This is a genomic window from Paraburkholderia sp. DD10, assembly GCF_049177125.1.
Classification (GTDB): Bacteria; Pseudomonadota; Gammaproteobacteria; order Burkholderiales; family Burkholderiaceae; genus Paraburkholderia; species Paraburkholderia terricola.
Map to the genome: position 1 here is coordinate 1,187,466 of NZ_CP185392.1, position 115,343 is coordinate 1,302,808.

Consider the following 115,343-nt stretch of genomic DNA (forward strand, 5'->3'; position numbering starts at 1 on the left):
CAGCAGCGCTACCGAGATAGTGCGCGGAGCTCTGTAATGCGACGACAACGCTTGCTTTATCCGGATGCAAAGTCAGCAATCTGTGTTGTTGTGGCGCCTGCGAGGACCACGCCGCGGCGCCCCACACACCAAACAGGGCGAGAGCCGCTACGGGATAGGGCAGCGCTGGTCCCAAGGTCCCGAAAACTGCGACCATCAGAATCTGTACGACGGACATCACCCATTCGGGGCGGCCGGTAGCGTCGATCAGCGCGCCGCAGAAGTAGATGCCGAGAACCCCGCCTACACTCCAGGCCCACAGATAGGGCAACGGGTCAGTGATGCCGCCGCTCGCGCGCAGCAGCGGTGCCACGAAGGTGTAAAGCCCGATTGATGCCGCAGATGTGACGAATGAAACAGCAATAGTTGCCGCGACACGTGGATCGACCAGTACTGCAACGCGTTGGCGAAGCGAAGGTGGTGTCGAGGCGGCGATTTCGGGCATGCGCGATACGACGCCCGTGAATGCGATTCCACCTAGCGCCACTATCAGCCACATCGCGCTTCTCCAGCCGAAACCCCCAGCGACAATGAGACCGCACGGTACGCCCACGGCGGTGCCCAGCGCGAGGCCGCCCACAACGAGGCCGAGTGCGCGGCCTCGTCGTTCCTGAGAAACCATGCTTGCAGCAGCACTGAAGGCGCTGGGACCATATAGGCCGGCGCCGACTCCTGCCGCCGCGCGCGACAGGAGCAGAACGGGGAAGCTTGTTGCGAGTGCGCTAAGGGTGTTCGCGAGCGTGAAAAGGACCAGCGCTGCGCCCAGCACGCGCCGCACGGGTTTGCCTGCCGTCAGTGCGCCAAACACCGGCGCTGCAACGGCATAACACGCAGTGAAGATTGTGACTGTTTGACCTGCCACGGAGGCAGAGACCGCGAAGGTGTTGGCGATGCCGGGCAGCAAGCCCGCCATGATGTACGCGTCGATGCCAAGCGCAAACGTGCCGAGGCATAAGGGAAGAATCCTGATCAACCTGGCTCCTCGGAAATCGTTAACTTCCATCGCTATCAATGGATGCCGCGAGATGCGGCGTATGCACGCGGCGCCGGCATCGCGATAAGATGTCAAGCGTCATGAAAAATAGCACTCGTACCGGAAGTCGGGAACCCGGAAAGCATTCACATCGCTTGTGAGAATTTGCACCAATGTTCGACTGGAATGACATGAGACATTTCATTGCCCTGGCGGAGGCGGGCACTCTGTCGGGTGCGGCGCGCAAGCTGCAGGTCGATCACGCGACGGTTGCGCGGCGTATCGCAGCGCTGGAGCACGCGCTGGGAGAAACGCTGGTGGACCGTCTTGCGAGACGTTGGCGTCTGACCGATGCGGGCCTCGACGTTGCGCGCGTCGCCGAGGGCATGCAGGCGCAGGCTCATGCATTGGAAAGGGCAGTACGAAGCCGTAAGACGGGAGCGCGGGCGAGAGTCACTGTCAGTGCACCGCCTGCTTTCGCGAGCGTCTTCCTCGCGCCACGTTTTGCCGAACTTGCTTCACGGCATCCAGAAATTGAACTGACGCTCCTGGGCACGCAGCCGATGATCTCGCTCAGTCGTCAGGAGGCGGATATTGCCGTCCGCCTGACTCAACCTACCGAGGCAAGTTATGTTTCCCGGAGAATCGGAAGCGTGACGTATGGGCTGTATGCAGCGCAGGGCTACATCAGCCGGCCATCCGACGAATGGCAGTTCATTGCTTATCACGCGGCACTCGATCACGTACCGGAGCAAGTATGGCTACTTGACTTCGCGGATGGCCGCCGCATCGGATTCAGGAGCAACGATCTGGTGAGCCAGCTTGCCGCGGCGCGCGGAGGTCTGGGGATTGCCGCGTTGCCTCATTTTTTTGCGGCAGACGATAAACGCGTAATCGCGCTGCCTGTGGGCGCAGAAAAACTGTCGCGTGATATCTATCTGATCGCCCACGTGGACATGCGACGGCAGGCGGCTGTGCGCCTTGTGATGGATTTCATTGCGGAGAAGTTCGTCAATGACTTTCACAATGGCGAGCAGTACAACGGATAGTTCGCTGCCGCCCGAGATGAAGACTGATTGCGAAAAGCAGCGGGTCATTCGGCCGCAAGTCAGACGGCGAGGTAGCGGCTCTTTGGGAATCGCTGATGGATAGCCGACACGGTATCTATCCGCCTCATACCGAAGCACAATGAGCAAGCGCAATGAATTGACCAGCGGCCAGGCCGGCCTATCGCGGTCAATGAGGGTAGCGAGCACTAGCGTCCGGCTGATCGAAGGCCGATGTCAAACGATGAAATCGACCACGCCACCGTCGACTCTGGGCGCAGCACCGGTCGTCGCTGATGCCTGCCTGGAGGCGACATAGACCACCATATTCGCAACCTCTTCTACCGTTGCGGGTCGCTGGATGATAGAGGTCGGTCGATAGGTCTTCACGAAGTCAATACCGACTTGCTCAAAGGACCCGTCGCCCGTGATTTGGTCCTTAAGCATTTCGCCCGCTCCCTCGGTAAAAGTCGGCCCGGGCAGGACCGAATTCACTGTCACGCCGATGCCTGCCATACGCTTCGCGAGGCCGCGAGCGAGAGCCACGTCCGCCGTTTTGCTAATGCCATAGTGAATCATCTCTACGGGGACGTTGAATGCGGATTCCGAACCCAGGAAGACGAGACGACCCCACGCCTTTTCTGCCATCCTTGGCAAATAAGCACGGGCGAGTCGCATACCCGCCATGACGTTTATCTGCCAGTGACGATCCCAGATCTCGTCATCGGTATCAAAAAAATCTTTCGGTTGAAAAATCCCGAGGTTGCTTACGACGATGTCTGGTTCGACCTCGGCTTCGATCAGGCCATGACAACCGTCGGCGGTGGCGAGATCGAAGGCATGACCCCGCGCGCGCGCCCCAAGGCGCGCAATGGCCGCATCGACCTTTTGTCTGGTGCGACCGTTTACAACAACGTCGGCCCCGGCGTTATGAAGCGCGTGGGCAATCGCAAAACCAATGCCTTCTGTTGAACCTGTGACGAGGGCGATCTTGCCCGAGAGATCTACATTCACTTCGTTTCTCCTGTGAGTAATATTTGATGCTGCGATTCTGGCGTTTTATGCGGGCCGTTGCGCCGACCGACCGTTCAGATTCCGGTACCGGCTTCGAATTGGTTGCGGTGCTTGGAAACGAACGCCTGAACGGTCATCGGTGCCTTCCCTGTGAGTCTCGCAATAACCTCATCTTCGCCGGAAAAAATGCCGTCCTTGTAATCAACGGCGATGGCGCAGAAGTGTTGGATCAGAAATTCCGGCAGGCCCGCATTCTCCAGGCGCTCGCGGTATTGTGGGATGGTCGATGGCTGATAGATAATCTCGCGACCCAAGACCCCGCTTACCGCTGCAGCGATTCCGGACTGATCAAGCTCGACTGGTCCATGGAGGTTATAGGTCTTTCCGGCATGTCCATCTGGGGCGGCGAGTATTGTCGCGATCAGGCGTGCCTGGTCCTCCGCTGCAATCGGCGCATGGCGACCCGCTCCATACGGCAGGTCGATGATCCCTTGTTCGATAATCGCTGTGCGTGAGTGCGGATACAACAGCCATTGCGAGAAGAAGGTGGGACGAAGATGTGTGGTCGGAACACCCGACCGGTCAAAGATGCGCTCGGCAATCCAGTGGTCGCGTGCTGCGTGGCTTTTTGAATCCTCTCGTGCAGAGATCTGCGACATATTGACGATGAGCTTCACGTTTGCCCGCCTGGCCGCGTCGTCAAAATAGGCCATTGCTGGAATAATCCCTGGGCGAACCGGATAGCAGAAGTACGCTGCACTGACGTCGGCGAGCGCCCGGATTGCATCGTCATGGACCAGGAGATCGCCGACAACCACCTGGGCGCCCATGATCCGCAACGCCTCTGCGCGACTATCGTCCCTATTACTACTGTGTTAACAACTACTCGGTTTTCCGGCCGCAGCACGGGCACCGTTCAAGGCAAGCAAGTAGCGCGGCAGCAAGCTCCAATCGCAACGTTGTGATTGAATCCGCCACGTGTCGCTGCTTACGCAGGGGCGCCCCGGGGCCGGAAGCCTTTGGGTAAGGAAGACACCTCGCCGAGTAACCGATGAGCTGGAGTTTTTTTGCACCACCAAACGTTCAGTGACGAGAAAACCGTAAGCCGCTATGCACAGCGTCGCGTGGTGGTGAAAGCCGCGCCAGCTGCGTCCCTCGAAATGCCCCAAGCCGAGTTCCTGTTTGAGCTCCTGGTAATCGCGCTCAATACGCCAGCGCAGTTTTGCGAGTCGCACGAGTTCCTTGATTGGCGTATCAGCCGGCAGCGTACTGAGGAAATACCTGGTCGGCTCGACTTCTGCCGTGGGCCACTCGATGAACAACCATTGCTCCGCGCTGGCCTCGCCTGGCCGGGCTGCGCGGGAGGCGCAATGCACCCGTACCGCCGCAAAACGCGACGACAAGGCGCAGTGGGTGCCTTCGCGCCACGTGACAGTGCGAAAGCGTCGCGACGGCAATTGCATGGCCAGCTCCTTTGCTTGCAGCGGCGCCAGCGCTTGCGACTGCAAGCTGACCGTCCCGGTCACCCCGACCATATAAGTGAAGCCCATCGCCGTGAGTTGCTCGCGGAACTCCGTGCTCGCCCCGTAACCGGCGTCAGCCAGAACCAGTTCGGGCAGCGATTCCACTTCGCCGAGGTTCTCAAGCAGTTGCAGCGCGAGCATCGGCTTGGTGACGAACTCAAGCGCCTCGGGCACTTTGGCATGCTTACGCCGTTGCGGGTCATCTGCCCAGCTTTGCGGCAAATACAGTTGGTAGCGCACCGGCAGACTGAAGTGTTCATTGGCAAGCGAGATGCTGACTGCGACCTGGCAGTTGTCCTGCTTACCCAATTGGCCGCAGTACTGCCGAGCGACCCCGACCGAGTGCTTACCCTTCTTCGGAAAGCCGGTATCGTCAATAATCAGCGCCTCAGGCGAACCCGCGCGCCGGCTAATTCGCTCAAGTACGTAACTGCGCACCGCATCAAGCACCAAGTCGTCCGACCACGGCGCATCGGCCACAAAGTGATGCAGACGTTGATGTTCCGAACGCACCCGGTCTGGCGACAAATGCGCCGCCATGGGTTCAACGCTCTTACGCTTAACCGGCAGCATCAACCCCGTGCAGTAGCCGCGAAACGGCTCGACACGGTCAGCGTGTCCAAGCGACTGGGCCATCTCAGAGACACGTACTCCTCGAACCGCTTCGCAGAGATTTCCATCGCTCTCCTCATAACGCAGTTGAAGACAAGCGAATAATGCCTTATTTTTTAACACAGTAGTACTAGGTGCCCAGACACGGCTTCCGTGGATCGGATTGTTCGAGCGTTCCCGCAGAGGATGCGACATCGTCATTGACGATAGCGTTTTGCCATTCTGATAGGCGCTTCGTGCTGACATCGCGATAACTGCCAACAGGATCGTATGTAGGCTGGCCGTGCCCTTTGTTCGACCCCGACAGCCGCAGTCTCTATGTCGAGAGCGCTTTCGTACCCTCGGTCGAGCGCCCGAAACACTCGATCAGCATCTCGGTGAGGACCCGAACCTTACGCGACGGGTGCTGTCCCGGGGGCCGTACGACGTAGATGCCGTGCTCTGGAATAGGATGATGCGGCATCACTTGCACCAGCGCGCCCGAGTCCAGATGCTCCTGGATCAAGTCGTTAGGGAGAGCTGCGATCCCGATCCCTGCGACCGCAGCGGCAATGAGGGCAACGCCGTTGTCGGCCTTGAACCGACCCTGCGGCCGCATCGTGATGACCTTGTCACCGACCGTAGCGAGCCATGTCTCGGTTCCCTGCATCAGCGCCTGATGGGTCACGAGCTCTTCAGGCGTTTCGGGGGATCCGCATTTCTCGATGTAAGCCGGCGACGCGACATACTTACCGATAAGCGGGCCAATTCTTCTTGCGATCAGGTTGGAATCGGGCAGCATGCCGACGCGGATCGCGCAATCATATCCCTCTGCGATCAGGTCGACGAACCGATCCGTATAGGCCGCGTGGATGTGCAACTCCGGATAGCGCCGCGCCATGTCGGCGAGGACGGGCGCGAAGTGCGTCGGTCCGAATGACAGCGGCGCTGCGACGCGCAGGCGTCCTCTCAACTCGCCCGCCGGCAGAACAGTCTCTTTGGCGAGGTCGATCTCGGCAACCACCCGCGCTGCGTATTCCCGGAACGTCGCCCCCGCTTCGGTGAGCGCGGCACCCCGCGTGGTGCGGGCGAGGAGCTGGACACTCAACTCCGCCTCGAGCCGGACGAGCCGCCGGCTGACCATCGATTTAGATATGCCGAGCCGGCGCGATGCAGGCGTCACGCCACCCGCATCCGCGACTTCAACGAACGTCCGCAAATCCTCAATTTCCATTCAGCGTTCCCCTTCGTGCGACACAGCATATCATCCGGCGATGCTACCGCACCGGAAAGGGGAATGGCAACATTCGAACCGGGGGCGTCGTCTCGTTCGATGCCTCAGCGATCCACGAAACCAATTTAGGAAGGAAGACCCGCCATGACATTTCGCAACGGCCTAGACTCGCTTCTTCGCCCCGAAGATTCAGTGCTCGTTCTGATCGACCACCAGCCCTATCAGCTCGCAAACCTGAACAGCCACGATCCGCAGGCGGTGGTCAACCTCACGACGGCGCTGGCGAAGCTGGCAAAAGCCTTCAATGTTCCGACCGTTCTCACCAGCGTGATCGCGGGTCGCGGTGGCGTCCTCTTCAAACAGATCACCGACGTCTTCCCGGGCCAAGAGGTGATCGACCGGACTTTGGTCAACACCTGGCAAGACGAGAAGGTCGTGGACGCGGTCAAGGCGACCGGTCGCAAGCAACTCATTGTCGCGGGCCTGTGGACCGAAGTCTGCGTCGCGATGCCTGTGATCCAGGCCGCCGGCGAAGGTTGGGACGTGACGGTGATCACCGACGCGTCGGGCGGCATTTCGAAGGAGTCTCACGAGGTTGCCGTCCAGCGGATGATCGCGGCTGGCGCGAACCCGATGACCGTGATGGCGCTTGCTGGCGAATGGCAGCGCGACTGGGCGCGTACCGAGCATGTCGAAGAACTGACCGAGATTCTCATCCAGCACTTCGGCGGCAGCGGCATTGCGTATCTGTGGGAGCAGCAGCTCCTCAAGACCCCTGTCGAGACCGACGCGGGCTGATCGCAATGGTTGGCGAGTATCGGCCAGGCGCGCTGTTGAGAGCCGGTGTCATGTCGATGCTCGCCATCACCATGCTACGGGTCAAACGCGCAAGACGTCTTCCCTCCCGCGATGGCGGTCAACGCAACTCTTCGCTGGCGAATGCCGGATGGCGCTTGATGTTCGTCGCGGCCGCTGCGGCGATACCGTTCGCGGCAAGTGCGCAGGTTTCGACCAACGTGGAACGCGCCCCGACACTGACAATCGAGCGCTATTCGGAAGATTGGTCATGGCTCGCCGATCCCGCGAAACGGACGGGCGACTGGGCGGAGCCGTTCAAATACATTCCGCTGAACGACGACGGCTCTATTTACCTTACAACTGGCCTCGAGGCACGTTCACGCTTCGAAGGCTACGATAATGTGAACTGGGGGGCATCGCCGAACGACAGTTACGTCTGGAATCGCCTGATGCCTTACGCCGATCTCCACGTCGGCAACGTCCGGTTTTTTGCGATGCCCATCCTTTCGGGGATTTCAGGGACGGATCGGCCGAAAGGGCCGGCGGACGCGACGGGCGTCGACATGCTGCAGGCTTTTGTCGACGTGGATTTCGCCCTGGCGGGCGATGACTCGCTCCGTCTATCGGCCGGGCGGAAGCTGGTGTCATTTGGTTCGGGACGGTTCATCGACAGGCGCTACGGAACCGGCGTTCCGCTGCCGTTCGACGGATTTGAAGCGATCTACACCGGCAAGACACGCCAAGTGACCGGCTTCTACCTTCAGCCGGTCGACACAAGGCTGGGGGACTTCAATGACCGACGCTCGCGCAACAAAGAGGTATGGGGCGTCTACGCCACACAGTGGCTCGACGCGACGCATTTGAACGGCTTCGATGTGTATTACATCGGCCTGGATGATCAAAACGCTGTCTTCGATCAGGGATCCGGCAGGCAACTGGCGCACACCTTCGGTTCAAGGATCTTCGGAGACAATGGCACCTGGTATTGGAACGTCGAGGCCGCGTACCAGCGCGGCACGTTTGCCGGCCACCGATCGGAGGCGTGGGGTGCGGGGTTCGAGACGCGGTATCGCTTCCGGGACACGTACCTGCGGCCCGAGGTCGGTCTCACGGCCGACGTCGTATCCGGCGACGGTGACCCAAACGATGCGAAGCTGGGAACACTGAATCCGCTTTTCCCCAACGGCAAGTATTTCGGAGCATTGTCGCCGATCGGTCCAAGAAACCTCATCCACGTCCGACCATCGATTACGGTTTATCCGCACGAGAATGTCGCGGTGTCGCTGACTGGGGTGGCTTATTGGCGTCAGAGCACTCACGACGGAATCTACTCGATCCCCGGATTTCTGGTGCGCAGCGGCAAGGATAGCGACGCGCGGTTCATCGGAAAGCAGATCGAACTTGGCGTAAGCTGGCAGGCGACGCCGAACTTGAACGTCACGGGATCGCTCAGTGCTTTCCAACCCGGTGACTTCATCCGTGACACAGGCTCGGCGCAGACCATCAAGATGATCGGCCTACAGACGACTTTCAGGTTTTGATGTGCCGCCGCTCGCATTCAATGCGGTGCTCGCGGGATGCGGTCTTGCATGATCCGTCCGTGCCACTCTGCTGACAGGTGACTTCAAGGCGATGCCAGTCGTCGCCGACTAACACCCGCCAATGTAAAAGGGATCATCAATGGCTGACTTCATACCGCCAGCACCCAACGGCAATTCTCCATTCGCTGACATGCGCGGTCACCACGTGGCAGTCCGCACCCCTGATCTGGAAGCCTTCAAGCGCTGGTATGTCGAGGTGCTCGATTTCCGCGTGGTGGCCGAGTGGCAGGTTGACCAGTTGACGCTCGCCTTTATCGCTCCCCCGACAGACGATGATTTCTACATCGAGATACCCGGTGGATCAGCACCCGCACCGCAGGACGCGCATCCATTCACGGACCTTGAGAGCAGCTTGGCCTATGCCGGTTATCACGACTTCTGTCTGAATGTGGCCAGCATCGAGACGACCGTGGAGGAGCTTCGTAGGCGCGACGTAAAAATCGTCGTCGAACCGATCTTGGTCGAGGCTATCAGCCGCCGAATCGCTTTCTTCGCTGACCCCTTCGGAAACCTGGCTGAGTTGGCGGAGGTGCTCGCGTGATCCCTGCGGGACCGACCATTTGCCTAGGGCGCAGTCGGTCAGCTTTGTTGGGTAGGGAAGACCGGCCATCCGGCGCGGTCGATCAATGCCCGATCGGCATAGCCAGGAAGCTGCTCGACATGAAACGGAAGGAGTATCTCCCATGGAAATAGACATCGACAGCTTTGCGGCGATCCTGCCCGATCCCACGACCGGCGCGCTTCCGTCGGCGACAGATCGTATGGCGGACCTGCTTGACGAGGTTGAGGTCGCCGACCGTGTCGGGCTCGACGTGTTCGGCATCGGGGAACGCCATCGCGTGGAATTCCTGGATTCCGCGCCGTCGATCATTCTCGCCGCGGCCGCTGCCCGCACCAGCCGTATCCGGCTGACCAGCGCTGTGACGGTGCTGAGCGCTGCGGACCCCGTGCGCGTCTTCCAGGAATTCGCGACGATCGAGCTGATCTCCAAGGGTCGCGCCGAGCTCGTCGTCGGGCGGGGGTCGTTCGGCGAGGCCTTCCCGCTGTTCGGTCTCGATACGCGTGCCTATGACGACTTGTTTGCGGAGAATCTCGAGCTCTTCCTGAAGCTCGGCGAAACGAGCCACCCGACCTGGCAAGGTCGATTCCGGCCAGCACTCAATGGTCAGGGAGTCTTCCCGCGGCCTCATCAGCCACGCCTGCCGCTTTGGGTCGGCGTTGGTGGTTCGCCGCAATCGTTCGCGCGCGCCGGCACCCTCGGCCTTCCGCTGATGGTGGCCATTATCGGTGGGACGTTCGAGCGGTTCAGGCCGGCGGTCGATTACTACCGCGAGGCAGGCGCCGAGGCGGGACATGATCCTGCCAAACTCAAGGTCGGCATTCACGCGATGGGTTTCGTCGGTGAGACCGATGCCGCAGCGCGCGACGCCTTCTTTCCCGGCTGGGCGCACCTGACCGGCAAGGTCGGCCGCGAGCGCGGTTGGTCGCCGCCGACGCGCGCGCAGTTCGACGACATGGCCGGTCCGGAAGGCGCGTTCCTGGTCGGCAGCCCGGAAACAGTCGCGGCGAAGATGCTGCGCGCCAGCGAAACGCTCGGCGGCGTCTCCCGCATCACTTTCCAGATGAGTACCGCGTCGCCCGAGACGGCTGCGATGAAAAGGTCGATCGAGCTCCTCGGCACTGAAGTCGCTCCCATCGTGCAGGAACGCCTTCGAACAGGATGAGGCTTCCCACCTTCGAGCAAAGGGCGCACGACATGCCGACGCAGATTAGGCAGACTAGAAGGCCCGGTCGATCCGTCGTGGTAACGGGTGCAGGGCGAGGGCTCGGACGCGAGATCGCGCTTGGACTCGCCGCTAAGCGCTACATCGTCTTCGGCACCGCCAATTCGTCACAGGAGGCGGAGGATCTGCGGCGTGCATCCAACGGGCGTGTCAGTCTGGCGGTGTGCGATCTGAAGAATGCGGAGCCGGTAAGTGCCTGGGCTGCAGGCGTATCCGAGGCGATCGGCGCTTCCGGGCTCGATATTCTGATCAACAACACGACGCACCTGTCCCCAGGCCCGCTTGAACTTCTCCCACTGGAGGAGATCCGGCAGGGTTTTGAAGTGAATGTGTTCGGCGGGCTGGCGGTGATCAACGCCTTCCTCCCGGCATTGCGGATGGCGCACGGACGCATCGTCCAGATCAGCTCATGGACGGCGGACACGCCTCGTCACTTTGATGGCGTATCGGGCGCGTCGCAGGCGGCCATGGAGGCCTTCTCGGCTGCCTACCGGGCAGAGCTGAAGCCCTTCGGCATCGACGTCATCGTCGCGTCGATGAGCGATCTCGAAGCGGCCGGTTCGCGCGCGACCGCGGCATTGGCGCAGATCGACCACAGCATGACGGCGGCTCAGCGGAAGCTCTATGGCAAGCGCCTGCGCGTCTGCATGGAGAAGCTCGCCGGCTCCGCAGCGCAGGGCGAACCGACCACGGTTGCGGCGCGGGTGGTCGAGCTATCGATCCAACGGCATGTGCCGCCCAGATCGTCGATCGATCGTGATGCGGAACACATGATGCGCGCTATCCGCGAACAAACCGACGCGGAACTGGATGCGCTTCAAATCCAACTGGCCGGACCCAACTGAGGGTTGACCGGGATTCGTTAATATCTGAAGCTTAAGATATTCGCGATTACCCTCAACGGGAAATTAGGCGAAGCGCCATGCAGACGACGGCGCCACCGCGATTTTGCAGGCGGGATCGCGCGAGACGAACTGGGTTGCAACGGTTCGCATAATGTCCTGCACTTTTCCTACCGGCCGTGGTGGCCGGTAAGGAGAAGATCATGGCACAGTCTGAACTGACGTGCGGCAAGCAACGTACCGAGACGCGCACACGTTCGATTACGTGCGCGGCCGAATTCCTCAACGAGTTTGACGCGTATCTGGGCGCCGTCAAGGGCCTCGCAGAGGGCACCCGCCGGAAGTACGGCCGGTTTGTCCGAGGCTTCCTGGACGTCTGGTGCAGCGACGACCCACCGAATTGGCAAGACCTGTCAATCGAAGATTTCCGCGGATATCTGCACCGCGAACTTTCGAGCAAGAGGCGCCGACCATCGAATTCGCCAATCGTCGCGCTGCGCGCGATGCTGCGGTTTCTCACCGTGATGGGTCTTGTGCCGTCCGGTCTCGAGGAAGCACTACCTCGAATCAGGAGATGGCGTCACGCGACGCTTCCAGCCAGCCTGACGAACGATGATGTGGAACGGCTCATCAAGTGCGGGGTCGACGCTGCTACGTTTCAGCCGCTGCGGAACACAGCAATCATATTGTTGCTCGCCAGAACCGGGATGCGGGCTGCTGAAGTCATGCACCTCAGTCTGGATGACGTGGACTGGGCCGACGGCATCATTCATATCCGAGGTGCGAAGTCCCGCCGTGACCGGGACCTGCCGCTCCTCCGCGACGTCGGGCGTGCATTGCTCGCTTACATCAAACGAGAACGGCCTCCGTCGTCATACAGGACGATCTTCCTGCAAGCGCTACCGCCGGCCCGACCATTCACAGACTCGAGCGCAATTTCCAGGATCGTCCGCCGGGCGTTGAATCGTGCAGGTATTGCCTCCGCACGCGGTGCTGCACATCTCTTACGCCATGCCGCGGCAACAACCATGCTGACGCGTGGCATGAGCTTCAAGAACATCGCCGATGTGTTGGGTCATCAGTCCCTCCAGTCCACCGCCACCTATGCAAAGCTCGACATGCCTTCGCTGGCGCGCATCGCCATGCCTTGGCCGAGAGACAGATCATGAACGGTGAGGAACTTCGGGATCTGCTGATCCGTTACGTCGAACACCGCAAGCTGCTGGGTTACCGGTATACCCATGGCGGGGTCCTCACACGCTTTGTGCAAGACCATGCCATCGAGCATCCAGGTGAATCAATCAAAGCCAAGGAGGTGCTCGAATGGGTCACGCGGGTTCACCGTGCTCCGCCAACCCAGGTGGCTATTCTCAGTGCCCTGCGGGGATTTCTACGCTTCGTAAAGGCTATCGATCCGGCAACCTCAGTCCCCGACAATCATCTGCTGCCATCCCCGCGTCGCAATCCCCCGTACATTCTGAACGAGGAACAATTGCAATCGATCCTGCACGCAGCAGCGACGGCGCGACCGAAAGGAGGGTTGCGCGCCGACGCTTATGTCGCGGTACTGGGGCTGCTTGCCAGTTCCGGGCTACGCGTCGGCGAAGCATTGCACCTCAAGGAACGCGACGTGCACTTGCGGAATGAGCCGCCCCATGTTGTTCTACGCGAAACCAAATTCAAGAAGTCCCGCATCGTAGCTTTGCACCCGACAACCGCTGTTCACCTCCAGCAGTATGCCGATCGGCGGGAGCACAAATGTCACGCAAGGCGAGCACCGTTGTTCTTCGTCACAGATTTCGGACAAGCCCTCGATTACGACACCCTGTCGCGGTGGTTCTCATGTGCGACGGCGAAGCTCGGATTGCATCTACCCGATGGGCGGCGCCCGACCTTGCATTCCTTGCGGCACTCGTTCGCCGTTCGTCGCCCAACGCAACGGTACGAAGATGGGGCATCGGCCGCCGAACTCGCTCCGACGCTCTCTGTCTATCTTGGTCACGTCAGTCCCAGAGAGAGCTACTGGTACGTCTCGTCAACTCCTGAGCTACTGGGCATCGTCTCGAACCGATTCGCCGCATTCTGCGGCGTGGGAGGCCAATCATGAAGAATACCGATACCCTTGTCGGGCCACTGCTTCAGCTCCTGGAAACAGTCCCCGCTTCTGTATTTCGCCGGTCAGGTCACTTCGCTGCTGCGCTGGACGCGATCAGCCGTCATCGCGAGATGCGTATGTTCGATAACAGTGTTTGGCTGCGTTAGCGGAGTTAATGGACACGATTAGCGCTCCAACGGACACCATTAGCGGAATTTGCGAACTTCAACAGCTACACACGGCGGTGGTCGCCATTTGGATGATCAGCGCCTGCGGATGGCGGAGCAAAAAGCGCTGGACAAGCGACTGGCGGTCGCCGTCCGAGCGAATCTTCGATGTCGACTTGCATAACGTTTCGGAAAACTGAACAAGGATTTCAGGTAAATAAAGACGTCGGTGCCAGCCAAAAGGTATACAGTGGGGAGACCGGTCGCCCATGAGCGACCTCCAGCTTAGGGGCCCCACATGCGATCGCAACTCAAACCCGCTTTGGCTGCAATTGGCAGGGAGAGCGAGTACGCCGTCGAATGCAGGACGCGTGCTCATATACTCGACGCAGCGGATGCTCTGAGAGCAGAGAAAAGACGCGCCAGTTACGCCATGATCGACTCCAACGCCACTAAGTGGCGCTACTCGGCCGTGTACGAGAAAAACTGATCGCGTTGCTTCAATTTCCCAACCCCAGCCGTAGCTACGATGCCTCCCGACATTGCGTGTGTTTCTGGGGGTACGACAATTCGCGGGAAATCACCTTCATGGTCGACGACGCGATGCTCAGAAATCTGCAGCCTGGCGTTGGATCCGACGAGCGCTCGGTGCTTGGCGCCTTTGACGAGCTTCGTGAAAAGGTTCTCGAAATCGCAAACAAGCAGTATGTCGCCGGGCCACAGAACCGGTATTTGATTTCATGAGCTACAGCCCTGTCGCGAGAATGTTTCCTGATCTGTCAATTCCCGGCTTCGTGGAGCGCCCTATACACCTTTAAAGGGGGCGACGCCGCTTGGCTTGTGACGGCGATCAGGGGTGCCACCATCGCCTGTGCTGCATTTAAGAGCAAGGTAGCCTGAAACGGCCTTTCGTCCAGGCGCCAGCTCAACGGCAGCGTCCGAGGCGCAGCGGTCGTTCGTGCCACCGTTCCGGCGGGATTGCGAAGCGAGCATGGATTCGACGCCGTAGTTGGCCAACGTCCCGCCTGCAATAAGACTCGTACGGAAGATCCGCGCTGGCCCGGATGGTGCAGCGCCCGGGCATGTGCCGGCTCGCCACCGTCTCCAGATTGTTTCTGACGTGAATCTCGCGCCAGCGGCCGCCACAAGAGATGCGGGCGAGTTCGCCTGACGGCGACGGTCGAGAAAGCCTGTCTCGCACTATGCAGCTGCGAGGTTCGCGCGAAACAAGGAGCGTTGAATGAAGATGGCTCCTGCTATTTCTCTGGTCACCTAAAATATAAGCATGCGTTTGACCTCAAAGGGGGTTGCCATGAGCCAGTCAATGATCAGTTTTGTAGTGGGGATCGTGGTGCTGCTATGCGTCGCGATATTCGCAGCGGCACGATACAGGCGAGAACACAAGGACGAGCCGGTTACCCGTTGGCTAGACGCGCATCCGATCAAGGACTGGCTGCGCCATAAGCACTGAGTGATTCAACATGATTTTTGGAAACGCTGGGGCGCGCGCGTGCTATTTCTCTATCGTGCGGTCTGTCGCCTGATGTAAAGCGAGAACAGATTGAAAAGGATGATATGACGTACGCAATGTGGGGAATCGCGGTCGGGCTGGCGCTGATGTTCGGCGTGTCGCTGCAGCGGTACAGGCGCAGCCTTCTGCGCAAGCGGGAGATCCGTTGGATGGGTGAACACCATGTATTGGACAGGCTACGCAAGCAATTGGGATTGTCGCTCCAGAAATGACACGCGCTGGGCAGATTGGCAGGTTGCAAAGACTACTTTTTGGAGGAGTTGGCGAAATGACCATGAATTACGCAGGCAGGTCGCACGATGAAGCCATGGCAGCGCGGCACAGGCAGAAGCAAAAGGCACAGGAACAGGCCGGCGGCGAAATGGCGATAGAAGGAACGGAGGCCGACGCGGAGCATAGTTGCGGCGAGCTCTCCGAGCGGGGAAAGCAGGTATGGCGAATTGGAAGCGGGATCAACGGTGGGGGAAAGGAGTGATAGGGCCTCGTCGATGCGATGCAGGCGGAAATTCTCTTCGCCCGCCATCGTGAGCAGGCCCCATTCCCGCCACTCCGGCACCATTGGACCCACCCGTCTACGCGGTCTTGAGAGGCGTCACCGCAGCCTCCCGCTACCTCAGGCATGTCTGTGTGCTGCACCGTAATGAAGCGGGAAGTCGAGCGCCTGTTGCCGGATTTGAAGACCCTGTGACTGAGACGTAAACTCGTCACGGTTCATCCCGGTGACCGTCGGGCGGTGGCCTTGCCTGATATCAATGCGCGCTCGACTTCATCGAATACGTTAAGCAGTCGGGTTACGCGCCTGGTTCCGTCGGGAAGCAGACTCTGCTGCGGCGATAGCGACGAAATGCGACGCCGCCAGTACGCTAGCGCGAGGGGATTTCCGTGCACAAGTAACGGAATGATCCGTTCGAGATGCGTCAGGTCTCCTTCGAATTGGTAGCGCGCCATCGGGATCCTTGCAAAGGTGATTCGGTGTCACGGATCAACTCTGTATCGGCCTAGCAGACATGTCTGCGCGCTACCGTACGGGTGTGGGGCGACCCGAACTTGTCACACGAGCCATTGATGGCTTCACGCGCGCGGCTTCACGTCGAAATCCATGCTGCCTCGCCTGCATCGCGGTATGGCACCGTAGCCGTTCTTGTCATCCCTGCGCCAGCAGATCTGACGTCAGAGCCCCCGTTATGGTCCCCCTACCGGGACGATGCCGCGCCACCGCAAAAAAACCGACGCTTCGCCGGTTCTTCCACTTCCGCCGCTCACGGCGGAACAATATCTTCCTAATGAGTCGCCGACGTTCAAGGTCGCATAAAGCCGCTTCCAGCACCCAGCAATTTCCTTGCGTGCCTGACCCATTGCTTCGGCCCTCTATATTGAGTCCCGTCAACGACCCGCTTTTCATCTTCGGGGGCCACCGGCATGCCATCATCCGTCGCATTCGCCGCGGCCTCTCTCTGTTTCCTGCTTTCTGCCAGTTCTTCGGCATTTACCTGGTCATCAATCATGATGCACTCCTGCTATGGAAAAAACTGATTCGCCAACGGGCGGTTGGCGTCGCCCCGATAACCGGGACGACGCGACACATCGTAAGGTCGGGTTTTGAATGCTGACGCGGTCGTGGCGCGCGATGTAAGCCGTCCGCGAACACCCACCGGAAAACCGGCGTCTAGGACAATTGCCCTTCGCCCCGGTTTCCAAGTTCGTGTACAGCAGCCAGCGTAAAGAACGTAGAGCGCGTCGAGTGTCGCTCTTTTGTTGCAGCATCTACTCTCTGCAGCAGACTCTCGGGCAGACTGAATTGAACGCTCACGGCTTTCGAGGTAACCCGCGTCAGATTGATCTCGATGAACATCCAGATCCCTTGCCCATCGTCCATGTCGAGCGATTGCAATTCCGATGTACTGCAGGTGGGAGCGGGTATGAGTTGCTCGCTGCGGTCATACATCAGTTCGACAACCTCTTGCGCGTTGCGTTTCAGTTCATCGAACGAATGGCCGCGCGCAACTGCTCGGGGAAGATCGGGAAAACTGGCGCGAAAGCCGGCAACTCCATCACGGTGCACATAAAGCGGATATTGCATGACCTGCTCCCCTCAGTTGCGGGCTGACTCGCATTCGGTATGTCATAGTTCGGTCGCCTCAACCTTGCCATCGACGATGTCTTTGCCGTATTGCATCGCGAGGTCGATGGCGGCGCCCACGGTGGCGGGACTTACCGCGTCGAACAACGTTGCATAGCGCCGAGCCTTGACTTCGCTGGACGGAATGGTGTCGATCCGTACGAACGATGAGAACTGCCTTGGTCCTTTGGCATACGGATCACGATGCAGGGGGAATACCTGGTGAGAGTACGCACGTAGCTCGTACCCTCTGTATTCGAGAGTGGGGATGGTCATGATGGCGCGCTCCTTAAGCGATACTGACCGTCATGAACCGATACCTGTCCGGATGCGAAAAAGGGCGGTCAGGTACATCTGGATCTTTTCACCATGCGCTCAAGGCCGTCGAAAAGCAAACTAAATCTTGACGTGGTGAAAGGGAACGCTTGCGTCGTGCCGGCATCGCCGGGACGACCTGCTCATGCAGGGCATCGTTTCCGTGCTTGCACGCGAGCCGCGCATCGCTATTACCTACGCAATGTCGGGTACCGCGGTACCCGGCGTCCGAGTGCCGGCGCGAGCTTGACGGCTTCCTGCTTCATGCCCTGAGCCCGCATCACCCAGCCGATTGCAGAGCGCATCGCGTTAAAGGCAGCGTCCGCGCGAAAAAGGGGGGTTGTCGCGTTCTATTGGTTATGCAGGTCTGCGCCTGTATCTGTCACAGCCGCGTTACTGCGCGGGTCAAACGCCACGTCGCCGGATTTTGGAAGGGCCGTTAATCGACGAACCCGGAAGAACGCCGTCAGTCTGAACGGCGGTGGACGTGGTCGAACTTCGAACTTCCCGACCCGACCCGTTGCTGACGTTTAGCGGATCGACTTGAATGCCTCAACGTGAACTGCGAACGGGCGCCCAAGCGGGACATCGTCGACGTGCTGACCTGCGTCCCCGCAGTGAGTCATCGATCAGGCTGCAACGTTACCCTTTCACGAAACAGGCTTGCCCGGCATTCCAAGCGGTAGCAATTACAGACGGGGGCATCACGCAGACCGCGTTATTGCCTCTGCGGATGCTCAAGAAAGAATCGCAGCATTTCGGCACTCGCGTCCGGACCGGTGGGGTCGGTGAAGCTGCCCCGCGGATTGCCGCCTGCCCACGCGTGCGGTGCCCCGTGAATAGTCCACAGTTCGGCATCGACACCGTCCGCGGAAACCAGCCCTGAGACGGTATAGGCACGTCGGCCCTCATCGGTCCGGCGCTGTTCGCGGCCTTCACGCGGTCGTGCGTCGAAGCCCTGAACAAGCTGCGTGGCATTCCGTATGTGAACTGTGGCGTCCGCGTCGCCATGAAAGACGATGACGGGCCGTTTCGGTAATGAAGCGGTATCGTGCATGGCATACCGTGCCTGTCTGGGACGCCTGCCGCCCTTCATCGCCGCGAGCGCAGAGGGAAGATCGTGTGCGCATCCTGCCGGAATGCCAGAATGCACACCCGCCGCCGCATAGAGTTCGGGATACGAGCTGATCATAATCGCCGCCATTGCGCCACCGGCGGACAGGCCCGCAACGTACACGCGCGCGGGATCGACGTTATAGGCTGCGACAATTTCGCGTGTTATGCCTGCGATCAATGACGGCTCACCGCGTTCGCAACGCTGATCGTCTGGTTTGAACCAGTTCCAGCACTTCGACGGATTGGCCTGCTGCGACTGCTCCGGATATGCGACAAGAAATCGATGCCGCTCAGCCAGTACATTCATATTTGTGCCTGCCGCGAAATCATCGGCGTTCTGTGTGCAGCCGTGCAGCATCACGATTAATGGCAGCGGCTCGCCGTGGTCCCCTGCGGGCACATACAGTCGATATTGGCGGCGACCCGCGGCATTCGAATGCGCATGCGTGCTGAAATGTCCCCGGTCCTCGACGTCAATGCGGGCTTCTCGCGCGTCGAGCGTTTCGGCTTCCCGTATCGTCGGCGCCTCGAATAGAACGGTGGCGGCTTCCGGCGTTGCGTCCCAAGGCGCTGTTTTGTGAGCGACGCCGTTTGTCTCCCCTCGTAAACTACGTTGTATCGCTTCTGTAGCTTCGGCGGGGCCGCGGGTGCGCAACAACCTCATTGCTTCGCGCATCGAGTTCAGAAAACCTTCATCGAATTTCATCGTATTTGTCCGTTAGCAGGTTGGATATCGGGCGTCGCGCAGCTAGCGGATTCTGTCAGCGAGCGCCGCCTTGACGGCAGCCGATGCGTGAAAGGCTCCCAGCACCACGACGCTTTCGATGGTCGCGAGCGCGAGTTCCGGGGTGACGTCGCCAGCAATGCTGGCCAGTCCCAGCACCTGAATGGTGAGACGCTGATGGGCGGCAAGAACCGCCTCGAGATCCTGCCGCGAAAAATGCTGCAGCCCGAGTACAAGCGCACGGCGCGTCACCGTTTCCTGAACGACCTGTGCGTGAAGCGCAAGTTGATTGCGAATAGCGGTTCGGATCAGGTCAGTCCGGTTCGAATAGAAGCCTTCTTCCACGAGCAGATCGATTTGGCCAAGGTCGACGGGACCGAGGTTGATCGTGATCTTTTCCGATTCGCCGCCTTTCGGACGACTCGTGCTGCGTGCGGCGGTTTTTTCCATACCTCCATCCTACGACCATCCAATAGGATGGTTATAGGCCGGTTTTCGCTGCAGCGCAACATCAATTTTTGACGGCGCCAGGCTTTGCGGCAATTCGCTTACGGTCGTCAAGGTGCCGCGCTGCTACCAGTTCCACTAACGACGCAAGGGCAGTCTCACCTCGGAAAGCTGCCAGTCAAGACTGGCGTCTTCATTGACTTGCCTGGTACGGCGGCCTTGCTCATGGCCGGTGAACGAACTGAGCCGGTCGCGATGGACGTCTCGTATGATAAGAGCTGATTCTTCCGTTCGCTTAGAGACATAGAAGTTCGAGCGCGCGCTGCCCGGGGGGCGGCAACGCGAAGGTGTCGGGCACCACGACGCGTTCTAATGGTCTGCAGCATGCTGGTCGTGAAAACCGCGGTTTGCACGACCAGCCGCGAGTCAGAGCAACAACGGGATTCGGGCGGCAGCCAGCCGGAATGCATCCGGCCGTGAAAATCAATTTCTTCGTTTAAAAGAGCCCAAGTGTGCAGCCGCGCACAGAGCAGAGCCGGCCCGTGTGCGAGGTTCTATGCAGCACTACCCTGCGGCTTTCCGCAGGGAACATTATTTCGCGCTGTAGTGTTGGCCGACGGGATGCTCAAGGCTGATCGCGTGACGGGAACCCGGCCCAGCCGGATTCGGCGGCTAACACGAACAGGGAGCAAATCATGTCACAAAACGCAACCGATCTTCTCAGCCTGGTGAACGAGGTATTTCCCGGTGCAGAAGCAGAGCAGCGCCGCCTGGCGCTTCAGATCATTGCCCCGGGCGTTGCTGATGAGCGCGATGGTGGCTGAGAAACACGAACAGGCGAGAAGGGCCGCAGATCGACCCTGTCCAGACCCTGAATGAGACGCGACCTAATCGGTGGCGTTCAGGGTACACCGGTCATTTCCATAACCAGGTTGTGTTGTTTCCGCAATGATGGATGTCGAGCAACAACGCGGAGTCGCTTCCATGTAGTTGGTTCATTCGACCACGTACCAAGGAACACTAATGAGTAAAAAACCTATTGGAATCACCGCAAAAACGGGGGGGAAGTGCCCGGAAAGCGGTGTCTGGAGATCAATCGACATGCCTTCAACTAAAACCCCTATTGTCGAAGGCAATAGCATGCCTCGTCATGATGGAAAGGTAGTTACCTGGAGGCTTATTCGGTATGTCTGATGTTGCTGGCGATTCTGCCGGCGCGCCTAGGGGGAACGCGGAAGTGCCCGTTGCAGATAGACCGCCGGCCAGCGGAATCGCTCCCGGCCTGTAACGCCAATCCGGGGAAAACCCCTTACAACACCTATCGCGATGTGTTAGCGGTAACCGTCACGTATTGATCTGCAACGGGTAATCGGCGAAATGGCGCGAACGAGGCGTTGGGTGCAGAATGAATGAGCCATAAGAACGAATTCCTGGATATACATACGCGCGCCTCGTCGTAGACGAGTGCGGGCCCTCGAATGGCGGCCTTGCGGCGCGCGCTCGTAGGTCTTCCGGGCCGCCTGAGTCGCTCGCCATCTAACTCACCGCAGTTGCAGCGCTCAACACCTAGGCCGGGAGATGTTGGCGTTAATCATCCCCGGATGGACGAAGTGGCCGGAATTTACCATGCCGGGGCTCCGGTCAGTTTTTCGAGCCGCACGTTGCTCCAAGGGCCGCTCTCTGCGCGAAACCGCCGCTGGGATGTCCAAATCAACGTGCAAGCGAACGACCGCGGATGGTCGGTTGTTGCCTGACGCGGAACAGGCCGCAAGCGGACATTCATCCGCAATCCCAGGTAACAACGAACGTCGGCAAATGCCGAACTTCAGCCATCTGGACTACTAGTCAAAGCGGTGCTTTTCATCGGTTTCACGATGACGACGATCGCCGTCCACGTGAAGATACTGACCGGTGGTCGTGAGCGACGCATGGCCGAGATTGTCACGCACGAGCCGCAAGTCGACCTGTTGGCCCGCGATATGCGACCCTGCGCTGTGCCTCAGCTAATGCGCAGACGCCTGCTTCAGTTGATCGGCTCGTGGCGCATGCGTTTCGCCACGGGCACGCAGTGCGTCGGCTGTGCCGCCGAAAACCTGCTTGACGATGCGGTGCAGTGCGGCGCGCGTCAACGGTTTGAGCGACTGCCCGATCGGCAGTAACAGGGGCGTGTCTTCGTCCTGAGATGGAAGTGCCGGTAGTCCCCGTTCGCGACAGTATGTCGAGAGGTCCGCCATCATCTCCAAGGTGGCTGGCGCCAGCGGCTCCCTTGTCGCCTTTGCCCAGCACGTCCAGCCACCAGAGATCTTCGCCGTTTACGACCCGGCGGCGGAAGAATCGGCCCATCGTGTTTTCACCCACTTCAATGATCCGTAAGCCATCCAGATAGAGCAGGGTGACAGCCAACACGTGCGCGAGTAATGCTCGCGTTCGCGGTCCGTTTCTTTCGGCACCGCCTGAATCCAGGTTTTGACCTCAAGCCACAGCTCGGGCGACAGATAGCGTGTGATACGCGGCTTTTCCTGCCTCGAAGCTCTCCCGCACCATCGCCAGTTTCTCGTCCATCGACCAGCGCCGCTGACGCTGCGGCCCCCTCAATACTTCCATCACTTCTTGCTTGTTATTAGTCATGTACACAGTCTTATGCCTACGGCCGTAGATCGATGTCCGCCACGGAAGGCAGCACCCGAGCCCAAGCAAGGATGGCGTCTGACGACTTCCATTCCGCGAGTAACGCGCTTTCTGATTTGGCCTGCACCGCGCCACTATTGGCCTCAGTCGCATCCGCCTGTTTGGTCTTTGCGGGTGATTTGGAGCTCTCGGGCGTGTCGACCTTTTCCAACATCGCCAGATCCGCGCAGTGCTCCTTCGAATCTGTCACCGCAACAGTAGCAATCTGATCGAACAGACTAGGTAGAAACCTCTCAGCGAGCATCAACTTCGCCCAGCACCGGCAGCTTGATTTCTTCGCCAAAACCTGATCTGATGCCGCTGACGCCCTTCGGCTTCCTCGGATGTCAGTTGACGGGGCGACAGCAGTCCGGACGCTGTCATGTCGTCACCGGTGAGGTCTGCCTGGCATGGCGCCGGGCGAGATGGGCAGAAAGGACGAACCAGCTATGCGGGTCGGGGCGCAATCAGTTTCTCCGATTGACTGATCCGCACAACGAACGGAGGGAGACGGTCGAGCCGACCGGGCCATTCGCGACCCGTCAACGGTCAGTCTTCCAAGAGGAATGCGAGCCGCATGGGATGTTTTTCACGGGGTCGCGCGTCCTCATTTCCTGTGTCTCGGATTTCGGGGTGGTGGGCGAAGCTACGTTTCGCTACCTGTCCCCGGCACCCGTTGATGCGTCGACCGGATTCTGGCGATTTCGGCAAGCAATGTTAAGCGGCCGTGAAAAACCGTGTTGCGAATATCAAATCGCCTGCCCTAAGTGTTGCGGGTATGAGCGGCCAGGTCGAGAATGAACCGATGATCGGTGTTGTTGAACATCTCAGCTTTCTTGCTATTACTACGTCAGCGGTTCGGTACAAACGGAATTTGTGCGCTGTGTAACGACCAAGCCTCTGCCGGCAGCCCAATATGCAATATGCCCAGCAACTGCCCCATGCCGGCGAACACGCGGTAGGCGCTCGCCACCTCCGCATACTGGCCGCCAACATAGGCAATGCGTGCACTGTAATACTCGTTCTCCGCATTGAGCAAATCGAGCAGCGATCGTTGCCCGATTCCGAACTGCAACAAATACGCCTCCCTGGTTGCCGCACTGGAATCGACGTATTGCTTGAGCACGACTACCCGATCGCGTGCCGTGAGGTACGCATTGAACGCGAGTGAGACGCTTTCCTGTATCTCGAGACGCGTACGGTTGCGAACTTCTTCGGCTTCCCGGATCTGGGCATGCGTCTCCCCGATTCGTGCTTTATCAGCCCCGCCCTGGAAGATGTTGTAGCGAAGGCGCAGCATCACGCGGCGATCGTTGATTGGCCCGAGAACGCCCTCCCGGTCATGAGTCGAGCTGAGCTCGAGATCAAGACGTGGCCACAAAGCCGACTTGGCGACGTCGTACTGTGCCCGGGCTTGACCGACGTCCGCCTCGGCGCCCGCGAGCGAAGGGTGGTTGGCCAACGCCGTGTCCAGCGCTTGCCGTTCGGTTTGCGGCAACTCGCTCTCCGGTGCTACCGGCTTGGCGAGAGCATCCGGCGGCGTGCCCACCAGACGGGCGTAGGCAACCTCGGCATCTTTCAGGCTGCTTTGCTCGGACCGCAAATTGTCCCGGGCCAGAGCCAGACGACTTTCTGCTTGATAAAGATCGGCGCGGCGTCCGACGCCGCGGTCGCTGCGTAGCTTGATCTGATCGTAGATCCGGAGGTGGGATTCGATGTTGTCTTCGGCGGCGGCCGTCGTCTCCTTGCGGCGCAAAACTTCAAGGTAGGCGCCCACCACACGCAACGCCACGTCCTCCGCGGTAGTGGCTACGCCATAGGCCGAGGAATCGATGCGAGCGCTTTGACGCGCCACTTCACTTTTGACCGCGAAGCCGTCGAACAGCATTTGCGACAGCGTCACGTTGGCGGTGCTATGCGTGAAGCTGGTCCGATTCAAGCCGAGCAGGCGCGTCTCTTCGTCGTCGCGTCGTTCCCTGCCGATGGCCGTGTCGACGTCCAGGCGGGGCCAGTAACCGGCCTGCGCCTGCTTCAGGCCCTGGTCTGCCGCCTGTCGGTGATGAGTGGTGGCGAGTACTTCGGGATTGGTTCTTATCGCCTGTTCGACCGCTTCCTGGAGGCTTTGCGCGCCCGCGAGCGAAGGTGAACCCGCAATCGCCGATGCCAGTACAAGCATGGCTAGCCATGGTCTTCTTCTATTCATTGCGCATTTCCTGTAACCCGACGGTGGCTTGTATTCACTGCCGCTCAAGCACAAACAGACATTCGCGATGCTCGGAACCATGTGGCCGACGCATGTTACTGGAGATGTGTTGCGCTTTCAATTGACGTATCCCCGCTCACCGGATGGTGTCGCGGGAAATGCATTGAGAAGTATGACCCTGCGAGGAACGCATTTGAATGCTCGATGAACAGTTCAAGCGTTGCTCGCGGGGTGTGCTGGCCGCCTAATACTCCTGAATGTGAGGCAGCGCTGGCGTAACGTAAGTCACGGCGGTGCCAGTGCCCTGATCATGCGTGAACTGGAAGCCGGCGGCAGACAGCCCGCCTTGCAGCGCGAGCTGAGCGGAGTGAACGCCGTCGCTGACGGTCAGCGTGCCTCCCGTTCCCGCATCATTGGCCGTAAAGCTGAGTGTCGTATGGTCATTGCACAAGACGTCCGCAAGATCTAGCGTGTTGCCGGCGCCGAACCCGGAAACCGTACCGGTGAAGTTGCCTGATTGATCGAGCTTGAGCGTGCCCGTGGCGCCGTCGGCGAACGTCGTGTTTTCCATGGATGCAGCGCCGAACTCGAGTGTCGCGGCACCGCTGATCGTCGCGTGGCCGTTGCCGGTGACATCACCGTGTATCGCCAGGCTGCCGTTATTGGCCAACAGGTGGCCCGCATTCGCCACTGCGCTGTCGATCACGAGGCCGCCGCTGCCCGTTGCTTCAAGCGTGCCTGTGTTGACTATGACGTTGCTTCCTGTGTCGATGACCAGCGCGTTAGTACCGTTGGCGACAATCGTCCCCTCATTGACAAGCGTCAATTGGCCGGCTCCGATCTGGCCGGCACCGGCGATCGTGTTGTCGACGTTGATGAGCGTCGCGTCGGGACTGCCGCCAAATATGACGTTGTGGCTGTCGTCGGAGAGTGTAAGGTGTCCGCCGCCTTCAAGCGATGCACTCTTCACGAGGACCTCGAGGTCGGTTCCGTCGCCCGTTGACGCGAGCGCGATCGTACCTGTGTTGTTGATCGTCCCGCCGAGGGGAAGCATTGCGCCATCGTTCACCGTCATGACGCCCGAGTTGACCATGACTGGCTCCTGGTCAAACACGAAGTTGTCGACGGTGAGGTCTGCGGAATGGACACCCATGACCGTAAGCGTTTCGCCGGCGCCCAGTGCAATTACTGCATTGCCGCTGGCATCGTCGGTCATGTGCGTCTGGACGTCGCTGAAACTCGTGATGCCCGTGAAGCCGACGAGATCGATCCTGTCCGCCGCGAGGTCGAGATTGTGCAGCGTGTCGCTTCCGATGGGTTGTGCGAAAACGAATAAGTCATGGCCGGCAGAACCCGTCAGGTGATCGTCGCCCGACCAGGCGAAGATCGGTGAGTTTGCCGCGTATGCCTCCACATTGTCGGCAACTGTGACGCTCGCATGGCTACCGTCCGTGTTGGTCCAGTTCTCGGTGACGGTGAGCACCGTGGCGCCGGTAAAGGACGCCGGCGGCGTGACCGTGAGAGCGCTGAGATCGTTCGTCGGGACGAGCCATGCGCCGTTGCCGAGATCGGTTCCGGCGTTCAATTGCCAGCCGGAGGGGATGCCGGCAATCGTTACCGTGAGGTCGGCCGGATGGCTGGACAGATCGGTTAGCGCAAGGTTGATTTCGGAACCGGCCATGCCGGCGGGGGCTGCGTGTGTGGAGGTTTTGGTATTGCCTGCGAGGTCCCATTCGGTCACTGTCAAATTGTGATTATTTAGTCCCGACTGGGATAGGACCCACGTTCCACCGCTCTGCTGTGTCGCGGAGTAGTCGGCCGAATTACTATTGTCGTGGACCCCGACTTTCCAAACGTTGGAAGTGTCGGTGGCGGCAGTCAGCTTGTTCCCACTGTAGCTCCACGACAGGTTCGCTGGAGACGTGGTATCGAGCGTGAAGCTGAAGGCCGTTGCAGCCGAGATGTTGCCGGCGACATCGGTCTGCCGCACCTGCACGCTATTCGCCCCTTCGACGGCGCTGAAGCTGCTGCTCCAGTGCGCCCCGTTGTCGACGCTGTACTGGACGGTTGCGCCACCCTCGACACCGCCGAGCGTCAGCGTCCCGGCACTGGTCACGTGATCGCTGGCACTGCTGCCGGAGTCGGTGGCGAGTGCCACTGCGGGTGCCGCCGCGGCCGTGTCGAGCGTGAAGCTGAAGCCGGTCGCGGCCGACACATTGCCGGCCACGTCGGTCTGCCGCACCTGGACGCTATTCGCGCCTTCGACGGCGCTGAAGCTGCTGCTCCAGTGCGCCCCGTTATCGATGCTGTACTGCACCGTCGCGCCGCTCTCGACGCCACCGAGGGTCAGGGTACCGACACTGGTCACGTGATCGCTGGCGCTGCTGCCTGAGTCGGTGGCGAGCGCCACGCCGGGTGCGACAGCCGCCGTGTCGAGCGTGAAGCTGAAGCTGGTCGTGGCCGACACATTGCCGGCGACATCGGTCTGCCGGACCTGCACGCTATTCGCCCCTTCGACGGCGCTGAAGCTGCTGCTCCAGTGCGCCCCGTTGTCGATGCTGTACTGGACGGTCGCGCCGCTCTCGATACCACCGAGCGTCAGCGTGCCGACACTGCTCACGTGATCGGTGGCGCTGCTGCCCGAGTCGGCGGCGAGCGCCACGCCGGGTGCGACAGCCGCCGTGTCGAGCGTGAAGCTGAAGCTGGTCGCGGCCGACACATTGCCGGCGACGTCGGTCTGCCGCACCTGGACGGTGTTCGCTCCTTCGACGGCGCTGAAGCTGCTGCTCCAGTGAGCCCCGTTATCGACGCTGTACTGGACGGTCGCGCCACTCTCGACACCACCGAGCATCAGCGTCCCGGCACTGGCCACGTGATCACTGGCACTGCTGCCGGAGTCGGTGGCGAGTGCCACGCCGGGCGCCGCCGCGGCCGTGTCGAGCGTGAAGCTGAAGCTGGTCGCGGCCGACACATTGCCGGCCACGTCGGTCTGCCGCACCTGCACGCTATTCGCCCCTTCGACGGCGCTGAAGCTGCTGCTCCAGTGCGTCCCGTTATCGACGCTGTACTGGACGGTTGCGCCACTCTCGACACCACCGAGCGTCAGCGTCCCGGCACTGGTCACGTGATCACTGGCACTGCTGCCGGAGTCGGTGGCGAGTGCCACGCCGGGTGCCGCCGCGGCCGTGTCGAGCGTGAAGCTGAAGCTGGTCGCGGCCGACACATTGCCGGCCACGTCGGTCTGCCGCACCTGCACGCTATTCGCCCCTTCGACGGCGCTGAAGCTGCTGCTCCAGTGCGTCCCGTTATCGACGCTGTACTGGACGGTCGCGTCACTCTCGACACCACCGAGCATCAGCGTGCCGACACTGGTCACGTGATCGCTGGCGCTGCTGCCCGAGTCGGCGGCGAGCGCCACGCCGGGTGCGACAGCCGCCGTGTCGAGCGTGAAGCTGAAGCCGGTCGCCGCCGACACATTACCGGCGATATCGGTCTGCCGCACCTGCACGCTATTCGCGCCTTCGACGGCGCTGAAACTGCTGCTCCAGTGCGCCCCGTTGTCGATGCTGTACTGGACGGTCGCGCCGCTCTCGATACCACCGAGCGTCAGCGTGCCGGCACTGCTCACGTGATCGGTGGCGCTGCTGCCCGAGTCGGCGGCAAGCGCCACCCCGGGTGCCGCCGCGGCCGTATCGAGTGTGAAGCTGAAGCCGGTCGCGGCCGACACATTGCCGGCCACGTCGGTCTGCCGGACCTGCACGTCATTGGTCCCTTCCGCAGCGGTGAAGCCGGTATTCCACGTATGGCCGCCATCGGTCGAGTATTCGACGGTCGCGCCACTCTCGACACCACCGAGCGTCAGCGTGCCGGCACTGCTCACGTGATCGGTGGCGCTGCTGCCCGAGTCGGTGGCGAGTGCCACGCCGGGCGCCGCCGCGGCCGTGTCGAGTGTGAAGCTGAACTCCGTTGCCGCCGAGACGTTGCCTGCCACGTCGGTCTGCCGGACCTGCACATCATTGGTCCCTTCCACGGCGGTGAAGCCGGTGCTCCAGGTAGAGCCGCCATCGGTCGAGTATTCGACGGTTGCGGCGCTTTCGATGCCGCTGAGGGTGAGCGTGCCGGAGCTGGTCACGTGATCGCTGGCACTGCTGCCGGAGTCGGTGGCGAGTGCCACGCCGGGTGCCGTCGCGGCCGTGTCGAGCGTGAAGCTGAAGTCCGTTGCCGCCGAGACGTTGCCGGCGACATCGGTCTGCCGGACCTCGATGCTGTTCAGGCCTTCCTGTGCCGAGAATCCGGTGCTCCAGGTAGAGCCGCCATCGGTCGAGTATTCGACGGTTGCGCCACTCTCGACACCACCGAGCGTCAGCGTCCCGACACTGGTCACGTGATCGGTGGCGCTGCTGCCCGAGTCGGCGGCAAGCGCCACCCCGGGTGCCGCCGCGGCCGTATCGAGTGTGAAGCTGAAGCCGGTCGCGGCCGACACATTGCCGGCCACGTCGGTCTGCCGGACCTGCACGTCATTGGTCCCTTCCGCAGCGGTGAAGCCGGTATTCCACGTATGGCCGCCATCGGTCGAGTATTCGACGGTCGCGCCACTCTCGACACCACCGAGCGTCAGCGTGCCGGCACTGCTCACGTGATCGGTGGCGCTGCTGCCCGAGTCGGCGGCAAGTGCCACGCCGGGCGCCGCCGCGGCCGTGTCGAGTGTGAAGCTGAAGGCCGTTGCAGCCGAGATGTTGCCGGCGACATCGGTCTGCCGGACCTGCACATCATTGGTCCCTTCCACGGCGGTGAAGCCGGTGCTCCAGGTAGAGCCGCCATCGGTCGAGTATTCGACGGTTGCGGCGCTTTCGATGCCGCTGAGGGTGAGCGTGCCGGAGCTGGTCACGTGATCGCTGGCACTGCTGCCGGAGTCGGTGGCGAGTGCCACGCCGGGTGCCGCCGCGGCCGTGTCGAGCGTGAAGCTGAAGCTGGTCGTGGCCGAGACATTGCCGGCCACGTCGGTCTGCCGGACCTGCACATCATTGGTCCCTTCCACGGCGGTGAAGCCGGTGCTCCAGGTAGAGCCGCCATCGGTCGAGTATTCGACGGTTGCGGCGCTTTCGATGCCGCTGAGGGTGAGCGTGCCGGAGCTGGTCACGTGATCGCTGGCACTGCTGCCGGAGTCGGTGGCGAGTGCCACGCCGGGTGCCGTCGCGGCCGTGTCGAGCGTGAAGCTGAAGTCCGTTGCCGCCGAGACGTTGCCGGCGACATCGGTCTGCCGGACCTCGATGCTGTTCAGGCCTTCCTGTGCCGAGAATCCGGTGCTCCAGGTAGAGCCGCCATCGGTCGAGTATTCGACGGTCGCGCCGCTCTCGATACCACCGAGCGTCAGCGTCCCGGCACTGGTCACGTGATCGCTGGCACTGCTGCCAGAGTCGGTGGCGAGTGCCACTGCGGGTGCCGCCGCGGCCGTATCGAGTGTGAAGCTGAAGCTGATCGCGGCCGACACATTGCCGGCGACATCGGTCTGCCGGACCTCGATGCTGTTCAGGCCTTCCTGTGCCGAGAATCCGGTGCTCCAGGTAGAGCCGCCATCGGTCGAGTATTCGACGGTCGCGCCACTCTCGACACCACCGAGCATCAGCGTGCCGACACTGGTCACGTGATCGCTGGCGCTGCTGCCCGAGTCGGTGGCGAGCGCCACGCCGGGTGCGACAGCCGCCGTGTCGAGCGTGAAGCTGAAGCTGGTCGTGGCCGACACATTGCCGGCGATATCGGTCTGCCGCACCTGCACGCTATTCGCGCCTTCGACGGCGCTGAAACTGCTGCTCCAGTGCGCCCCGTTGTCGATGCTGTACTGGACGGTCGCGCCGCTCTCGATACCACCGAGCGTCAGCGTGCCGGCACTGCTCACGTGATCGGTGGCGCTGCTGCCCGAGTCGGCGGCAAGCGCCACGCCGGGTGCCGTCGCGGCCGTGTCGAGCGTGAAGCTGAAGTCCGTTGCCGCCGAGACGTTGCCGGCGACATCGGTCTGCCGGACCTCGATGCTGTTCAGGCCTTCCTGTGCCGAGAATCCGGTGCTCCAGGTAGAGCCGCCATCGGTCGAGTATTCGACGGTCGCGCCGCTCTCGATACCACCGAGCGTCAGCGTGCCGACACTGGTCACGTGATCGCTGGCACTGCTGCCAGAGTCGGTGGCGAGTGCCACTGCGGGTGCCGCCGCGGCCGTATCGAGCGTGAAGCTGAAGCTGATCGCGGCCGACACATTGCCGGCGACATCGGTCTGCCGGACCTCGATGCTGTTCAGGCCTTCCTGTGCCGAGAATCCGGTGCTCCAGGTAGAGCCGCCATCGGTCGAGTATTCGACGGTCGCGCCACTCTCGACACCACCGAGCATCAGCGTGCCGACACTGGTCACGTGATCGCTGGCGCTGCTGCCCGAGTCGGTGGCGAGCGCCACGCCGGGTGCGACAGCCGCCGTGTCGAGCGTGAAGCTGAAGCTGGTCGTGGCCGACACATTGCCGGCGATATCGGTCTGCCGCACCTGCACGCTATTCGCGCCTTCGACGGCGCTGAAACTGCTGCTCCAGTGCGCCCCGTTGTCGATGCTGTACTGGACGGTCGCGCCGCTCTCGATACCACCGAGCGTCAGCGTGCCGGCACTGCTCACGTGATCGGTGGCGCTGCTGCCCGAGTCGGCGGCAAGCGCCACGCCGGGTGCCGTCGCGGCCGTGTCGAGCGTGAAGCTGAAGCCGGTCGTGGCCGACACATTGCCGGCCACATCGGTCTGCCGGACCTGCACGCTATTCGCCCCTTCGACGGCGCTGAAGGTGCTGTTCCAGTGCGCCCCGTTGTCGATGCTGTACTGGACCGTCGCGGCGCTTTCGACGCCACTGAGGGTGAGCACGCCGACACTGGTCACATGATCGCTGGCGCTGCTGCCGGAGTCGGTGTCGAGTGTCACGCCAGGCGCCGCCGCGGCCGTGTCGAGCGTGAAGCTGAAGCTGGTCGAGGCTGACACATTGCCGGCGACATCGGTCTGCCGGACCTGCACGGTGTTCGTTCCTTCGACGGCGCTGAAGCTGCTGCTCCAGTGCGCCCCGTTATCGACGCTGTACTGGACGGTCGCGCCACTCCCCACACCGCTCACCGCAAGCGTGCCGACATTGGTCACGTGATCGCTGGCACTGCTGCCCGAGTCGAGCGCCAGCACCACACCCGGCGCCGCGCCGGCTACCGTATCGAGCGTGAAATTCAAGGTCGCCGCAGACGACACGTTCCCGGCGACATCGATCTGCCGGACCTGCACGCTATTCGCGCCTTCCATCGCGCCGAAGCTGCTGCTCCAGTGAGCCCCGTTATCGCAGCTGTACTGCACCGTCGCTCCGTGCGCGAGCCCGCTGACCGCGAGCGCGCTATCGCACGTGACGTGGTCCGCGGCCGAAACGCCAGTGTCATGCGCCAGTGTGACGACGGGCGCAGGCGGCGCAATGTCGACATAGGCGGTCGCCCAACTCAGGGTGCCGTTGCCGAGCCGAATCGCATAGGTAAAACTGTCTTGCGCATATCCGACAGTGTTGAAACTGTTCGAGAGCCAGGCTGAATCCAGGTGACTCGCGTCATATCCCACCTTTCCGTCGGACGTGATCCAAAGGTGCGCACCGTGTGCGCTGTAGTCCGTGCTGACGGCTTCCGCCCTGGCGTTGTCCTGGGTCAGCAGGGCTGTTTGTTCGAGCGCCGTCGTGGCTTCGGTACCGGAGTCGATAGAGTAGAGCGTCTTGGCCGCTCCGCCGAGATCGTTGGCCATCACGTTAAGGTAGACGATACCGAGCGTATTGTCGGTGAGTCCGGTCTGAGCCGACGTGAATAGGTCATTGTTGGCTTGCGGCGTGTTGCTGATGGAAACCGTAATTCCATTGCTAATGGTCGTCATGATGTTCCCGTCCCCGTTATCGTTAATTCGTCTCAGCGTAAGATGCCCGTCGCGTGCGGTGCCGCAGTGCCACGCTTCGCCCGCAGTCTTCTCAGCGCTCGCGCAGCGCCGTTTCCCTGGTCTTGATCACAGGCTTGAGCAGGTAGTGCAGCACGGTCCTGCGCCCGGTCCGGATATCGACCGTAGCGATCATGCCCGGCACGATCGTGACCGGCTCACTTTGTCCACTGGGCCTGTTCTGCCTGGTGCGAACCAGGATTCGGTAATAACTGTCAGCTTTCTCGCCTGGTCGTTCGGGCAACAGCGTGTCGGCGCTGATGTCCTCCACGGTCGCAGGAAAGCCTCCATAAATGGAGAAGTCATAGGCGGAGAGCTTGACCGTGGCATCCTGCCCTGGATGCAGAAACGCGATATCCGACGGGCGCACACGCGCTTCGATCAACAGCGTATCGCCGAGCGGGACGATCTCGAGCAGATCCATGCCGGGCTGAACCACGCCGCCGACGGTATTGATCTTGATCTGCTTGACCATGCCCCTCAGCGGAGCCCGCACCAGCGTGCGCGTGACACGGTCTTCCAGCGCGATATTGGCCGCGCTCAGAGCCGTCTGCTCGGCCCGGGCCTGATTCAGGTCCTTCATCGCATCGGCACGGAAGTGTGCAGTCAATTCATCGATCTTCTGGCGAGCCTCGCGATAGGCGGCGTCCAGCCGCGGCATCGCGAGCCGCGTCGCATCGAGGTCGCCTTTCATGTCGTTGGCCTGACGTTCGAGCCGAAGGACTTCGACATCGGACACTGCTCCCTTCTGCACAAGCGGGCTCGTCAACGCCAGTTCCTTTGCGACCAGGCCGTAGCTTTGTTGCAGTTGCGCTTCACGTGAGCGCTTTTCCGCGAGTTCCTGGCGACGTTGGTCAGTCTGTTGCTTCAGCACGGCCAGATTGGCCTGCAATTCGCGCTGGCGGGAGTCGTACAGTGATCTTTCTTCTTCCAGCAGCTTTGGGCTTGTCTGCTCCAACTGGCGAGGCGCAACGAAGGAGGTATTGTTCGCCTCCGCGGTGAGGCGCGCAATTCGGGCAATCAAGGCGGAATCCTTGGCCTGCCCCTCCTTGTACGACGAGGTAAAACGCGTATCGTCGATGCGCATGAGCGGCTGGCCCTTTTGAACAACCTGACCTACGCGGACCATGATTTCGGAGACGATGCCACCCTCCAGGTTCTGCACCACTTGCACCCGGCTGGACGGAATCACCTTTCCTTCTCCAACGGTCACTTCGTCCACGTTCGTGACCGCAGCCCAAATGAACGCGGCGACGAAGAAGGCCAGCGTCGACCAGAGAATCCAGTGGGTGAAATAACGCGGCCCTTCCATGGCCGCTGCGCAACTCTCCCGCATGAACGCCGTGTCGTCCGGGCGTGGCTTGATGGCTGCGCCAATTCGGCCGGCCAGCTCCTTGAGCCCGAGGCGGCGGCACGCCGGCGATGGATCCCCGCCTTCAGGCTTAGCCAGTAGCGACATGGAGCTTCCTCCCTGCAAGGGCAGCCAGTACCTGTTCCTTGGGCCCATCGGCGACGACGCGGCCCTGATCCATGACGATCAGGCGATTGACCAGGGTGAGCAGCGAGGCGCGATGCGTGATGAGCAGCAGCGTGCGGCCTTCGAGCTCGGTCGCGAGTCTCGCTTTGAACAACTCTTCGGAGCGGTTGTCCATCGCGCTGCTGGGTTCATCGAGCACCAGCACCGGTGGCGAGAGCAACACTGCGCGGGCAATCGCGATCGCCTGTCGTTGACCGCCCGACAACGCTTCGCCGCGTTCACCCACGGCCAGGTCGAAGCCGTTCGGCAAGCGGTTGACGAAGTCGCTCACGCCCGCAATTTGCGCGGCACGCAGCACGGCGGCGTCGTCCGTACTGGGTGCACCCAGTACGATGTTCTCTCTCACGCTGCCGTTGAACAGCATGACATCCTGAGGCACGTGTCCGATGCCCCGGCGCAGCGCCGCAGGGTCGAACTGACGCAGCTCGACGCCATCAACGAGCACATTTCCCGAACTGGGCGGATACAGTCCCAGGATGAGCCTCTCGATCGTGGTCTTGCCCGAGCCGACGCGTCCGATGATGCCGACGCGCTCACCCGCGACGATGCGGAACGACACGGCATCGAGCGACACGCCACTCTGGCTGGGATATGAAAAGCTGACGTTCCTGAACTCGATGTCGCCGCGCAACGTCGGACGATGCACGAAGCTCCTGTCAGCCGGACGCTCGCCGGGCAGTTTCATCAACCCATCGATCGATGCCAGCGCATTGCGGGATTGATGATAGCGGGTCAGGAGCGTCGCCACCTGACTCATGGGTGACAACGCACGGCCAGTGAAAATAGTGCAGGCGATCAAGCCGCCTGTGGTGAGCTTGTCGTCAGCGATCATGTAGACGCCGCACAAAACCACGGCGAGATAGGCGGCCTGCTGGGAGAACACGGCGAAGTTGACCGCGCATCCCGACAGAAAACGTGACCGGAGTCCGAGCCTCGCCATTTGGCCGAGCAACTGTTCCCACTTGGCTTGCATCGGTCCTTCCGCGCCAGTGACCTTGATCGCTTCGAGACCCACCAGGGTTTCGATCAGAAGCGCTTGCCGTTGGCACGCGTGGCGCTGACTGGCCTGCACGGCCCGTGCAAGAGGCCCTTGCACGGCAACGCCTACGCCGATCACGAGAGGCAATGCCATCAACGGCAACCATCCGAGTGCTCCGCCGACCCAGAACATCGCCACGATGAATACAACCGAAAACGGAAGATCGATCAGGGCAGCCGCGGTGGCCGAAGTGAGAAACTCCCGTACGGCTTCGAACTCTTGTATGTGGGAAGCGAACCCGCCGACGGAAGGCGGCCGCACGGTCATCTGGATGCCGAGTACTTTCTCGAACATGTTGGCGGAGAGGATCACGTCGATTTTCTTGCCCGCGACGTCGATGAAGTAGCCGCGCAATGTACGCATCAGCAAATCGAACACGATCACCAGCATGATGCCTGCCGCCAGCGCCCACAACGTCTCAAGCGTGTGGTTCGGCACCACCCGGTCATAGACGTTCATGGTGAAAAGCGGCATGGCTAACGCAAACAGATTGACTAGCATCGAAGCAACCATCACTTCGGCGTAGATCGGCCACGACTGCCCCACAACGCCCCAGAACCAGTGGCATGGGCGAGGCACCGTACTCTCCGCGCTGTGCTGGTCGAACCGGTGAGCGCGGCGGGCGAATAGCGCATGGCCCGCATAACGTCGCTCCAGATCCTCCAGGCTGACCTCTTCTTCTCCGGCGCCTGTTTCGGGAAGGATGATCTGCATGCTTCCGCAGGTGTTCCTGCGTACCAGCACGCATGCCTGCCTGTCGTTCAGCAGCAGGACTGCAGGCAGGACCAGGTCGGAGATGCGTTGTAGCGAACGCCTCGAAAGCCGGGCGGACATGCCCACGCGAGCCGCTGCCCGAATGAAGAGCGCGGGCGTCAACCGGTGGTCTATCAGCGGCAGGCCGGCGATAAGGGTGTCGGCCCCCACCGGCTGGTTGAACAGTCGAGTCAGGATGAGAAGGCAACCGAGCAACGGATCGTTGTCGATACCGGACGTCGGTGGCAGGTCCCACCCCGGGGTGGCAGGCTGTCCCACTGGTTCCGCGGCGGCTTCTGTTGCGGCGGAATGCATTTACAGCACGCCAGCATGCTGGTGACGGTCTGATTGACGCGGCAGCCCGATAGGCGCTGAAGTCCCCGCTGTGAAGCGCTCGTTCTTGCACATGATGTACCCCGTCGATGTTTGTTTTGTGTTTGTTGTTCCGCGTGACTGCTTATCTTGGTATCGAAGGCAGGTGCAAGTACTGGGCCATGTGCGGTGGCTAGGCGGCGAGACACAACGACGAGCCGCGGCTATAGGGAGGAAATGAAGCAGACGGGCATGCCGGTCTCAGAAGTAAGACGGATTTCCGCACGCGGAGCGACAGAGCCGCTATGCGCGAGGCACCACGATTCCCACTGCCCGCTGCGGAAACCGGGGTAACTGGCCGAATAAGCAATGAGTGCGGCGACAGTCGAGTCGGCGTCCAGGACGTGCCAGTTTTGAGACATCCGTCTTGCGTGGCGCACCTCCGGCTCCGCCTGATGGGTGTCCGCGCAACCAGCACTTAACGGGCACCAACGTCCGTCTGTCGCGGCGCGCGCCCGCTGCAACGTGATGGGTGTTTCTGGAGCCCGCCTGTTAAAGGGCACGTTGCATTTTTGAAACGCTCTGTTGGCGGTCGGAAGGACCTGGCTATCGCGGTGGCGACGATATGCGAGCGACACAGCATGGCAGGCATCAGAAGCGGTCGAGTTGTCCAATGGAAGCATGTCGGGGTGGGTCGCCGATTGTGCCGTGAGCTTCCGGTCATCGACCATGTCTTTGGTCTGCGCCCGAAAATATCGGCCGTTCGCTGCCACGCGCGAGCAATACTTTCTCAGTGCTTGGCGCCGCGAAGGAGCGATTTTGACGTGCCTTTCCTTTCACCGCGCCTTCAATCGTGCGCCCTCGCACGCATGCCGCTAGCATTTGGGTGTATCTTCCGGGATGACCTGATGACGGGTCATTCATGCGGCTCTGGCGAGGCAGCGATGACGGACCGGGATTCCCGGTACGAGATCATCACCGACGAACGTGCATTGGCCGGATTGCAAGCCGATTGGGACGCGTTGTGGAAGCGCGCGGCGGGACGGTACTACCTGTCGTTCGTGTTCTGCTGGACTGCGTGGCAGCAGGTAGCGAAGCCGAAGGGCAGAACATTGCGCTGCATTATCCGGCGCGACGAGGGCAGGTTTGCCATGGTATGGCCGCTTGCCCTGCATCACCGACTCATATGGGCCAGCCTGGTTCCGCTGTCCCCGGAGGCCGCCGATTACTCGGACATACTTATGGAAGCGCGTGCCGGGACTCTCCCGTGGATTGAAGGCGCCTGGCGTATCGCGACTGGGCACTGCGGTGCCGACTTCGTGCACCTGCCATACCTCCATGAGTCGGCGGACCTTTACCGCATCGCGGGGCATGACCGGTCGCTCGTGATGCGGCAGCGCCACATTTCATACGTCGCGAAGCTCAGCATGGAATGCAGACGGCACGACTGGACATCGTTCTGCGATTCGCTGACCGCGCTCCAGCAAAGCAAAAAGCCTGGTTCCATCGCGCGCCGTCTGGCGAAGAAAGGGCGGCTGGATGCGTGGCTGGTAGACCCGTCAGACAAGGGCGCCGTTGCGTCTGCCATCGACCTGATGCTTGAATGGAAGCGTGACTGGAGCGATCGTGTCGGCAAGCATGGACAGTGGGTGGCGTCCGTTCACTACCGGAACTTCCTCGTCGAGTGGCTATCGTCGCCATTCACAACTGAAGCCCATCTGCTCGTTGTCGCGCTTGACGGCGCGCCGCTCGCGGCGCTGGTGTTCAGCATCGACAACCGCTGCGCCAGCACCATCATTTCAGGCTTCAACCAGGCGTACCGGAACCTCTCACCCGGTTTGCTGGCGTTCGAATACGTTGTGCAATGGGCGTTCGACCGACAGTTCGACCTCGATTTCGGTGCAGGCACGGAGCAATTCAAGGAATGCTGGGCCCGCGGCAACCTCGCGAGCGTCTGGACGCTACGGACTGTCAGTTCACCGTGGGGGTGCCTGGGAGTCCGTGCCCTACACCTGCAGCATGAGGTGATGTCGCATGCGAAGGGAACCCTGCAGGCCTTGCGTAAAACGTATTGAACACGTCTCGGATCTCGCTGCGGCGCACACGTTCCCTCATCGCATCACCTGTCGATTTTCCGATCACGACGCCCCGGTTACTGAGCGATGTCTTCCTGCACGACGAGCGCAAATCCGCAAATCACTCGTTCCGCTTCGCCGATCGCTTAGGTTCCCCTCAGGTTTGCATGCTAAATTGACCAAGCTCGTGGCTTGCGCTCCTTAACAGCAGAATCGACGACCACAGGGCGGAGCAACGCAGCACAAACGAGAGATGAGCACCATGCCAAAAGGAAAAACTGGCGGCGCCAGCATCGCTGCTGCCCGAGCGGTCTACCTACTCGAACTGGCCCGGGGCCGTTCATTGCGCTGGCCTCTCAATCCGATCCATCGACAAAAAAGCCAAGGCGGTTATGTCCTTGCCCAGAGAATTTGCTGATTGAGAGGATCAGGAGAATCCGGGAGCGGCCACCGCGCAGGTGTTATGAGTACGCGTTGCGAGTGAACCGCCTTTGCCCGGCAACGAGACATGAATACGATATCCCCCGGTAGCACGACAGGCTAGCGAGAGCGGAAGCTCAACGCCGGGCGCTGCCCAGGCCGTACGCGTCGCGATGGTAAACCAGCCGTCCAAGCAGTTTTCGGCGCATCTGCTCCCGGCGATAGTGAGCGACGACGAACGCTGCTGCCGTCACCAGCACGAATGAACCTACGACGATTGCCACTGCTTCACTCATCGGAACCTCCATTGCTGATCTCCCGGGTTCACTGCAGGTGCTGCCCTCCGTTGATCGCGATGTTGGCGCCGGTCACGAAGCCCGCTTCGCGCGAGCACAGATAGAGCACGAGCGCGGCAACTTCGTCCGGCTGCCCGAGCCGGCCAACCGGAATCTGCGGAACGATCTTCGTCTCGCGGATTTCCTCGGGCACGGCCATGACCATTTTCGTGGCGATATAGCCGGGCGAGATCGTATTGACCGTGACGCCTTTTTTCGCCACTTCGAGCGCCAGCGATTTCGTGAAACCATGCATGCCGGCCTTGGCCGCCGCATAGTTGGTCTGGCCGAACCCGCCCTTGGAGCCGATGATCGACGACACATTGATGATGCGGCCCCAGCCGCGCTCGACCATGCTGTCGCACACGGGCTTCGTCATGTTGAACACCGAATCGAGGTTGGTGCGGATGACCGCGTCCCAATTGACCTTGTCCAGTTTCTTGAAGCTGGCGTCGCGCGTGATGCCGGCGTTGTTGATCAGGATGTCGACCGGTCCGACTTCGGCCTTGATCTGCGCCGCGCATTTTTCGCAGGAGTCGTAGTCGGCGACGTCGACGCCATATGCGCGGAACTGTCGCCCCTCGGCTTCCATGCGGGCGAGCCACTCGTTCGCACCGGTGTTGCCGGGCGAATAGGTGACGGCGACCGCGTAACCGGCGTCATGCAACTTGATGCTGATCGCCTCGCCCAGTCCACCCATGCCACCCGTTACCAACGCGATCTGCTTTGCCATTGAATCGTCCTCGCAATTACCGGCGGCGTGCCCGTCGGGAGCAACACCGCCTTCAGTCAAATGGGATGTATGGGAATGCCGGATTCCTCGCCAAGGTGGCTAAAAGGAATGCTGTAAATAGAGTTCGAACCGATAACGCGGGCATTGCTGCCCGCGTGGGTCTTAATGCTTCGCGCTCGCGGCCACGATAGCCGACTCGGCACTACGTCGTTTGGCTGACTTGGACGCCGAGGCCGTCACGGCTTCGAGATTGGTCCCGGCCATTTCCACGGCCTGCTGACCCGTCTTCTGCAGCGATTCGCACAGCGTGGCGGTCGCGCTGATCGCGGACTTCCACGCGGCGATCGCCGCTTCGGAACCGGCGGGAGCACTCTTCGCCGCTTCCTCGATGACTGCCTGCAGGTTCGCGTTATACCGTTCGAAATGCGTCTGCGCGAGTTGCGCGACCTCCGCCTGCGTGGTTGACGCGATGTCGAAGAGTTGACGAGTGTATGTCAGTGATTTCTCCGCGAGCGGCGCGGTGAAACCGGCTTGCAGCGTGAACCACTGCTGCGGCTCCGGCGTGCCGGGCGCCTTGCTCAGGCTCTCCCGCGATTCCGCCAGCGTGGACTTGACGACCTGCAGGTTCAACGCAACCAGTTTTTCGACGCCTTCAAAGACCTTCCCGGTCAATCCGAAGAATGCGTCGAGGCCAGCTTTCTGCGATGCGGCGATTTGCTCGGGACTCGATAGAACCATTATTGAAATTCCTCAGGATTCGATTCGCCGCACAAAGCCCGATCGATCGGATGTGACCGGATGCCGCACGACGAATGGCGATGATGGATGAACCGAAGCGCAAGGACGCCTGCCAGGCAGCATGCGTCGCGAATACTTCGGAGGGTCGTTAAAACCAGGGGCACTTACACATTAAAGTCTAATCAAAGCCACTTCGCTGATTTTTTCTCGACGCGCTCGCCACGTGCTGGATGCGGAACACCCGCCGTTCCCTAGCGTCTGCGCGCGACGGCCTTGAGAATAGACGCGCCTTCGCTCGTGACATGAGGACGTGAATGGCCCGACGCGAGACGCTCGAGCGATATGAGTTGACGTTCCAGCAGCGTGTCGAGTTCGACGCGCTCGAGGTCGATCTGATCGGGCGCGTCCCTGAGGAGCATCAGGGTGGCGAATTCATGGGGACTTAGCATTGTGTCTCCTCGTTTTAGTCTGTCTGCGCCGGAAGCATTAATTACCGTCTCCACACGGCGAATGCGGCAAATACTTCCCTCTCGTTTGCGAAGCAAGCGTTCAGGAAATCCTTACGGCGATGTCATCATAACCGCTCGATTTTCGATTGCAATATGCGGGAGTATATTTTTGATTCGTCTGATTATTCAGTCTGCATATCGAAAATGGCCGTCCTTGTAGTGCCGGCACGAGGACCACGGAAGTCTTGATAGGCTTGCGCAGCCCGACCTGGACGGGGATCCATGGAACCGGCAGCCGACGCATTCATATTTGAATAGACTATTTATAGCCGCATTGTCTAGCATGGCCGCTTATAAGCTGATACTGAGAAATTTATTACCGCATGCGCGAATTATTTATTTTCACAGTTTCAATCATTGCAAGGAATCAAAAGTCGTGGTTTTTCGCGGTTGCAAAGGAGTGAGGAAAAGTTGTATCGCCGGCAAAACCACCATCGGGGAAGCACACCCGTTGCCTGGAACTGTCGTTGCCAACGATGTTCATCGAATGCAGATCACTACACCTCACCGACTCCAGTACTGCGGCATGGGATTGTGCCAAACTGACTCGATATGTAGTCCTGTATTGTTGTTCGTCGGGACAGACGGGTTTGGTGCTGAAAAAGACTTCCACATGGTTTTTTGTCACGAAAGAGTTGGACGAGCCTTCAAAGGAGGAGAAGCAAACGACAATGCAGCAAGCCGGCACCAGCGCGTCCTCCAATCACGCAATGCATTGGAATCGTGCCGATTGGGCACGATGCTATCGTGAGATTCGAAGGCTGCAGGCTCGTATCGTGAAGACGGACACAGGACGGCAAGTACGGCAAGGTGAAGCCTTTGCAGTGGTTGCGGGCCCACTCGTTTAGCGGCAAGGTACTCGCCGTGAGACGGGTGACTGAAAATCAGGATAAACGGACTCCCGGTCTGAACGGCCATCCCTGAATCAAGTAGCCCTCGAATGGAGCCACTTCGGAAGCGGGCCGGATCGATTCGGGACAGCGCGAACGCGACGTGGTGGTCGTTTTCGATCGGCCCAACGGCCGTTGTGCTTCCACCGATCGCAATGAATTCGCACGGTCACGTCGCCCGCGCTGCCTGACCATTCAGCGTCGTTCCAGGGCTCTTTCGGGTCGTACGGCTACGGGTTACGAACGTGGAGCGCAAATCGTCGCGGCGACGCAATTCAATCGTGTCGCTGGAGGTGCAATCAGACGATCTTTCCCGGTCGTGAAAATATTGGTCTTCATCCGGTCGAGACGTCTGGACGTTCTCCTGAAGAAGTCAGGCACATCGAAATTGCCGGACTTTAACGCCAGTGCGACCGGAATTCTCCAATCGATTGGGTCGCGGGTGTACAGGGGTCGACTTGTGCGCCAATGCGTAAGTTTGCACGTCAGGTACGGATGGCAGCATCCGGCTTTTTCTCGCGCCTCACCGCGAATTTGCGTGCGCCTCGACCGCGCAAACCGCCCGCAACTGAAGCGAGCGTGTGTTCGATGAGATGCCCCGCTGTATCTACACCGAGTTCGTGGCAACCTCGACCGGCTGGTCGAAAATTGCCTCACCCCGCGACAGACCGAGTCTAGCGCGCTGAAATGCCGGACGGCTCGTGGGCAAGTGGCTATCTGCTCATTCCTCGCCCGGGATGCGCTACCGGCAAGCACGACAGCGCGACGTTCAATTGCCGCCAGCGCCCAGCGCGCAAATCAGGGGGCTGCCCGAGAAGGCCCGTCGAATGCCAAAAACTGGATTCATAGGAATGTGTGTCATCGAACGGAACGCCGTAAGCACAAGGTGTGAAGTGAGACTCGCCCGCATCTGATAACTTATTTGCATTTGCGCTCAAGCACACGTTGCCCGAATGGCATCTTTCGGCGCGCGACGCAGGATTCCCAAGAGAGCCTTACGATGAACGTGCCAACGCGTCCGTCCAACCACGCGTCAACGCTCCTGTCCGCGACCGACAAGTGGATTCCGTCCCCGCCAACACGTGCACTGACTCTTGGCGGCCAGAAAACGCAACGCAGTAATGCTGGAAAGGTCGGGAGTGAACCGCTGCCGCACGACCGGACGGGAGGCGCTTCGCGTACCGCTCAGCGGGGCGTCCATCTCGGCAATTCACTGAAGTCGGTCGACTCCCATCTGTTACTTTTGATCATCCACGAAGCGAGTGGGCTCGGGATGATGTGCGGCAACATGAAGTTCGAAAAATTCAGCAGCTGTTGTGCCAGCAGCGACGCCACTTCCGAAGATTTCATAACGCATTCAGGCAGGGCAGAGTGCGAATTCACCGGCGCTCACGCGTCGCACAGCCATTTTCTCCGGCAGACTACCGCATTTGCCAATGCGGTCGATCGCGAAGAACTCGCCCGTTTGCAGGTCATCTACAATGTTGCGATGGATGACCGTATCACGCTCAATCAACTGTACGACTATCAGAAAGCGACGCTCGGGCGCCATGACGTTCAGCGAGGTGGGCACCGTCCCGCTTATGGCCCTGCGCGCGATGGCGACATCCGGCATTCACAGGCCAACGTCGGGAACGCTGATCGGCAGCTCGGCGACGACGCTCGCGGCTTCAATGAAGCCATTCACATGACGGCGGGGTGAGCGCGTGTTTCCGTACTTCGGCACGTTACGAAGCAAGATTCCGCCATTCCACCCTGATCATATGCGCATCGCGCGCGGTGCGATGCGCATTTCGGTTTTCGTGCTGGCCGGACGCTGCGCGGGCGCATTAAAGGAAATGGCGGTCGCGTATCGCTATGGCACGGGGCCGATAGTCGATGCATACCAGCTGACCATGACGCTGGTGGGCTGGCTGCCTGTCGTGATCGCGACGGTATTCTCGATAGTGCTGGTGCCCGTCTTTGTGGAACTGCGCGCGCAGCCGCTTTCGGATCGGACCCGCTTTCTGGGTGAGCTCGAAGGATGGGCCATCGTGGTCGGCGCGATGCTGACGCTATTGCTCTATGCGTGCTGGCCGCTCGCGCTGCATATCGGCGCGACGAACCTGTCGGCGGAAACGCGCGCGATCTGCCGGCAGATGATCCTGACGATGGGACCGATCGGTGCTCTCATGCTCGTGTCCAGCGCCTACGCGGCACGGCTGCAATCGCGCGAACGCCACATCAACACCTTGCTCGAAGGTCTGCCCGCCGGCTTCGTGCTGGGCCTCGTTCTGTCGGCCGGCGGCGAGGTTTCGGCGTTACCGCTCATAGGCGGCACGGTCGGCGGGTACATCGTGCAAACGCTGATATTGCGAATGCTGTCCGTGCAGGTCGACCCGATTCGCTACAGACTGCGTCTGACGCTGAAGGCGCCGCAATGGCAGCGGGTGTACCGGGCGGTGCGGGTGCTCGCCCTCGGCCAGGTGGTCATGTGCTGCACGCCGATACTGGATCAGTTCTTCGTGGTCGCCTACGGCGATGGCGCGGTCGCCACGGTCGGCTACACGAACCGCATTCTCTCGCTGCTGCTCAGCATGGGCGCGCTCGCAATCGGCCAGGCCATCCTGCCGATCCTGTCGGATATCATCGGCGTCGGCGATCTGTCGCGCGCCCGCCATACCGCGCTGAAGTGGACGCTGCTCATGTTTCTGCTCGGCACGGGCGTGGCGCTGGTGTCGTGGCTGCTTGCTCCGCAAGCCGTCGCGCTACTGTTCCAGCGCGGCGCGTTCACCGCGCGGGATACGGCGGCCGTGGCGGAGCTTTTTCGCTGGGGGCAAATGCAGGTGCCGTTCTATTTCTCCGGCCTCGTGTTATTGACGCTGTTCGCGAGCGCGGGACGTTACCGGGAAATGGCCATCATCGCCTTGATGAGCTTTGTCGTGAAGGTTGTCGCCAACGTCGTCATGACGCATTGGCTGGCTATTCCCGGCATTTTCGCGGCCACCGCGCTGATGCACGCGACGACGCTCATCTACTATCTCGTCTACGTGCAAGGCTGGCCAACGGGCACCGCCACGACGGCGGCCGGGCAGCCATGAATATCGTTCTTCTCGTGAGTTCGATGGGCACGGGCGGCGCGGAACGCGTTGCATCGACTTCATCATCGCATATGGCGGCGGGGCACCTGATCCTATACGCTCACGAGCCAGGTACGGCAAATCTATCTCGCTTACCTCGCGGGGCGGAAGCGCTCCGGGCTGCGTGGTCATGCGGCGCGCCTGCGCATATTGCGCAATTGCTTTGCAACAGCAGGCCGGATCTCATCATTTGTTTTCTTACCAATCATCGACCTACTGAGAACTTCCAGCTTGTCTCGCCCACTTCAAATGCCATGTACAACCGGGTACCTGCCGTCGAATTCTGCCCATGAAGGGCTGTGTCAGACGCATCCATTCTGCGTGCTCCTTCGGAGAAAAAGGGCCCGGAAATCCGCGCTTTACTCCTGCGGGCTTGATTTCACAGTCTTCCCATAGCATCGGAGAAAATAATAAGCGGCCGTAAAAGAGCGGGCGTTGGATGTTCACGCCCATGTCGTGCGTTGTGCAACATTGAGTTTTACCGTTGGACCGGCAATATTCGTCGATGGCTGTTCGATTAGACTTGTCAAAAAAGATTCGATTTCAGTAAGACATATGCATCTCTTCCGCCGACCAGGCCATGAAGAGATGTGGGATTGCGCACAGTTCTCATCTGATAGCGCGACGCCTTCACGAATCGCTGGGTTATCGTGTATCTATCCGGCGCGTGATTTTCCAGAAACGAAAAGCGAATCGCATCGCCGGACGCCATCGAGACATTCTCACAGATAAATCCACGCCAGTATCTCCAACTGGAGGAGACTTTGAATGGCAACGAATAAGTTCAACCGTCGCTCTTTTCTCAAAGGATCCGCCTCGGCCGCTGCGCTTATGTCGCTACCCGTACCGGGGGTTAGCCAGACAGCCTTGCCCACGCGGATGGAATGGCAGGTATTCAAAACGACGCCGCAATATGCGTCCTTTCTGAATGCACTGAAATTGATGAAAGCCGCGACCGATGCCACCAAACCGACGTCATGGGCGTACTGGGTCGATGTGCACCTCAACTACTGTCCGCACATGGTGCCGTACTTTTTCGCCTGGCATCGAGGCTATCTGTACTACTTCGAACAGCAGTTGAGAACGGTGTCGGGAGACAGTGCGCTCACACTGCCATATTGGGACTACTACAAGTATCCTGACATGCCGAGCGAATTCACCGATCCGGCCAGCGGAAACCCGTTATATATATCCGGGCGGGTCAATACCGATGTTTATGCTGCGCTGACGCTCGCGCCTTATGCGTCAAGCATCATCAATATGCAGCGCGGGACGTCAAACTCTTATGAGGCGTCGTTTGAATCGGCTCCTCATAACCCGGTGCATAATATTATCGGTGGATGGATGGCTGATATGTCGTCGCCTACCGATCCCATCTTCTTTGTGCATCACGCGAATGTCGATCGGCTGTGGGACGCGTGGTGTGCTGAGGCTTCGACTATCGTGCCGGCGCAAAATAGCTCCTACTGGTCGGGGTCATTCACCTATGCGACGAATCTCACGATCGCGAAATCGAAGTGCTATCGCCCCGAGATTCTTAACTATCGATACCCTGCGCCCAACAATGTGCCGACCGTGCTGCCCCAGAGCGCCCAGCAAGGTCGCATCATCCGGGTGCAGGCGCAGCTTGCACCGATCCTGGTCCGTCCTGCATTCGGCAACTTTCCGAATACGGCTGCGCGCCGGATCTCAAACAAGCGGCGCTCGCTTGGCGGCGTCGCGAATGTGACGCTCAAGGAGGCATCGGTCAGCGCACGTCTGCCACTGCAACCGTCGGACATTTCATCATTGAAGGATGCGATGTCGACGGCAGCAGCAAGCGCAGCTCCGGAAGCCCAGGCGAGCACGACCACGTTCAAGTATCCTTGCCTTGTACTGGATAAGCTGGCGATCACCGCGCTCGGTAAAAACGGTGGCTATTACTACAACATCTATCTGAACCTGCCTGCCCGCGGCGACGCGGATGTCGCCAGGGCATCTCATTTCATCGGTACGTTTGGCGCATTCGAAGCATCCGGCGCCATTCACCACAACAGCCGCACGTTGACGCTGTCGTTGACCGATGTGCTGCAGAATCTGGGTGTCGCCGATCTGAACGAGGCCGTAATATCGCTCGTGCGCGTCAATGGGCCCAATTCGCCAAAAGGGGACGTGTTGAATGTCGGTGAAATGCGTGTCGAGCTGTCAACCGATGGTCCCTGATCGCTGGCGCTGATGTTCGCTGACGGTCCAGTCGCCTCGCCAACAGCACCTCGCTCACTACCAGCCGGTAGCCGGTCGCGACCGGTTACCCGCGCGCTTACATGGTATTTCTGCGCGGATCGGGAAGCAGAACAGGAACATATTGGACAGCGGGCCGCGTGTCCGCCATGCTCCACGGCTAATCAGGGAAGTTCGCGACGGCAAGCTGCCGGCCAGCGACGCGCAACAGATCGCGCAGACTCCAGCGCCAACTGATCCAGGCGTAAATAATTGGCGCATCGCGCAACATCAACGATGCGATCCGTCGGCATCAACGCAGTTCATGGTCACTACGGCGACGGCGGTGGCTTCGTCGTCTTCCGCCCACATCGCCAGGACCGTGCACGGCGCCGCTGTGGTCGTGCGCTGCGATGCAGAGGTTCGTCAACCTTATCCAGGTCGAGCCTTGTCCGTGGCGAGGCGAATCCAGCGCGACTGTACGGCGTCATCCCGCCGAACGCCAGCGTCATAATAGAAAGGAAGGAGGTCAAATATGCAAGAACCGCAGACGTGGGGAGGTTCAGCAGCAGCACCATGATCTGGGTTGTCGCAAGGGACCTCGGGATGACCATGGTCGCGTCGTCGTCGGTGATTCCCGGTTGAGCCGAAAAGGGCGTGTCCAACGCTCGAACCCGGTCGTCCCTCCAGCGCGCGCGCTTCGGTTTATCCGGTCGCCCGGCTGGTCGAGCTTTCATGGCACAACCCCTCCGCTCCGACGGGCAGCCGCCAACGGACGCGTTGACGCAGGTTATCGGCGTGGAACCCGAGAAGTCCCCAAAGCGTATTGGCAATCTGCAGGCTCCACACCGTCGATATGTGCTGGCGGCTCCAGTAGCCCTTGTATTTTTCCGTGCCAGCGCCGAGGTCCATATCGAGATTGTGTTCGAGCGCCCATCTGACGCAGTGCTCCGTTGCAATGGCGCCGGGCGTCTGCCGCGCATAGGCCGGCTCGAATCCCGCGATAAGGTCGTCGAGGCAGTTCTTCCCAACGCCGAAGATGTTCACTGCGATCGGCGCGCCGTCAAGGCTAAGGACGAGGAGCCTGGCGATGATCCCGTCATCCGTCTGGTTGAGCAACGCGACGAGATAGTCCCGATACTCCCTGGAATACAGCCACCCGCCTTTTTTACCGGTGCGCGCGGCCCACTGGCGCTTGCAGGACAGCATCCAGTCAACCAGTCGCGCGTTTTCGTCTTTGTTCTCTGGTCCCAGAATGCGTATCTGCATGGCACCCATTGTTGACAGGCGCCGTTCCAGCGAACCCGGCCTGTTCCTGAACAGGCGGCCGAGCGAGGCGCTATAGGTCTCCCAGTCCTTTTCGCAACGCAGTTTCGCAACCGCCAGCGGATGAGCCGTTTTGACCATCACATGGCGCTTGCCCGATGCCAGTTCGTACAGTCCCGAGTCGGCGCTCGTGAAAGGAAGAAGGATCACATCGGCGCCGGACAGCCTTTCGACCGCATGCCAGGCGCGCTCGATCAGGGCCGGTGCGGACGCGCCTCCTTGCACGAGGATGTTTGTGTAATCGGTGGATTCACTCGCAAGCGGGCGTACGACTGTCCAGAAAAGTTTCCGGTAGGTGACAAGCGGCCACACGAGGACGAGCCGCCCTTGCTCGCGCAGCGTGATGCAGCACAGCTTCCTGCCGCGCGGTTGTGCGACGCATAGCCAGCACTGCCAGCATGCGGCGAAAGCCTGGCCATACCTGCCTTCCTCTTTGGACCATAAATCATTCCATTCCTGTTGCAATGCACGAAATCTGACGGGGTTCGTGATTATCTCGAGTTGGAAACCCGTTCTGTCCCGACAGTGCGCAGGAAACGTCCGCTTCGCGGGCGCACGAACATCCGCAAAAAATGCTTGCATCATAATGCGATTCCTCGATTTGTCCCCGTTACCCCGACATCGCCTCCCGGTACAACGAGTGGCTGGAATTGCAACTGTCATGAGCCATGCAGCGAAGTGGCACGCGCTTCTGGCGTCGTCGAACCGTAACCACACACGAACGTGTCTGCCATGCATTCCGCTCACGGAGATATATGTTGCGCTGGGTCCACTACGCGTAGATGTGGGATGGGTCACATTTCTTGCGGGATTGCCCCATGACCGATTACACCTCGGCCTATCGTGTACGTGTCGCCATTGGGTCACAATGGAAACAAGAGCGATTCGGACGAAAAAACACTGCAACGCTTCTTTCCGGTTTCGGGGAGGACAATCTGCATGTCAGGGAATCACTTCAGCCAGCGGTTTTGTTCCAAGGAACGGCGTCGGCTGCGGCATCAGATCTATCCAGGCCGTAAGCACCCACCTCGAACCGAAAACTTTTACAGCATCCATCGTCGTCCCGAATCAAGCCCACAGGTCATTGGCGGATGTATTCGTCCGAGACTGCGATAGGCGCTTCGGTTGATGCAGCCATTGAAATGGCTGTACTTCCTGCAGGTCTTGCCGTTGACCGTCACTGTCTTGCTTGATTCGCTGCGCGTTGCAGGCTTGCCGTTCACTTCGACGCTCGCGTTGCTCCGCGAGCCGGAGCTTGAGTCACTTGCAGGTACCGCGCTTTTCTTCGCGACTGTTTTGATGGGAGCGGACGATCGGGACTGTTACCGGGTTGCTGAGCTTCGTCTGGTTCGAGCCCATTTCAGCGTGACATAAGCCCGTCTGGATATAGCGGCATATACCGCTAAACGCGGACGACCGGTTGTTCTTCAGCATTTGAAATATTGCCGTCACCATTTCCTTGACAAGGTGATGGCAGACCTCGCAATCACAGCGGACTAAACGTAAAAACCACCGTTGTTCGGGTCATTGACCGTTAGCAACACCTGATAGTCTCAAGACTTTTGTGCCTCCGGTCGCAGTCTGTCGCCCGGGTATTAATGCGCGACACGGCATGCGGAAATATTCGTGACAAGGAGCTACGTTGATTCAGGAAACCGGGGCCGTGGCGGTCGACCGATGACCCGCCGGCCGAACACCATCATCGGCGTCAGCGTCTTCGTTGCCTGTGCGATTCTCGCCATCGCGGGCTGGGTCCTCACGCAGATGCGGCACGATGCGCTCAGGCGCTCGCAGGAAGCGGCCTTTAACGTATCGCTGCTGGTGGAGCGCGACGTGTCGCGCAATCTCGAAGTCTACGATCTTTCCCTGCAGGCGGTGGCCGATGGCCTGCGGCGACCCGGCGTGGCCGACCTGCCGCCCGACATCCGCCGGATGGTCCTGTTCGACGGCGCGGCGTTCGCGAAGGATCTCGGCTCGCTGCTGGTGACGGACGCGACAGGCAATGTGATCATCGACTCCCGCTATCTGACACCGCGTCCGGTGAATGTCGCCGACCGCGACTATTTCCAGATCCATCGGGGCCGACCGGACGCCGGTCTGTACGTCAGTCACCCGTTCGAGCCCCGGCTCAGCAATGGCAGCACCACCATTGCGCTCAGCCGCCGGCTGTCACGGCAGGACGGCAGCTTTGCCGGTGTGGTCGTCGGGACCATGCGCGTCAATTACTTCCGTCGACTGTTCGCCGGGATGAATCTGGGCGACAACGGTTCGATGGCACTCATGCTGGACGACGGGACCATGCTGATGCGCCGGCCTTACGACAGCAAGGTGATCGGGCGAAGCCTGAAGGGCACCGCCAATTACACGCGCTTTGCCCAGGCGTCAAGCGGCGACTTTTTTGGCACCGCCGCGATTGACGGTGTCGAACGCTGGTACGCGTTTCGTCACATCGCCGGCTTTCCGCTGATTCTCGACGTGGCGCTCGCGACCTACGACATCTATGAGGAATGGCGCCGGCGCGCGTGGATCATCGGTTCTCTGATGGTTGCGCTCGATCTGCTGATCGTTGCGCTGGCCGTGCTGTTCGCGCAGCAGCTGAAGCGGCGTCTGGCGATGGAATCTGAACTGCGATCGCTTGCGAGAACCGATGGGCTCACGGGACTCTGCAACCGGCGCACCTTTGACGACATGGCGCAGGCGGAATGGCGCCGTGCGCAGCGTAGCGACCTGTCATTGTCGCTGCTGATGATCGATGTCGATCACTTCAAGGGCTTCAATGATATGTACGGTCACTCGGCCGGCGACGATGCACTGGCGGCTGTCGCTGCGTGTATCAGCGAGGCGATCCGGCGTCCGGGCGACACCGCCGCCCGATACGGCGGCGAAGAATTCACAGTGCTGCTGCCCAATACCCCGCTGGACGGCGCGCTCCGGATCGCGGAGACGATTCGTGCAACCGTCCAGGCGCTTGACCGTCATCACGTGGCCAGCGTCCATCACGTCGTGACCATCAGTGTGGGGGTCGCCTGCACGGTCGGGCAGCGTTATGCGACGCTTCGTGCATTCATCAATGCGGCCGATGCCGCGCTCTATGAGGCCAAGGGAGGTGGCCGTAACCGGGTCGCCAGCGGGCCGGACACCGCGGCGCCGGATGTCCCCGTCGCGGCGGTGCCGAAATTCAGTAAGTGAGCGTTACCGTGTCCGTATCGATATAGTGCCGTCTCTGGCCGTCGTCTGCCGCAACACGCAGAGCGACTGGCTGGTGCCGGTGTCGGTTGCCGTGGCGGGGCAGTTCTTCCCCCCACGCGGTCGTATAGGCGGCTGATACAGCTGGTGCGTAGGTCGTGCCGCCGTTTCGGATCACGCGCCGATCAGCAGCCTCGAGCAGACTTCGCCAGTGGCTTGATGTCGAACAATCGAACTAAACACGAAACCCCTTAAGGTGCGGGCGAATCACGCGCAGGTCGGCTACTTCATTGCCGCGACCGGCAAGGCCGAGCCGTTGATCTTCGATAACGGGGCAGATCGACGAATGCGTAAGTGCTGTCGACCTCATTGTTGATTAGATTTTTTCAGTAAAAACCAGGGAAAGACTTCCGCAGTCTCCATGTCGTTCCTGGCCGGTCCTTTGCCTGTCGGCGTTCGTCCGCACTTGCCCGGGAAGCATCGTACCTTTGGTGGGTGCACCGAAGGTTACACCTGTTGAACAGATCGAAGCCGTGCAGAACCGCCTTGCGCGGGAGACATATGGGAAGCTACAGTCGCGTTACGCGTCGCTAATCCGGAACAGGCCGGATCAGCATCCGAACACCGCCGCCTCCCGCTAATACGCGGGCTCCACATGGCACGCTAATCCTCACGAAACAGATGATTAACGTATCCGGCAGATATATTCGATTCAGGGACGTGCGCGCCCCAGCGGCTTTTTCTCCCAATTGCCTGCGCATAGGACAGGCATGATGGTTGCGCCGTTCAGGTCCACCTGTTCGGGGGAGTAGCTATGTCCTACGAATCTAGCGCGCCGTATCGCGGATACTGCATCGAAGTGCGTGTCACTCCGTGCCTGAGTCTGTCGTTTCACGGCATGGGGTGCAGATTCAGGGTCTCCTGGTCCATTTTTCCCCGGACAAGTTATCTCCGGCGATTGCAAGTTTTCCAGAGCAAGCTGAATTTTTGCATGAAGACGAGGCGCTCCGGTACGGCGAAAGTCGAGCACACACTTTTGTCGACTGCGCGATATCTCGCAATTCGCGAAGCCGCTCTATCGTCTAGCATCCGGATCGTCTCTCCCGCCACCCACTTTAGCGGAGCAGTTATCGTGCGTTAGAGCGACGCGTCTCACGCGCCCACATGAGATTAATCAAAGCCGCCATGGCCTTCTCGCGCTCCACTGCAGTCAAGTGGTTCAGACTGGAAGATAACCGCGCCTGCCAGTCTTGCCCTGCGCTCGAAAGCTGTTCGAAAGACCGCCTTAGACAGGCACCCAACCAGACCCTGCGAGAAATCCCGGTCATTCGGTGCAGTATCATTGAATCTGCGAGTGTTTGATCTCGCACAGATGGCAAATCTGGACTGCCGCTACGCTTTGCCCTGTCGATCCCAGCTTGACATGACACCGCGACAGCGGTCTTTTAACGGCAAAGCGCGACAGGCCGACTACATCCTTGGTTTCATGAGTGAAGCCACAGGGTCATGTCGGTGTCTAAACTCGTCATCTGCGAACGCTCCAGCCGATTGAATCCTTGGGTGGCTGCTTGCGACATTTACGCTGATACCTTGGTAAACGAAGACGTCTCCGTGAAGCTGATGCCTGCACCACGAATCGAACTCGACCGAATGCGCACCGATGTGAGCAACGCCAGCGCAACTGTCGTCCACGCCGCACGCGCCGGTCTGAACGGGCGCTCGATTTTCCATGAGCCCTGGTGGCTGGATATCGCGACCGGGGGCAACTGGAAGCTGGCGTCGGTTCATGAGCGCGGTCAACTGATCGCTGAAATGCCGTACACCGTGACGCGCAAGGGCATCTGGCGCCTCTCGACCTTGCCCCCGCTAACGCGCACGCTCGGTCCCGTGATTCCGGCAGCAAAAGGCACGGGCGACGATGACTGGCGTCATTGCTTCGGTGCAACGCAAGCCCTCGTCGAGCAGTTGCCCGAGTGCGCGCTGTTCTACCAGCGGTTCGACCCGCACATCCCGGATGCCGTTGGATTTGCGTTGCTGGGCTTCGAGGTCGCCGTAAGCTATACGATGCGGATCGAGCCCGTCAGGGCCGAGCCGGAGGTATGGGCCGGACTTCGTCCGAATACCTGCAACCTGATTCGCCGTGCCGGCGAACAGCACACCGTACGTCAGATAACGGACGCGAACCTGTTCGTCAGCTTCTACGATGCCAATCTGACGCGCCGGAATCGGGATAACGTGTACGGCACGCACGTCATGAAGCAACTCGTCGATGCCTTCATCTCGAGGGGATCCGGCATGGTGCTTGGCGCCTACCAGGCGGACGGCAGCCTGTGCTCCGCCATCGCGGTGATATGGGATAAGCACACGATGTATTACCTGCTGTCGTCGAGAAAAGAAGAGGCCCACGGCGGTGTCATCGGCCTGTTGTTATGGAACGCCATGCGCAATGCCCGGGAAAGAAGTCTCACCTTCGATTTCGACGGCATTTCCAATGTCGGCATTCTCAAGTTCCTCAGCGGTTTCGGGGGAACATTGGTTCCCCGGCTGGAGGTCACGCGAGCGAGTGCGGACTATGCCGCGATGCGAAGCATCCTGCATCTGGGGCGATGTGTATCACGTTCGATGCGCCAGCGCGTGAGGCGACTAAAACGTGGCGGGTGACGCCTATTGCGACAACGCGAACACCTTCCTGAACATCGGAACGAGGAAGCGACGTTGGTCTGGTTAACGTCAGCAGGCCCAGCCGAAGCGGCTCGATCTGCCAAAGCGCACGGTGACGGACAGGCCCAGTTCTTCTCTCACCAACCCTGTTCATCCCCGATATCGCTCGCGGTCTCCTCGGGAAACATGTTGGTCATCGTGACAAGCAGGACACTGAAGGCAACGTCGCTCGCCGCATGCCGAACCGGGAAGTCGTCGGCATAACACAGGCGGGTGTCCGTCAGCACCGCGCGCAGCTTCCAATGCTCAAGCATCAGATCCAGGTTCTCCATGGTCTCGGTGGCCACGGCGACAAACTCTTTCAGTCTCAGCAGCAAGGCGATCGATCCTACCGAAATCGGCGTGGGCAACAACCACGCTTTCAGCGTCAACTGCGCTGGTCGGGCGCTTCTGGCGCCATCACCCGCGCTGTCGCTCGTCTCGCGCGGTCGGCGTTTGGTCATTGGCGGCATTCCCCGCAGGCGGTTTCGTTCGATCGGTCTTCGTTTTTATATGTTTTTTCAAGGTTCGCTTCCGAAAATTCCGCCGCTCAATTCTACATCAGTGCGCAAATGCGACAGAAAACTAACAAGCGTTGAGCGTGAAATTTGATAATCCGGTGTACTACTATTTGCTCCGCGTCAAAGATGGAGAAGATCTCTAAAGCGGGGAGGTACCGCTATAAGCATTGAATAATCCCCCGCTGGAATCGTCTCCGCAGTAATAATCTTGTGCGTACGCCCAATAAACAACTCTTTGATGTTGAAAATGCGACGAACAAAGGTGTTTCGCGATCTTACCCCGCTTTGATGCCAACAAAATTCATATCCCAAGTTCTTCAATATGAAAATCGATTCTGTACTGCCTTCCGTAAAGGCACTTTCATGCTGCTCCAATACTATAAGTGGCCAGTGCTTCGTTATCGTCCTTAAGCCGCCTTGGAGTACCCTTGGTTCGAAACCCTCAACGTCAATTTTGATAAAACAAGGGCCTTCATCGCGATAGTCAAGATCATCAAGCCTGACAATCTGCACATCGACGTAGTCCGTGCTGGATTTGCCTTCGACCTGATCAGAGACAATAGTGGAGGCGCCCATGTTCTTCGGTACTTCTAACAGCCTGAAAGTCCCTTTATGATCTCCTAGCCCGATGTTGTATGCGGTAATCTTCTTGCGAAAACTCACGTTGAACTTGAGCAAATAAAAAGTCGATGGATCTGGCTCAAAGGATTGAACCGCGTTAAATGTCCTGGAGAAGTAAAGGCTGTGATTGCCGATATTGGCACCGATGTCTAGCGCCATGCCTGCACGAAAAACATCACGTAGAGGCTCTAGGAAATTGAAAAGCGCGTCAAGCTCCTCCTGCTCGTAAACCCCGAAAGCATGGATAAATCCGCCTATATGTTCATTCGCAAAGACGGCCATCTTATGGCCTCGTGCCTGCAGATGATCGTCCGCTATTCTATTAAGCCAATGAAACGACAATCGGGTTATTACATAGCTAAAATTCCTCGTGGTAACGCGCTTGGCCAGTATCTTTTTCCGAAAAATCGGCTCAAAACGTGGCCTAGCACGGGAATCGACGGTCATTTTCCTCTTCACCTATTGATGGTTGGGCGCATCGCATTCTTCTGCTAATTTATAGATACCCGACGAAGATTGCGACGTCCGGGGCCGTGGATAATATACGCGCGGCCAACTTAACCGCGACGAGATCAAAAACGGTGTCCCTCTCCAACAGGAACGCTAAGATATGCCCCGACGCGCATACTTGCATCCGTCGCTGTCATAGCAGCCATTATATTGGTAGTATTCAGACGACTTTCGCCACTCGACCAATCGCTGAACCGCAACTTCCTCAATGTTAGCCATCGGCTCAGCGGATTATGCGGATGCGGCATAAACACGTGTGGTATTGGCCGAAAACAGTGAACCTTAACAGGCTGCTGAAATACAGTCCGACAGAAGCAGCCTTTCTGCACTTACGCGGCTCTCGCCACAAGGTTTATCGCATTGTGCAATTTCAACGTGAATTCCACGCTTGTTCGGCAGTTTGAGGCCAATTTCTGGCTTCATTGCCGCGTTTTTCGCTGCTACAGACGGACTTGTGTCAGTGAGCGCATGCGCACGAGGTTGTAGGCAGCCATGTTCAACACGAACATCTGGTCCACTTTCTTCAACCCGCGCACCACCACCTGGCGCATGCGCCCCACGGTCTTGGCCCACCCGAAGCCTTGTTCGATCAACTTGCGCTTTTGCTGCGAAATGGCGTAGCCCACGCTCGAGGCAATGGTATCGGGCACGGATGAACGCCGCCCCGAGGTGTTTTGCGCAACGTGCGGTGTGACCTTCATCTGCTGGCACGCCTCGATGAATTCCTGTGCGTCGTAACCCTTGTCTGCGCCCAGCGTGATTTCTGCGCTCGCATCTTCTGCCGCTTGCCGCGCGTCGTTGATCATGACCTTGGCCGCTTCGCGCTCGGCGTGCCCGTCAGCGCGCGTCACGCACGCGTTGACCACCAGACCATGTCGATTGTCGGTCAGCGTGTGGCCCATGTAACGCAATTCGCTGGCCGTATTGCCTTTGCGATAGAGCCGTGCATCGGGATCGGTCCGGGACTCATGCGTCTCGTTGCTGCGCTTCTCGCCTTTAAAGTCGCCTGCGTTGCCGCCGTCGCTGTCCTGATCGTCACTGTCCTTGGGCACGAAGCTCTTGTGCCCCGCCCACGCCTGGATCAGCGTGCCGTCCACGCTGAAGTGCTCTCCCGAGAGCAGGCACTTCTTCTCAGCGATCGCCACCACTTCGTTGAAGAATTCGATCACCGCATCATGCTTGATCAGGCGTTCGCGGTTCTTCGTGAAGACCGTCGGTACCCAAACCTCGTCATCCATCGCCAGGCCGATGAACCAGCGAAACAGCAGGTTGTATTGCACCTGATCCATCAATTGGCGCTCCGAGCGGATGCTGTAGAGCACCTGGATCAGCATGGCTCGCAGCAACTTCTCCGGCGCGATGCTCGGCCGCCCACCCTTGAGGTCGGCCTCGTACATCCCGGCAAACAACCGATCCATCTTCACCAGTGCTTCGTTCGCCATCACCCGGATCGAACGCAACGGATGCGACTTCGGAACGAAGTCGTCCAGCTTGCGCATGGAAAACAAACTCTCGGTGAATGTGTCGGCGCCGCGCATGATCTCCAAGGGGCAAGTGGGGGTCTTCCATCAACGCTTCAGGGGCCTTCAGCGATGACATTACCGCCGATACTTCAGCAGCCTGTTAAAGGGCCCGGAGTTGCCGCAATACCTATTGATTCGCCGCAGCATCGGCCAGTTTCTGCCGGTTTGAAACATTGCGACTTCAGATTGGACGGATCAGGAACAAGCCAAGCGTCGAGATTCTCGCGTTTGATCGGAACGATGCATCGGTAGGCGGTTAAGACCGCACTGGACGCGCAGGGCGGAGCGGCGCGATAGCGCGCCGCAAAAGGCGCGTGGAAATTTTTTCCGAGACCACTGTCGCGGCTGAGTTCCACCGGCTCGCGACGGTACGGGCCTGAACAGGAGGACGTCATGAACACTCCGCGCATTGGACCCATTGGCTTGCCACTGTTCGTCGCCTTGTTCGTTGCGCTCGTGGCTGTGGGGCCTGGGTTCCTTCGGGCATCGGCTGCGTCCGACGAACTGCCGTCGAGCGATCTGCCTTTGAAGCACATCGCCGATATTCCGTTGCCGGGTGCCGCGACGCGCCTCGACTATGAGAGCTACGACCCCGGACGCAAGCTGCTGTTCATCGCTCACCTGGGCGATGGTGAGGTCATCGTCTTCGATGCCGCTGCGTCGCGTGTCATTGGCCGCATCACAAACGTCGCGTCGGTGCACGGCGTGCTTGCCATTCCCGAGTTGTCGCGCGTCTATGCGTCGGCGACGGGAACGAATGAAGTCGTGGCGATCGACGAAGCAACGCTAAAAATCGTCGCGCGCATGCCGGGCGGACGTTATCCGGACGGCATGGCTTATGCCCCCGAGGCGCACAAGCTTTACGTGTCTGACGAGACCGGGGAGACGGAAACCGTCATCGATGTCAGAACGAACACGCGTGTGGCAACGATTCCTCTGGGTGGCGAAGTCGGCAATACGCAATACGATCCGGTTTCCCGGCACATTTTCGTGAACGTGCAATCCCGAAGGCAACTGGTCGAGATCGACCCTGCTACTGACCGGATCGTTGCGCGGATCGGCTTGGCGGGCGCGCAGGGCAACCACGGGTTGCTGATCGAACCGCGGCAACGGCTCGCCTTCATCGCGTGTGAAGGCAATGACAAGCTGCTGGTGCTCGACATGCGCACGATGCGCGTCACTGCATCCTTCGACGCCGGTCAGGGTCCGGATGTCCTGGCCTTCGATCCGCAACTGCATCTGCTCTATGTCGCTGGTGAGGCCGGCATCGTCTCGATGTTCAAGGCCGAAGCGGGCAAAGTGTCGAAGATCGGCAATGGCCGCATCGGACCCAATGCGCATATCGTCGCAGTCGACGGTTCGACGCACCGTGTCTACTTGCCACTCAGGAACGTTCAGGGAAGCCCCACACTGCGGATCATGCAACCACGGGACTGAGGAAAGACCGGGCGGATATCCTCTGCGCCCGTCACGCCACGCCACACGCCGCCGCGCTTAAGGTTTCCTTCAGCTTTGCTCCGTACCATTTGCGCGAATCCTGCCGTCGCGCTCGCCATCCCGCGAGTTCCAGTTTCGACCGAAAACTGAAAACGTCCGTTCAAGGCACGCTGGAGCGTTCATGAAAACCCTGTTCTTGCAGGCGCCGTCGTATGACGGTTTCGATGGTGGCGCGGGTTCGCGCTATCAGGCCAAGCGTGAAGTCCGCTCGTTCTGGTATCCCACGTGGCTCGCGCAACCTGCCGCACTCGTTCCCGATAGCCGTGTACTCGATGCGCCGGCCGACGGCCTGTCCGTCGACGCGAGCCTCGACATCGCGCAGCACTACGACCTGGTGATCATTCACACCAGCACGCCGTCCTTTCCCACCGACGCGCTTTTCGCCGAGGATCTGAAAAAGCGCAAGCCTTCGGTGCTGATCGGCATGGTGGGCGCAAAAGTTGCCGTGGACCCGCACAATTCGCTGACGGCAAGCGATGCGATCGACTTCGTCTGCCGCGAAGAATTCGACTTCACGTGCCAGGAAGTGGCCGCGGGCAAACCGCTCGCGCAGATCAAAGGGCTCAGCTATCGCGCGGCCGACGGCTCGATCGAGCACAACGACGCACGGCCGATCCTCGAGAACATGGACGAACTGCCGTTCGTCGCGCCCGTCTACAAACGCGATCTGAAGATCGATAACTACTTCATCGGTTATCTGAAGCACCCGTACGTGTCGATCTACACCGGACGCGGCTGTCGCTCGAAGTGCACGTTCTGCCTGTGGCCGCAAACGGTCGGCGGCCATCGCTACCGCACGCGCTCGGTCGAGAACGTGCTGGAAGAAGTGAAATGGATTCGCGACAACCTGCCCGAAGTGAAGGAGATCATGTTCGACGACGACACCTTCACCGATTTCAAGCCGCGCGTCGAGGAAATCGCTCGTGGACTCGGCAAGCTCGGCGTCACGTGGTCGTGCAATGCGAAAGCGAACGTACCGTATTCGACGCTGAAAATCATGAAGGAAAACGGCCTGCGTCTTCTGCTGGTCGGCTACGAATCGGGCGACGATCAGATCCTGCTGAACATCAAGAAAGGTTTGCGCACCGATATCGCGCGCCGCTTCAGCGAAGATTGCCGCAAGCTCGGCATCAAGATTCACGGCACGTTCATTCTAGGTTTGCCCGGCGAGACGCAGCAGACGATCCAGAAGACCATCGAATACGCGAAGGAAATCAATCCGCACACCATCCAGGTATCGCTCGCGGCGCCGTATCCGGGCACGACGCTCTATAACCAGGCGGTTGAAAACGGCTGGCTCGAAGAGAACAAGGTCATCAACCTCGTCAGCAAGGAAGGCGTGCAACTCGCGGCAATCGGCTATCCGCATCTGTCGCGTGACGAGATCTATCACCAGCTCGAAAACTTCTACAAGCGCTTCTATTTTCGCCCGTCGAAAATATGGGAAATCCTGCGTGAAATGCTCACGAGCTGGGACATGATGAAACGGCGCTTGCGTGAAGGCGTCGAATTCTTCCGCTTCCTGCGCGCTCACGAGGCGTGAGCGGTGCGCACTGGCTCGCCGCCGCGCCCGCCTATGCATGCGGCGCGTGCGCGGTGTTCGGCATCGGCTACACGATGCTCGCGAGCGTGCTGGTCGGGCGGTTCTTCGCGCGAGCGGCGATCGAGCCGGGCAGTTTTCCGCCGGTCACGATCGTCAAGCCGCTGCATGGTCACGAGTGGGCGCTGCTCGGTAATCTGGACAGCTTCTGCAAGCAGAACTATGCCGGTCCCGTGCAGTTCGTGTTCGGTGTGCACGATTCGGCGGACCCGGCATTGGGGGCCGTCGACGAATTGCGGCGCCTGCATCCGGACGCGGACATTACCGTTGTCGCCGACGCGCGCCTGTACGGCCCGAACCGCAAGATCAGCAACATCATCAATATGCTGCCGCAAGCGCGGCACGACGTGCTCGTCTTCGCCGATAGCGACGTGAGCGTCGGTCCCGATTATCTGCGCAATATCGTCGGTGAGCTGGAAAGTCCGGGGGTGGGGCTCGTGACCTGCGTGTACCGCGGGCGGCCCGACCCCGGCTTCTGGCCGCGTTTGTCGGCGAAGGCGACCAACTATCAGTTTCTGCCCGGTGTCGTCACCGGACTCGCGCTCGGTCTCGCACGGCCGTGCTTTGGACAAACGATTGCGATGCGGCGCTGCACACTGGAACGGATCGGCGGCCTCATGCCGTTCGTGTGGCATCTCGCGGAAGACCATGCGATAGGCGAAGCGGTGCGCGCAACGGGCGAGACAGTGGCGATTTCGCCGCTCATCATCGGGCATGCGTGCGCGGAAACCAGCGCGGCGCAGCTGTTTTCGCACGAACTCCGCTGGAGCCGTACTATTCGCCGCATCGATCCGCTCGGCCATCTGGGTTCCGCGCTGATGTATCCGCTTGCGTTTGCCTTGCTCGCGGTGGCGTTCTCAGACGGCGCGTGGTGGACGTGGCTCGTCGCGGTGCTCGCCGTCTGCGCGCGTTTCGCGCTGAAGCGTTCCGTCGACCGCGCCCTGCGGCAGGCGCACGGCGGACTATGGCTGCTGCCGTTATGGGATATTGTCTCCTTTGCGATATTCGTCGCGAGCTTCTGGTCCTCGCGCGTGATGTGGCGCGGCTTCAGCTTCAGGGTGGATGGCGACGGCCTGCTGTCGGCCGCGCCGGACGAATGACGACGAACAGCAAGTGAGTGCAGCAATGATCCGCGTTTTCCTCGATTCGAAGCTTGAACGGCAATCCGCGCGTGCGACGCGCTCGCACAGGGTGCCCGCATGATGAAGCATCTCGGCCGCGTGGCCGCGCTGGCGGGTCTGCTCGCGTCGCTATGGCTTGTCTGGCGGGACAACCCCGGCGCGGTGCTCGGCGCATTGCGGGCAGCCGGGGCCGGGCTCGTGCTCGCGGCGCTCGCGCACGTGCCGCCGATGATTGCCAATGCGTCGGGCTGGCGCTCGCTGATTCGCGGCGCGAACCGGCCCGGCATCCTGAACATGCTGCATCTCGTGTGGGTGCGCGAATCGGTGAATAGCATGCTGCCGGTGGCGCGCATCGGCGGCGAAGTGGTGTCGTTTCGCATGCTCAAGCGCTGGCGCGTGCGGCCCTCGACGGCGGTGGGCAGCATCATCGCCGACATGCAGCTCACTGTGATCAGCCAGTTGCTGTTCACGATGGTGGGCATCGGCTTTCTGTTCGCGCATGCGCATTCCGGCACGCTGAGGCTCGCCGGGCAACTCGCGTGGGGCGTGGTCGTGCTGACGCCGCTCCTCGTCCTGTTCGCGCTGGTGCAGCATGCCAATCCCTTCGAGCGCATGACACGCGTGCTCGATCACATGACGAGCGGCAAGCTTGCCGCGCTAGTCGGGCAGTCGGTGCAAATCGATCAGGCGATCAAGCTGATCTGGCGGCGCCGCGGCGTGGTGCTGCGCTATCTGTTCTTCTGGCAGCCGTTGCAGTGCTTTCTGACTTCGCTGGAAATCTGGCTCGCGCTGCATTTTCTCGGCGCCCAGGTCACGCTGGTCGAAGCCGTGGTGATCGAGTCGTTGATTCAGGCCGTCAGCAGCGCGGCCTTCTTCGTGCCGGGCGGCCTGGGCGTGCAGGAGGGCGGCTTCATTCTGATCGGCGGCGCATTGGGCCTCGATCCGTCGACGTGTCTCGCCCTGGCGGGCGCACGGCGGATTCGCGATCTGCTCATGTTCGTGCCGGGGCTGATTGCGTGGCAGTTCGTGGAGGCGTCCAGGCGCGCTCCGGGTCAGGATGCGGCGCGGCGTTCGAGCCGTCGCTCGCGGCAGGCGCAGCTCGCGGAAGGCGGCGTGATCGCGAGTGAAACGAACCGCCGCTAGGCAACCGGCTGCAACCGCTCGTCGGGGACGGCCGTATAAGCGGGAAACGACACCTCGACCGCGAGTCCGCGCCCGTCGATGCCACGGCCGAAATGCACGCGTCCGCCAAAATGCTCGGCGATGCGCGCGACAATCGACAACCCGAGGCCGCTGCCGGTTGCCTGATTGCCGGTCGCGCGAAAAAAACGGTTCGCGAGGCGAGCGAGGTCGGCTGGCGCCACGCCGGGACCGTCGTCGCGCACGCTCACCACGACGCGCTCCTGCACCGCGTCTCTCGTCGGGTCTTTCACAGTCCGCACCGCGATCTCGATGCTGCCGCCCTCGCATCCGTACTTGATCGCGTTATCCAGAAGATTGTCGAACAGGATGCCGATGAGCACCGGTTCGGCGTCTATCGCGGCACGCATATCGCAGTTCAGCGTAACGTGCAGGTTCTTTTGCTGCGCGTTGCGCTCGTTCGCGATCCATGCATTTCTCGCGGCCTCACCGGGCGCGAGCGGCGCTGTCGACATTTTCTCGTGCATGTCGAGGCGCGCGAGCAACAGCAACTGCTCCGCGAGCCGTGCGCTGCGATCCACACCTTGAACGACGCGCTCCATGGCGAGCCGCTGCCGCGCCGCATCGGGCTCGGCCAGCGCGACCTGCGCCTGAACCTTGATCGCGGCGAGCGGCGTTTTCAGTTCGTGGGCCGCGTCGGCGGTGAAGGCGCGTTCGCGTTCGAGCGAATGCAGGAGGCGCGAGAGCAACAGGTTGATCGCATCGACGAGCGGCCGTACCTCGGTGGGCACATGACCGATATCGACCGGCTCCAGGCGGTTGATGCCGCGGGAACGGATCGCGCCCGAGAGTATCCGCAGCGGCGCAAGGCTCCAGCCGATGGAGGACCACACCAGCAGCGCGAGCACCGGCAACGCGATCAGCGCCGGACGCGCAATGCGGCTCGCCACGCCGCTCACCAGATCGCTGCGCGTATTGGCCTGCTCGAAAACGCGCACCGTGTGGCCCAAGGCGGTGTCGCGCAGCGTGAACGAGTGGTACATCTCGCCGTTCAGCATCACGTCCTGAGTGCCGGTGACGCGCGGCACCGGCAGATCCCATGCGTTGAGCGCGCGCAATGGCGGGCTGCCCGCGATCACCTCGCCGTTGCGGGCGCGCACCTGGAACAGCGCGTCGCGCGGAAGCGAGTCGTCGTCGTCGCTATCGTTCGCGCTCGTCGCGCCGCCTCTTTCTTCCTCGCGAACGTCGATGTGGGCGTTGGCGAGCGTGGCGAGGTTCGACTGATCGAGCAGTGCGAGCATCTGCGCGAGTTCGGCAAGGCGGGCCTCTTCCCACTGAGCGACTTCGCGCGAGGCCTGACGATAGCTCGACGCGAGTGCGATGGCCCAGACGAGCGCAATGCTGGCAAGCACGAGCAGCATCAGGCGCCGGCGAATGGATGCGCCCATTTACTCTTTCTCCACGACATAGCCGATATTGCGCACGGTCCGAATCAGCTTCGCGCCGAGCTTCTTGCGCAGGTTCGACACATGCACTTCGATTGCATTGCTTTCGATTTCTTCCTGCCATCCGTAAAGGCTTTCTTCCAGACGCGCGCGCGACTGGGGAATTCCCTGATTGGTGATCAATTGCAACAGGATTGCCCACTCGCGCGCGGTCAGCGACACGCGCGTGCCGGACACTTCGACCGATTGCGCCGACGGATTGACCGTCAGATCGCGATAGCGGATCACTTCGACACTGCGGCCTTGCGCGCGCCGCAGCAAGGCCCGGCAACGGGCGATCAGCTCGCTCAGGTCGAAGGGCTTGCCGAGGTAATCGTCCGCGCCTGCCTCCAGACCGCCGACGCGGTCGGCCACCGTGCCGCGCGCGGTCAGCACCAGCACCGGCATGTCCTTGCCGGCGTCGCGCAGCCGTTTGAGCAGGTCCATGCCCGACACACGCGGCAAGCCCAGGTCGAGCAGAAGCAGTTCGTAACTGGTGGTGTCGAGCGCAAGACCGGCCTTGTGGCCATCACGCGCCCAGTCGACGGTGAAACCGGCCTGGCGCAGACCCGCTTCGATACCGCAGCCGATCAGGTCGTCGTCTTCTACGAGGAGCACACGCATGGGGCAGAAATTCCGTTGGATGTTTTGACGGGGCGGCGGCGCGCATGGACGCAGCGCGCGAACCCATAACGCCGAAGTCTGGTCACGTTGTTCATGGGTCGTTTCACGGCGGGTTTGCTTAAGGTTTCCTTCAGCTTGGCTCGATACTATCGCCCATCGACAGCATACAGTCGTGTTAGTGACATGAGCGCGCAGTATCGTATATCGCTGATGGCTCGTTGAAGCTCGATCGTAGGCGCGTCGATGGAACGCACGACGTTCGCGTTGGCGGTCCCTCGCGCTGACGCTCGCGGCGAACCGCCGCCGTCAATTGCTCGCGCGGACCCCGCGATGCTTTCATCAGGTCAGAGACGAAGCCATGAAGCCATTCACCGTCGATATGCTGCGAGCTCACCTGATGGTGGCTTCGCTCACCGCTCTCGCCGCCGATGTGCTTGCCTGCGTGACGGTGCTCGTCCTGCCGGGGGCGCACCATCTGTTCGTTTCCGCGGCTTTCCGCCTGATCGCGCTCGCCGTCACGGCGAGCGGCGTGATAGTCACACGCCAGTTTGCTCAGGCCGCGTTCGAGCATGCGGTCGAAGGCCGTCATGCGAACGCGGCCGGCTTTCACGCGCGACCTGTCAGGATCGCGCCGGGTTGCCCACGGCTGCGGCTCGTCATTCTCCATCTACGCCTGACGGGTAAACCGTTCGTATTGGGCAGTCACTGACGGAATCCGCCGATGGCTGCGCACACATTGACCGTATGCCAATGGGTTCTGCTCACCGGCTGCGTCGGCGCCTCGCTGTATGCAATGGCGGCGGTGCTGGCGATGCCGTTCTTCACGCTGCGCCGCGGCGCACCGTCCCGTTTCGCTCATCTTGCGCGACGCGTTCGCGCAGCCGATACCACCAGGCTCACGCACGGCGCGAGATTCGACGCGGCGGACGCATGTACTGTCTATTCGTTCGTGCAAGTGGGCGTGAGCGTGCTCAAGCCGCTTTGCGGCGCTGAGCCGCGTCTTTACGAAAATCTGCGGACGTTTTGCGAGCAGCGTCACGGGCATTTTCAACTCGTGCTCGGGGTGTCTTCTCCCGACGATCCCGCGGTTGCCGTCGCGCGCCGCCTGCAGGCCGCGTATCCGGCGCTCGATATCGAACTCGCCATCGATACGCGCGTGCACGGCAGCAATCTCAAGGTCAGCAATCTGATCAACATGGCGGAGCACGCGCGTCACGATGTGTTCGTCATCGCCGATAGCGACATTGCCGTGGAGGCCGACTATCTCGACAGCGTGGCCGCGCCGCTTGCGGATCCGCGCGTGGGCGCCGTCACCTGTCTTTATGTGGCGCAGGGTTTGGGCGGCTTCTGGCAGCGCGTGGGTGCGCTCTTCGTCAACGAATGGTTTGCGCCTTCGGTGCGCGTCGCACATATGGCCGGCTCGCGCCGCTTCGGCTTCGGCGCCACACTCGCCTTGCGGCGTGCGACGCTCGAACGCATCGGCGGATTCGAGGCCCTGAAAGATTGCCTCGCCGACGATTACTGGCTTGCCGAACACGTGCGTGCGCTGGGATTGCAAACGGTGCTCTCGCGCGTCATGGTCGCCACCGACGTGATCGAGCCGACGTTTGCCGCGCTCTGGCAACGCGAAACGCGCTGGTTGCGCACGATACGCTCGGTGAATCCGCTCGGCTTTGCATTTCTGTTCATCACGTTCCCGACGCCCTGGCTCATCGCGGGCATATGGCTCACGAACGTGCTGACGACAGGTGCGAACAGTGGTCCGCTGCACTGGCCGGCGCTCGTCAGCGCAGCGGGTACGGCTGCGGGGCTGGCCGCGCGCGTGCTGCTTCATGCGCGCGCCGCGCGCCATGAGCGTGCATTCCGCCACCCGTCCCCGACTTCGTTCTGGCGCGATCTGCCGCTGGTGCCGTTGCGCGACACGCTGCTGCTGTTCCAATGGATCGCCGGCGCTTTCGGTTCGCACGTGATGTGGCGTGGCGCGCGCGTGCCGGTCGAAAGCTCGCCTTCGACGGCGCATGCAAAGCCGCTGCGCGTGATGGAGGCGTCCGATGGCCGCTAGGCCGCGCGCCCTGATCGTGACCGCCGACGACTTCGGCCTGCATTCACGGGTGAATCAGGCGGTCGAACGGGCGCATCGCGACGGCGTGCTGACGGCCGCGAGCCTCATGGTCGGTGCGCCCGCCGCAAGCGACGCGGTGAAGCGAGCCCGCGCTCTGCCGCAGTTGCGCGTCGGCCTGCATCTCGTGCTCGCCGATGGCGATGCGGTCACCCCGCGCGCCGGCATCCCCGCCTTGCTCGACGAGCATGGCCGCTTCGGCGGCAACATGGTGCGCGACGGCGTGCGGTTTTTCTTTCTGCCGCATGTGCGCAAGCAGCTTGCCCGCGAAATTCGCGCGCAGTTCGAGGCGTTCGCCAGAACCGGACTCGCGCTCGATCATGTCAACACGCACAAGCATTTCCATCTGCATCCAACAGTGCTCGGCTTGATCCTTGAAATCGGCCGCGAATTCGGCATGAAGGCGATGCGTTTGCCGTTCGAGGCCAATGCGCCGCTGTGGCTGAGACCATGGATCGCGAGCGTGAAGTCGCGGCTCGACGGCGCGGGCATTCTTCACAACGATTATGTCGTCGGCATTGCCGGCAGCGGTCGCATGGACGAAGCGGCGTGGCTGGCGGCGCTTGCCTCGCTGCCGGAGGGCGTGGCGGAGATTTACTGTCATCCTGCCGTTGCGGGAGAGTGCGTATTGAGTGACGGCATGCGCGACTATCGGCATGCGGACGAACTGGAGGCGCTGCTGTCGCCGAACGTCGCCCGCTCGATTCGAGGACTCGGCGCAAGGCTGGGTGGATTCGCCGATGTGTTGAACCGGTAGAGCGCGGCCGCTATCCGCTATCGCTTGATCTTGAGGTAAGCGCGACTGATCGCGGGCCGCGTATGGATCCAAAGCCGCGAGGCGAACCATGACGCGGGCCGGTCGCGCACCTCGAGCCGGGTAATCGAGCGAGCGGCATTGTCGTCCGCTTGCGGATAATTCGAGCCCGTCTCGCAGGTGTAGAAATGCCGGAAACCCGCCTGAACGGCGACTCGCCGGTAATCGTTGTCGTAAAACCCCTGGGGCCAACACAGGTGATCGGAGACCGCGCCAAGCCGTGCTTTCAAGGTCGTGCGCGCGTCGCTGAGATCCCGCGCGAGTGCGGCGCACTTGTCGTCCGCTGTGGCCGACACCTGGTCCCATCGCACGTGGCGATGCGTGTGGCTGTGAAACTCGAAGGTTCCGGCCTCGCGCATTGCATGGATCTCGGACCATCGGAGAATCACGCGGTCGGCTTGGCCAAGTTCGATCGCGATTTCGCCGTCGCGATGATTGAGTAGCCGAGGCAACGTGGCATCCGAGCGCGCATGTGGGCGCGCGGGTCCATCGCCTATCCAGCTCGTCACCAGAAAGCACAATGCGGTGAAACCGTGCGCTTGCAGAACCGGATGGGCATGCACCCAGTTGTCCAGATAGCCGTCGTCGAACGTTAAAACGACGGACCTTCCCGGTATCGGCTCTCCTGCCAGATAAGCCGATAGCCGCTCGCTGCCGATCGTCGTATAACCCGCGTTGGCGAGATGCGCCATTTGCGCCGCGAAGTGCTCGGGCGATACCGTGATCATGCCCGGCGACGTGCTGATATGGTGGTACATCAGCACGGGTAACGCCTTGGCGAAGGTCATGCGGCGGCCCGCCACGGGCCGTAGACCCTGCGCGCGCGCTCGATGCCGCGCCGGTAAAAATCCACGGTCTCGCTCGCCATGCCTTCCACCGTGAAATTGCCATCTGTCTTGATGCGCGCGGCCAGTCCGAAGCGCGCGCGCAATGGCGCGTCGTCTATCAGCCGCATGAGCGCGCCGCGCAATGCATCGACGTCTTGCGCGGGCACCAGCAAGCCGTTCACGCCGGAGTCGATGAGCTCGGGCACACCGTCGACATGCGTGCCGATCACCGGCAGACCCATCGCCATTGCCTCGATGAATGCCTGGCCGAGCGCTTCCTGATGGGTTGGCAATACGAACAGATCGCAGCCGCGCAGCACGTTGTTGATGTCGTTTCGGAAGCCCAGCAAATGAATGCGATCGGTTAACCCGAAATCGTCGATCATTGACTTGAGCTTGTCGAATTCGCCGCCGCTGCCAGCCATCACCACGTGAAGATGCGGCCGGTCGGCCATGATCGGCCGTACCGCCGCGATCAGATCTTCGTGGCCCTTCTTGCCGCGCAGCATGGCCACGATTCCCGCGATGACCGCGCTCGAATCGAGTCCAAGTTCGTCGCGCAGCGTGGAGTGCGCGAGTGGCTCCGGTTTGACGATGCCGTCGTAGATCGTTTCCACGTGACTTTCCGGCACACCGGCGGAAATCAGATACTTGCGTACGAAATGACTTACCGCGACGACCCGATGCGGGATCCAGTTATACGTAGCCAGTGACGTAATAGGTAGCGCCAGGTGGCGCGTTCGAACAATGAGCGGCGTTCGTGCAAGACGGCCCGCCATGCCGGCGACGAGGCTGTCATGGCCGCTGTGCGTATTCAGCACGTCAAAGCGGCGCTTGTCGAGAACCGACCGGATCGTGAGCATCGAGCGCACGTCGGCGCCGCCGCGCATGCGTGCGTGATGGACCGTAAAACCCTCGGCGTGTGAGCGGATGCCGAGTGTCGCGTCGTCGGGGCAGACGAGCTCCACGTTATGACCGAGCGCACGGAGCGCGATCATTTCCTTCAACGTACGGACTTCCTGGCCGCCCCAACCCCGCGATGACTCGCTATGGAGAACACTTAATGCTTTCATGCGCTGACTGTCCCCTGGCAACCTGTCTATCGACGGAGTCGTGACGTGGCGTTTCGTGAAATTAAATTCGGCGCGATGCGTTCTGCGCCAAGGAATTGGCTTGAGCGGCCGCGGTGCTAGCCGTGGCCGACCGGGCGTGTGATTTCACGCGTTAACGGCCATGCGGTGGCGACCGTTGACAAATTGTTACAAAATATTTCGCGGTTCGCCAGTGTTTTCTGACGGCGTCGCAGCTGGCAGGAAGCGTGTCGAAAGAGGGTCCGCGTAAACCAGCAACACGCCATGAAGTGAATCCGATGACGGCTGGATTCGATCACTGGCAGCTGATGCAGTGATGTTCACGGCCTTTACGATCGTTGCTTGCGAGAACGTGGCAGCGCTAGGGCTCCCTTGAGACCGTGATTACCTTGAAGTTGCGCACGGCTGAAGCAGCGGCCGTTTTTTCGCGCCGCTGAAGATCGTCAGCGAGGAGTTTCTGGAAAAGCGTCGTTTCCTTGGCGCCGTACAGCCGAAGGAATTCTTCAAGGGTATCGGTGATGGCTCGCTGCTCGGATTCAGCCGTCAGCATGCTGGCAATGTGAGAGCATCCCCGAGCCAGTTCCAGCATGTAAATCATGCGCGCAGTCGTCATGGCGCTTCCTCTCGTTCTCCTTGGCATCGTTGTTTCGACCGTCGGCATCAGCGCAACTTACTTCTCGTACTGCCCTGCTTGACCCAATTGATTCTAGCTGGCGGTGCTGAACGAAACCTTAGAGAATGAAAGGGACTTCCCCGTCCCGAGGCTGCGGCGGAAGCCGCGAGTCGGCATCGACGTGCCATGATGAAGTTTCGAACGTTCATCAACACCAGCGAGAGGGGAAGTCCATGCCTATTGTCACTATCGGAATCGATCTTGCCAAGAATGTATTCGCCATTCATGGTGTAGATGAAGCAGGTAAAGCGATGCTGATCAAGCCGCGAGTGCCGCGCGATCAGCTGGTGACATTGATCGCGCAGTTGCCGGCGTGCCTCATCGGCATGGAAGCGTGCTCCGGCGCACATCACTGGGCACGCGTGTTCCAGCAACACGGCCACACAGTCAAGCTCATGGCGCCCAACCTTGTTGCGCCTTATCGCATGTCCGGCAAGCGCGGTAAGAACGACGCGGCGGATGCTGCTGCGATCTGCGAAGCGGTGACGCGTCCGAGCATGCGTTTCGTGCCGCTGAAGGACGAACATCAGCAGGCAACGCTTTGCCTGCATCGGACACGACAAGGTTTCGTGGAAGAGCGGACCGCGACCTACAACCGGTTGCGAGGCCTGCTCTCGGAATTCGGCGTGGTGCTGCCACAGAGCCCGGAGAAGTTGCGCAGGCACATCACAGAACATCTGGACACATTGCCTGGCTGGGCGAAGCACAGTATCAGCGATCTGCTCGATCATGCTGGCAACATTGAGGATCGCCTGATTGAATACGATCGCGCGATCGCCGGGATCGCGCGTGATGATGCGCGTAGCAAGCGGCTGATGCAGTTGCGCGGCATCGGCCCAACCACGGCCAGTGCGTTGCTCGCCAGTATCGGCGCCGGGCACGACTTCAGAAACGGCCGGCAGGTGGCAGCATGGATCGGACTGACGCCCGGTCAGTACAGCAGTGGCGGCAAGGCGCGGCTGGGCAGCATTACGAAGGCAGGCGACGCCTATCTGCGCGGGCTGCTGGTCAACGGCGCCCGCGCCGTTATTGCCAGTCTCGGCGAGAAACAGGATCGCTTCAGCCGGTGGGTCCGAGCCCTGGTCGAGCGCCGGGGCTACTGGCGGGCCGCCATCGCGATAGCAGCAAAGAACGCGAGATTGGCGTGGGCCTCGCTGAAGTATGGCGATGACTTCAAGCTCCAGCCCGTGGCGGACTAACTTTCGATCTGGGCCTGCCGATCAACCGGCAACGCGACGGGAGCGCAGACGCCATGAGCAAGTAGAAACGATCACTTTGCACTGCCAGCGGTGATGTGAAGCGGGTTGGACCCGCGCGGAGCGTACCTGGATAACACGGCGGGGATATCCATTCCCGGCTAGAGAATGAGGCCTCTGCGCGCGTCTTTCATCAGGGTCCGGGCCATTGGCCCAACATGACCGGTTGTAGAACCGCAGTCCTTCACCTTCCCACATGCACCCGCACGGCATTGCAGCATGTATCACAGCGAACTTCGATTGAGCTTGTGCTCAACGGGGAGCCCTTGTAGCGTGTTAGGAACTTTGAAGTACCGGCACTGCGTGAACGAGCATGAGCATTGCGAACACGACGAAGTGAAAACCGGCAAGCGTTTCAGGCAGTCGCTCGTAGTCACGTGCCAGACGCCGGAAGCGGTTAAGCCAGCCGAAGCTGCGCTCGACCACCCACCGCCGGGGCAGCAGTACAAAGCCCTTTTTCGCTTGCGCCAGTTTGATCACCTGCAGGTCGATGCCTTCATCAAGTGCCGCCTGCTACGGCTCTTCGCCCGTGTATCCCTGATCTACAAATGCCACCCTGACCGTATTTCCCGCCACCTGCTGGACCTGACGCGCGAGTTCTGCGACCTGTGCACGTCCTGTTCGTTGGCCGGTGTCACATGGACTGCTAGCAACTGTCCGAGCGTGTCCACCGCGATATGCACCTTGCTGCCACGCTTGCGTTTATAGCCGTCATAGCCCGCACGCGGACCACTCTCGCAAGTCGACTGCATCGTGCGGCCGTCCAGAATGACCGCGCTGGGCTGACCCCATCGTCCCTGTGCCACGCGTATCACCGAGCGAAGGTCGTTGACCATGTTCTCAAAACAGCCTGCCTGTAACCAGCGTTGGGTCTGCTGATACACCAACTCCCACGGCGGAAAATCGTTGGGCAACATCCTCCACGGTGCGCCCGCGCGAGCCATCCAGCGCAGCGCATCAAACATGTCGCGCAGTTGATATTTGCGCTGCGGCGCCATCACGTCCATCAGCGTCAGATACGGTGCCGCGAAGCTCCATTCTTCGTCCGAAACATCGGTCGGATACCCTTTGCGGTCTACTTTTTTCATTCCGCCAGGATACCAGGTCCTTCACCAAGTTTCTAACACGCTCTAGTCTGGTCGCACCCCGGCCTTTCATGATCGACGTCGGGCACACGTTCATCCCGCATGTTGCGGATTCATCGTTTCCAAGCGACCATCTGACGCTGTGGTGGGCCACTGTGTTCAGTGTTCTCATGCAGCAAGGTCCGCGAAGAGCGTGGTCCGCGTTGGCTTTGCTGGGAATCTCCATCGCCTGGGCACGCATATACCTGGGCGTTCATTTTCCGTTCGACATGTTAGGGGCCGCCGTGGTTGCCGCGCTCAGTGCATGGCTGACGTTGAATGCCGCTCATTGGTACCCGCCCCCCGGTATATCGACTTGCTGTCGGCATACATCGCACGCTTCTCAGCAGGCTGATCAAACTGGGATGGGTTCGCGAATGAAGCAACCTATGACTGAGCTAAGTCAGCCTGGTTAGACTTGTCGAATGCCGTCTTCCTTTGGCGGAAAAACTGGCTGCTCAAAGTCCGCCGAGGACCCGAATCCGGAATCTGGAAGTCACATGGGATTCGGCCGGGGAGAGACTGAGCCCTCGCTCTGCCGATGACTTGCACGTTCCCGACAAGGCCATCGACCACGCGCCGATGCGCCGAGTCAGTCCGGCAACGTATGATCGCGCTGTTGAAACTTTCAACAGGCTTCAGAACAACTGTAATCCACGAGTATGCCCCATGAAAACCTCAACAGAACAGGCTCTAACCAAAGTCCCCGAAGTCACGCTGGGTTTCTGGCTCATCAAGGTTGCCTCCACCACGCTTGGCGAAACCGGCGGCGATGCCGTCTCGATGTCCATGAACCTTGGCTATCTGGTCGGTACCGTTATCTTCGCGGCAATCTTCGTCGCCGCCGTGATCTGGCAGATCAAGGCCAGGGAGTTTCATCCCTTTCTTTACTGGGTCACCATCATCGCGACCACTACGGTCGGCACGACGCTCGCTGATTTTGCCGATCGCTCGCTGGGAATCGGATACCTTGGCGGTTCGAGCCTGCTGCTCGCCTTGCTGCTCGGCTCACTGCTCCTCTGGCATCGCACCCTTGGCTCGGTATCGGTGAGTACCGTCAGTTCGCCCAGGGCGGAAGCTTTCTACTGGGTGACGATCATGTTCTCCCAGACATTGGGAACCGCGCTGGGCGACTGGACCGCCGACACAGCCGGCCTGCACTATGCCGGCGCGGCCATCGTGTTCGGCGGACTGCTCGCTGTCATTGCGGCAGCCTATTACTGGACTCGTGTGTCCCGAACGCTGCTGTTCTGGGCGGCGTTCATCCTGACCCGCCCACTGGGTGCCGTGGTCGGTGACTTCCTGGACAAGCCGCTGAACGCGGGAGGTTTGGCACTGAGCCGGTATTCGGCATCGGCCGCGCTTCTTGCCTTCATGCTGACCGGTATCCTGCTGTTCCGGCAACGGGCGGCCAAAGCTGCGCATTGAACAACGAAGAGTGAACGGAGGGGAAATGCGGGTGTTGCTCGTCGAGGACGACCCCATGATCGGCGAAGCGATCCAGAGCGCACTGAAGGATGCGTCCTATGCGGCGGACTGGGTAAAAAGCGGACAGAGCGCGCTGACGACGCTGGCTTGCCACCATTATGACCTTGTGCTGCTCGACCTTGGTCTGCCTGGCAAGGACGGGCTGGACGTGCTCTCCAGCATTCGTGGCAGCGACAATCCGGTTCCCCTGGTGATCATTACGGCGCGCGATGGTCTCGATGACCGTCTGCGTGGTCTGGATGGCGGAGCCGACGATTATGTGCTCAAGCCCTTCGAGATGGCGGAATTGCTAGCGCGTATGCGCGCCGTGCTGCGTCGCAAGGCGGGCAGTGCTGCGCCCGTTCTCAGCAACGGCGCGGTATCGCTCGATCCCGTCACCAGAGAGGCCAGCGTCACCGACGCTTCGCCCGTGCAACTGTCAAACCGCGAGTTCTCGCTGCTGCAAGCCTTGCTGGTTCGACCCGGCGCCATCCTGTCTCGCAGCGACTTGGAGGATCGCATCTACGGATGGGGCGAGGAGGTCGAGAGCAATGCTGTCGAGTACCTGATCCACGCTTTGCGGCGCAAGCTGGGCAGCGAGATCATCAAGAACATCAGGGGCGTGGGATGGATGGTTTCAAAAGGCGGCTGAACGAATCGATTCAGATCAAGCTGTCCCTGACCCTGTCGTTGGTAATTCTGATCGTTGCCGTCGCGGCAGGCGTCTTCTCGTTCCTGTCCGCTTTCGATGAAGCACACGGGTTGCAAGACGACGTACTGCGACAAATAGCACAGTTGACGGAACGGCAGCATCTGTCGCCCGTTCTGCCGGGCGCCGATGTCCGTCTCGAAGATAGCAATGAAGAGTCGCGTGTGATCGTCCAGCGCCTGGGTGATGGCAATTCATCAACGGTGAGCGTTGACAGCGGCGGACTGCTGCTCCTTCCCACAACGCTGACTGATGGCTTGCATACGCTGGATGTCAATGGCGAGACCTTCCGCGTGCTGGTCAGCACAACCGCGGCTGGCGAGCGCATTGCGGTGGCCCAGGAGTCTGGCTTCCGCAACGAAATTGCGCGCGACGGTGCGCTGCGTACCGTGATGCCCTTCCTGATTCTCGTGCCAGTGCTGTTGCTGATCGTTGCCGACATGGTGCGCAAGATGTTCCGGCCGATTGCCGTGCTTTCCAGGGAAATCGACCAGCGTTCCGAGCAGGAACTGCACCCCATCGAAGACAGCCATCTGCCCGCCGAAGTGCGCCCGTTTGTGGTGGCGATCAATCGGCTACTGGCGCGCGTTTCCACGTCGATGGACAGCCAGCGCCGTTTTGTCGCCGACGCGGCGCATGAACTGCGCTCGCCGTTGACGGCCCTGTCGCTGCAAGCCGAACGGTTGGCGGAAGCGGACATGTCCAGCCAGGCGCGTGAGCGATTGGCCGTATTGCGGCGTGGCATTGAACGCGGCAGGAGTTTGCTGGATCAACTCCTTGCGTTGGCAAGGGCGCAATCCGCTTCGGAGTCGCCGAACTCGCTGGTGTCCATTCAGAGCATCTACCGCCGTGTGCTGGAAGACCTCATGCCTCTCGCCGAAGCCAGGCACATCGACATCGGCGTCGAGGGAGTCCAGGACGCTGAAGTGTGGTGCAGCGAACTTGACATGATTGCCCTGGTCAAGAACCTGGTCGATAACGCCATCCGCTATACGCCCGACGATGGAAGGGTAGACCTGTCTGTCGCCACAGCGGAAGGTCGCGCAACATTGAGAATCCAGGACTCGGGGCCAGGCATTCAAGTCGGCGAACGGGAGCGGGTGTTCGACCCGTTTTATCGCTCTCTCGGAAGCGGGCAGGTCGGTTCTGGTCTGGGCCTTTCCATCGTCAAGGCAATATCGGATCGGATTGGCGCAGAAATTCGGCTTGGGTTTTCCGATGAAACGTTACGTTCAGGGCTGTGTGTCTGCGTCATCGTGCCGTTGAACGAGGGTCGAGCCACGCTGAAGCCGGGTTGACTTCCCTGTGCATATACGCACACAGTTTTGGAGGACCGTCGGTGAACGTTGCCCGTTCTCCGGCGATGCTCGCGTGGTGCCGGGGGAACGCATGCAGGCGTTCTCATCGAGGATCGCTCCGATCCGGCAGCAAGCCTACATACTTAGGCATGGCGGCAAGTCGCGTATGTATGTAAAAGTCCGGTCCTTGACGGCACCCGGAGTCGAACGTGCGCATGAAGATGAGAGGTATCCCCTTATGGGGCTGGGCGGCCGCGGCGGCGCTGTACTTTGGCGTCGCAGCGGTCGCCGTCGAATTCGTGTGGGAGCGCGCGATCGACGCGCTGACGGAGGTCGGTGCCCACCGGCTCGCCCTGTACGCCGCCGATCTGCAGAGCGAACTGGTCAGGCACGAGATGATGCCCGCAATCGTCGCGCGGCAGGAGAGCGTGCGGGCATTGTTGAGCGCGGCGTCCCCCGTACCGCCGGAACTGCTGCAAACCGTCAATACCTACCTCGAGGCAGTGAATCGCGAAGCCGGCAGCGTCGCCGTGGACGTCATCGACCTGCACGGCTCGGTCATTGCGGCGAGTAACTGGAATCAGCCGGTAAGCTTCATCGGCACCAATGTAGCGTACCGGCCGTATTTCAGGGACGCGCTGGCACGCGGCTCGGGCAGGTTTTTCGGCATCGGCACCAATACGGGCATACCCGGTCTGTATTTCGCGAGCGCGGTGCATGACGGCACAGTGCCAATCGGCGTAACGGCGGTCAAGGTCAGTCTCGATGCGCTCGAATCCGCGTGGCGAACGCCGGCTGAAGCAGCCATGGTGGTCGACGGCAATGGCGTAATCGTCATTTCGACGGTGCCAGGGTGGAAATTCATGGCGCTCCGGTCCGTCACGGCGGAGCAGCAGCGCCAGATCCGGGCATCGCGGCAGTACGCGGGCCGCACGGTTCAGGCGCTGCCCCATCGCCGCCTTGGCGACTGGAGTTCCATGGCCTGGTTCGCACGCTTTCCCGATTGGACCCACCCCAACCATGACAGGCGCTATCTGGTAGTGACGCGACCAGCGCCTCGGAGTGACGAATCGATCATGATCCTGCTGGACGTCGCCGGAGCGCGGCGTCAGCAGTTCATCGCGCTCGCGTTTGTCACGGGCGGCTTCCTGATCGCGGGACTCTACTGTCTCTATGCGATCCAGCGTCGGCGTGCGATCACCGAAAAGCTCAACGCACAAGGCGCGTTGCGCAGCGCCAACGACCGGCTGGAGGTCACGGTTCGGCAACGCACGGCAGCATTGACGCAGGCCAACGAAAGCATGCAGCAGGAGATCGAGGAACGCACGCGCGCGGAGCAGGAGTTGGTCGAATCGCGCGAGCAGTTACGCGAACTGTCCGCGCACATGGAAGCTATCCGGGAAGAAGAACGCAAGCGCATTGCGTTGGAAATTCACGACGAACTGGGCCAGTTGCTGACGGCATTGAAGATGGACGTTGCTCTGCTGAAGATGCGGCTTGGCGATAACCCCGACGCGAAACAGAAGGCGGACGACATGCGCGAACTCGTCGAGAAAACGATCTGGATGGTCCGCAATGTCGCGAACCATCTGCGGCCGGCGGCGCTGAACTTCGGGATCGTTTCGGCACTCGAGTGGCTGGTCGAGGACTTCGGCCGGCGCAACGGCATTCCGTGCCAGTTGCGCATCAATGGCGGCGAGCCGGTGCTGCCTGAGGCCTGCGCAACCGCGGTGTTCCGGATTGTGCAGGCTTCGCTGACCAACGTTTTGCGTCATGCGGGTGCGAGCCGTGCCGACGTCACGCTGACCAGCACCGCGACGGCACTCGACCTCTGTGTCAGCGACGATGGCCGCGGTTTCGATCCGGCGACGGCGTACAGCGGCAATTCGTACGGCCTGCTCGGCATGCGGGAACGCGCGCGCCTGATCGGCGGGTCGATGACAATCGACAGTGCACCCGGCACGGGCACAGCCATTTCGTTACACATTCCGCTGACGGCTGGCGCGAACAATGATCAAGAGAGGTGAAAGGTACACGCACGGCTGTATATCGCGTGTCTCACGGTCCGGATGGAACAGAAAACGGGGCACTGCGGGTTAACGCCGATGATTTCGCAGCAGCACAGAAAGCTGGCGGAAGGCATCCGGTTTCTATAATCCATTGCAAATCTTTCCTCGCAGGGATCATCGGCGCTGCGATCCTCTTTTGCCGGGGGACATGAAGGAGGAAATCGAGATGGCGCACATCATTCATTGACACGGGATCTAGCGATGACTGGAGACGGAATGTCTTTCCCCAGAGGCGCAACGCCCTGCGACGATTACTTTGCACCAGGGGCGCATGATGCGCTGTGACATTCAGATGGGTTTCGCATCCATCGACGATTTCGCCTGAGCGCCGAAGCCACCACCAGGTTCCATTGAACAGAACGGCGGGAGCGCATTCCGACGCTTCGCTGCAACGCAGCCGCCAGCCTTCAACCGCGAGGAGACAATTCGTGCAAGCCACTTCACACCCCTCATCGCCCGCACTGCCGCCGGCGCAACAACCGGCAGTCAAACCGCGCTTCTGGCCCGAAGGCTGGTGGAAGCTGATGGAATACCGGATCGGCATCATTCCGCTGCCCGTCTACGTGATTCTGTTTGCGCTGATCACAGGCTTTGCGGTCACTGGCAAGGTGCCCGGCGAGATATCGATGGCCATCGCAGTATTGGCCTTCTTCGGCTTCACCTGCGCCGAGCTCGGCAAGCGTCTGCCAATCGTGCGCAACATCGGCGCCGCCGCCATTTTCGCGACCTTCATTCCGTCCGCGCTAAGCTACTACCACCTGTTGCCCAAACCGATCCTGACGCTCACGACGGATTTCACCAAGTCGACCAATTTTCTGTACCTGTTCATTGCGTCGATCATCGTGGGCAGCATTCTGAGCATGGACCGGCGCGTACTGATCCAGGGCTTCATCAAGATCTTCATTCCGCTCGCGCTCGGCTCGGTCGCGGCCGGTATCGTCGGCACGCTCGTGGGTACGGCGCTCGGACTCGGTGCGCACCATACGTTCTTTTATATCGTGGCGCCGATCATGGCGGGCGGCGTCGGGGAAGGGGCGATCCCGTTGTCTGTCGGCTACTCGGAGATCCTTCACTTGCCGCAGGGCGATCTGTTTGCGCAGGTCCTGCCGCCCGTAATGCTCGGCAGTCTCACGGCGATCGTATTCTCCGGCCTGCTGGACAGGGTCGGAAAGCGGTTTCCTCATCTCACCGGCGAAGGGCGGCTGCAAGTTGGCGAGGAAGACGCAATGGATCCGGTGCAGGAGGAAATACGCGGACATGTGGACGTCACGCACATCGCGGCGGCGGGCATTACCGCGATCACGTTATACCTGCTCGGGCTGATGTGCCGGAACCTGTTCGGGGTGCCCGCGCCGGTCGCCATGCTGTTTCTCGCGGTGCTGGTCAAACTCGCCCGGGCAGTGTCTCCGCCACTTCAGGAGGGAGCTTTCGTCGTCTACAAGTTCTTCTCGACTGCGGTTACCTATCCGCTGCTCTTCGCGATCGGTGTGGCAATGACACCTTGGGACAAACTGATGGCCGCGTTCACCGTCGCCAACATCGTGACCATCGTGGCCACGGTGGCAACCCTGATGGGCACCGGATTCCTGGTGGGTCGCCGGTTGAAGATGTACCCGATCGATACGGCGATCGTAAACGCGTGTCACAGCGGTCAGGGCGGCACGGGCGACGTTGCCATCCTGACGGCAGCCAATCGTATGCAACTGATGCCATTCGCGCAGATCGCCACGCGAATCGGCGGCGCAATTATCGTCACGCTGACGTTGATCGTGCTTGCACACATTGGATGATTTTCAATCTCTGGTTGTCGCCCCGGATGCGGGTCGATTCGACGCGCATCCGACGGTTCGTGGCCCCACTGGAATCATTCGTCGAAGCTCTCGAACGGAACTGGCTAGCGGGTCGAGAACACCGAGACGCCGCCGTTGGGAAAGTCGGTCGCGCCGCCCTGGAACGGCACATACACCTGTCCACGCGTGCTGTCGATGGCGACAGAATGCGCGCCTGTGCCGACTGGAGTTTTGAAGAGCAACTGCCGTGACGCGCCATCTATCACCGCCATCTGCGGACTGAAGCCCGACTCGGCAGCAATTCCGCTCGACACGTAGTGCCGGGCAGGCAGGAAATAGCGGTTGGACGCCGGATCATAGCTAACTTTGTCCACACCGCCAAATGACAGGCTGGCCCGAATCTCGCCGCTCGTGCGGTCCAGAATGAGCGTGATGAGGGGATCGCCGGCTGACGGATCGCATCCAGCGAGCACGTCGTTATTCGGCCCGAGTACGATTCCCGTCGGTGCGCATTTGCGCAGCGCAAACGACTTGCCGACAGATGGATTTCCCGCCGCCGCGGAACTGGCGGCGATGACATCGAGCTCGCCATCGGGATTGGCGGCGGTCCCATCGTTGTTGATCAGAAAGCTCTTCGAGGCAGGATCGTAGGTGCATGCTTCGAGCCCGGATGAACCGTTGAAGGGAAGTGTCACCACGACCTTCTGGGTCAGCGTGGAAATGAACGTGACGAAAGGCGGCGATTCTCCAGGGCTCGCATACATCGCGCGTCAGGCACTTTGGATAGTCGGTGCGACATCCCGCGCAACCCGTACAAAGCTGCGCGAGCCGCGACATCGTCTTCCGGGTTCGGTTATCCGTGGGAATGTGCACCGGCCGCCGCATGTGCATCGATCGGTCGCCATGGCTCAACTGGCACCGACCGCAATAGGCACGACACGGCGGGTACAGCCATTTGCCTAAAAGCGCTCGCGATCGAACTCCGGCAGCGCACGCGTTCCTTCAGTAGCGACCGAGTGCAGCAGTTCAGGATCCAGATCGAGCAAACGCAGGATCGTCGGCGCAACCTGGGTGGTCAGCACACGCTCGCCGTTGGTCCGTCCAGCGTGACGGCCGTGAGGCACATAGACCACGAGACCTAGATGGCTGTCGTCGGGGGCGTTGCCGCCGTGCTCTTCGTCCTTGGCCTTGCTCGATGTATAGATGACCCCCGGGTTCGGCTGAACGACGATGTCAGGCGTGCGGCCGCGGGCAGGTTCACCGAACCGCTCGTTCAACCACGGGCCGTACAGAATGTATGCCTGCGGGCCGTCCGCGCAAATGCCGGGTGCGTTGCAGCTCAGGTTGTCCTTCAGGGTCTTCACGACCGCAGGCAGTTGGCTTTGATCGCGCAACCAGATCAGGCCGACGTCATCGGTCTGCACGAAACCGGTACCGACGAGCCCCGTTCCATCATTGAGGTTGCCGCTCTTCGTACTGTTCTGCCCGAAGTTGCCGTTCGGATCCAGATAGTTGCTTGCTTCAAGGAGTTTCGAGAGTGTGTCGCCGTTCTTCACCAGCATTGAATGGTCGGTCGGGGACTGCCCATGCTTCGCGGTGACGATGATCGCCGTCGACGAATAAAGGTTGCGCTGCTTGAGTTCGGACACGATGCGACCCAAGGCGTTGTCCAGATAAGCAATCGCGTTGGCTACCTGCGGACCCGGCGTGAAGCTCGCATCCAGATAGCCGCCACCCGTCGCAACCGCTGCTTTCTGGGCGACGCTCAATGTCTGGAAGTTGGTTCCAAACACCGTGGGCACGTCGGCGCTGGATTGGCCTGTCGAATCCTTGCCGTCAATTTCATTGATCAGCGACTGCACATGCAGATTGTCGAACTGTTCCGTGTGCGTATAGACGTCGGTGTAGCTCGTATTGGTAGCTGGATCAATCGAATTGATCTCGGTGCGAGAAAGATCGTCGACGCCTCTGCCGGACGGTCCATTCAGCCAGTCGTAGCCCCATGCATGTTTGTCCGCCCAGGCCGTGCGAGCGCCTTTCACGTGGCCTTTGACCACTTCGAAAATCGTATTGGTCCTTACGTAATTGTGCGGATACACGGGCGTACAGACTCCGTTGATCAACGCGTGAGGAATCGCTTGCGGATTAAATGCGCCGCCACCGTCGAGATGCGTCAGTGCACCGCCGTTTTCGCCATCGATGCCAGTGGTCTCGTCGAATACGACGTTCCAGCCTTGCTTGCCGGTGCAATTGCTGTCGGACGGTGCGAACAGTGCGCGGTCATAGGACACGTCGTAAAACAGGCCCGTGGATTTGGGCGAGCCACCGGTGACGAGCGCAGCGAGGCCCGGAAAAGAATCCGAAAGACCCGGCGTGTGCGCGTTGGTGTAGGTCGTACCCGACCTGGCCAGCACTGCAAGATTCGGGCACACATTCGAGCCGACGCAGCGTGCGACATCCTGCTCATGCAAACCATCGAAGCTGATCAGCAGCACGTGCTTCACTGACTCATGCTCTTGATCGTGTACGTCGATCGCCGCTGCGCCCACCGAGTGCAGTCCGGCAAGCAAGGCAACGCTTACGCCAATGGCGCTTTGCGTACGACGCTTCCATATCTTGATCGTCTTCATTTCCCGTCCTTTTATAGGTCGCCGCGGAACATCCGGTAATCCAGGAATGAATGTGCAGTGGAATTGAGTCGTCCGGATGAATCGGCGCTTTCGATTGCATAACTCGCCAATGCAAGAAGCAAAGAAAAGAAGCCGGTTTCGCTTACATGCGCTGTACGACAAAATCCATCGAGAGGATGTGCTGGCGCACGCGTATGCGCAGTGCCGCGCAAACAGCGCGCTGGCCGCTCAGCGGCGAGCGATTGCGGACGGAGCCTCGCAAGCGCTCGCAAAATCGATCGAAGGCCTGGCGCCATATCAGTGACAGGGGCTGACGATTACTCCGGTTTTTTTTGTGCTCTATTCATCGAATCAGTAGCAGCCACTCCGCTGTAGCCTTGGTGGCCTGATCCCTGCCGATGTATCACTTCGTCTGCAAAACGACGTACAGTCGGGCCGGATCGTAGGTTTCACCTGTCTGTCTGACCGAGTTCCCAGGCGCGTCCTCGTACAACCCCGCGGTGCCGGCCTCGCGGGGCTAATGTCCCCACGATCAAAGGTGGCGAACTGCCGGTAACAGGAATGGAAGAGAACAGCGGGTCGGCTTACGTTGGGCGTTGAGGCTCGGATGTGCGGAGGCGAGGAGCAATGATGGGGACCCCTCAAGCGTATGGCGATAGTCTGGTGGCGCCTGGCCTTGCCCGGTTTTGTAGGCGGCTAGCCGGCGGCCGGTCCAACTGCCTGCATGGATCGGACAGCAAGGCCGTCCAGAAGAGCCGAGATAGCGGCAAGCAGGGTACCAGTTTCCACGTCAAACGCGGATATCAGTCCGCCGCAAACGCTTTGCCGGCACTGATATTCGGTTCTCGGACAGCAGCTCCGCTTCGGACCGGTTCGCCCGGCCCGGGGCCACGTTGCTGAGCCTCACGGTGCGGGCCGTGACCGGCGAGCTCAGGATTGTGGCGGTCTGGCAGGCGCTCGGCGTATATGCGACACAGGCAAGATGGAGCCGGGTTCGCTGTCACGCGAGGCAGAACATCGATGAATTGACCGTCACTTTGGCGTCGATATCACCCTCGGAACTGGCGGGCATTGCGCAGGGGCTGAATGCCTTGCCGTGGGTTGTCGCGGCCTTCTTTCATCTCGCCGATATACGATCGCCCGTTATGGCTGGCGGAACAGGCGCACCGCCGAAATGATGACCGCCGGTCAACCGCCGCCCGGCATCGGTGCCATCCGCACGCGCTTCAATTCCGGCGCTTCATTTGAACTCCATCACCAGCCGGACAGACCAGGCGAGCAGTCAGAGGAGCGGGAGAGCCCGTCAAGCAGATCCGCAAGCCTCCAGACTTCGCAGGGCCTGCGAAACAGTCCGTCAAACCCTATCTGTCTGATATGGCTCGCGCGCTCCTCGGGAAAGACGTTCGTCATCGCAGCAAGCAGCACACTGCTGAAGGCGACGTCCTTCGCCGCACGCCTGACGAACCGGAAGTCATCGGCCTGACACAGGCGCGTGTCGATCAGCAACATGCCCGGTTTCCAGTGTTCAAGCATCAGACTGAGCTGCTCCATGGTCGGGGTGGCTACGGCGACAAATCCTTTCAGTCTCAGCAGCAGGGCAATCGATTCTCCGACCGGAACATCCGCGTGGGCAACGACGACGCTTCTGGAATCAACCGCACCGGTCTGGCGCTTCTGGCGCCACAACGCGAACTGTCCTTCGTCTGCGTAGGGTGGACGTTTGCTCATTGACGGGAGGGGCATAAAGCCCACATTGGCCGGTTGCGACGGACAACAGTGATGTCAGTTAGGGGATTTGCAGACCCCTGCATGGTCGTCAATGCGGACATTTCTCGACCCCTGATCTTTTTACGCCTCGCACAGGTTCGCGTCCAGTGTGGTTTTTTCGCGATCACCGCACGGTCCCGATATGGCCGTCCGCCCGTCCTACAAGCCTTGGCCTGGAAGAGCCGGAAAGGTCACACGAGATACCCGATTGGCAACCGCAGTGAGCCTGGATAGCATTTCCTGCACGTCGGCGTTCCCCTACGTCCGGCGTGTGTGTTTATACGCCGCAGCCTCACCTGCGGCTCTTTTTCTCATAACAGGGGCGGCCCCTCACGACGGGCGGACGACCTTCGTCTTGCGAAAACTGCTGCCCAATACTCCGCTGGACGGCGCGCTCCGGATCGCGGAGACGATTCGTGCAGCCGTCCGACGCTGACGCTCGGGCGGGTGGCGCGCAACGTCCCCGAGTGACACAATTGTTCGCGTCCTTATAACCCCTTGCCTCACAAGCAGCGGTGACGTTGGATCCCGCCCGGACTGTTAGTCGGCGATGCTATTGTCGACATGCAACCGTTTCATCCTCTATGTCGCTGCCGGCACCGGGACAGTGGATTGTCGCCGATTCAGCACGAACGTCGACCGTCCGGAACTGGCCGATCCCCGCCTCATGCAACTGGCATACGTCGCCCGCCTCGAAGGCCTCGAGCGGCCGGCGGCACGCGACCCATCTCGGCCCTTCGGGCCAAGCGTGGCGAATGACCGGCCCCAAGGTGTAGACACGTTCGAGTGACGCCAGAAATCGTTTGAAATAGTCGGTTCGCGCGGCCTCAAGCGCGGCGGTGCTAGGCCCAGTACTTGAGAGCTTCCGCAGGCCACCTGCATAGCGGCGCGGCCCCGCAATGCGACCGAATCGAGTTATTCCCCAAGCGCTTGGTCACGAGAGAATCGACGGTCGCAGCGAGCGTTTCGATATTATGGGCTTGCGGAGGAAAATATTCCATAGTCCGGTTCTATCCAACGGCGGCGACCGTGCCGACGTCATGACGATCGGAATCAAGGCCAGTGCCGGATAACACTTCAGCCGCTCACATAAGACGTCCCCGTCCATGCGCGGCATGTTCCAGTCGGTGACAATTACATCAGGAAGGCAATGACCTGCCATTTCCAGAGCCGATTGCCCATCGCCCGCGAGCACAACGTGATGGCCCCGTCCCTCCAAGGCAACCTGGAGAAGCCACAGCGAATCGGGATCATCGTCAACAATCAGGATGATAGACATAGCGAGAGCACAGTGAGGCTCCCTTTTTTCAGCAACCGCTATGCCGCCCCGAACGTCGCTTCAGTTCTTTGAAATCCCGAGAGTCAGAACAGAATCTCCCCCTGAACCTCGAATGGCGTCCATCCGGTCGCTCTTTGTGGGGTTTGTTGAGGCAGTGCGGCTGCGACTAAATAGGCCTAGCTCGGCTGCAACTCGTCTTCGCAGGCTGCATAAATCTTGCGAACACTTGGTGAGCGGGTAGTCTAACCGCCACCCATCGGTGAACAGCTGCGCGAGAAAATACGAATCTGCAAACATGGGGAACTCGGCAAAACCCAGTGCTACTTTTTCCGATAGGGCGCCGAGGTGAACGCAGTCCGTCCAGTCGGCTCGGGCTCCGTTGCCGTTTAGCCAGATGCTCAGCAACTCCACAACATGATCGGTTCGCATCCAACCGCTTGTGCGCGCTCGCGCGACCAGCTGCCCCACCACCAGGTAGCAGAGCAGTTCAGCGCGGGCTTGGTCGTCAAGGTTGCTCAAATAGGTCATCCGTGTTCGGTGTCGCGCCGGTTGAGTCCGTGCCTCGTAGTCTACGTCACCAGGTCGGTCGCAATGCGCCAAGGATCTTTGCCCGGGTATCGAGTTGCAAGCCCCGACCTTGTCAACAGCGTCAGCTTGCTCGGGACCCACCACATTACCTTCGGCAATGATGTGGTTACCTTGTCAAGGTGCGACCGTCAGGTAGCTCGGCGGAAGCTGACGTTCACTCGGCCGAGCCACGAAACGGGCAAATGGCAGTAAATGGCCGACTACTGCCCGATGCGTACCGGATGAGTCAGCGCCTTGGCCTCGTCGTTGACACAATTAATTCGCTTTGTCCAAGATCGTCGCACTCCTGCGCAATCACCGTGTTGACCTGAAATGGGAAGGTCCCTGCCCGGACAGGACCTTTGCACGGCCGGGACGCGCGTACGTGAAGAAAGGCTCGGGTAGCGCAAGAACGACGGCTGATCGTCTCGCGGCTGCCGAGGGGCAGCAGACGGAGGTATCCCGCACCATGACTGTGTCACCGCTGCGGAAACGAGCCTGACCCGCATCACATGTCGTCGGTTTTGTCAGGTTCGATCGGGTCAACCGCTGATACGCAGACGCACGGCCTCCTCACCTGGCGCAATCAGCCCGTCCGGATTTATGAACTTTTGTTAAACCGTGGTGGAACTGACACGTCCTGACAGTATGGGCGACGTGTTTCCGATATCTTCCGCAGCATTACCAGTACGCTGTGCGAAGAAAAAATGAATAACAGGACATACCGGCTTGTGTACAGCAGGCTGCGGGGAATGCTGGTCGCGGTGGAAGAAACCGCCAGCAGTGCCGGCAAGGCAGGCCGTGGCGAGACGGCGGTTGCCGGTTCGCCGTCGCCCCGTACGCTGGGCATGTCGCTGTTCGCGCTGCGGCACACCGCGTTCGCCGTGCTACTGCTTGCCGGCATCACGCCGGTGCTGGTCGAGGCTCAGGTCGTTGCCGGCGGTGCGCAGGCGCCCAGGGTCATCCAGACCCCGAACGGCATCCAGCAGGTCAACATCAACCGACCTTCATCCTCGGGGGTTTCGCATAATACCTATTCGCAGTTCGACGTGCCGAAATCCGGCGTCGTGCTGAACAACTCGCCCACGATCGTCAACACGCAGCAGGCGGGCTACATCAATGGCAACCCGAACTTCGCGGCGGGGCAGTCCGCGAAAATCATCGTCAATCAGGTCAACAGCAGTGCCGCGAGTCAGTTACGCGGTTATGTCGAGGTGGCCGGGAGCAAGGCGGAAGTGGTCCTGGCTAACGGCTCGGGGATCGCGGTCGATGGCGGCGGTTTTATCAATACGTCAAGAGCAATTCTGACCACCGGCACGCCGGTGATCGGTGCGAATGGCGCATTGACTGGTTTCGATGTCCGCAGCGGACAGATTACCGTCCAGGGCGCGGGACTCAACGCGACGAACATCGATCAGGTGGACCTGATCGCCCGTGCCGTGCAGGCAAACGCCGCCATCTACGCGAACAGCCTGAACGTCGTGACTGGTACGAACCACGTCGATCACGACACGCTGGCGGCGACGCCGATCGCGGGCGATGGCGCGGCACCCGGGGTGTCGATCGACGTGAGCCAGCTCGGTGGCATGTACGCGAACCGTATCAAACTCGTCGGCACCGAAAACGGTGTGGGCGTGTCGCTCGCCGGCATCACGGCGGCGCAGGCCGGTGACATGACGCTCACCACGCAGGGCAGGCTGGTGCTGTCCGGCAAGACGAACGCAAGCGGCAACATGGTGTTGTCCGCCCACGACGGCATCGACAACAGCGGCACGACCTATGCGCAGCAGGCGGTCTCGGTCAGCACAGCGGGTGACGTGACGAACAGCGGGACGCTCGCCGCGCAACAGAACCTCAGTGCGAACGCGAACAATGTCGCCTCGGCCGGCACGCTCGGCGCCGGCATCAACAGTGACGGCTCGATCGCGCACGCCGGCGACCTGACGGTCGTCGCGGGGGGCACCCTTTCGGCCACAGGCCAGAATGCGGCGGGCGGAAACGCCACCCTCCAGGGCGCAGCCGTGAACTTGGCGGGCAGCCAGACTTCGGCGAATGGCAATCTCGCCCTCACTGCAAACTCTGGTGACCTGAATCTTGCCAGCGCAAAGACGACTGCCGGTGGCACGCTCTCGGCCAGCGCACAAGGCACGCTGACGAACGACAACGGTTCGTTGACGTCGGCCGGCGCGCAAACGCTCACGGCGGGCGCACTATCCAACCAGAACGGCCAGATCGTCTCGCAAGGCACGCTGGCGGCGAATGCGGCGGGCGCCATCGCCAACCAGGGTGGCACCCTGCAGGCCGCTGGTGCGCTCACGGCCAGCAGCGGCAGCCTCGACAACACGGCCGGACACATCACCTCGCTGAACGCGGATGGTCTTGGCGTTATGACGGCCGGGCTATTGAACAACGGCCAGGGCGGCACCGGGGCGGGCACTATCGGCGGCAACGGCAACGTGTCGGTACAGAGCGGTCAGCTGACTAACGCCGGCTCGATTACCGCGGTGCAGAACCTGGGCGTGAGTGCGGCCCAGACGCTCGCGAACGCCGGCACGCTAGCCGCGAACGGCAACACGACCGTATCTGCCGGGACGACCCTCACCGACTCGGGCGGTACGATTTCCGCCGGCCAGCAGACGACGGTCTCAGCTTCCACGCTTGACAATAGCGCAGGCACGATCAGCGGCAACCAGCTCGCGCTGCATGCGACGGATCTCACCAATCACAGCGGCAGTATCACGCAGACCGGCACGGCCCCGACGACCGTCGCCGTGTCCGGCACATTCGACAATGCGAACGGCTCGCTGCAGACCAACGCCGCCGATCTCGCGTTGACGCCAGCGACGCTGATCAACGACCACGGCACGATCGCGAATGCGGGTACCGGCACACTGTCGATTGCGACCGGCAACCTGTCGAATAACGCGGGCACAGTGGCCACCAATGGCGCGCTGAACATCCAGGCGGGCGCGCTTTCGAATCAGGGCGGCAAGCTCGCCGCGCAGTCGCGGGCGACCCTGCTGCTCGCATCACTGGACAACAGCCTGGCTGGCTACGTCGGCGCACAGGATGTGACGGTCACGGCACAGGGCGCGCTCAACAACGCGGGTGGGACGCTTGAGGCGAGCGACGCCCTGACGGTGTCCGCGCAGACGATCGCCAACGACGCCGGGGCGATCAGAAACGCCGGCACGCAGGCGACGGGCGTCACGGCCACGGGCACGCTCACCAATACGCAGGGTGGCCTCATTGGCGGCAACGGCGACGTGTCGGTCTCGGGTGGCAACAGCGGCGGCAGTGTTGATAACTCAAGTGGGTCCATCGTCGCGGGCGGTGCCACGTCGGTGCAGTCTGGCAGTGCGCTCGCCAATGCCGCCGGTCTCATTCAGGGCAAGGGCAACGTGTCAGTCACCGCCCAGGGCGCGGTCGCTAACGCCGGTGGCCAGATCGAGGCGAACGGCGCAACAACGACGCTCCAGATCGCGGGCAACTCGCTCGACAATACGGGTGGCCGGATCGCGAACATTGGCACCGGCGCGACGACGGTCAATGCCGCGTCGATCACCAATGCGAATCCGAACGGCGTCGCGGGTGCAGGGACGATCGGCGGCAACGGCGACGTGACGCTGACGGGCCAGACGCTGTCGAACACGCAGGGCGCGCAGATCGTCGCGGGTCACGACCTGACGCTGGCCATCGCGCAATCGGTCGACAACACGGGCGGTACGCTTTCGGGTGTGAACAACCTCACGCTGAACGAGCCGGGCGCCGCGCTCAGCAACCAGAATGGCTCGATCCACGGCAACGGCGCGATCGGGCTGAACGTCGCGTCGCTCGATAACACGTCGGGCAGGATCGGCAACGACACCGGCAGCGGCGGCAGCATCGCGATCAGCACCGGCACGCTGACGAACCAGGCCGGCGCCATCGGCAGTGACCGGAACCTGAACGTCACGACGAACCAGCTGACCGGCGACGGGAAAATCATTGCCGGGAATGACGGTGCGGTCACCGTCAACGGCAGTTACACCAACGATGCAGCTAACCAGATCCAGGCCAATCACGACCTGACGTTCACGGCGAGCGGCAATTTCACGAACCAGGGCACCCTTGCGGCTGTCAATGCGCTCACGGTGAACGCCGCGAACGTCGACAATCAGACGGGCGCCGACCTGAATTCGGCGAGCACGGCAGTCAATGCCGGCAACGCGATCACCAACGAGGGGCGCCTCGAAGGCGATACGGTGACGACGCACAGCGCATCGCTCGGCAATACCGGGACCATCGTCGGCAACAACGTGACGCTGAACGCGGGCTCGATCGACAATGCGGGCGCGGCGGCAGCCATCGCGGCGGCCACGCAGCTGAACCTCTATGCGTCGAACGCCCTGTCGAACACGGGCGGCGCCAATATCTTCAGCCTGGGTGACATCAACATCGCGGCAGACGGCACGCGTGACGCCAGCGGCCTGCTCGCGAACCGTGCGGGTTCGGTCACCAACGACCAGTCGACCATCGAGGCGCAGGGCAACCTCGAAATCGCCACGCAGACGCTGTCGAATACCCGGCCGGCGCCGACCGTGCAGACGGTGACGACGGGCGTCGATACCGTCCATCAGACCAAGCGTCCCAAATACATCGCCTGCGCGACAACCAACGCCGACAGCCACTCGTCGTGCACGCAGGCCGTGTGGGACTACGGCTACAGGACCGAGCGCACCGACACGTTCGCCAGTTCGTCGATCGTGTCGCAGGATGCAGCGCACAACCAGATTGTCCTGAACGTCAACGGCCAGCAGCAGACGGTCTACTACAGCAGCATGACGAACAACGGCGGGACGGTCACGCTGACCTACTGGGACGGCTACGATCCGAACGTCAACTATCTGCCATCCACTGAATACGCAACCCGCAGTGATGCGCACAATGGCTACCAGCGCGTCGAGATCGCCCGCGACACCACGACCACGACGCAGCAGGATCAGGTGACGGGCGCCGCACAGGAAGCGCAACTGCTCGCGGGCGGCAAAATGACGCTCGCGAACGTCGGCACGATCAACAATCTGTACAGCGCGATCGCGGCGGGCAACTCGATCCAGATCGGCAGCACGCAGCAGAATGGATCGGTCGGCAGCGGCAGTTACGGTGGCAACTACGGCGGCACGACGGTCAACAACACCGGTCAGACGCTGTACCAGTACCAGTCGCAGAACATTGTGTCGACCTACGCGTGGAACGAGGACATCACGCGCGACGTCGGCACGGTGGTTGAAGCGCCTATGGTGCTGCAGCCGGTTGCGATCGGCGGCACCGGCGGCACGATCATCGCGAACAACGCGGTACAGATCAACGCGACGAACCTGAACAATACGAATGTCGCCGCCGCCAGCTCGGCCACCGGTGCGACGGGCGGCACGCTCGGCGCCAATCTGGCGTCGGCTGGCGTATCCGCGAGCGGTCTCCAGACCGTCAGCACAACCAGCGGACACCAGCCGGGCGTGAACGCGCCCCAGTCAGTGGCGAGCAGCACCGGCGCGCTGAACATCACCCTGCCGACGGGTGGTCTGTATTCGTTCAACACCGCGCCGGGCGCGTCGTACCTGATCGCCACCGATCCGCGGCTGACCAGCTATACGCGTTTCATCTCGAGCGACTACATGCTGGGCCAGCTGGGCCTCAATCCACAGACGATCGAGAAGCGCCTGGGCGACGGCATGTACGAGGAGCAGCTGGTGCGCAACCAGGTGACGCAGCTCACCGGCCGGGTCTACCTGCAGGGCTACACGAACAACGAGGACGAATACCGCGCGCTGATGACGGCTGGCGTGAGCACCGCGAAGCAGTTCAGTCTCGAGCCGGGTATGGCGCTCACGGCTGCGCAGATGGATGCGCTCACGAGCGATATCGTGTGGCTCGTCAACCAGACAGTGACGCTGCCCGACGGCAGCACCCAGCAGGTGCTCGCGCCCGTGGTCTATCTCGCGCATACGCATGCGAACGATCTGCTGCCGACCGGCGCGCTGATCGCCGCCGACGACGTGGAACTCCATGCGGCCGGCAGTGTGACGAATTCGGGCGTGATCAGGGGCGGCACGCGCACGGTGCTGACGGCCACCGACATCCTGAACCGCGGCGGTTCGATCGGCAGCAGTGCCGCGAACGGCACGACGGTCGTTGCCGCAGCCAATGACGTGGTCAATGCGTCCGGCCAGATCACTGGCAATCGCGTCGCGGTTCTCGCCGGTCGCGACATCGTCAATACGACGCTGGTCGACACCGTCGGCGTGAGCGCAGTGTCAGGCAGCAGCAGGGTTAATACAACCCTGCTCGGCGCGCAGGGCACGATTGCATCGACCGGCGACATGGTAGTGTCGGCCGGACGCGACCTGCTCGTGCACGGCGCGAATATCGCCGCGGGCGGTGACGCGCAGGTCACGGCGGGTCGCGACATCACGGTCGACGCGGTGCAGTCCACCACCTCCCAGTCGGTCACGAAAAATGCCGACCATCACTGGGAAGCGAACAGCACGGCGAATCAGACCAGCGCGATTTCGGCGGGCGGCAGTCTCATGACGCAAAGCGGCAACGACACGACGCTCAAGGGGGCACAGGTGTCGGCCGGCAGGGACCTGGCGGTGGTCGCGGGCGGCAACCTCACGGCGACAACGGTGACGAACGAGGCGCGTTACGACAACGTGGCGGCCGACGACAGCACGCGCAGGGAAGTCGATCACACCTTTGACCAGCAGGCGGTTGGCACGACCTTCTCGGCGGGCCATAATGCGACGCTCGCCGCCGTCAATCCGGACGCAGGTGGCAATGCCCGCACCGACGGCAAGGGCAACGTCACGCTGACCGGATCGTCGGTGACCGCCGGCGCGAATAGCGCCACGCCGGGCATGGCGACGATTCTCGGGAATGGCAACGTGACGCTCACCGACGCGCGTGAAGAGCACGATACGCAGACCGACGTGTCGAGCAGGCGCGGCAGTTTCGTCAGCAGCACGACCCGCACGGATAATGTGAACCAGAAGTTCAATAACGCGGTCGGCAGCGAGGTGAGCGGCGATGCCGTCGCGATCGGTGCGGGCAAGGACGTGACGGTCAGGGGCAGCAATGTGGTTGGCACGAACAACGTCGCCATTGCTGCGCTAGGCAACGTGAATATCGTTGCCACGCAGAACACGGCGCAGGATTCCGAGCTGCATGACGTGAAGCACGCCGGCGTATCGGGGACCGGGGGTCTTGGCTTCTCGATCGGCTCGAGCGAGCAGAAAGACACGTACAACGGCAGTTCCGTCACCGAAAGCCAGTCGCGCAGCACGGTGGGCAGCGTACAGGGCAACCTGTCGATCAAGGCCGGCCAGGATGTCCACATCGGCGGCAGCGACATCGTCGCGGGCAAGGCAGCGGGCGACGTGAGCGGCGCGACCGGCAACATCGGCATCCGTGCGCAGAACATCACGATCGATCCGGGTCAGGATACGGCGCAGTCACACGACCGGCAGGAAGCGCACTCAAGCGGCTTCACGGTCGCCGTGACGGGCACGCCGCTGGACACCGCGCGCAACCTGAAGAAAGCGGGCTCGTCCGGCAACGCGTACCAGCGGACCACGGGGATTGCCAACGAGGTCACCGCCAGCACGCTTGACACGCCGTCGGTGTCGCTGTCGTACAGTCACAGCAGCAGCTCGAGTACGACCGATGTGTCGAGCACGGCGAACGCCGGCAGCACGATCCGGGGCGGCGGCAACGTGTCGCTGACGGCCACGGGTGGCGCGCTGAAGGACGCGCACGGCAATCCGCTCGACGGCGACATCACCGTGACCGGTTCGACGATTACGGCCGGGGGCACGACGACGCTGGATGCGAACCGCAATGTAACGCTGCAGGCCTCGACCGACCAGTATGCGCAGAACACGCAGTCGGGCAGTTCAGGTTCTGGCTTTTCGCTCGCGGCTCCGAGCCTGGGCGATGTGTCGCGCTGGGTGCAGGGCGGCCCGAACAGTGGTGGCGTCAGTTCATCACCGTACAACGCGAGCCGCAGCAGCGCGAACGGTGATTCATCTTCGACGCAGCAGACGGCCACGGTCGTCACCGGCAACAGCGTGGTGGTGAAGAGCCGTACAGGCGACATCGACGTCACCGGTTCCGGTCTCAGCGGGACACAGGGCGTCGATCTGGTCGCAAGCCAGGGCGCCATCAATGTGCTGGCCGGCACCGACACCAGTACGAACCACCAGGAGTCCAGCAGCAGGAAGATCGGGGACCTCGGCAGCAACGGCACCGGCACCGGTTTCAGCGTTGGCGTCGCGAACAACCACACCGTGCAGGATACGGCCGGTCAGACGCAGAGCACCATCCGCAGCCAGATCGTCAGCGAGAAGGGCAATGTGACGCTCGACGCGAATCAGGACGTGACGGTGCAGGGTTCGGACCTGGCGGCGGGCAAGGATCTGACGCTGATCGGGCGCAACCTCAATCTCGATCCGGGCACTGATGCGCAGCAGAGCAGCATGAGCCAGAGCGCGAGCCAGTACGGCGTGACGGTGGCGCTCGGCGGCGTCGCCGGCGATACGGCAGCCGCCGTCAACCGGAGCATGACGCAGGCGAGCCACGCGGGCGACGCGCGGCTGGCCGCCCTGGACAAGGCGCAGGCCGCGCTGGCGGTGTACAGCGCCCCGGCGGCCGCCGCCAGCGGCCAGGCACCCGCTCTCGTGAAGGTCACCGTTAGTGTCGGTGGCGGCGCCAGCCACAGCGAAGCACAGAACAGTTCGACGGTGACGGATGGCAGCACGTTGACCGCAGGCGGCAAGGCGACGCTGGTCGCAACCGGCAGTGGCGCGAAAGATGCGAACGGGGTAGCAACCGATGGCGACATTAACGCCCGTGGCACGCAGATCACCGCGCAGGACGTGACGCTGAACGCCGCGCGCGACATCAACCTGCAGAGCGCGCACGACACGACCCGCGACACCAGCAGCAACAGCAGCAGCAATGCGAGCATCGGCGTCGGGTTCGGGGTTGGCGGGACGCAGAACGGGTTCACGCTCGAACTCGCCGCGAGCGCCGCGAAGGGCAACGCCAATGGCAGCAGCGTGACGAACCGCGATACGCAGGTTACCGCGTCCAACACCGTGTCGATCACGAGCGGGCGTGATACGAATCTGCGCGGCGCCGAAGTGTCCGGCAATACGGTGGACGCGAATGTTGGACGCGACCTGAACATCGCGAGCCAGCAGGACACGAGCACCTATAAAAGCCAGCAGTCGAGCGCGGGCTTCCAGGCGAGCATCTGCGTGCCGCCGTTCTGTTATGGGCAGACCGTCAGCGGCAGTGCGAACGCCAGCGATCAGACTATCAGGAACAGTTTCCAGTCGGTCAATCAGCAAAGCGGGATCTACGCGGGCAGCGGCGGCTACAACATTAACGTCGGCAACCACACGCAGCTCGATGGTGGCGTGATCGCCAGCACGGCGACGCCTGACAAAAACAGCCTCTCGACGCAGACGTTCGGCTATACGAACCTGCAGAACACGGCTGAGTATTCGGGTTCGACGATTGGTTTCAGTGCGAGCACGGCGAACGGCCAGGGCGCGGCAGGTGCGCTGAGCATACCGGGCATGGGCCCGACCGGCTTCGGGATGGCGGGCACGGGCGGTAGCGCCTCTGGGACAACCTATGCGGCGGTGAGCCCGGGTGCGATCACGGTTCGCGGCGATGCGGGAACGGGGCACGACAGTACGGCGGGCTTGAGCCGGAATACGGCCAGTGCGAACGGTGCGGTGCAGAACACTTTCGATGCGCAGAAGGTGCAGACTGGCATGGCCATCCAGCAGGCGACCGCTCAGGTCGGCATGCAGGTCGTGGGCGACATCGGCACGAAGCTGCACCAGGGTGCGGACGATGCGATGAAGCAGGCCGCCCAGGATTATAAAAACGCGAAGGCAGCAGGCGATACGGCCGGCATGGCGCAGGCGCAGGCCGATTACACCGCAGCGAGCCAGCAGCTCGCGCTGTGGGCCGATGATGGCGCGGCGCGCGTTGCTTCGCACGCAGTCGTGGCAGCAGCCGGCGCGGCGATGGGCGGCGGCAGCGTGGCGGGTGCGGTGGGCGGCACCGTCGCGGGCGACATCGCCGGCAACGCGGCGGGCGATGCACTGGGTAACTCCGCGGGGGGAAGGTTGCTGGCCAACGTGGCATCCGGCGTGGCCGGTGCGGCCGCCGGCGGAGCATTGGGCGGTTCGGCTGGCGCGATGAGCGGCGCGAACGGTGCGTTGGGAGCGGACCTCTATAACCGCCAGTTGCACCCCGATGAGAAAGCGAAGATCCGCACACAAGCAAATGGCGATGCCGCCGAAGAGAAGCGGCTGACGGCAGCCGCCTGCTATGTGGTTCAATGCTGGGCCGAGTTTCCACCGAATAGTGCTGCTTTCCAACAGAGCTTTGTCAGCATAGTAGAAGCCGCAAGCTTGCAAAAGGAGATCAGTTGGGTCCAGAGTCAGCAGAGTCAGGGGTATTTCAACTACACCATTCCGCAGCAGTTTGTTGATTACGTGAAGGCAAACACGATTGCTCCGACCAAGGACGCGATCAAGGTTGTCACGGGCGGTTCGTCCGTTGTGGGAGGAATTGGTATATGTGCTGGCAGTGGTGCAGGATGCATTGTCGGTGTACCGATGGCCGCCATGGGAGCAAGCGACTTCACGGAAGGCGCGACGGGCCTATACAACTTCTACAAGGGCAACGGAGCAACTGGGTTCAATCCTGCTCAGAGCGTCCTCAATTCCGCATTCCCGACTTGGGGTAATACTCTCTATGACGCAATTGACCTCGGCGTCAGCTTCGGCGGCCTATTCTTACGACAACCTCTGAACTTGGGTGCTGGCGATGGCCTCGGGCGTCCGCAGTCAATGTTTGGGGTAACGGTGCCGGCGTACAGCAACACCAAGCTACTGCCTTTGACGAACATGCCACTGCCGGGCGTCAATCAGCCGTTGATGATCTTTGGCGTCGGCTCGAAAGGCGTCACCGTCTACAATGATGCGACATCGGCCAATGGCGGGAAGAATTGATGATTTCACAGGACACGTATCGGAAGATCCGGACGTCAATGATTGTCATTTCGTTGACGTTTGGAACTGGAGTTTTTTGGGCTGCCGTTGCGGCGGGTATCGTTCGCTATATCGTTCATTCAGATGAAGATAGAACGCTTCTCTTTGTTGGCGGACCGGTCTTCGTGCTTTATTGCATTTGGTGCGTCGCCCGGCTGCCGGACATGTTGAGAAAGGCTGGCTATATCGAATAGCTGCGCGGCTCGCGCGGATAGCAGGCAAGCGCCTAGCGTTATCGAGCAGCAGTTGACGAATAGCACCCCGGCGGGAAAAAGCAGCGGGCTGCTGAAATATCTCGCACCCGGTCATCGGACGGGGCAGCAGAAACGTTGATGCGAGAAGTTGACCGGATCGACACATGCCATCGCATGTTGTTCATGCATAATAAGTGACGCTGACCGGCAACATGCAATTGAATTCGCAAGGGCACATGCGAAGCAGTTGCATGAGGTAGCGGCCAATACTTAGAGGCTCAGATTGAATACCCCTTGTGGCAAACGGGCGTGATGCCCTCGGCTCTTTCTCTGTTGCAAAGGTTCGGTTTTTCTGTGACGCCATAGAGATGAGGTTCATTCCATAATACGAAGGAAGCGCTCTCTCTCGCTGGTGCCATAGAAAGATATGTAATTAGTAGTGCGTAAATATAGAGCGTCAGCCTGACACTTCGTCAGATGCGCTTTGGCGCTTCACAACAAAAAACAAAATGACAACTGTTACCCCTAAAAACACGACCATCGCCAGGACGTTGCTCTACCGTCCTGATATTGATGGCTTGCGTGCCGTTGCGGTACTGGCGGTTGTTCTCTTTCACGCATTTCCATCGCTGCTGCCCGGCGGGTTTTGTCCCAAGGTGCTGCTCGTCGCGCGCCATCCGGCTGCCGCGTTCTTTTCGCCGGTGAGCCGTTTCTGGAAATTGCTGGTGGGTGCGCTGCTGGCCCACTGGAACCGGACCCAGCTGTATTCGGATGCCGCTGCCTCAAACCGCATGTCGATCGTCGGCGCGGTGCTTTGCGGACTCGCGATGGCCGGCCTGAACAAGGACATGGACTTTCCGGGATGGTGTCCGATCAACCGGAACGGCACGTTTCTCTATAGCTACGGCGATCACATTTCCGACTCCGCCAACAGACTGATTGCCGACCAGCTTCTGGCCGGACTCCATGGAAGCAGCCAGCATGAAGCGCAATACTGAAATGAAACCCGTGCAGATCCGGATCACGAGGCAGGTCGTCGCCGCCAGATGCAAACAACTGTGCGCCGTCGCGACCGTGATCGGAGGGCTCTCCGATGGATCTGCGTTCGCAGCGGAGGAGGCGTCACCGGGCGCTTTCAATGCCGCCCCAGCCACTGTGCAGAAGGAACGGATCATCGAACAGCAACGCCAGACGCAGGAACGCGAGCGCACGGTCAACGCGCCTGCCGTGCGGTCTGCGGCACCGGCCGCCGGTGCATATCCGGTGCTGCCACGCGAAGAACCGTGTTTTCGGATTGACCGCTTCACGCTCGATGTGCCGGCGCTGCTGCCCGATGCCGTGCGCGTGCAGGGCGCCTCGGCGCTGCCGCAGGACCGCTTTGCGTTCGCGCGCGAATGGCTTGATCACTACACCGGTCAATGTATTGGCAAACAGGGACTCGACCTGATCGTCAGGGGGCTGTCGCAGAAAATCCTGAGTCGCGGCTACATCACCACGCGCGTGTTGTTGCCTGAGCAGGACCTCTCGCATGGCGAACTCAAACTCACGCTGGTACCCGGCGTGATCCGGCAACTGCGATTCGCCGACCCGGCCGATGGTTCGAAGATCCGTGGCACCTGGAAGTCGGCGTTTCCGGCACGTGGCGACGATCTGCTGAACCTGCGGGACCTCGAACAGGGCCTCGAGCAGATGAAGCGCGTGTCGAGCCAGGACGTCGACATGCAGATTGAGCCGACGGACGTGCCCGGCGAGAGCGACGTCGTGATCAGCGTTAAGCGCGCCAAGCCGTGGAGCGTCGTTGCGTCGGTCGACAATTCCGGCACGCGGGCCACCGGCAAGCTGCAGGGCAATCTGAGTGTGGGTCTCGACAATCCGCTCGGCCTGAACGACATTTTCAACATCGGCGCGAGCCAGGATCTGGAATTCGGCGACAGACGGCTCGGGTCCCACGGCTGGAATGCGTTCTACTCGATCCCGTACGGCTACTGGACGGCGACACTGTCGGGCAGCGCCAACACCTACTACCAGCAGATCGCGGGCGTGAACCAGACGTTCGTCTCCAGCGGCAACTCGCAGACGGTCGACTTCCGGCTGCAGCGGGTGCTCAGGCGCAGCCAGACGGACGTACTGGGCGCACAGTTGCGGCTCACGAAACGCTTTGGCGCGAGCTTCATCGAGGACACCGAGATCGTGCAGCAGCGGCGCGACAACACGTTCGTCGAGGCCGGGCTGACCGACCGTCACTACTTTGGCGCCGCCCAGTTCGACGGCAGCCTCGCGTACCGGCAGGGCATCGGCTGGCTGGGTGCGACACCCGACACGTCGGTCCAGGCTGGCGGGCCGACGTACCGCTTTCACATGGCGGTGCTCGACGCGAACCTGTCGGTGCCGTTCTCGGTCGCGAACCAGAACCTGCGCTACGTAACGACGCTGCACGGCCAGTTCACGAACAACACGCTGTTTTACATCGACGACCTGACGATCGGCAGCCGCTACACGGTGCGCGGTTTCGATGGCGAGACGATGCTCGCGGCTGAGCGCGGCTTCTACTGGCGCAACGAACTGCAGGTACCGGTCGGCCAGACCGGCCAGTCGGTGTATGCGGGGATCGACTACGGCCACGTGTTCGGCCCCAACACGGCGTTCCTCGCCGGCACCCAGCTCGCCGGCGCCGTGATCGGCATGCGCGGCAGCGTGCGCAGCCGCATTGGCGCGCTTGCCTATGATATTTTCGCCGGTACGCCGCTCTACAAGCCATCGGGTTTCCCGACCGCGCGGGTGACGCTCGGCTTCCAGCTAACCGCGCAGTTCTGAGGACGCCATGGACGGAAGATTGACTCCACCTCGCCGCGACTCATCCATCCTTGCATCCGGCGAAGACCGGGAACTGACGGCGTACCTGAACCGGCATATCGCCGTCGTGCTCTCGCCCAGCCATGAGCCGCGGCCGCCGTGTCCACGCTGCGGCAGCCTGCACGTGAGCAGCGCAGGCTTCACCAACAAGCGGACAGTCGGGCATCTGCCGCTCTTTGAGTGCCAGTCTTGCGGACGCCATTTCAATCGTGCCTGGGGCACGCCGCTCGCCGAAAAGCACCTGAAGAAGCTCGATCTGTTCGTGTCGCTGCTGTCGCAGCCACTTGCGTGTGAAGAAGCCGGGCGGCGAATGGGTAGCCTGCCCGACGACCTGAGTAAACGCGTAAGGGCCTTTCGCGCCTGGCTACTGCGGCTGGACCCCACCGGCACATGGGAGCAGCGCATACGTCTGGGCGGACGTCCGACGGAGATCCGGCCGGCTCCACTGACCTTCGCCGAGGCCGGCGCGCGGGAGGACGTTGAACTGACCGCGCGGCTCATGTGGGAGTTCGACGAACTGCATTCCATGAGTTATGCGCCGATTGCCTGTCCGGACTGTGGCAGTCGCCATACCCGTTTCATCGGGCACCAGTTGCAGGCGATGCCGCGGTTCGAATGCCGCACGTGCCGCCTGCAGTACACGCGGCGCCGGGGCACGCCGTTCGTGCGGACTGAACTGGGCTCGGTGAGCCGGCTGCGCCACCTGATCCGCTATCTGTCGCTGCCCCTGTCCTTCCAGCAGGTCGCTGAACTGGTCGGCACCGACCCGGCCACCCTCCGGAAATGGCGCGACGCCTTCGCCCGGTGGGCCGACCAGGTGGAGCCGGACGGCCACCTGTCGGCACGGTTCCGGCTCGGTGTGGAACCCACTGCCGCGACACCGTGCACCTTTTGCGGCCGAACCGGCGTAGCCACGTGGGACGGACGCCGCAACTGGTCGTGCGCCGGATGCGGGCGACTGTTCTCGATGCGCCGGACCATCGTTGAGACCGCCGGCGCGCTGCTGCTTGTGAACGACCGGGCGGATGCGCACGCGACAACGCAGGTCGCAGGCAAAGCCACTGCATCCGCCGTCATGCAATCCTGCCGGCATTGACGGATATGTCCCGCAAGTCTTCCCGTCCCTCACGCACGCCCAGGAAGCCGCTTACGCGGGAGATGCTGCTGCCGTTGCCGGTCGTAAAGGGGGGACGAACAAGGTAAGCGTTAATACGCTGCAGAGCATTAGCGCTTACCTTGTTCAGCCCCCGGAGCGCCCTCGCCATAGTCAACCTGGGCCTCCTCGCCGGGCAGAAAATCGAGCCGGTCGAATTGCTCGGGATCGATGTGTCGCAGCGCGCGCACGAACCGTTTGACGCTCTCATAGCTCGCAGCAAACGAGAACTCGTCGACGAGATCCTGATAGATAGCCTGAGCGTTTCGCTGCAGGCGAACCTGTTCTTCGATCCATTTCCGGTGAGGCTCGCACAACGAGCGGGCAAAATCGAAGTTATGCGCCGCGGCCGGCGTGGCCTGAAAAGCCGGTGGTCGCGGGGGTGGAGGAATTTGATCTGACGGCCCCGAGCCGATGGTCGCGGGATGGGGGAATTTGCGGACGCAGTGACGCGTGCAGCGAAGATCGCCATGTAACGGCGGATCGTCTTGCGGTCGATTCCAGTGATCCGATGAATCTCGCGCTGGCTCTTGTTGAGTTCCAGCAACGTGAACACCGTACTTTGCTGATGCGGCTTCAAGACGTTCAACTCCCACCTCCCGGGCTGGCCAAGGAGGTAAAAATAACGTCCTGCTACGTGGTGCAATCGGCGCCGACGGTCAGCTCAGATCGGACCGCAAGGTGGGGGAGTTTGAAGTGACCACACCCGGGGAATTTGGGTGACCGCCCGGGCGTTGGCTGACTGAATGGGTCGCCTGGCGTCGATCGAGATCAACGGCGGACGAGCCGCCGATGCCTTTTGAATGAGTCAGCGCACGGCCAGTAGCCAGTAGCCGCCGGTCGAGGTGTCTATCCAATTTGCATGGCCGAGCTCTCGTCCGTCCCCGCGCAATGGCCGGTTTCGGGCGAGCGAATTGACAGCGGTATTGCCTCAAGGCGGCCAGGAGTGGACGTTGGTGACCGGCGGCTTTCGGGCGATCCGCAAACGGTGGAGAAATCAAACCATTCAATCGGAGGCCTTGGCGGCGGGTGTGCTCGGGTTCAGTCCCGATGGAACTATGTTCGCCGACGACTCTGTCTCCCGTGAAAAGCGCTCGCCCCACGAACGAAGGTCGTTAAAGACCACTTTGCCATCCAGCTCGGAATTCAACACCGTTCGACATATTTCCCTGAGCAGTGGCATCATCCGAGTGACCTCCTTGAGGGCTTCAGGATTCAGGGCAGTGACTCCTAATCGGCGCTTCTTTCCACTACCTGTACGGATGTGTGCGCAGCGGTCCCGAAGGTGCTTCAGCTCCGCCTGGAAGGTCCGAGGTAGCTTTAGGCCATCGTATTCCCTCAACTGAGGGTCACATGCCTTTCGTAGGGCCGCAAAGTCCCAATGGTCGCTGTCGTTGCGATATCGGATTTCGAGGAATTTGTACAGCGAGAGAAAGCGGTACTGGATCGGTACTCGCTCGTCCAATCCGTCAGCAAGAAGTCGCAAACTCTCGCGGTGATCAAAGGTGTGTACAAAGAGCCCCTGCGCCTGTGCAGAGTTGAATCCATAAGCGGATGGCCACTGGACCTGAAGGCCAGCACCGGAACCGTCTTCTGGCTCTTGGATAAACACCGACATCGGAACGTAGCTAGCATTCGGGTGCCACGCCAACTTCAAAACTGAGAGCATGTGCTCGCACGCGACTCCAACTAAGTCAACAAACCGGTCTGTGTCGTAGATGTCCCTCGCCCTGAGCGCCCGAACTCTCACAAAGTGGGGTGCGCCATGTTCGTCGAGAAAAAGCGATGTCTCTAACTCTTGCCCCTCTGCACCTCGGAGGTGTTGCGTGAAGGCTGCTGCCTTACCTTGATCGGTAATGCCGCCGCGTGGTGTATCCAGCATCCAATACCATAGAAGATTCATTGCGCGGCGTCCCTCAACATTTTTTGTTCTCGCGATGGTAGAACTGAGCGAAGTCCAAGTGCTAAAGCGATGAGTGACGGGTTGCGGGAAGGTTACTCCAGCCCCACGACGGACCGCAATGGGTCGGGCTGCGTCAGCCCGCTCTTCAATTTAATCGCCGGGAAGCGGGCCAGTGGAATCGCGCGGCCCGGGAGCGCACAGTCGTCAGCGCGTACTTCCGACCCGGAAGGGACACTCGACTTTCTACGAAGCGGACGTTCGCATAGAGCAGACGCGGAGTCTTCGTAGCCAGCGAGAGCCGATACTTACCACAAACTCACGATGACAGCGCTCGCAGTACGACTTGTGCGCATTCCTCAGGCGCCGCTTCGCTGGTGTCGACCGTAACGCCGTAGGACATTGGATATGCAATTACCACCGGAACAGCGGCTACAAACAGAGCGCATCGCTCGAATGGTGCCAGAAACTGTCACCACGGCCTTATATGATGTCTCCATAAGCAGTAGAGATATCAAACCGCTCTCATCCCCTGCCTCTGAGAAGGAATTGCAACATGCCCCGATTTGAACCGCCCGACCCTGCTTACCCTGTAGCCCGCCAAGTGGATAGGCTCATGAAACGCATTCAGTACAGCAGCTATGGTGGCCCGGAGTTGATGCAGGTCGATGATTTCGAATTACCCGCGCCTGGCAACGGTGAAGTGGCCGTGCGGGTCAGGTTCGCGGCGATCAATCCGATCGACTGGAAGCTGCGCAACGGACAGATGAAGATCGTCACCGGCAGGGCTTTCCCCCGAGCGATAGGAATGGACTTCTCGGGCATCGTCACGGCCGTCGGCGCCGGTGTCACGCGGCTCCAGGCAGGCGACGCCGTCTTCGGTCTCGCCCGCTTCAAGGAAAGCGGTGCGCTCGGCCAGGCAGTGGTGACGAAGGAGACTTTCCTGGCCAGGAAGCCCGACAGTGTCTCCTTCGAGGATGCGGCTTGCCTTGGCACCCCGGGCGTCACCGCATGGAACGGGTTGATCGACAAGGCTAAGCTGCAGGCCGGCCAGCATGTCTTCATCAACGGCTGTGCCGGGGCGGTCGGCGAAGCGGCCGTGCAAATTGCGCGGCTTTTTGGCGCCACCGTCTCCGGCAGCTGTAGCGCCCGAGACATGGAGCGAGCCAGATCACTCGGCGTGAAGACGGTCTACGACTACCGCACGACGGATTTGTCGACGATCGCCACGCGCTTCGACGTGGTCTACGACACCGCCGCAACGATGACGGTGTCGGCGGGCATGGCCATGCTGCGCCAAGGTGGTGTGTTCCTGGATCTGAACCCGGGCCTGGGCAAGTTCATCCGGGCGATCTTCGATCGACGACTGAAGCCCATCATCGGTTCGCCGCGCGCCGAGATACTGGAAAAGCTTGCGGACGCCGCTCGTGACAGCAAGTTCAGTATCTCGATTGGAGAAACTGTTCCGCTGAACGCCGCTATCCAGCTGATCACCGAGCTTGAAAAAGGCCGCAAGCTCGGCGGTAAGGGCGTTGTGGCGATGGAGTGAGAATGGCCAGAAGTCATCGACTGTTCGACCTGATGCAAGCGCTTCGCCGACACCGCAGGACGGTGTCGGGCGGAGCGCTTGCGCGTGAGCTGGGCGTGTCCCTGCGTACCATCCGTCGCGACGTCGCCACACTGCAGGACATGGGCGCCGACATCGAAGGAGAACCGGGTGTCGGCTACATCCTGCGACCAGGCTTCCTTCTGCCTCCGCTGTCTTTCAGCGAAGAAGAAATCCAGGCACTCGTGATCGGCGCCCAGTGGGTCAGTCGCCAGACCGACGATACGCTCGCTCTTGCCGTGACGAACGCGCTGGCCAAGATTAATGCCGTTCTTCCGCCTGACATGCGATCTGCCCTCGACGACGACACGATCTACGTGGGCCATCCGCTTAAGGGCTCGATGCCTCTTGATCTGAGCGACATCCGGCGGGCGCTTCGGGAGCAACGCAAGCTCCGCATAACGCTGTCGATCGAACACGCACCGGTGGACGAACAGGTGGTCTGGCCGATCAAGCTGGGCTTCATCGAAAGCAAGCGGTTTATCGCAGCCTGGTGCGAGCTGGACAGCCAGTTCAGGGTGATCGGCATGGACGACATTGCGAGCGCGGAAGTTCTTGCCGAGCGCTACCCTCGCAACCGCCGACAGCTCGTCAAGGAATGGCGCGCGCAGGAGGTGCGCCCGTGCAATAGTCAGGACGACGTTTGCTGACGAAGCGGTGGGCCCGAATTGCATCCCGCCTCAGCATTGATGTTGCCTATGGCGCTGGCTGCAACGCTTTGTTGAGCGCGTGTGTTGCCCCGGCTGGCATTGCCTGCACGTGAGCGCGTCGTGCGCAGATCACTGCTCACCGGCGCGTACCAACGATTCATGCAGAGATGTTGACCGGCCGTTTGTGGCCGATTGGGTGAGGTCGCCAGCGGCCGATTACTGGCATCCCGGTCCGCAAACTTGAAATTGATTGACTGACCGGTATGGAGCAAGCTGTCTGACAGGAGTGGGTCGCGTGCCGCCGACTGCGCGAACTGGATATGCGATACACATAGGGCTCTTGTTCGGCCAGAGCAGCCAGTCGACATTGACATCCCGATCGCTGACAATTCCGTCCACTTGAACCGAGGGACGACGCTTGTTCGTGCTTTTTCGCCATCACACCCTGTCCTTGCGCGCGACACGCCAGTGGCGAGCATTTCACGGAGAAACACTCTTGAAAAGATCCATCGTCCTGGCTGCGCTCATGGGATTGTTCGAACTTCCGACAGCACATGGGCAAAGCATCGCGACTGTTATGGGACTGCGCCAGGCTCATCTGAGATACGTGGCCGATCCGAAGGGCGACCTGGGGTGGCTCAATAAAAACCAGCGGCACTGCCGGCAGTTTGGACTGGGAAGGGTGAGTGATCTGCGAGCCGCGTTTCAGCCACATTTCGTGCTCGGAACCGATTCAATGTCGGCAGCCAATCGCCAACTCAGTACGATTGACAGCCCGGACACCCCGAAACGGTTCCGAGACGCTGACCTATCGCTGTTTTCCATACCACTCCCTTGGTGTAAAAGCGGGGCGTTAATAAGCGCAAGTGGTTACGAATGACGGCTTCGCGGATTAGTGACCGTCCCTTGTGGGTCGGAAGTACGCATTGCCGACTTGCCGCTTTCGGAGCGCTCAATTCCAGTGACCGCTTGCGAGCGATGAGTTAGGGAAGCGGACTGGCGCAGGCCGCCCTTGAACGGCCACTGATGGTAGTAGTACTGCGTTGTCACTTTCCAATTGACAACGGTCATTCTCTCGGTCAAATTGACACCCGATTTTTTGCCAAACCTGAAGACTCAACGGAAGGCAGGAAATTACTGAAACTTTACCCATTAACAAACAACGATATTCATGAATCGCGTCGAAACACAAGAAAAGCCAATACCAAAAAGCGCTGAACACAGACTTGCGGATCTTTTGTCTGATACGTCGTCACCCGAGACGAAAGCAGGTACCGCGCGATGGTACGTAGAGATGTTTATTGATACATTCCTAAGTAGTGACATCAAAGAAAAAATTGGTATTGCACAGTTTAGAAAATTGTCCCTTGGGGAAATGATCCAAAGTATTGGAGAAAGCTTTGGTGCGGAGATGCGAAGTTCGCTTCTGCTGATCAAGAATTTTGGAGATAGGGCTTCTCACTACAATCCATCGAGCTTCATTTCACATGAGGATGCAGAAAAAGTTGTCTCAACTGCCATCGATTTGTTCGCGTTAGCATTGATCCATGAACTCAAGACAAACCCCTTAAATAGTGCTTCGTCGAGAGCCACAATATTCAGCACCATATTTCCGTCTGTTAGAGAAAGGGTGCTTCGAGATCTGATGGTTTTAAGCGACCCACTCGACGAATACAACGCAGCTCTGCTGCATAAATACTGTCTTGCATGTACCAAAAACGGCAATGTAAATAAGGCGCGAAGAAAGTTGGACGAATTGCGTAAAAAGAATTTCATTGATGAGGCCCGCTATTATTTTGAGGTTGAATCGATAAGAAAGATACAGGCGGCCATGCAGCTGGATATGCTTCCGATTCCGAAAAGGATGGAAGACTGTGCGAGAAATTTCGAGGCGGTCGTTGGCGATTTGTCAGCAGAAGAGGCTTTCGAAAACTCTCGTTTAATCGAGTTAATCCAGAAATTACTGGATCAAGTCTCGTCCAGCGATATGCTTCATTATGCTGGCGGCCAAGTCTATGCTATAGAGAACCAAGGGTGAACTATGCACCATCTACCGGCGGACGGTTCGATTGCTTCCTGTCCGAGGCAGTTCGTCGAAGCCGACTTGGAGGAAAATCTGGCGAAAACACAAACGTGGGATAGTTTTGCACAGCAAAGGTGCCGTTAATTTTTATTCGATTCTAATCGACCTAGCTTTTTGTCCTGTATTCGAAGCTGGTCGTCTAACAACATAGATCTCTCATGTCCGTTTCCGCACCATCCGTCCTATATAAGTATCGCTCAATCAACCCTCTGAGCCTAGATGCACTCGCCAAGGGGCGGATCTGGTATTCGAAGCCTCGCGGCCTCAATGACCCTAATGATGTCGCAGCACGATGGGATAAGAATTTCTCTGCCAAAGAGATACTTGAAGATTATGTGATGAAACGGGAAAATGGCTCTCCTGTTCAGGGTATTGCAAAGTACATACAAAGCCTTCTAGACAAAGGGCAGAGTCATGAAAAGGTTCTCAGGCATATCGACAAAATTTTTATGCCTGTGGATAAAAAACCGCAACGCGAGTTACTTCAAGATGTACTTTACTACAACGAAGTACTTTTCTCATCAATGGGTATTCTCAGTCTTTCCGAGCTGCCGAGCAACCACTTGATGTGGGCACACTACGCTGAATCGCATCGGGGATTCTGTCTCGGTTTCGAAAATCATGAAACGAATATCATCGGTCAGCATGGTTATCCGGTGAGATACGTCGAAAAGATGCCAAAACCGAACATTGCGTCCTTTGCAATGGATGCTGGCGGTGAAGTGGTTGAGCTTATTGGCTACACGAAATCTTTGGACTGGGCGTATGAAAAGGAGTGGCGAGTCATTAAGCAAACGGGAGACGAGCTGTATCCTTACCCAGGGCGTCTCGTTGAGGTAATTCTAGGCCTCAATATCAGCAATGAAGCTGAACAACAAGTTCGAGACGCGGTCAAGCAAAGCGGTTATCCAGCAAAGTTTAAAAAAATCAAGAAGCCAACGGACGATTTTGGTCTCGTAGTCGCAGATTCCTGACCTTCACCGGTCCCCACATAATTGTTGCCCAATTCCCTGCCATCGCAGATGGAACGGCCGATTACCGTTGCGGAACCGACGCGTAGGTCATGGAGCGGCGAGGCGGCGAATGACGCTTCATGGCCGCACTGAGCCCGACGATGATCGGCCGAGGACGACCCTGAACCGCCGCTGGGGTTGATGAAACATCAATGGCGGCTTCCAGGACCGTTTCGGACATCGGCCCCCGCTATTCGCTGCACCTCGTAGCCGTTGGTGTATGCATATCGTTCGTGCGACGTGACAGGGCGCGCTGCCGTCTTGCTCATTTCTTGCTCTCAGGAAACATACATCCGCCATTGCGGACCAGCGCCTTCACCTCTTCGCTCACCTGTAAGGGGCTTTGACTTAGTCGAGCAACGAATTCCTTACGGCGCCGCACGTACGACTTCGAATCGTGCTTTGCGCTCCAAAGGACTATGTTAAGCACGACAGGAATGAGGTCCAGGCCCTTCTCGGTCAGCGTGTAAAAGTCCTTCCGCCTGTCGTCGGGGCTGGGTGCCCTCGAGAGAATTCCTTGCTCCTCAAGAAATGCAAGGCGGGAAGCCAGGACATTGGTCGCGATTCCCTCTTCCGATTTCAGAAACTCGCCATACGTCTTCTTGCCGACAAATACGATGTCGCGAATGATCAGGAGCGACCACCGGTCGCCGAAGATCTCCACGCCGTAGTTCACCGCGCAATGGGACCGAACGTCTTCTTTAGATGTCGTCTTCATGGCTAGATATTAACATCGCTTGCATATCGCAAGTAAATTCCGTTGTTTACTTGTTTTTTGCAAGCAATGTGTCTAGCATGGTTGTTCGGGAGTACGAGCAGCACCCAACAAACCAGGAGGCTGCACATGAGCACTATCAGCATCATCGGCACAGGCGGCATGGCCGCAGCGATCGGCGGCCTTGCCGCCAGGGCCGGACACACCGTCGAGGTGATGAGTCGCGACGCCGTCAAGGCGCGGGCGCTCGCCGGGCAGATCGGAGCCGGCGCGACGACAGGAACGTTCGGCGCCGTCCCGGCCGGGGACATTGTCATCCTGGCGGTTCCCTACTCCGCCGTTCTTGACGTGGTGAAGCAGTACGGCGAAGAACTGGCAGGCAAGGTCCTTGTCGACATCACCAATCCGGTCGCCTCCGACCACACGAGCTTCGTGACCCCTGGAGACAGTTTCGGCGCGAAGGAGATCACCAGGGCCGCTCCTGCCGGTGCGAAAGTCGTCAAGGCGTTCAACACCCAGTTCTCCCACGTCCTGGCGGCCGGTCCCGTCCCGGACCACCCGTTGGACGTGTTCATCGCCGGGGACGACGAGCACGCGAAAGCACGCGTCTCGGCGTTCATCGAGAGCCTCGGACTGCGTCCAATGGATACCGGGCCGCTGTCCATGGCGAGGTCACTGGAGCACGCGTGCCTGCTGTCGCTGGGCCTCCTCACGCACTCCGTCAAGCACACCAGGTTCTCAATCGGCGTCAGCCTTCTCGGCTGAGTGCACCGATACCACCGCTTCCCGCATCACATTACTCATAAGGAACATTCACATGCAGGTTTTCGTCACTGGCGGGACCGGCCATGTCGGTTCATACCTCATTCCTGACCTCATCGCCGCCGGGCATGAGGTCGTCGCCTTGGCGCGGTCGGACGCGTCTGCGGCAGCGGCGTCTGCGCTCGGCGCCAGGGTACGACGTGGAAACCTTGCCGACCTTGACGGTCTGAAGGCGGCGGCGGCGGAGTCCGACGGCGTCATCCACCTCGGGTACAGGGCCGAACTGCTTTCGTCCGGCGGGGTCACTGCCTTGGGCGACTCGGAGCTGTCGATCGTGCTCGCGCTCGGCGAGGCGTTGGCCGGCACCGGAAAGCCACTCGTCGCGGCGGGGAGCATCGGCGCGCCCACGAACCTGGGGCGGGCAGGCCCGCTCCTCGCACCAGCCAGCCTCGGCCGACCGGCGACCGAGGATGACCCAGCCCTTCCTTGTGGACCCATGGACGCGGGCACGCTGGTGGCTCGCAACATCGTGGAGACTGCTGTAGTCGGGCTCGCAGAGAAGGGCGTGCGGTCTTCGGTCGTGCGAATTCCTACCTTGGTACATAGTTCGACCGGACGCCTGCAACTGATCGGGCTCGCGAAAACGAAGGGCTTCGTCGGCTATCCCGGCGACGGCGAAAACCGGTGGCCCGCGGTGCACACCAGCGATCTGGCCTCCTTGTTCCGCCTGGCGCTCGAAAAAGGACCTGCCGGCAGGACCTGGCACGCGGTCGGCGACGAGGGTATCCGGTTCCGCGAGATAGCGGAGGCCATTGCCGGCCGCCTGGGCCTGCCCGCCGTGAGCATTCCCGCTGACGAACTGATGCTGCCAGGCTATTTCGGGCTCCTGACGGCGGTGGTGACGCTGGACCTCGCGGCGTCCAACGCGATCACGCGCCAGGTCCTCGGCTGGGAGCCCGCTCAGCCCGGCCTGATCGCGGACCTGGACAACGGTCATTACTTCCCTGCCGGCTGACAAGCTGACGGCAGGGAGCCGGTAGCAAAGCACCCGGCCGTCATACCCAAAGTCATGAGTAACCTGCCCATTAATTTTACAAAACCCGTCACCTTCACACTCGGCGCCAGCCTTCCCGGCTGAGCGCACTCGCAGAACTTCTCGCATCACATCATCAACAGGATCCCTAACATGCACGTATTCGTCACTGGCGGGACCGGCCATTCCGGTCCGTACATCATCTCCGACCTCATCGCCGCCGGCCATGAGGTCACCGCCCTGGCTCGTTCAGACAAGGCGGCGGCTGCGGTGTCCGCACTCGGTGCGAAGGCGCGTCCCGGTAGCCTCGAGGATCTTGACGGTCTTAAAGAAGCGGCCGCCGCCTCCGACGGTGTCATCCATGTCGCACACCGGCAAGATCTGATTCCGGTCGGCGGGATCAACGCCGTGGCCGATGCGGAGCTTCAGATCATGCTCGCATACGGCGAGGCGCTGGCCGGAACCGGAAAGCCGCTGGTCTCATCGGGAAGCATCGGCTCGCCCGGCTGGGAAAACCTGGGTCGGCCGGCCACCGAGGAGGATCCGCCTCTTCCCGGCGGCGATCCATACAAGTACACCTTGCGGGTTCGTAACATCGTGGAAACCACTGTAATCGGCCTTGCCGAAAAAGGCGTGCGGTCTTCGGTCGTTCGGATCCCTGAAATCATGCACAGCACGACCGATAATGCCGGCTTCCTTCCGCTGCTGATCGGGCTGGCGAAGGAAAAGGGCGTCGTCGGTTACCCCGGAGACGGTGCGAACAGGTGGGCCGCCGTGCACACCCGCGACCTCGCCACCGTGTTCCGCCTGGCGCTTGAGAAGGGCGCCGCCGGCAGAAGCTGGCACGCGGTTGCAGACGGGAGCATTCCGTACCGCGAGATCGCCGAGGCCATCGGCAGTCGCTTGAAGCTGCCCACCGTGCCCATTCCCGCGGACGTGCTGATGCTGCCGGGGTATTTCGGGTTCCTTGCGAATCTGGTCACGCTGGATACCCCGGCGTCGAATGCCATCACGCGCGAGACGCTCGGCTGGACACCAACGCAGCCCGGCCTGTTTGCCGATATGGACAATGGCCACTACTTCCCTGCCAGCTGAGCTAGGCGGACGGCAGGGACTCCCGCATCGCGCCGAGCCCGAGCAGGACACTATCCTCCCGGAGCGGTAGGAGGGTGACGCAAGTGGCTCGGCGCACGCGGAAAACATTATTGGCGAAAGGCTCGTACAGATTACGGGCATACCCCAACTCAGAAGGATATTTGACATGAGCACTATTAGCATCATTGGCGCAGGAGGCATGGCCACGGCGGTCGCCGGCCGTATCGCCAAGGCAGGACATACCGTCGAGGTTCTGAGCCGCGACCCAGCCAAAGCGCGGGCGCTGGCCGACAAGCTCTCAGCGGGAGCGACCACGGGGACTTACGCCGCCGCGCCGACAGGCGATATCGTCATCCTCGCCGTGCCGTACGGCAGTGCGGCGGCGGTAGTGGCCGATTACGGAGACGCGCTCGAAGGCAAGGTGGTCATCGACATCACCAATCCCGTCGCCCCGGACCTTTCCGGCCTCGTCACCCCGCACGGCAGTTCCGGCGCGCAGGAGATCGCCAAGGGTCTTCCCGCCACCGCGCACGTCGTAAAGGCGTTCAACACCGTCTTTGGTCACGTCCTTGCCAGGAACGGACGCCTCGACGCGTTCATCGCAGCCGACGATGCGGAGGCCAAGGCGCGCGTCTCGACCGTCATCGAGAGTCTCGGACTGCGTCCGTTGGATGTCGGTGGCCTGCACATGGCCTCGACGCTCGAGGCGCTCGGTCTGATGATGATCGGCCTGGCGAAAAACGGCGCCGGCACCTGGGATATCGCCTTGAACGTCGAGATCGGCTGAATCACCGACGCCACGTCGTCACCGGCAGGTCCACAACCCCCATTGGGAGCAAGTCATCTCTCACGTCGTTCTCATCAGCCCATTCCAGTTGAGTTGTTTATCGACGGCGGCTTTTCGACCCCATGAAATCGTGCCGAAGAGCGTGGGAGCTACACGCTGCGGCTTGGCCTGAATACCCTGCGGCAGATCAAGGGAGTAGAGACCGTCCGACTTCAGGGGCGCGATCGTTCCCTCCCTTGCTCCAGTCACGGGTTTATTTCGATGAGCGCGCATGAGAATGTCCAGATTGTGAAGGATTTTTTTGCAGCAATGGGCCGCGGCGATAAGCAAGGTCTGCTGGCGATTTCTGCCGAAGACATTGAGTGGATCATTCCGGGCGAGTGGCCGCTGGCCGGCACACACCGCAGACACGCGGGATTGGCGGATTTGCTTCGGAAGGCTTCCGAAATGGTGGAAAACGTCATAACCAGACACCCCCGAATTCGTAGCGCAGGGCGACCGGGTTCTGGTCGTCGGCTTCGCCACGGGCAGAGTCAAAGCCACGAATAGGACATTCGAGGACGATTGGGTCTTCGCCATTACCGTTCGAAATGGCAAAGTGACGAAGATCCGGGACATCGACACGCTTGCAGTGGCGCGGGCCTCCGATCTTTAAAGCTGAAGCTAGCGATGAATCCAACAACAATAGTCGTAAGCGCGAATTTAAACGCACCTAGAATTCCAAGCTGAACGAGCGCAGGCTTGCGTCCGCAACTACAACTTGCGGACGCAACCGATGACAGAGAACGAAGTTGATTTCTTTCCGCTGCGGGTGACCGGCGTGACTGCGGCAGGCAAGAGGAAGTTTGACGCCGAGGGCAAGCGCAGGTTGATTGACGCCTGCCTGCAGCCTGGTGCGTCAATTGCCGGACTGGCGTTGAAGGCGGGTGTGAACGCGAACCAACTGCATAAGTGGATTCAGTTGCGCGAACGCGAGAATGCTGCCGCAGCGACGGTGGCCGTTGCGCCTTTGCCGTCGTCGGCGTTCGTGCCGGTCGTCACGGTCAACGAGGCGGCGCCGGTGCGCGTGAACCGCGAGGCCGTGGCAGTGCGGGAGCCGGCCAGGAGATACGAATCGGCAAAGCCCGCGACACCGGCCCGACTGTCGACGCAGTTGCCCAACGGCGTGACGCTACAACTCGAATGCGGCGCCCACGATGGTGCTCTCGTGAAGGCGATGATCGAAGCGTTGGGAGCGCGCTGATGTTCCGCTTCGACGCGGACCTGCGGATCTACCTGCACCGTGAGCCAATCGACTTCCGGGCCGGGATCAATAGCCTGGTCACGCTGGTTGAGCAGTCGATGCAGCTCGATCCGCTGGCGCGCGCCGTGTACGCATTCCATAACCGCAAGCGCAACCGTGTAAAGCTCCTGCTTTACGATCGCTCCGGCTTCTGGCTCATGTTGAAACGGCTCGAGGCGGACCATTTCGTCTGGCCTCGCCGTCAGCAGGCCGTGGTCGAGCTGACGACGGAGCAGCTTCATTGGCTGCTCGAGGGCATCGACATCGACGCCGTTCGCCGCCATCCCAAGCGGCAGTACCTTCACGTGGA

At 60.9% G+C, this 115,343-nt stretch carries 87 protein-coding genes and 6 pseudogenes (2 of these 93 cut by a window edge); 54 read left to right on the forward strand and 39 right to left on the reverse strand.

Going from position 1 to position 115,343, the window contains the following annotated elements:
• Nucleotides 1-1,012 carry the 5' portion of an MFS transporter gene (locus tag ACOCG7_RS05535; RefSeq protein ID WP_073432379.1) on the reverse strand. 158 nt of this gene lie to the left of the window's left edge, so only the first 1,012 of its 1,170 coding nucleotides appear in the window; it begins with the start codon at nt 1,010-1,012; its stop codon lies off the left edge, out of view.
• A 173-nt stretch (nt 1,013-1,185) separates the two neighbouring features.
• Between ACOCG7_RS05535 and ACOCG7_RS05540 the strand changes: the two genes are divergently transcribed.
• Nucleotides 1,186-2,061, forward strand: a complete 876-nt coding sequence (locus tag ACOCG7_RS05540) for a LysR family transcriptional regulator (protein ID WP_421377105.1) — start codon at nt 1,186-1,188, stop codon at nt 2,059-2,061.
• Nucleotides 2,062-2,295: 234 nt separating this feature from the next.
• On the opposite strand, the gene ACOCG7_RS05545 is transcribed toward ACOCG7_RS05540, so the two are convergent.
• The 4 genes and pseudogenes from ACOCG7_RS05545 to ACOCG7_RS05560 form a co-directional block, all read right to left on the reverse strand.
• Nucleotides 2,296-3,072, reverse strand: a complete 777-nt coding sequence (locus ACOCG7_RS05545; protein ID WP_421377107.1) for an SDR family NAD(P)-dependent oxidoreductase — start codon at nt 3,070-3,072, stop codon at nt 2,296-2,298.
• 74 nt (nt 3,073-3,146) lie between these two features.
• Nucleotides 3,147-3,923, reverse strand: a pseudogene (locus ACOCG7_RS05550) (NmrA family transcriptional regulator); the annotation flags it as partial.
• Nucleotides 3,924-4,060: 137 nt separating this feature from the next.
• Nucleotides 4,061-5,275 (reverse strand): annotated as a pseudogene (locus ACOCG7_RS05555) (IS701 family transposase).
• A gap of 248 nt (nt 5,276-5,523) precedes the next feature.
• Entirely contained in the window at nt 5,524-6,420 is an 897-nt protein-coding gene (locus tag ACOCG7_RS05560) for a LysR family transcriptional regulator (protein WP_073432362.1), read from the reverse strand.
• A 144-nt stretch (nt 6,421-6,564) separates the two neighbouring features.
• Here ACOCG7_RS05560 and ACOCG7_RS05565 point away from each other — a divergent pair, with 144 nt between their 5' ends.
• From ACOCG7_RS05565 to ACOCG7_RS05620, 12 genes are all read left to right on the forward strand, one after another.
• On the forward strand, nt 6,565-7,218 hold the full coding sequence (locus ACOCG7_RS05565) for a hydrolase (protein ID WP_073432363.1): 654 nt from the start codon (nt 6,565-6,567) through the stop codon (nt 7,216-7,218).
• Nucleotides 7,219-7,268: 50 nt separating this feature from the next.
• Nucleotides 7,269-8,759, forward strand: a complete 1,491-nt coding sequence (locus tag ACOCG7_RS05570; protein WP_200799529.1) for an alginate export family protein — start codon at nt 7,269-7,271, stop codon at nt 8,757-8,759.
• Nucleotides 8,760-8,898: 139 nt separating this feature from the next.
• Nucleotides 8,899-9,360 carry a VOC family protein gene (locus tag ACOCG7_RS05575; RefSeq protein WP_073432364.1) on the forward strand — a complete coding sequence of 154 codons (462 nt, stop codon included), beginning with the start codon at nt 8,899-8,901 and terminating at the stop codon, nt 9,358-9,360.
• Between the two features lie 142 nt (nt 9,361-9,502).
• On the forward strand, nt 9,503-10,543 hold the full coding sequence (locus ACOCG7_RS05580) for an LLM class flavin-dependent oxidoreductase (protein ID WP_073432365.1): 1,041 nt from the start codon (nt 9,503-9,505) through the stop codon (nt 10,541-10,543).
• Nucleotides 10,544-10,575: 32 nt separating this feature from the next.
• Nucleotides 10,576-11,448: an SDR family NAD(P)-dependent oxidoreductase gene (locus ACOCG7_RS05585; protein ID WP_073432381.1), complete on the forward strand. Its 873-nt coding sequence runs from the start codon at nt 10,576-10,578 to the stop codon at nt 11,446-11,448.
• A gap of 200 nt (nt 11,449-11,648) precedes the next feature.
• Nucleotides 11,649-12,614 (forward strand): tyrosine-type recombinase/integrase, encoded by a 966-nt coding sequence (locus tag ACOCG7_RS05590; RefSeq protein WP_421377111.1) that lies wholly within the window; start codon nt 11,649-11,651, stop codon nt 12,612-12,614.
• Nucleotides 12,611-13,552, forward strand: a complete 942-nt coding sequence (locus tag ACOCG7_RS05595) for a tyrosine-type recombinase/integrase (protein ID WP_073432367.1) — start codon at nt 12,611-12,613, stop codon at nt 13,550-13,552. The genes ACOCG7_RS05590 and ACOCG7_RS05595 overlap by 4 nt, the downstream gene beginning before the upstream one ends.
• Nucleotides 13,549-13,707 (forward strand): hypothetical protein, encoded by a 159-nt coding sequence (locus ACOCG7_RS05600; RefSeq protein ID WP_159442608.1) that lies wholly within the window; start codon nt 13,549-13,551, stop codon nt 13,705-13,707. Before ACOCG7_RS05595 ends, ACOCG7_RS05600 begins: the two co-directional genes overlap by 4 nt.
• 456 nt (nt 13,708-14,163) lie before the next feature.
• Nucleotides 14,164-14,451 (forward strand): DUF1488 domain-containing protein, encoded by a 288-nt coding sequence (locus tag ACOCG7_RS05605; RefSeq protein ID WP_083086161.1) that lies wholly within the window; start codon nt 14,164-14,166, stop codon nt 14,449-14,451.
• 580 nt (nt 14,452-15,031) lie between these two features.
• The gene (locus ACOCG7_RS05610) at nt 15,032-15,178 is read left to right on the forward strand and encodes a hypothetical protein (RefSeq protein ID WP_227470925.1); all 147 of its coding nucleotides are present in this window, start codon (nt 15,032-15,034) and stop codon (nt 15,176-15,178) included.
• Nucleotides 15,179-15,282: 104 nt separating this feature from the next.
• The gene (locus ACOCG7_RS05615) at nt 15,283-15,450 is read left to right on the forward strand and encodes a hypothetical protein (protein ID WP_167363317.1); all 168 of its coding nucleotides are present in this window, start codon (nt 15,283-15,285) and stop codon (nt 15,448-15,450) included.
• A 56-nt stretch (nt 15,451-15,506) separates the two neighbouring features.
• On the forward strand, nt 15,507-15,713 hold the full coding sequence (locus ACOCG7_RS05620; protein ID WP_073432370.1) for a hypothetical protein: 207 nt from the start codon (nt 15,507-15,509) through the stop codon (nt 15,711-15,713).
• Nucleotides 15,714-16,536: 823 nt separating this feature from the next.
• Here the strand turns inward: ACOCG7_RS05620 and ACOCG7_RS05625 are convergent.
• The 5 genes from ACOCG7_RS05625 to ACOCG7_RS05645 all read right to left on the reverse strand — a co-directional run bounded on the left by ACOCG7_RS05625 (nt 16,537) and on the right by ACOCG7_RS05645 (nt 19,962).
• A complete protein-coding gene (locus tag ACOCG7_RS05625; protein ID WP_073432237.1) occupies nt 16,537-16,743 on the reverse strand; it encodes a hypothetical protein in 207 nt (68 codons plus the stop codon).
• A 161-nt stretch (nt 16,744-16,904) separates the two neighbouring features.
• Entirely contained in the window at nt 16,905-17,318 is a 414-nt protein-coding gene (locus tag ACOCG7_RS05630; protein ID WP_073432238.1) for a type II toxin-antitoxin system HicB family antitoxin, read from the reverse strand.
• Nucleotides 17,319-17,360: 42 nt separating this feature from the next.
• Nucleotides 17,361-17,633 (reverse strand): hypothetical protein, encoded by a 273-nt coding sequence (locus ACOCG7_RS05635; RefSeq protein ID WP_073432239.1) that lies wholly within the window; start codon nt 17,631-17,633, stop codon nt 17,361-17,363.
• 757 nt (nt 17,634-18,390) lie between these two features.
• Nucleotides 18,391-19,494 (reverse strand): alpha/beta hydrolase family esterase, encoded by a 1,104-nt coding sequence (locus tag ACOCG7_RS05640; RefSeq protein ID WP_073432240.1) that lies wholly within the window; start codon nt 19,492-19,494, stop codon nt 18,391-18,393.
• Nucleotides 19,495-19,536: 42 nt separating this feature from the next.
• On the reverse strand, nt 19,537-19,962 hold the full coding sequence (locus tag ACOCG7_RS05645; protein ID WP_073432241.1) for a CopG family transcriptional regulator: 426 nt from the start codon (nt 19,960-19,962) through the stop codon (nt 19,537-19,539).
• Between the two features lie 692 nt (nt 19,963-20,654).
• Here ACOCG7_RS05645 and ACOCG7_RS05650 point away from each other — a divergent pair.
• On the forward strand, nt 20,655-20,783 hold the full coding sequence (locus ACOCG7_RS05650; RefSeq protein WP_268802009.1) for a hypothetical protein: 129 nt from the start codon (nt 20,655-20,657) through the stop codon (nt 20,781-20,783).
• 1,017 nt (nt 20,784-21,800) lie between these two features.
• Here ACOCG7_RS05650 and ACOCG7_RS05655 read toward each other — a convergent pair.
• The 7 genes and pseudogenes from ACOCG7_RS05655 to ACOCG7_RS05685 all read right to left on the reverse strand — a co-directional run.
• Nucleotides 21,801-22,484 (reverse strand): annotated as a pseudogene (locus ACOCG7_RS05655) (tyrosine-type recombinase/integrase); the annotation flags it as partial.
• A complete protein-coding gene (locus tag ACOCG7_RS05660) occupies nt 22,432-22,587 on the reverse strand; it encodes a hypothetical protein (RefSeq protein ID WP_159442613.1) in 156 nt (51 codons plus the stop codon). The gene ACOCG7_RS05660 and the pseudogene ACOCG7_RS05655, both read right to left, overlap by 53 nt.
• A 16-nt stretch (nt 22,588-22,603) precedes the next feature.
• Entirely contained in the window at nt 22,604-22,930 is a 327-nt protein-coding gene (locus tag ACOCG7_RS05665; protein ID WP_143169537.1) for a hypothetical protein, read from the reverse strand.
• Between the two features lie 546 nt (nt 22,931-23,476).
• Entirely contained in the window at nt 23,477-24,829 is a 1,353-nt protein-coding gene (locus tag ACOCG7_RS05670) for a TolC family outer membrane protein (protein ID WP_421377117.1), read from the reverse strand.
• A gap of 244 nt (nt 24,830-25,073) precedes the next feature.
• Nucleotides 25,074-32,744 carry an Ig-like domain-containing protein gene (locus tag ACOCG7_RS05675; RefSeq protein WP_421377119.1) on the reverse strand — a complete coding sequence of 2,557 codons (7,671 nt, stop codon included), beginning with the start codon at nt 32,742-32,744 and terminating at the stop codon, nt 25,074-25,076.
• A gap of 91 nt (nt 32,745-32,835) precedes the next feature.
• On the reverse strand, nt 32,836-34,260 hold the full coding sequence (locus ACOCG7_RS05680; protein WP_073432795.1) for an HlyD family type I secretion periplasmic adaptor subunit: 1,425 nt from the start codon (nt 34,258-34,260) through the stop codon (nt 32,836-32,838).
• Nucleotides 34,244-36,445, reverse strand: coding sequence for a type I secretion system permease/ATPase (locus tag ACOCG7_RS05685; RefSeq protein ID WP_421377121.1), 2,202 nt, complete (start codon nt 36,443-36,445; stop codon nt 34,244-34,246). The genes ACOCG7_RS05680 and ACOCG7_RS05685 overlap by 17 nt, the downstream gene beginning before the upstream one ends.
• Nucleotides 36,446-37,350: 905 nt before the next feature.
• Here ACOCG7_RS05685 and ACOCG7_RS05690 point away from each other — a divergent pair.
• Nucleotides 37,351-38,517 (forward strand): GNAT family N-acetyltransferase, encoded by a 1,167-nt coding sequence (locus ACOCG7_RS05690; protein ID WP_421377123.1) that lies wholly within the window; start codon nt 37,351-37,353, stop codon nt 38,515-38,517.
• Nucleotides 38,518-39,074: 557 nt separating this feature from the next.
• On the opposite strand, the gene ACOCG7_RS05695 is transcribed toward ACOCG7_RS05690, so the two are convergent.
• The 4 genes from ACOCG7_RS05695 to ACOCG7_RS05710 form a co-directional block, all read right to left on the reverse strand.
• Nucleotides 39,075-39,233 (reverse strand): hypothetical protein, encoded by a 159-nt coding sequence (locus ACOCG7_RS05695; RefSeq protein WP_186814145.1) that lies wholly within the window; start codon nt 39,231-39,233, stop codon nt 39,075-39,077.
• Between the two features lie 28 nt (nt 39,234-39,261).
• A complete protein-coding gene (phbB, locus tag ACOCG7_RS05700) occupies nt 39,262-40,005 on the reverse strand; it encodes an acetoacetyl-CoA reductase (protein ID WP_310135469.1) in 744 nt (247 codons plus the stop codon).
• A 162-nt stretch (nt 40,006-40,167) separates the two neighbouring features.
• Nucleotides 40,168-40,743 (reverse strand): phasin family protein, encoded by a 576-nt coding sequence (locus ACOCG7_RS05705; protein ID WP_421377125.1) that lies wholly within the window; start codon nt 40,741-40,743, stop codon nt 40,168-40,170.
• Nucleotides 40,744-40,994: 251 nt separating this feature from the next.
• A complete protein-coding gene (locus tag ACOCG7_RS05710; RefSeq protein ID WP_421377127.1) occupies nt 40,995-41,192 on the reverse strand; it encodes a hypothetical protein in 198 nt (65 codons plus the stop codon).
• An 870-nt stretch (nt 41,193-42,062) separates the two neighbouring features.
• Between ACOCG7_RS05710 and ACOCG7_RS05715 the strand changes: the two genes are divergently transcribed.
• From ACOCG7_RS05715 to ACOCG7_RS05730, 4 genes are all read left to right on the forward strand, one after another.
• Nucleotides 42,063-42,176 carry a reverse transcriptase N-terminal domain-containing protein gene (locus ACOCG7_RS05715; protein ID WP_227470924.1) on the forward strand — a complete coding sequence of 38 codons (114 nt, stop codon included), beginning with the start codon at nt 42,063-42,065 and terminating at the stop codon, nt 42,174-42,176.
• Nucleotides 42,177-43,142: 966 nt separating this feature from the next.
• A complete protein-coding gene (locus ACOCG7_RS05720; protein WP_143326714.1) occupies nt 43,143-43,844 on the forward strand; it encodes a hypothetical protein in 702 nt (233 codons plus the stop codon).
• Nucleotides 43,845-43,926: 82 nt separating this feature from the next.
• On the forward strand, nt 43,927-45,222 hold the full coding sequence (murJ, locus tag ACOCG7_RS05725) for a lipid II flippase MurJ (protein WP_227470923.1): 1,296 nt from the start codon (nt 43,927-43,929) through the stop codon (nt 45,220-45,222).
• An 807-nt stretch (nt 45,223-46,029) separates the two neighbouring features.
• Entirely contained in the window at nt 46,030-47,463 is a 1,434-nt protein-coding gene (locus ACOCG7_RS05730; protein ID WP_421377130.1) for a tyrosinase family protein, read from the forward strand.
• Nucleotides 47,464-48,165: 702 nt separating this feature from the next.
• Here ACOCG7_RS05730 and ACOCG7_RS05735 read toward each other — a convergent pair.
• Nucleotides 48,166-49,371, reverse strand: coding sequence for a GNAT family N-acetyltransferase (locus ACOCG7_RS05735; RefSeq protein ID WP_421377132.1), 1,206 nt, complete (start codon nt 49,369-49,371; stop codon nt 48,166-48,168).
• 233 nt (nt 49,372-49,604) lie between these two features.
• Between ACOCG7_RS05735 and ACOCG7_RS05740 the strand changes: the two genes are divergently transcribed.
• From ACOCG7_RS05740 to ACOCG7_RS05755, 4 genes are all read left to right on the forward strand, one after another.
• Complete coding sequence (locus ACOCG7_RS05740) at nt 49,605-49,805, forward strand: hypothetical protein (protein WP_143326713.1); 201 nt, start codon at nt 49,605-49,607, stop codon at nt 49,803-49,805.
• 109 nt (nt 49,806-49,914) lie between these two features.
• Nucleotides 49,915-50,160, forward strand: a complete 246-nt coding sequence (locus tag ACOCG7_RS05745) for a hypothetical protein (protein WP_114163746.1) — start codon at nt 49,915-49,917, stop codon at nt 50,158-50,160.
• A 303-nt stretch (nt 50,161-50,463) separates the two neighbouring features.
• Nucleotides 50,464-51,975, forward strand: coding sequence for a sensor domain-containing diguanylate cyclase (locus tag ACOCG7_RS05750; RefSeq protein ID WP_421377135.1), 1,512 nt, complete (start codon nt 50,464-50,466; stop codon nt 51,973-51,975).
• A 1,509-nt stretch (nt 51,976-53,484) separates the two neighbouring features.
• Entirely contained in the window at nt 53,485-54,633 is a 1,149-nt protein-coding gene (locus ACOCG7_RS05755) for a GNAT family N-acetyltransferase (RefSeq protein WP_161553706.1), read from the forward strand.
• A gap of 137 nt (nt 54,634-54,770) precedes the next feature.
• Here ACOCG7_RS05755 and ACOCG7_RS05760 read toward each other — a convergent pair whose 3' ends face one another.
• The 3 genes from ACOCG7_RS05760 to ACOCG7_RS05770 all read right to left on the reverse strand — a co-directional run bounded on the left by ACOCG7_RS05760 (nt 54,771) and on the right by ACOCG7_RS05770 (nt 57,862).
• On the reverse strand, nt 54,771-55,136 hold the full coding sequence (locus ACOCG7_RS05760) for a hypothetical protein (RefSeq protein ID WP_083086146.1): 366 nt from the start codon (nt 55,134-55,136) through the stop codon (nt 54,771-54,773).
• Nucleotides 55,137-55,313: 177 nt separating this feature from the next.
• Complete coding sequence (locus ACOCG7_RS05765) at nt 55,314-56,261, reverse strand: FkbM family methyltransferase (RefSeq protein ID WP_083086144.1); 948 nt, start codon at nt 56,259-56,261, stop codon at nt 55,314-55,316.
• Nucleotides 56,262-56,764: 503 nt separating this feature from the next.
• Nucleotides 56,765-57,862: an IS5 family transposase gene (locus ACOCG7_RS05770; protein WP_073432981.1), complete on the reverse strand. Its 1,098-nt coding sequence runs from the start codon at nt 57,860-57,862 to the stop codon at nt 56,765-56,767.
• Between the two features lie 378 nt (nt 57,863-58,240).
• Between ACOCG7_RS05770 and ACOCG7_RS05775 the strand changes: the two genes are divergently transcribed.
• The 4 genes from ACOCG7_RS05775 (at nt 58,241) to ACOCG7_RS05790 (ending at nt 63,208) form a co-directional block, all read left to right on the forward strand.
• Nucleotides 58,241-59,284 (forward strand): YncE family protein, encoded by a 1,044-nt coding sequence (locus tag ACOCG7_RS05775; protein ID WP_083086143.1) that lies wholly within the window; start codon nt 58,241-58,243, stop codon nt 59,282-59,284.
• 181 nt (nt 59,285-59,465) lie between these two features.
• Complete coding sequence (gene hpnJ / locus ACOCG7_RS05780; protein WP_073432015.1) at nt 59,466-60,887, forward strand: hopanoid biosynthesis associated radical SAM protein HpnJ; 1,422 nt, start codon at nt 59,466-59,468, stop codon at nt 60,885-60,887.
• Nucleotides 60,884-62,044, forward strand: a complete 1,161-nt coding sequence (gene hpnI, locus ACOCG7_RS05785) for a bacteriohopanetetrol glucosamine biosynthesis glycosyltransferase HpnI (RefSeq protein WP_244746032.1) — start codon at nt 60,884-60,886, stop codon at nt 62,042-62,044. Before hpnJ ends, hpnI (ACOCG7_RS05785) begins: the two co-directional genes overlap by 4 nt.
• Before the next feature lie 99 nt (nt 62,045-62,143).
• On the forward strand, nt 62,144-63,208 hold the full coding sequence (locus ACOCG7_RS05790) for a lysylphosphatidylglycerol synthase domain-containing protein (RefSeq protein WP_083086140.1): 1,065 nt from the start codon (nt 62,144-62,146) through the stop codon (nt 63,206-63,208).
• Here the strand turns inward: ACOCG7_RS05790 and ACOCG7_RS05795 are convergent.
• Nucleotides 63,205-64,653, reverse strand: coding sequence for an ATP-binding protein (locus ACOCG7_RS05795; protein ID WP_083086138.1), 1,449 nt, complete (start codon nt 64,651-64,653; stop codon nt 63,205-63,207). The two genes, ACOCG7_RS05790 and ACOCG7_RS05795, sit on opposite strands and share 4 nt — an antisense overlap.
• Entirely contained in the window at nt 64,654-65,313 is a 660-nt protein-coding gene (locus ACOCG7_RS05800; RefSeq protein ID WP_083086136.1) for a response regulator, read from the reverse strand.
• Nucleotides 65,314-65,671: 358 nt separating this feature from the next.
• Between ACOCG7_RS05800 and ACOCG7_RS05805 the strand changes: the two genes are divergently transcribed.
• The 3 genes from ACOCG7_RS05805 to hpnK are packed head-to-tail and all read left to right on the forward strand — an operon-like array spanning nt 65,672 to nt 68,189.
• Nucleotides 65,672-66,022 (forward strand): hypothetical protein, encoded by a 351-nt coding sequence (locus ACOCG7_RS05805; RefSeq protein WP_083086135.1) that lies wholly within the window; start codon nt 65,672-65,674, stop codon nt 66,020-66,022.
• 12 nt (nt 66,023-66,034) lie between these two features.
• Nucleotides 66,035-67,375: a bacteriohopanetetrol glucosamine biosynthesis glycosyltransferase HpnI gene (gene hpnI, locus ACOCG7_RS05810; protein ID WP_421377140.1), complete on the forward strand. Its 1,341-nt coding sequence runs from the start codon at nt 66,035-66,037 to the stop codon at nt 67,373-67,375.
• Complete coding sequence (gene hpnK / locus ACOCG7_RS05815) at nt 67,365-68,189, forward strand: hopanoid biosynthesis-associated protein HpnK (RefSeq protein ID WP_421377142.1); 825 nt, start codon at nt 67,365-67,367, stop codon at nt 68,187-68,189. Before hpnI (ACOCG7_RS05810) ends, hpnK begins: the two co-directional genes overlap by 11 nt.
• A gap of 17 nt (nt 68,190-68,206) precedes the next feature.
• Here the strand turns inward: hpnK and ACOCG7_RS05820 are convergent, their stop codons facing one another.
• The 3 genes from ACOCG7_RS05820 to ACOCG7_RS05830 all read right to left on the reverse strand — a co-directional run bounded on the left by ACOCG7_RS05820 (nt 68,207) and on the right by ACOCG7_RS05830 (nt 70,777).
• Complete coding sequence (locus ACOCG7_RS05820; RefSeq protein WP_421377143.1) at nt 68,207-69,034, reverse strand: polysaccharide deacetylase family protein; 828 nt, start codon at nt 69,032-69,034, stop codon at nt 68,207-68,209.
• Nucleotides 69,031-70,146: a glycosyltransferase family 4 protein gene (locus ACOCG7_RS05825; RefSeq protein WP_421377144.1), complete on the reverse strand. Its 1,116-nt coding sequence runs from the start codon at nt 70,144-70,146 to the stop codon at nt 69,031-69,033. The genes ACOCG7_RS05820 and ACOCG7_RS05825 overlap by 4 nt, the downstream gene beginning before the upstream one ends.
• A 379-nt stretch (nt 70,147-70,525) precedes the next feature.
• Nucleotides 70,526-70,777, reverse strand: a complete 252-nt coding sequence (locus ACOCG7_RS05830; RefSeq protein WP_421377145.1) for a hypothetical protein — start codon at nt 70,775-70,777, stop codon at nt 70,526-70,528.
• Between the two features lie 233 nt (nt 70,778-71,010).
• On the opposite strand from ACOCG7_RS05830, the gene ACOCG7_RS05835 reads away from it, so the two are divergent.
• A complete protein-coding gene (locus tag ACOCG7_RS05835) occupies nt 71,011-72,036 on the forward strand; it encodes an IS110 family transposase (RefSeq protein WP_421375252.1) in 1,026 nt (341 codons plus the stop codon).
• A gap of 333 nt (nt 72,037-72,369) precedes the next feature.
• On the opposite strand, the pseudogene ACOCG7_RS05840 reads toward ACOCG7_RS05835, so the two are convergent.
• Nucleotides 72,370-73,181: pseudogene (locus ACOCG7_RS05840) on the reverse strand (IS5 family transposase).
• Nucleotides 73,182-73,249: 68 nt separating this feature from the next.
• On the opposite strand from ACOCG7_RS05840, the gene ACOCG7_RS05845 reads away from it, so the two are divergent.
• The 6 genes from ACOCG7_RS05845 to ACOCG7_RS05870 all read left to right on the forward strand — a co-directional run bounded on the left by ACOCG7_RS05845 (nt 73,250) and on the right by ACOCG7_RS05870 (nt 80,550).
• A complete protein-coding gene (locus ACOCG7_RS05845) occupies nt 73,250-73,633 on the forward strand; it encodes a phosphatase PAP2 family protein (protein ID WP_421377146.1) in 384 nt (127 codons plus the stop codon).
• Between the two features lie 253 nt (nt 73,634-73,886).
• The gene (locus ACOCG7_RS05850; protein ID WP_421377147.1) at nt 73,887-74,645 is read left to right on the forward strand and encodes a hypothetical protein; all 759 of its coding nucleotides are present in this window, start codon (nt 73,887-73,889) and stop codon (nt 74,643-74,645) included.
• A 25-nt stretch (nt 74,646-74,670) separates the two neighbouring features.
• The gene (locus ACOCG7_RS05855) at nt 74,671-75,336 is read left to right on the forward strand and encodes a response regulator transcription factor (RefSeq protein ID WP_421377148.1); all 666 of its coding nucleotides are present in this window, start codon (nt 74,671-74,673) and stop codon (nt 75,334-75,336) included.
• On the forward strand, nt 75,312-76,691 hold the full coding sequence (locus ACOCG7_RS05860; protein WP_421377149.1) for an ATP-binding protein: 1,380 nt from the start codon (nt 75,312-75,314) through the stop codon (nt 76,689-76,691). Before ACOCG7_RS05855 ends, ACOCG7_RS05860 begins: the two co-directional genes overlap by 25 nt.
• 215 nt (nt 76,692-76,906) lie before the next feature.
• Nucleotides 76,907-78,718, forward strand: coding sequence for a histidine kinase (locus ACOCG7_RS05865; protein ID WP_421377151.1), 1,812 nt, complete (start codon nt 76,907-76,909; stop codon nt 78,716-78,718).
• 470 nt (nt 78,719-79,188) lie between these two features.
• Nucleotides 79,189-80,550 (forward strand): 2-hydroxycarboxylate transporter family protein, encoded by a 1,362-nt coding sequence (locus ACOCG7_RS05870; RefSeq protein ID WP_421377153.1) that lies wholly within the window; start codon nt 79,189-79,191, stop codon nt 80,548-80,550.
• Nucleotides 80,551-80,654: 104 nt separating this feature from the next.
• Here ACOCG7_RS05870 and ACOCG7_RS05875 read toward each other — a convergent pair whose 3' ends face one another.
• Both ACOCG7_RS05875 and ACOCG7_RS05880 read right to left on the reverse strand, forming a co-directional pair.
• Nucleotides 80,655-81,314 carry a YncE family protein gene (locus tag ACOCG7_RS05875; RefSeq protein WP_421377155.1) on the reverse strand — a complete coding sequence of 220 codons (660 nt, stop codon included), beginning with the start codon at nt 81,312-81,314 and terminating at the stop codon, nt 80,655-80,657.
• Between the two features lie 195 nt (nt 81,315-81,509).
• Nucleotides 81,510-83,180 carry an alkaline phosphatase family protein gene (locus ACOCG7_RS05880; RefSeq protein WP_421377563.1) on the reverse strand — a complete coding sequence of 557 codons (1,671 nt, stop codon included), beginning with the start codon at nt 83,178-83,180 and terminating at the stop codon, nt 81,510-81,512.
• Between the two features lie 917 nt (nt 83,181-84,097).
• Between ACOCG7_RS05880 and ACOCG7_RS05885 the strand changes: the two genes are divergently transcribed.
• Nucleotides 84,098-84,358, forward strand: a complete 261-nt coding sequence (locus ACOCG7_RS05885; protein ID WP_421377157.1) for a hypothetical protein — start codon at nt 84,098-84,100, stop codon at nt 84,356-84,358.
• 76 nt (nt 84,359-84,434) lie between these two features.
• On the opposite strand, the gene ACOCG7_RS05890 is transcribed toward ACOCG7_RS05885, so the two are convergent.
• From ACOCG7_RS05890 to ACOCG7_RS05900, 3 genes are all read right to left on the reverse strand, one after another.
• Nucleotides 84,435-84,908: a response regulator receiver protein gene (locus ACOCG7_RS05890; RefSeq protein ID WP_421377159.1), complete on the reverse strand. Its 474-nt coding sequence runs from the start codon at nt 84,906-84,908 to the stop codon at nt 84,435-84,437.
• A 973-nt stretch (nt 84,909-85,881) separates the two neighbouring features.
• Nucleotides 85,882-86,226, reverse strand: coding sequence for a response regulator (locus tag ACOCG7_RS05895; RefSeq protein WP_421377161.1), 345 nt, complete (start codon nt 86,224-86,226; stop codon nt 85,882-85,884).
• Between the two features lie 60 nt (nt 86,227-86,286).
• Nucleotides 86,287-86,754 carry a hypothetical protein gene (locus ACOCG7_RS05900; protein ID WP_421377163.1) on the reverse strand — a complete coding sequence of 156 codons (468 nt, stop codon included), beginning with the start codon at nt 86,752-86,754 and terminating at the stop codon, nt 86,287-86,289.
• A 746-nt stretch (nt 86,755-87,500) separates the two neighbouring features.
• On the opposite strand from ACOCG7_RS05900, the gene ACOCG7_RS05905 reads away from it, so the two are divergent.
• The 5 genes from ACOCG7_RS05905 to ACOCG7_RS05925 all read left to right on the forward strand — a co-directional run bounded on the left by ACOCG7_RS05905 (nt 87,501) and on the right by ACOCG7_RS05925 (nt 102,050).
• On the forward strand, nt 87,501-97,868 hold the full coding sequence (locus tag ACOCG7_RS05905) for a hemagglutinin repeat-containing protein (RefSeq protein ID WP_421377165.1): 10,368 nt from the start codon (nt 87,501-87,503) through the stop codon (nt 97,866-97,868).
• Nucleotides 97,868-98,101: a hypothetical protein gene (locus tag ACOCG7_RS05910; RefSeq protein ID WP_421377167.1), complete on the forward strand. Its 234-nt coding sequence runs from the start codon at nt 97,868-97,870 to the stop codon at nt 98,099-98,101. Before ACOCG7_RS05905 ends, ACOCG7_RS05910 begins: the two co-directional genes overlap by 1 nt.
• 509 nt (nt 98,102-98,610) lie before the next feature.
• Nucleotides 98,611-99,099: a hypothetical protein gene (locus ACOCG7_RS05915; RefSeq protein ID WP_421377690.1), complete on the forward strand. Its 489-nt coding sequence runs from the start codon at nt 98,611-98,613 to the stop codon at nt 99,097-99,099.
• A complete protein-coding gene (locus ACOCG7_RS05920; protein WP_421377169.1) occupies nt 99,083-100,915 on the forward strand; it encodes a ShlB/FhaC/HecB family hemolysin secretion/activation protein in 1,833 nt (610 codons plus the stop codon). The genes ACOCG7_RS05915 and ACOCG7_RS05920 overlap by 17 nt, the downstream gene beginning before the upstream one ends.
• Nucleotides 100,916-100,922: 7 nt before the next feature.
• A complete protein-coding gene (locus ACOCG7_RS05925; RefSeq protein WP_421377171.1) occupies nt 100,923-102,050 on the forward strand; it encodes a DUF746 domain-containing protein in 1,128 nt (375 codons plus the stop codon).
• Between the two features lie 152 nt (nt 102,051-102,202).
• On the opposite strand, the pseudogene ACOCG7_RS05930 reads toward ACOCG7_RS05925, so the two are convergent.
• Together ACOCG7_RS05930 and ACOCG7_RS05935 are read right to left on the reverse strand one after the other, a co-directional pair.
• Nucleotides 102,203-102,696, reverse strand: a pseudogene (locus ACOCG7_RS05930) (IS21 family transposase); the annotation flags it as partial.
• Nucleotides 102,697-103,113: 417 nt separating this feature from the next.
• Entirely contained in the window at nt 103,114-104,010 is an 897-nt protein-coding gene (locus tag ACOCG7_RS05935; protein WP_421377173.1) for a hypothetical protein, read from the reverse strand.
• Nucleotides 104,011-104,623: 613 nt separating this feature from the next.
• Between ACOCG7_RS05935 and ACOCG7_RS05940 the strand changes: the two genes are divergently transcribed.
• The 4 genes from ACOCG7_RS05940 to ACOCG7_RS05955 all read left to right on the forward strand — a co-directional run bounded on the left by ACOCG7_RS05940 (nt 104,624) and on the right by ACOCG7_RS05955 (nt 109,320).
• A complete protein-coding gene (locus tag ACOCG7_RS05940; protein WP_421377175.1) occupies nt 104,624-105,556 on the forward strand; it encodes an NAD(P)-dependent alcohol dehydrogenase in 933 nt (310 codons plus the stop codon).
• 2 nt (nt 105,557-105,558) lie between these two features.
• On the forward strand, nt 105,559-106,263 hold the full coding sequence (locus ACOCG7_RS05945) for a helix-turn-helix transcriptional regulator (protein WP_421377177.1): 705 nt from the start codon (nt 105,559-105,561) through the stop codon (nt 106,261-106,263).
• A 1,171-nt stretch (nt 106,264-107,434) separates the two neighbouring features.
• Nucleotides 107,435-108,301, forward strand: a complete 867-nt coding sequence (locus tag ACOCG7_RS05950; RefSeq protein ID WP_421377179.1) for a hypothetical protein — start codon at nt 107,435-107,437, stop codon at nt 108,299-108,301.
• A 203-nt stretch (nt 108,302-108,504) separates the two neighbouring features.
• Complete coding sequence (locus ACOCG7_RS05955; protein ID WP_421377180.1) at nt 108,505-109,320, forward strand: DUF2971 domain-containing protein; 816 nt, start codon at nt 108,505-108,507, stop codon at nt 109,318-109,320.
• A gap of 304 nt (nt 109,321-109,624) precedes the next feature.
• Here ACOCG7_RS05955 and ACOCG7_RS05960 read toward each other — a convergent pair whose 3' ends face one another.
• On the reverse strand, nt 109,625-110,077 hold the full coding sequence (locus tag ACOCG7_RS05960; protein WP_421377181.1) for a winged helix-turn-helix transcriptional regulator: 453 nt from the start codon (nt 110,075-110,077) through the stop codon (nt 109,625-109,627).
• Between the two features lie 126 nt (nt 110,078-110,203).
• Between ACOCG7_RS05960 and ACOCG7_RS05965 the strand changes: the two genes are divergently transcribed.
• The 7 genes and pseudogenes from ACOCG7_RS05965 to tnpB all read left to right on the forward strand — a co-directional run.
• Nucleotides 110,204-110,839: an NADPH-dependent F420 reductase gene (locus ACOCG7_RS05965; protein WP_421377183.1), complete on the forward strand. Its 636-nt coding sequence runs from the start codon at nt 110,204-110,206 to the stop codon at nt 110,837-110,839.
• 52 nt (nt 110,840-110,891) lie between these two features.
• A complete protein-coding gene (locus ACOCG7_RS05970) occupies nt 110,892-111,851 on the forward strand; it encodes an SDR family oxidoreductase (RefSeq protein WP_421377185.1) in 960 nt (319 codons plus the stop codon).
• Between the two features lie 171 nt (nt 111,852-112,022).
• On the forward strand, nt 112,023-112,964 hold the full coding sequence (locus ACOCG7_RS05975; protein WP_421377187.1) for an SDR family oxidoreductase: 942 nt from the start codon (nt 112,023-112,025) through the stop codon (nt 112,962-112,964).
• 166 nt (nt 112,965-113,130) lie between these two features.
• Nucleotides 113,131-113,751 (forward strand): NADPH-dependent F420 reductase, encoded by a 621-nt coding sequence (locus tag ACOCG7_RS05980; protein ID WP_421377189.1) that lies wholly within the window; start codon nt 113,131-113,133, stop codon nt 113,749-113,751.
• A gap of 261 nt (nt 113,752-114,012) precedes the next feature.
• Nucleotides 114,013-114,406: pseudogene (locus tag ACOCG7_RS05985) on the forward strand (nuclear transport factor 2 family protein).
• Between the two features lie 120 nt (nt 114,407-114,526).
• Entirely contained in the window at nt 114,527-114,994 is a 468-nt protein-coding gene (gene tnpA / locus ACOCG7_RS05990) for an IS66-like element accessory protein TnpA (RefSeq protein WP_421376142.1), read from the forward strand.
• Nucleotides 114,994-115,343, forward strand: the 5' portion of a protein-coding gene (tnpB, locus tag ACOCG7_RS05995; RefSeq protein ID WP_421376144.1) for an IS66 family insertion sequence element accessory protein TnpB. 4 nt of this gene lie beyond the right edge of the window; the window shows 350 of its 354 coding nt (coding positions 1-350); its start codon is at nt 114,994-114,996; its stop codon lies beyond the right edge, outside the window. Before tnpA ends, tnpB begins: the two co-directional genes overlap by 1 nt.

Bases quoted from the DNA above. Each gene is read 5' to 3' on its own strand.
- ACOCG7_RS05540 (WP_421377105.1), top strand. From the start codon at position 1,186: ATGTTCGACTGGAATGACATGAGACATTTCATTGCCCTGGCGGAGGCG.
- ACOCG7_RS05560 (WP_073432362.1), bottom strand. From the start codon at position 6,420: ATGGAAATTGAGGATTTGCGGACGTTCGTTGAAGTCGCGGATGCGGGT.
- ACOCG7_RS05565 (WP_073432363.1), top strand. From the start codon at position 6,565: ATGACATTTCGCAACGGCCTAGACTCGCTTCTTCGCCCCGAAGATTCA.
- ACOCG7_RS05570 (WP_200799529.1), top strand. From the start codon at position 7,269: ATGTCGATGCTCGCCATCACCATGCTACGGGTCAAACGCGCAAGACGT.
- ACOCG7_RS05575 (WP_073432364.1), top strand. From the start codon at position 8,899: ATGGCTGACTTCATACCGCCAGCACCCAACGGCAATTCTCCATTCGCT.
- ACOCG7_RS05580 (WP_073432365.1), top strand. From the start codon at position 9,503: ATGGAAATAGACATCGACAGCTTTGCGGCGATCCTGCCCGATCCCACG.
- ACOCG7_RS05585 (WP_073432381.1), top strand. From the start codon at position 10,576: ATGCCGACGCAGATTAGGCAGACTAGAAGGCCCGGTCGATCCGTCGTG.
- ACOCG7_RS05590 (WP_421377111.1), top strand. From the start codon at position 11,649: ATGGCACAGTCTGAACTGACGTGCGGCAAGCAACGTACCGAGACGCGC.
- ACOCG7_RS05595 (WP_073432367.1), top strand. From the start codon at position 12,611: ATGAACGGTGAGGAACTTCGGGATCTGCTGATCCGTTACGTCGAACAC.
- ACOCG7_RS05600 (WP_159442608.1), top strand. From the start codon at position 13,549: ATGAAGAATACCGATACCCTTGTCGGGCCACTGCTTCAGCTCCTGGAA.
- ACOCG7_RS05610 (WP_227470925.1), top strand. From the start codon at position 15,032: ATGATCAGTTTTGTAGTGGGGATCGTGGTGCTGCTATGCGTCGCGATA.
- ACOCG7_RS05615 (WP_167363317.1), top strand. From the start codon at position 15,283: ATGACGTACGCAATGTGGGGAATCGCGGTCGGGCTGGCGCTGATGTTC.
- ACOCG7_RS05620 (WP_073432370.1), top strand. From the start codon at position 15,507: ATGACCATGAATTACGCAGGCAGGTCGCACGATGAAGCCATGGCAGCG.
- ACOCG7_RS05625 (WP_073432237.1), bottom strand. From the start codon at position 16,743: ATGATTGATGACCAGGTAAATGCCGAAGAACTGGCAGAAAGCAGGAAA.
- ACOCG7_RS05630 (WP_073432238.1), bottom strand. From the start codon at position 17,318: ATGCAATATCCGCTTTATGTGCACCGTGATGGAGTTGCCGGCTTTCGC.
- ACOCG7_RS05635 (WP_073432239.1), bottom strand. From the start codon at position 17,633: ATGACCATCCCCACTCTCGAATACAGAGGGTACGAGCTACGTGCGTAC.
- ACOCG7_RS05640 (WP_073432240.1), bottom strand. From the start codon at position 19,494: ATGAAATTCGATGAAGGTTTTCTGAACTCGATGCGCGAAGCAATGAGG.
- ACOCG7_RS05645 (WP_073432241.1), bottom strand. From the start codon at position 19,962: ATGGAAAAAACCGCCGCACGCAGCACGAGTCGTCCGAAAGGCGGCGAA.
- ACOCG7_RS05650 (WP_268802009.1), top strand. From the start codon at position 20,655: ATGTCACAAAACGCAACCGATCTTCTCAGCCTGGTGAACGAGGTATTT.
- ACOCG7_RS05660 (WP_159442613.1), bottom strand. From the start codon at position 22,587: ATGACTAATAACAAGCAAGAAGTGATGGAAGTATTGAGGGGGCCGCAG.
- ACOCG7_RS05670 (WP_421377117.1), bottom strand. From the start codon at position 24,829: ATGAATAGAAGAAGACCATGGCTAGCCATGCTTGTACTGGCATCGGCG.
- ACOCG7_RS05675 (WP_421377119.1), bottom strand. From the start codon at position 32,744: ATGACGACCATTAGCAATGGAATTACGGTTTCCATCAGCAACACGCCG.
- ACOCG7_RS05680 (WP_073432795.1), bottom strand. From the start codon at position 34,260: ATGTCGCTACTGGCTAAGCCTGAAGGCGGGGATCCATCGCCGGCGTGC.
- ACOCG7_RS05685 (WP_421377121.1), bottom strand. From the start codon at position 36,445: ATGCATTCCGCCGCAACAGAAGCCGCCGCGGAACCAGTGGGACAGCCT.
- ACOCG7_RS05690 (WP_421377123.1), top strand. From the start codon at position 37,351: ATGACGGGTCATTCATGCGGCTCTGGCGAGGCAGCGATGACGGACCGG.
- ACOCG7_RS05695 (WP_186814145.1), bottom strand. From the start codon at position 39,233: ATGAGTGAAGCAGTGGCAATCGTCGTAGGTTCATTCGTGCTGGTGACG.
- phbB (WP_310135469.1), bottom strand. From the start codon at position 40,005: ATGGCAAAGCAGATCGCGTTGGTAACGGGTGGCATGGGTGGACTGGGC.
- ACOCG7_RS05705 (WP_421377125.1), bottom strand. From the start codon at position 40,743: ATGGTTCTATCGAGTCCCGAGCAAATCGCCGCATCGCAGAAAGCTGGC.
- ACOCG7_RS05710 (WP_421377127.1), bottom strand. From the start codon at position 41,192: ATGCTAAGTCCCCATGAATTCGCCACCCTGATGCTCCTCAGGGACGCG.
- ACOCG7_RS05720 (WP_143326714.1), top strand. From the start codon at position 43,143: ATGAACGTGCCAACGCGTCCGTCCAACCACGCGTCAACGCTCCTGTCC.
- murJ (WP_227470923.1), top strand. From the start codon at position 43,927: ATGCGCATTTCGGTTTTCGTGCTGGCCGGACGCTGCGCGGGCGCATTA.
- ACOCG7_RS05730 (WP_421377130.1), top strand. From the start codon at position 46,030: ATGGCAACGAATAAGTTCAACCGTCGCTCTTTTCTCAAAGGATCCGCC.
- ACOCG7_RS05735 (WP_421377132.1), bottom strand. From the start codon at position 49,371: ATGATGCAAGCATTTTTTGCGGATGTTCGTGCGCCCGCGAAGCGGACG.
- ACOCG7_RS05740 (WP_143326713.1), top strand. From the start codon at position 49,605: ATGACCGATTACACCTCGGCCTATCGTGTACGTGTCGCCATTGGGTCA.
- ACOCG7_RS05745 (WP_114163746.1), top strand. From the start codon at position 49,915: ATGCAGCCATTGAAATGGCTGTACTTCCTGCAGGTCTTGCCGTTGACC.
- ACOCG7_RS05750 (WP_421377135.1), top strand. From the start codon at position 50,464: ATGACCCGCCGGCCGAACACCATCATCGGCGTCAGCGTCTTCGTTGCC.
- ACOCG7_RS05760 (WP_083086146.1), bottom strand. From the start codon at position 55,136: ATGACCAAACGCCGACCGCGCGAGACGAGCGACAGCGCGGGTGATGGC.
- ACOCG7_RS05765 (WP_083086144.1), bottom strand. From the start codon at position 56,261: ATGACCGTCGATTCCCGTGCTAGGCCACGTTTTGAGCCGATTTTTCGG.
- ACOCG7_RS05770 (WP_073432981.1), bottom strand. From the start codon at position 57,862: ATGCGCGGCGCCGACACATTCACCGAGAGTTTGTTTTCCATGCGCAAG.
- ACOCG7_RS05775 (WP_083086143.1), top strand. From the start codon at position 58,241: ATGAACACTCCGCGCATTGGACCCATTGGCTTGCCACTGTTCGTCGCC.
- hpnJ (WP_073432015.1), top strand. From the start codon at position 59,466: ATGAAAACCCTGTTCTTGCAGGCGCCGTCGTATGACGGTTTCGATGGT.
- ACOCG7_RS05790 (WP_083086140.1), top strand. From the start codon at position 62,144: ATGATGAAGCATCTCGGCCGCGTGGCCGCGCTGGCGGGTCTGCTCGCG.
- ACOCG7_RS05795 (WP_083086138.1), bottom strand. From the start codon at position 64,653: ATGGGCGCATCCATTCGCCGGCGCCTGATGCTGCTCGTGCTTGCCAGC.
- ACOCG7_RS05800 (WP_083086136.1), bottom strand. From the start codon at position 65,313: ATGCGTGTGCTCCTCGTAGAAGACGACGACCTGATCGGCTGCGGTATC.
- ACOCG7_RS05805 (WP_083086135.1), top strand. From the start codon at position 65,672: ATGAAGCCATTCACCGTCGATATGCTGCGAGCTCACCTGATGGTGGCT.
- hpnI (WP_421377140.1), top strand. From the start codon at position 66,035: ATGGCTGCGCACACATTGACCGTATGCCAATGGGTTCTGCTCACCGGC.
- hpnK (WP_421377142.1), top strand. From the start codon at position 67,365: ATGGCCGCTAGGCCGCGCGCCCTGATCGTGACCGCCGACGACTTCGGC.
- ACOCG7_RS05820 (WP_421377143.1), bottom strand. From the start codon at position 69,034: ATGACCTTCGCCAAGGCGTTACCCGTGCTGATGTACCACCATATCAGC.
- ACOCG7_RS05825 (WP_421377144.1), bottom strand. From the start codon at position 70,146: ATGAAAGCATTAAGTGTTCTCCATAGCGAGTCATCGCGGGGTTGGGGC.
- ACOCG7_RS05830 (WP_421377145.1), bottom strand. From the start codon at position 70,777: ATGACGACTGCGCGCATGATTTACATGCTGGAACTGGCTCGGGGATGC.
- ACOCG7_RS05835 (WP_421375252.1), top strand. From the start codon at position 71,011: ATGCCTATTGTCACTATCGGAATCGATCTTGCCAAGAATGTATTCGCC.
- ACOCG7_RS05845 (WP_421377146.1), top strand. From the start codon at position 73,250: ATGATCGACGTCGGGCACACGTTCATCCCGCATGTTGCGGATTCATCG.
- ACOCG7_RS05850 (WP_421377147.1), top strand. From the start codon at position 73,887: ATGAAAACCTCAACAGAACAGGCTCTAACCAAAGTCCCCGAAGTCACG.
- ACOCG7_RS05855 (WP_421377148.1), top strand. From the start codon at position 74,671: ATGCGGGTGTTGCTCGTCGAGGACGACCCCATGATCGGCGAAGCGATC.
- ACOCG7_RS05860 (WP_421377149.1), top strand. From the start codon at position 75,312: ATGGATGGTTTCAAAAGGCGGCTGAACGAATCGATTCAGATCAAGCTG.
- ACOCG7_RS05865 (WP_421377151.1), top strand. From the start codon at position 76,907: ATGAAGATGAGAGGTATCCCCTTATGGGGCTGGGCGGCCGCGGCGGCG.
- ACOCG7_RS05875 (WP_421377155.1), bottom strand. From the start codon at position 81,314: ATGTATGCGAGCCCTGGAGAATCGCCGCCTTTCGTCACGTTCATTTCC.
- ACOCG7_RS05880 (WP_421377563.1), bottom strand. From the start codon at position 83,180: ATGAAGACGATCAAGATATGGAAGCGTCGTACGCAAAGCGCCATTGGC.
- ACOCG7_RS05890 (WP_421377159.1), bottom strand. From the start codon at position 84,908: ATGAGCAAACGTCCACCCTACGCAGACGAAGGACAGTTCGCGTTGTGG.
- ACOCG7_RS05895 (WP_421377161.1), bottom strand. From the start codon at position 86,226: ATGTCTATCATCCTGATTGTTGACGATGATCCCGATTCGCTGTGGCTT.
- ACOCG7_RS05900 (WP_421377163.1), bottom strand. From the start codon at position 86,754: ATGACCTATTTGAGCAACCTTGACGACCAAGCCCGCGCTGAACTGCTC.
- ACOCG7_RS05905 (WP_421377165.1), top strand. From the start codon at position 87,501: ATGAATAACAGGACATACCGGCTTGTGTACAGCAGGCTGCGGGGAATG.
- ACOCG7_RS05910 (WP_421377167.1), top strand. From the start codon at position 97,868: ATGATTTCACAGGACACGTATCGGAAGATCCGGACGTCAATGATTGTC.
- ACOCG7_RS05915 (WP_421377690.1), top strand. From the start codon at position 98,611: ATGACAACTGTTACCCCTAAAAACACGACCATCGCCAGGACGTTGCTC.
- ACOCG7_RS05920 (WP_421377169.1), top strand. From the start codon at position 99,083: ATGAAGCGCAATACTGAAATGAAACCCGTGCAGATCCGGATCACGAGG.
- ACOCG7_RS05925 (WP_421377171.1), top strand. From the start codon at position 100,923: ATGGACGGAAGATTGACTCCACCTCGCCGCGACTCATCCATCCTTGCA.
- ACOCG7_RS05935 (WP_421377173.1), bottom strand. From the start codon at position 104,010: ATGAATCTTCTATGGTATTGGATGCTGGATACACCACGCGGCGGCATT.
- ACOCG7_RS05940 (WP_421377175.1), top strand. From the start codon at position 104,624: ATGAAACGCATTCAGTACAGCAGCTATGGTGGCCCGGAGTTGATGCAG.
- ACOCG7_RS05945 (WP_421377177.1), top strand. From the start codon at position 105,559: ATGGCCAGAAGTCATCGACTGTTCGACCTGATGCAAGCGCTTCGCCGA.
- ACOCG7_RS05950 (WP_421377179.1), top strand. From the start codon at position 107,435: ATGAATCGCGTCGAAACACAAGAAAAGCCAATACCAAAAAGCGCTGAA.
- ACOCG7_RS05955 (WP_421377180.1), top strand. From the start codon at position 108,505: ATGTCCGTTTCCGCACCATCCGTCCTATATAAGTATCGCTCAATCAAC.
- ACOCG7_RS05960 (WP_421377181.1), bottom strand. From the start codon at position 110,077: ATGAAGACGACATCTAAAGAAGACGTTCGGTCCCATTGCGCGGTGAAC.
- ACOCG7_RS05965 (WP_421377183.1), top strand. From the start codon at position 110,204: ATGAGCACTATCAGCATCATCGGCACAGGCGGCATGGCCGCAGCGATC.
- ACOCG7_RS05970 (WP_421377185.1), top strand. From the start codon at position 110,892: ATGCAGGTTTTCGTCACTGGCGGGACCGGCCATGTCGGTTCATACCTC.
- ACOCG7_RS05975 (WP_421377187.1), top strand. From the start codon at position 112,023: ATGCACGTATTCGTCACTGGCGGGACCGGCCATTCCGGTCCGTACATC.
- ACOCG7_RS05980 (WP_421377189.1), top strand. From the start codon at position 113,131: ATGAGCACTATTAGCATCATTGGCGCAGGAGGCATGGCCACGGCGGTC.
- tnpA (WP_421376142.1), top strand. From the start codon at position 114,527: ATGACAGAGAACGAAGTTGATTTCTTTCCGCTGCGGGTGACCGGCGTG.